Genomic DNA, 112216 nt, shown 5'->3' with positions numbered 1-112216 from the left:
AAGGAAGCGTTCGACTCTGTCGGCGAGATCCTGCTGAACCCGGCCAACGTCAACGCCGGCTTCGGTGACGTCCGCTCGATCAACTCCACGGCGTTCGGCGACGTGGCACCGAAGGTCGCCGACGGCTCGTGCGCACTCACGCACCAGGCATCGTTCCTCTCGGGCTTCTTCCCCGATGGCACGAACATCGCTGAGGACGGCGACGTCTGGGCCTTCATGCTTCCTGGTGAGAGCGCAGATGACAGCGCCGTCACCGGTGCTGGTGAGATCGTCGGCGCGTTCAGCGACTCCGAGGCAACGCAGAAGGTTCTCGCCTACCTGTCCAGCCCCGAGTGGGCCAACAGCCGCGTGAGCCTCGGCGGCGTCACCTCCGCCAACAACGGCCTCGACCCGGCCAACGCGCAGGACCCGATCCTTCAGGAGACCATCAAGATCCTGCAGGACCCGGAGACCACGTTCCGCTTCGACGCCAGTGACCTGATGCCGGGTGCTGTCGGTGCAGGCACGTTCTGGAAGGGCATGGTCGCCTGGGTCAACGGCACCTCCACCGACGAGGTGCTCCAGCAGATCGAAACGGGCTGGCCCGCAAGCTGACCCCTCTTCAGGTGGGCCGTCCGAGAGGGCGGCCCACCTGCTCCGGTGCGCGCGATGATGTGCGGACTGTCAAAGATCTTGCAAAGGGGACTCTGTGACCGCGACTGATTTCTTCCTATGGATCGGGACTCTGCCACCGGTGGTGCAAGCGGTGGCTGTCGTCATCGCCTTCGCCGCGGTGGTCGCTGCGATCCTTTTTCTCGTCGACATCGCCCCGCGCAGCGGCACCTGGTACACGGTCGCTCGCCTGGCGATGTGTCTGCTCATCCCGCTCGCGGTGATGTGGTTCTTCCGCTCCTACTACTGGGCGATCGGCGTCGCGGTCGTCGTGGGCGCGGTCTTCTTCCTGCTCGACTACCGCTCGCGTGCGGGCAAGGGATATCTCATCCAGCTGGTCGCGTTCCTCGCGCCGGCTTTCCTGCTTCTGCTCATCGGACTCATCCTGCCGTCGCTGCAGACGTTCGTCGCATCCTTCATGAACTCGTCCGGCAAGGACTTCGTCGGAATCGCGAACTACACGTGGATCTTCGGACAACCCGATGGTGTGCGCGTCGTGGTGAACACGATCGTCTGGGTGCTCATCGTGCCCACCGTCTCGACGATCGTCGGCCTCGCCTACGCCGTCTTCATCGACCGCACCAGGGGCGAGAAGATCTACAAGGTCCTCGTTTTCATGCCGATGGCGATCTCTTTCGTCGGCGCCGGAATCATCTGGCGCTTCATGTACGAGTACCGCGGACCCGAGTACCCGCAGATCGGCCTACTCAACCAGATCCTCGTCTGGTTCGGGGGTGAGCCGCAGCAGTTCCTGCTGAACCCGCCATGGAACACCCTCTTCCTCATCGTGGTGCTCATCTGGGTCCAGACCGGTTTCGCAATGGTGATCCTGTCCGCATCCATCAAGGGCGTGCCGATGGAGCTACTCGAGGCTGCGGAACTCGACGGCGCGAACGCGTGGCAACGGTTCACGTCCGTCACGATTCCCGCCATCAGGCCCGCCCTCATCGTGGTGCTCACGACGATCTCGATCGCCTCGCTGAAGGTCTTCGACATCGTCCGCACCATGACCGCAGGTAACTACGAGACCAGCGTGCTCGCCAACGAGATGTACACGCAGTTCTCCAAGTTCGAAGCCGGGCGCAGTGCTGCGCTCGCCGTCATCCTGTTCATCCTCGTGCTGCCGATCGTCATCTACAACGCACGCCAGATCCAGAAGCAGCGGGAGATCCGATGAGCGACACACTGAGCAGCCCCGACCTCGAGACCGTCGCCATCACCACCGGTGGCAAGCTGAACAGGTCGGCCGCGCGCACCCGCAAGAAGCTCTCGCGGCCGTGGGCATCCGCAGCATCCATCGTCATCGCGGTGCTCTGGACCGTCCCCACTCTCGGCCTGTTCATCTCGTCGTTCCGGCCTCGTGACCAGATCCTCACGAGCGGATGGTGGGAGTTCTTCCTGAACCCGCAGGTGACGGGGGAGAACTACGTCGACGTGCTGCAGTCCGGCACGACTCAGCTGACGATGATCGAGTCCTTCGTGAACTCCATCGCCATCACCATCCCCGCGACGGTCATCCCGCTGATGATCGCGTCGATGGCGGCGTACGCGTTCGCGTGGATCGACTTCAAGGGTCGCAACTTCCTGTTCATCTTCATCTTCGCGCTGCAGATCGTGCCGATCCAGATGGCCCTGGTGCCGCTGCTGAGCACGTTCTCGCGCGGGCTGAGCATCTTCGGGCTCCAGGTGACGCTGCCCCTCGGCGCATCCGGTGGCTACGCGCAGGTGTGGTTCGCGCACTCGATGTTCGCGTTGCCTCTGGCGATCTACCTGCTGCACAACTTCATGTCGGAGATCCCCGGCGAGATCATCGAGGCGGCACGCGTCGATGGCGCATCGCGCGGGCAGATCTTCTTCCGGATCGTGCTGCCGCTGACGATGCCGGCGATCGCCTCGGTGGCGATCTTCCAGTTCCTCTGGGTTTGGAACGATCTGCTTGTCGCGCTGGTGTTCGCCGATGGCGCTGCCGCTCCGATCACGAAGCTGCTGGCCGAGATCACGGGCACTCGAGGCAACGACTGGCACTTGCTCACCGCAGGCGCATTCGTGTCGATCATCGTGCCGCTCATCGTGTTCTTCGCGCTGCAGCGGTACTTCGTGCGGGGGCTCCTGGCCGGGTCCACAAAGGGATAACCGGTGTGACGGGTGCCGCCGTAATGCGGCATCCGTCACCCGTACCCTTGAGACATGGACTACGCCGAGCACATCGTCGACCTGGTGGGCAACACCCCTCTCGTCAAGCTGCAACACGTGACGGCAGGTGTGGAGTGCACGGTTCTCGTCAAGCTCGAGTACCTGAACCCCGGTGGCTCAGCGAAGGATCGCATTGCGCGGCGCATCATCGATGCGGCCGAGGCCGCGGGCGACCTGAAGCCCGGCGGCACGATCGTCGAGCCGACCAGCGGCAACACCGGGGTCGGTCTGGCGCTGGTCGCCCAGCAGCGCGGCTACAAGTGCGTGTTCGTGCTCCCCGACAAGGTCGGCGAAGACAAGATCGATGTACTGCGGGCGTACGGCGCGGAGATCGTGATGACGCCCACCTCGGTCGCCCCAGACAGCACTGAGTCGTACTACGCGGTCAGCGACCGCCTCGCCCGAGAGATCCCCGGCGCATTCAAGCCGAACCAGTACGAGAACCAGAACGGTCCCCGCAGCCACTACGAGACCACCGGTCCCGAGATCTGGCGCGACACAGATGGCCGGATCACGCATTTCGTTGCGGGCATCGGCACTGGCGGCACCATCAGCGGAACCGGACGCTACCTGCGCGAGGTCTCCGACGACCGGGTTCGCATCGTCGGGGTCGACCCCGAAGGCAGCGTCTATTCGGGAGGGACTGGGCGACCGTATCTCGTCGAGGGAGTCGGTGAGGACATCTGGCCTGGCGCCTATGACCAGTCCGTCCCGCATGAGATCGTCGCGGTCGATGACGCCCAATCCTTCGCGATCACGAGGCGCCTTGCTCGCGAAGAGGGAATCCTCGTGGGCGGCTCGAGCGGAATGGCCGTGGCCGGCGCGCTGCGCGTCGCGAAGAACCTGCCGGCGGATGCTGTGATGGTCGTGCTGCTCCCTGATGGCGGCCGCGGGTACCTGTCGAAGATCTTCAACGACTCGTGGATGCGCTCGTACGGGTTCAGCGATATCGAAGCGGGGGAGACCGTCGCCGATGTTCTCGCGGTTCGCGCCCGTGCGCACAGCACTTCGGCGCCGATTCCTGACCTCGTTCACGCGCACCCCGGCGACACCGTGCTCGATGCGATCGGCATGATGACCGAGTTCGCGGTCTCGCAGCTGGTCGTACTCACCGCGGAGCCGCCGGTCATGATGGGTGAAGTCCTGGGATCGGTCGACGAGAAGGGACTGCTCGATCGGCTCTTCCATGGCGAGGCGAAGCCCACTGACCCCGTCAGCGCGCACATCGACGGAATGCTGCCCCTCATCGGCATCCACGCCTCTGTCGACGACGCGCGAGCGGCGCTGGTAGCGGCCGACGCGCTGCTGGTCACCGAGGGCGGCAAGCCGCACGCTGTGCTCACTCGTCAGGACCTGCTCGCGTACCTCGCGCGCTGACCCGCGGCAGCTGACGCGGAGCGTCACACTGGACACCTGCTCGCCCACCGGACGTAGGCTGGATGACATGTCCGATCACGCCTTCGCCACTCGCGCCATCCATGCCGGCCAGGAGCCCGATCCACTCACCGGTGCGATCATCCCGCCGATCTATCAGGCCTCGACGCACGTGCAGGACGGCATCGGAGGCTTCCGTTCCGGTTACGAGTACAACCGAGCGGGAAACCCGACACGCAGCTCGCTCGAGACTCAGCTCGCAGCTCTCGAGGGCGGTGCCGGTGCTCTCTCGTTCGCCTCGGGTCTGGCGGCCGAAGATGGGCTGCTCCGCGGCATCCTGAAGCCCGGCGATCACGTGCTGCTCGGCAACGACGCCTATGGCGGCACGTACCGCCTGCTCACCCGAGTGCACGCGGCCTGGGGCATTGAGACGACCACTGTCGAGCTCGGCGATCCAGACGTGGTGCGTGCGGCGATCCGCCCCGAGACCAAGATCATCTGGCTCGAAACCCCCAGCAATCCGCTGCTGAAGATCGTCGACATCGCGAAGACCGTCGAGCTCGCACATGCGGCCGGCATCCTCGTCGTCGTCGACAACACCTTCGCCTCTCCTGCACTGCAGAACCCGATCGCGCTCGGCGCCGACTTCGTCGTGCACTCGACCACCAAGTACCTCGGCGGCCACTCCGACGTACTCGGGGGAGCGGTGATCTTCGCCGATGATCGGTACTTCGATCAGGTGAAGTTCCAGCAGTTCGCCGTCGGCGCGGTGTCGGCGCCGCTGGATGGTTGGCTGACCACCCGCGGCATCAAGACGCTCGCGGTGCGGATGCGTCAGCACGCCGCCAACGCGCAGGCGATCGCGGAGTGGGCTGCGACGCGGCCGGAGTTCGAGACCGTGTTCTACCCCGGCCTCGAATCGCACACCGGGCACGAGATCGCCGCACGTCAGATGAGTGGATTCGGTGGGATGCTGTCGCTTGCGCTCGCGGCAGGGCCGGATGCTGCGCGCGCCTTTGCGGAGTCGACGGAACTGTTCCAGCTGGCCGAGTCACTCGGTGGCGTGGAATCGCTGATCGGGTACCCGCCGGACATGACGCATGCGTCGGTTCGTGGCACGGAGCTTGCCGTCCCCGAGAACATCGTGCGGCTGTCGGTCGGAATCGAAGAGGCAGATGACCTGCTCGCCGACCTCGAGCAGGGGCTGGAGCGCATCGCTCGTTGAGTGATTCCTCGCGCAGTCTGCGTCCTTCGGACAGAATGGACGGATGACTCATCGCGTGCTGCTCTGGTGGGGCGTCGGCGCCATTCTCGCCGCAATGGCGATCGGCGTCCTCGTAACCGGAGACGGATCGGACGCCCCCGCAATCGACCTCGGGTGGAACGCCGTCATGGGCGATATCCGCAACCCATTCCTGATCGGGTTCGGCAGTGTCATGGATCGGGTCGGCGGCGGGTGGATCGCGACGCTACTGATTCCTCTCGCGATTCTGGCTGCGCTGCTACTGGCCCGGCGCTGGAAAGCGGCCGTGCTCGTGGCGGTCACGCTCCTTGCAAGTGTCGGGGCGGTGCAGCTGCTGAAGTCGCTGTTCGGCAGGACGCGGCCTCAGGACATGCTTGTCACTTCGGATTTCGGTTCATTCCCCAGCGGGCATACCGCGAACGCGGCGACCATCGCGGCCCTCGCCGTGCTGCTGTTTCCCCGATTGTGGGTGCTGATCGTCGCGGCCGCGTGGACGCTCGCGATGGCCTTCTCGCGCACCCTGGTGTCGGCGCACTGGCTGAGCGATACCGTCGGCGGAGTGCTGGTCGGTATCGGCGTCACGCTCGTGCTCGGTGGCTTCCTGCTCGAGTGGACTCGTCCGGGTCGCAAAGAAGGCCGCTTTGAGGCTGGCGAAGCGGCCGAAATCGCGACCTGAAGCACTGAAGGGCCCCGCATCGCGGAGCCCTTCAGCCTGTTGGCGGTGATGGCGGGATTCGAACCCGCGGTTGCTTGCACAACACACGCTTTCCAAGCGTGCTCCTTCGGCCGCTCGGACACATCACCAAGGAACAACCTGAACAGTCTATCCGATCGATCAGGCTCCCCGTGCCAGCTCGCCGAGCCCTACAGTGGAGGCATCCAGGTCGACTCATACAGGAGAGCGCGTGACTGAGCCATCGCACCGACGCAGATGGATGCTGCAGATGCAGCAACCTGTGCCACCGGCAACGGTCTTCGACCGGGTTGCGTTCCTGATCGGCGCGGCATCCGCGGTCTGGCTGGCCTCGATCATCGCGATCCAGGGGCTGCGCACACCCTGGGCTCTCATCTGGTTCATTCCGATCTGGGCGATCACGGCATATCTGGTGCTGCCTCGTCTGCACCGGCTGCTGTCGGATCTCTACGTTCCGGACTACTTCTTCGGCCGCACCCGCACCTCCGACGGACTCCTCGGCGACCCAGTCAATCTCGGCGTGGACGGCTCGGCCGAGCAGCTCGATGCGGTGATGGCGTCTGCCGGTTGGCATCATGCTGATCCCATCACCGCAGCATCCACGTGGCGCATCATCACGTCAACGCTCACGAAGCGCAGCTACCCGACAGCGCCGGTCTCGTCCCTCATGCTGTTCGGGCGACGCCACGATGTCGCCTTTCAGCAGGAGGTCGAGGGCAACCCGAAGCAGCGTCATCATGTGCGGTTCTGGCACTGCCCGCCGGGTTGGCTGCTGCCAGGAGGCGCGCGTGTGGATTGGCTCGGGGCGGCCACTTACGACACCGATGTCCGACTCTCGCTGTTCACGCTGCAAGTGACCCACCGGATCGACGAGAACACCGACATCGAACGCGACCATGTCGTCGAGACGGTCAGCGCGGGTGATCCTGCTGTCCAGGTGCGGATGCTGCGTGACTTCACCACGGGCTACCATGCGCGAAACGGCGGTGGAGACCGGTTCGTGACTGATGGCAACCTGCCGATTCTGGAGGTCACCGCGGTCCTGCCCCCCGCGCTCCCGCCCGAGGCGAGCACCGCAGAGCCTGCGACGCCACCCGCGATCCTGCGCGTGCCGCTCACGGTATCCGCCGCAGTCGCGCTCATCGCTCTGGTCGCGCTCCTGCAGCTGATCGATGTCTTCGCAGACAAGGAGTTCTGGTCGGTCCTCGTTGACGCTGATGACGCCGCGGTCACGGCTGTGCTGCTCATGGTGGTCGGCATATTCACGCTCTTCACGGTCGGGCAGCTGGTGATGAGCCTGTTCGTGCTCCGGCGCGGGAGGCGATCGCGCGCCGTGCTGATCGCGCTGATCACGTTGGAGATCGTCGTCATGGCGATCGACTATCTCAATGGCAGCACAGTGCTGGGGCTCGACTGGACGCTGCTGGCAGCATCCGTGCAGTGCATCAGTCTGTTGTGCCTTTCGAGCGAGTCGGCAGGAGCGTGGGTGCGTCGTCGCACACCGGAGAACCAGCCGCTCGCATCTAAAATCGCAGAGTGAGCACTCCCAAGATCGTTCTGTTCTACGCTTTCACCCCTCTCGCCGACCCCGAGGCGATCCGGGTGTGGCAGCGCGACCTCGGCGATGCGCTGGGGCTGCGCGGCCGAGTGATCATCTCGGAGCACGGCGTGAACGGCACTCTCGGCGGAGACTTACCGGCGCTGAAGAAGTGGGCGCGGTCTTTCCGGTCGTATGCCGCCTTCGCTGACACCGACATCAAGTGGAGCGAGGGCACCGGGCTGGATGCTGAGGGACTGAGCCTCGACTTTCCCCGACTGAGCGTGAAGGTGCGGGCGGAGATCGTGTCGTTCGGTGCACCTGGCGAGCTCGAAGTCGACGACAACGGAGTGGTCGGCGGCGGCATCCGTCTGGCTCCGGAAGACCTGCACGAGCTGGTCTCCTCCCGCGACGACGTCGTCTTCTTCGACGGCCGCAACGCGCTGGAGGCGGAGATCGGCCGGTTCAAGAACGCGATCGTTCCCGACACCGAGACGACCCGCGACTTCGTGGAGCTGCTCGACTCCGGAGTCTATGACGACCTCAAGGGCAAGCCGGTGGTCACCTATTGCACCGGAGGGATCCGCTGCGAGGTGCTCTCGAGCCTCATGGTCTCTCGCGGCTTCGGCGAGGTGTATCAACTCGAGGGCGGCATCGTCCGCTACGGCGAGAAGTACGGCGACGATGGACTGTGGGAGGGATCGCTCTATGTCTTCGACAAGCGTGAATCCATCGACTTCAGCGATCACGCCGCCATCATCGGCGAGTGCGTCGGATGCGGCGTCGCGACAGGACGCACAGCGAACTGCCCTGAGGCCTCCTGTCGCCGACAATTCGTCGTCTGCGAAGACTGCGACGCGGTGGAGTGCGAAGAGCATTCGGTCGCGTCTGCGGGCTGACCGCTCAACGGGACTTCTGCGGCGCCCGTGACTCGCGTGTGGTGAACAACGAGAGCGGCAGCACGACAGCGATGATTCGATCTCTCGCGTCGACACTGCGATGAAGCCCAGCGATCACTTCTCGCAGCGCCGGAGACAGGTCGGCTTCGGCGGTTGCGACCTGGGCGAAGCTTGCGCGCTCGATGGCCTGGACGAGGAGGCCAGCCGCATCCGGATCCACCCCCCGCTCGACGAGGTCTGCGCCGCGCATGCGAGGCGTCACGGCATCCGAAACCGGAAGACGCAGATCGAGGAGTACCGCGCGCACCTCTTGCCAGGCGGCGGCTGCGTCGCCGCGTCGCGCGCGTACGCCCCGCCAGGTTCGCACGCCGAATCGCACCAGGGCTGGCAGCATCAGCAGGACGAGGATGCCGCCGGTGATCAGTGCGACGGGGGCGGGATTCAGCCGCTGGAGCGTCTCTGACCCGTCCGATGATGATCCGCCCTGGTCTTCGTCGAGCTCGGGGCCTCTCGTCGGCGCGGCCGATGGCGCGGTGGATTCACCGGGGGTGATCTCGCCGGTCGACGAGCCGCCGCCGGCCTGGGTGGGTTGGAAGTTGGTCGGCGTTCCCAGCGAAGCAGTCGGTTCGAACGGAACCCAGCCGATGCCCTCGAAGTGCACTTCCGGCCAGGCATGCAGCTGGTCGCTGTCGACGGTGTAGATCGACTCGTCGCCGCGCTTCTCATCGGTGAGCGAACCGGGGAGATATCCGACGACGATCCGCACCTGCAGTTCGAGCGACTGTGCCATCAGCGCGAAGGCCCCCGAGAAATGGATGCAGTACCCAGAGCGCTCTCGAAGGAATTCGGAGACGGCATCCGCGCCGGTTCCGTCGAAATCGCCGTCGACTGGAGCATCGAGTGAATACGTGAACTGTGAGCGGAACCAGTTCTGCATGGCGATCAGGCGATCGTAGTCGCTGGCCGAACCCGCAGTGACATCCCGTGCGGTCTGCGCGACGAACTCCGGTACGTCCATACCAGGGGCCCTGGTCGCGCTCGCTGCTTGGATCTGCTCTCGCGTGGGTTGGGCGACGACGGAGGTCACGGTGTAGTCCTCCTCCGCCGCATCCCGGTTCTCGGAGGTGACGGTGCGGTTGAAGCGCATCGCCTGCCATCCGGATGAGGCGCCGACGATCTTCGTCGCAGCGTACGGCACGGGCAGCCACGAACCAGAGATTCCCGTGATCCGGATCGACGTGCGGCGCTCCGACGTCGCAATGTCATCGGACCAGTCGGGGGCGCCAAATCCCTCAGCTGCCGTCTGCAGATCTCCGCTGTCGGGTTCCCACGTCGAGCCATCGAACTCGGAGAGGCTCGCGATTCGCAGATAGGGGGCTGTCGGAGCGTTCGTCGCAATCGTCATGACGGTGAAGGGGGTGGGGCGGCGCAGATCATCGCCCAGGCTCAGCGAAGGGTCCAGATGCGCGCTGGTTCCCGCGCCCGCCCAAGTCGTCGACAGAGGGAGGACCGGGGTGATCACCAGGGTGGCGGCGATCGCTGCCGCGCCGGTACCGAGAACGAGCCCCGCCGATGTGCGGTTCGGGGAGGCGTCGCCGTGACGGGTGCCGTGTCGAAGCAGGAGCAGCGTCAGGATGGCGAACAGGACGAACCACGGCAGGTTCGCGCCGCCCATCGTAACGACCATCGGCAGAGCGCCGATGACCGCGATGATGATCACCACGGAGAGGGGAACGCGTGTGGCGATGACCTGATCGATCAGGATCGAGACGGCGGCGAACCCGATCACGAGCATCGCGGTGAGGGCAGGCGTGTCCTCCAGCGGTGCGACGCCGAACTGCACCTGCTCGACAGCCTGTGCGGCGAGCCTGCCGACGGTGGAGAAAGTGGTGCCGGTCGGGATGACCCCCAGCAGGGCGCCCTGCGGGAAGAGCATCAGGGTGAGCGTCAGGATCGAGACGACGATCTGCGCGAGTGCAGGAATGATCCTGCGTGCGAAGCGGCGGGTGTACAGCTGGCGAACGGCGAACCCGGTCAGCGCGATGAAGGCGACCACCGTCACGGAGATGATCGACCACGCGCCGGGCACAACGACCGAGGTGTACGGCCATAGCGCCACGATCGCGCTGCCGACGGTCAGAAGCGCTGCGGCGAATGTACCTTCGCGCTCGGCCAGGCGCAGGTCTCTCTCGGCAGCTCTCGCGGCCGGCGTGAGTGGTGGCCGCGATGCTGATCGCGGCTCAACGCGGAACATGTCCGCCTCCCGGCGCGACGTTCTCGGACAGCGCGTCTTCCCACGCCGCAGCGATGTCGTCGCTCAGCGGCCCGGCGGACCACCCGAGCGCACCCGCGGTCTCGATCGCGCCCAGCCCAGGCCCGGTCATCAGCAGCACGGGCGCCGAAGCGCCGCCGTGGCGCAGCGACGCGGCATCCTCTTCGTCGAGCTTTCCCGTGATCATCACCAGAGGACCAGGAGGTGCTCCGTCGAAAAGTGCGGTGAGCGCACCTCTCTCACCCTGCGGGCTGACCATCGCGAGCGCGACCAGAAGAGTGTCGCGCTCATCCTCCTGCCCGCGGAGGGCGCCCAGCACCGTCCCCGCAGAATCGCGCACATCCACGCTGTATCCCTCGTGTGCGAGGTGCAGCGCGATCGACGCGCACGCAGAGACAGCGTTCTCGAAATCCGCATCCGGGTGGGAGCTGCGCCGCTCCCAGCGGCGCGCCGTCCGGTCGAGGATCACCACGGCATCCGGGCTCGACTCTGCCTCCTCCTGCCGCACCATGAGGTCGCCGCGGTGCGCGGTCGCACGCCAATGGATGCGGCGCATCGAGTCGCCGGAGACGTACAGTCGCGGTGACAGGTTGTCGCTGCCCTGGCCGAGGCGCGATGACGCAGTGTGCGCTGTGCCGCCGGCGATTCCCGCGACACTCGTCATGGGAGCCAGAGTGGTGACCTCCGGCACGACGATCACAGTGCGGCTGTCGCCGAACTCCTGTACGCGCTGGGCCAGCCCGAAGGGATCGATCGTGCGAAGCGATAACGGCCCGACCGGCCACACTCCGCGCTGTGAACCCGTGATCGAGTACCGGATGTGCGTACCGTTGTCGGTGGGAAACTCCCCCGCAGCCTGTCCTGCCACCGCATCCGGCAGCAGATCCTCCCAGGTCCCGAACGGAACCCGCAGTGCGCGCAGGTCGAACCGCACGGCGACCTCTGACTGCTCGCCGACGGTGAGGAGATCGGTGGAGATGCGCCGGGTCACCGTCCCGCTTCGCCGTGGCGCGTGCACGATGATCACCGTGGTGATGACGAGAGCGAACAGCAGGACCGCAACGTAGAGCAGGATCGGTGCGGCGAGCAGATTCGCCGCGATCGCGCACCCGAGACCGGAGAGCAACGCGGCCAGGCCGCGGGACGTCAGGGGGCGACGGGAACGCATGGTCTCACGAACGGGCGGTGAGCGGAACCCGCACGCGCTCCATGATCTGCTCGAGTGCAGCCTCGACCGGCTGGGCGCCCGCGCGGTGCACACCCCGAGCCGGAAGCAGGCGATGCGCGAACACCGGAACCAGGAGAGCAGTCAGGTCGTCGGGGATGACGAAATCGCGTTCTTCCAAAGCCGCCCACACCTTCGCGGCGCGCACCAGCTGCAGGGTTGCACGCGGGCTGGCACCCAGGTGCAGGCTCGGATCGCTGCGGGTCGCGTGCGCGAGAGCGACCGCATACTCCTCCACGGCCGGTGAGACATGCACTGACCGTGCGAAAGCGATCATCTGCGAGATGTCGTTCGCGTCGGCGACCGGGGCGATCGAGGCGAGCGGATTCTTGACGTCTCGCTGACGGAGCATGAGCGCCTCGGCCGCGGCATCCGGATACCCCATCGAAATGCGCATCATGAATCGGTCGCGCTGCGCTTCGGGAAGCGCGTACGTGCCCTCCATCTCGAACGGGTTCTGGGTGGCGACCACGAGGAAAGGATCCGGCAGCGTGTGGGTGCGTCCGTCGACGGTGACCTGTCCCTCTTCCATGGCCTCGAGGAGCGCGGACTGCGTTTTAGGGGATGAGCGGTTGATCTCGTCGGCGAGGACGATCTGCGCGAACACCGCACCGGGCTTGAATTCGAACTCGCGATCGACCGGGTTGTAGACGCTCACACCGGTGACGTCGCCAGGCAGCAGGTCGGGGGTGAACTGAATGCGGCGGACCGTGGCGTCCACGCTCGCGGCCAGCGCGCGGGCCAGCATGGTCTTGCCGACGCCGGGGACGTCTTCGATGAGCAGGTGTCCCTGGGCCAGAAGGCACACCAACGCGCTGCGTACGGCATCTGCCTTGCCATCGATCACCTCGGTGATGGAAGACATGATCGCTGACGTCCGCGCCGCAAACTGCTCAGACGTATATCGGGTGTCGTCCATGCGCTCCCTCTCGCCCACCATCGGGTGTCTCTAGATCGTAGTCCCGCTGGCGACGCGGCGGGGGCTCGGAACGGCGTCCCGTTCTCGATCGCTCTCGCGGGCAGGTAGACTTGTCGACGGCTCTCCGCGTGACGGCATCCAGGCCAATTCCCCCAGGACGGAAACGTAGCAAGGGTAACCGGGCTCTGCTGGGTGCGCGGAGAGTCTTTTCTTTGCCCAGATGGCGGCGCCAGGAGGTCGGAAACCGGATGCCGCCCAGGTTCACCTGCGAAGATCGTGGAGTGACCAGCCCCGTCGCTTCCGAACGTCCCCGACAGCTCTCGCGCTTCGCATCTCCTGTTGCGCTCGTCGCGCTGATGTGGGCGATCCAGATCGTGGATGCGATCCTCCCCGGCTCATTCACCGGCTTCGGGCTTCGCTCGTGGGATCTCGGTAGTCTTCCGGCATTGATCGTCGGGCCGCTTCTGCATGCGAGCTGGTCGCACCTGATCGGCAACACGCTACCGCTGCTGGTGCTCGGGTGTCTGGTGGCGGTCGAGGGCGCCGGCCGGTTCTGGCTGGTCACCGTGGTCACTGCCGCCATCGGCGGCGCGGGGACCTGGCTCATCAATGCGCCGGGGACGCTCACCGTCGGCGCATCCGTTCTCGTTTTCGGATACTTCGCCTACGTGGTCGTCAGAATCTTCTCGCCGCGTCCGGTCGCGCACCGCATCGCCTATGCGTTGATCGCTCTGTTCGTCATCGTGCTCTACGGCGGGTCGATCCTCACCGGCATCATCGGGGCGGGCCCAGGGGTTTCCTGGCAGGCGCACCTGTTCGGCGCGGTCGGCGGTGTGGTCGCGGCGCTGCTGGGCACGCGGCGCCGCAAGGCGCTGGACGCGTGAGAGACCGCTCCCGCGGGCGTCGCCGGAAGAGCTGGCTCCCCGGCATCCTGATCGGCGGGCTCACGCTCGCCGCTCTCCTCGCCGTCCTCGTGCCGATTGCGGCATCCCGGATGCCCCTCGCCCTCTGTGTATCGGAACCCGCATCGTTCCCGGAATCGGGCGTCGCGGGATGGCAGGGCGAACAGCTGCGCAATGCCGCCGTGATCGTGAGCACGGCGACGGCGCAGGGGATCGGGCGCGACGGGCAGATCCTCGGAGTCATGACGGCGATGGGGGAGAGCAGCCTGCGCAACATCGACTACGGGGACTGGGAGACGTCGGGCGTCACGAACCCCGACGGTGAGCGCACCAGCAGCATCGGCCTTTTCCAGCAGCAGGACTGGTGGGGGAGCCCGCAGGAGCGGATGGATCCCGCGACAGCTGCCGGACTCTTCTACGCGCGGCTGGTCAGGGTGGACGGCTGGCAGGAAATGGAGCCGACGCAGGCCATCCACCGGGTGCAGATCAATTCGGACCCTGACCACTACTCGCGGTTCGAGACGGATGCTGCCGAGATCGTCGATGCACTCTCCGGCGTCTGCCCGCTCTGATTACTTCCGCTCTCCGAAGTGATGCATCATTGCGGCGCGCGTCTAAACTGACATCGTGGCACGGAGCATCTACATCACCTCGGCCGAAGGTCATTCCGGCAAGTCCACCATTGCGCTGGGTGTTCTCGACGCGCTGATGCGCGCGACACCGCGGGTGGGAGTCTTCCGCCCGGTTGCGCGATCCTCCGCGGAACGCGACTACGTGCTCGAGCTGCTCCTGGCTCACGACGGCGTGCACCTCGACTACGACGACTGCGTCGGCGTCACCTACGATGAGCTGCGCGATGACCCGGAGCGGGCCCTGGCGAAGATCGTCTCGCGCTTCAAAGCGGTCGAGACCCAGTGCGACTCCGTCGTGATCGTCGGCAGCGACTACACCGATGTCGCAAGCCCCGCCGAGCTCGGATTCAACGCGCGCATCGCCGCGAACCTGGGCGCACCCGTGCTGCTCGTGCTCGGCGGGCGAGACCAGCAGGCTCGCGCCGAGCAGCTGGGCACCTCCACCGCGCGCACTCCTGCGACGGTCGGTCAGATCGCAGCCCTTGCCCTGGCGGAACTGCAGACTGAGCGCGCCGAGCTGTTCGCCGTCATCGTCAACAGGGCGGATCCCGATGCGCTGCCGGCGACGATCGATGCGGTCCGCGCCGTCAAGGACAGTGTGAACCGCGAGCAGGCGAGGCCGGTGTGGGCGATTCCCGAAGACCGGATGCTCGTCGCACCGTCCATCCGCGGAGTCATCGCGGCGGTCGACGGCACGCTGATCAAGGGCGATCCCGATCTGCTCACGCGAGAAGTGCTGAGCGTGGTCGTGGCCGGAATGTCGATGGTCAACGTCCTTCCCCGGCTCACCGAAGACGCCGTGATCGTGGTGCCTGCCGACCGTACCGAGGTGCTGCTCGCGCTGCTTCTCGCCGATGCATCCGGAACTTTCCCGTCGATCGCCGGAATCATCCTCAATGGACCGTTCCCGCTCCCTGAGCCCATCGAGCGGCTGCTGGACGGACTCGCATCGCGAGTGCCGATCATCGCCACAGATCACGGCACGTACGACACCGCCGTGCGGGTGATGGGAGCACGAGGCCGCCTCGCGGCCGACTCCCGCAACCGCTACGAGCGCGCGCTCGGCCTGTTTCAGACCCACGTCGATCTCACTGAGCTGACCACGCAGGTGGGCCTCGCTGAGTCCACGGTGGTCACACCGCTGATGTTCGCGTACGGGCTGATCGAGCGCGCTCGCGCAGATCGCAAGCACATCGTTCTGCCCGAGGGAACGGATGACCGCATTCTGCGTGCCGCTGGCACGCTGATCGCGAGGGATGCCGCGGATCTCACGATCCTCGGAGACGAGGCCGAGATCCACGCCCGCGCGACGGAGCTCGGTGTCGATATCACTGCAGCGTGCATCATCAGCCCGACCGACCCCGAGTACGTGGAACGCTTCGCCGAAGAGTACGCGCGGCTTCGCGCACACAAGGGCGTCACCGTGCAGCAGGCGGCCGACACCGTCACCGACGTGTCGTACTTCGGCACGATGATGGTGCACCTCGGCCTCGCCGATGGCATGGTGTCCGGGGCGGCGCACACCACCGCACACACGATCCGGCCGTCCTTCGAGATCATCAAGACCAAGCCCGGTGTGGATGTCGTCTCCAGCGTGTTCCTGATGGCCCTCGCCGATCGGGTGCTCGTCTACGGCGACTGCGCAGTCGTGCCCGACCCCACGAGCGTCCAGCTCGCCGATATCGCGATCTCGTCCGCAGAGACAGCGCGACAGTTCGGAATCGATCCGCGAGTGGCCATGCTGTCGTATTCGACGGGGGAGTCCGGTTCCGGAGCTGACGTCGACAAGGTCCGCGAGGCGACGACTCTCGTGCGTGAGAGGGTGCCAGAGCTGCTCGTGGAAGGACCGATTCAGTACGATGCCGCAGCGGACGCTGCCGTTGCGGCGGCCAAGCTGCCGGACTCTGCAGTGGCAGGCCGCGCCACGGTGTTCATCTTCCCCGACCTCAATACGGGCAATAACACCTACAAGGCCGTGCAGCGCTCGGCGGGCGCCGTGGCGATCGGTCCCGTGCTGCAGGGCCTCAACAAGCCCATCAACGACCTCTCGCGCGGCGCGCTCGTCGATGACATCGTCAACACCGTCGTCATCACGGCGATCCAGGCCCAGGGAAGTGTCGCATGAGCGTTGTGCTCGTCATCAACAGCGGTTCATCGTCGCTGAAGTACAGCCTCATGGACATGGAGCGCGAGGTTCCCATCGGGGAAGGACTGATCGAGCGGATCGGTCAGGACACGAGTGCGATCTCGCACACCGTGCGCCGGGTGGCTGAGCCGGGGGAGCCGTCGCCGACAGTGCTCGACAGCACCTATCACCGTGAACAGCCGATCCCCGATCATGATGCGGCGATGGCCGTGATGCTCGAGCAGTTCGCCGAGCACGGCCCACAGCTTGCGGAGCATCCGCCGGTCGCTGTCGGTCACCGCGTCGTCCACGGCGGTGCGCGCTTCTTCGCCCCGACCCTGATCGACGACCTCATCGAGATCAACATCGAGGATCTCTCGGTCCTCGCACCGCTGCACAACCCCGGTGCGGTCGCGGGTATCCGCGCCGGACGACGCGCCTTCGCCGATGTGCCGCACGTGGCGATCTTCGACACCGCCTTCCATCAGACGCTCCCGCCCGCGGCCTACACGTACGCGATCGATCGCAAGATCGCCGAGCGGCACCGCATCCGCCGCTACGGCTTCCACGGCACGAGCCACAAGCACGTCTCAGAGCAGGCAGCGATCTTCCTCGATCGGCCCCTCGCCGCTCTCAAGCAGATCGTGTTCCACCTCGGCAACGGTGCATCGGTCACCGCCGTTGACGGCGGCCGCTCTGTGGAGACGTCGATGGGCTTGACCCCGCTGGAGGGGCTCGTGATGGGCACGCGCTCCGGCGACATCGACCCGGCCGTCGTCATGCACCTGAGCCGCGTCGCGCAGATGAGCACAGGCGAGATCGATGAGTTGCTGAACAAGAAGAGCGGACTCCTCGGAATGGCCGGACGCCTCGACATGCGCGACATCCTCGCCGGTGTCGATGCGGGCGAAAAGGCGGCGACGCTCGCGTTCGAGGTCTACATTCACCGACTGCGCGCGTACGCGGGCGCGTACATCGCTCAGCTCGGCGGCGTTGATGTCATCTCCTTCACCGCGGGAGTCGGCGAGAACGCCGCACGAGTGCGGGCGGAGGCCATGGCGACCCTCGGCTTCTTCGGGATCGAGATCGATCCGGCGCGCAATGAAGCCCGCGGCGGCGGCATCCGCCGGATCTCGACTGATGATTCCACCGTCGAGGTCCTCGTCGTCCCGACAGATGAAGAACTCGAGATCGCCAGGCAGGCGTACAGCCTCGCCTGAATCGGTGGGTGTCCGCGGCCAGATTCCGCGACTACGCTGGGAGACCGGCACGGAGAGATGCCGGACCGATTCTCCTTCTCGACCTCTGGAGTGCTGAGTGCCTGAGAGCTTGCCCGACCTGCGCCGCGCCGAAGGTGTGCTGTTCGATCTGGACGGTGTCCTGACCCCCACGGCCGAGGTACACATGCGTGCGTGGCAGGCGGTCTTCGATGCTGTGTTCGCACGGTGGGGCATCACCCCGCCGTATACCGACGACGACTACTACGCGTACGTCGACGGCAAGAAGCGATATGACGGCGTTGCCAGCCTCCTGCACAGTCGAAACGTCGAGATCCCGTGGGGAGAGATCAGCGATCCGCCCGAGGTCGAGACGATCTGCGGTATCGGCAACCGCAAGAACGCAGCGTTCGCAGCATCCCTGCAGGCAGAGGGCATCGCCCCTTACCCCGGGTCGCTCGCGCTGATTCAACAGCTGCAGGAGCACAGTATCCCGCAGGGGGTCGTCTCGAGCTCGAAGAACGCTGAGGAAGTTCTCGGGATCGCTCGCATCCGCGACTTCTTCACCGTCGTTGTCGATGGCCGCGTCGCTGAACGCGATGGCCTCGCATCGAAGCCTTCCGCCGACATGTTCCGTGCCGGGGCTCTCGCTCTCGGCGTGAACCCTGCCGAGAGTGTCGCGATCGAAGACGCGCTCGCCGGTGTCGCCTCTGCGGTCGCCGCAGGCTTCACCACCGTCGTGGGCGTCGATCGCGGGGTGGGGCCTGCAGCTCTCCGCGAGGCCGGCGCCACCGTTATCGTCGATGACCTCGCCCAGCTGCTGTTCGACTCGTCGCCCGACGACACTCTGGAGACCGCATGATCGATCGCGAACGCTTTCCCGTGGACCCCTGGCGCCTCACCGATACGCGCTACTCGCAAGATGGCGTCTCGGAGACGCTTTTCGCCGTCGGAAACGGCTACCTCGGTCTGCGTGGAAACCACATCGAGGGTCGCGGAGCGCACGAGCACGGCACGTTCATCAACGGGCTGCATGAGACCTGGCCGATCAGGCACGCCGAGCAGGCCTATGGCTTCGCCGAGGTGGGGCAGACGATTGTCAACGCTCCCGATGCCAAGATCATGCGCATTTACGTCGATGATGAGCCGATCTCGTTCGATGAGGCGGAGGTGCGTGATTACGAGCGCACGCTAGACATGCGCACCGGCGTCCTCACTCGCAGCTTCACCTGGGAGACGCCCTCGGGCAAGCGGATCCGCGTCTGCGATGAGCGCATGGTGAGCTTCGAAGAGCGTCACCTGGCCATCGTTCGGCTGGAGATCACGGTCGAGAACGCGGATGCTCCGGTCACGGTGAGCTGCCAGCTCCTGAACCGTCAGGACGGCGGAGATGTCTACGGCGGGGCGCCGACGGCGACGCAGAAGGCCGGCTTCGATCCGCGCAGGACCGAGAAGATCACCGAGCGCGTGCTGCTGCCCGCAGAATTCTGGCAGGACGGTCTGCGCTCGGCGCTCTCGTACCAGGTCGCCGATTCCGGGATGACGCTCGCGGTCGTCGCAGATCACATGATCACGACAGACAACGAGTTCAGCGCTCGTGCGCTCGTCGAATCGGACATCGCCAAGAACGTCTTCCGAGTGCAGGCGAAGGCCGGCATCCCGATCGCGATCACGAAGCTCGTCAGCTATCACACCTCACGCGGCGTTCCGGCACACGAGTTGGTCGATCGGTGCCGCCGGTCTCTTGACCGTGCCGCTGTCGAGGGCGTTCCCGCCCAGTTCGAGCGTCAGCGAGAGTGGCTTGACGCGTTCTGGGAGCGCTCTGACGTCGTGATCGGAGAGCGCGACGATCTGCAGCAGGCGATCCGCTGGTGTCTGTTCCAGCTCGCTCAGGCCGCGGCCCGCGCAGACGGCACAGGGGTGCCTGCCAAGGGCGTCACCGGCTCCGGGTACAGCGGGCACTATTTCTGGGACACCGAGATCTATGTGCTGCCGTTCCTGACGTACACGAGCCCGCAGTGGGCGCGAAACGCCCTGCGCGCCCGGGTGCTCATGCTTCCCGCTGCCCGGCGTCGTGCCGCCCAGCTCAACGAAGCCGGAGCGCTTTTCCCGTGGCGCACCATCAACGGCGAAGAGGCATCGGCCTATTACGCCGCAGGCACCGCGCAGTACCACATCAACGCCGACGTCAGCTTTGCGCTTGGCAAGTACGTGCGAGCGACCGGTGACGAGCACTTCATGCGCAGCGAGGGCGCCGACATCCTCGTGGAGACGGCTCGGCTCTGGGCGACGCTCGGCTTTTGGCGCGGGTCGAACGGGGATGCGAGCTTCCATATCCACGGCGTGACGGGGCCCGACGAGTACACCACGGTCGTCAATGACAACCTGTTCACCAACGTGATGGCCCGCTACAACCTGCGCTATGCATCGCGCGTCGTGCGCGAGATCCAGAAGGATGATCCGCAGGCGTACGACAGGATCGTCGAGCGCACAGGGCTGGATGCAGGAGAGCCGGATGCGTGGGACCGGGCGGCCGAGGCGATTCACATCCCGTTCAGCGAGAGCCTGGGCATCCACCCGCAGGATGCGATGTTCCTCGAGCGGGAGCTGTGGGATCTCGAGAACACCCCGGATGATCAGCGGCCGTTGCTGCTGCACTTCCACCCGCTGGTGATCTACCGGTTCCAGGTGCTCAAGCAAGCAGACGTGGTGCTGGCGCTCTTCCTGCAGGGAAACCATTTCACCGCGGCTGAGAAGAAGGCCGACTTCGACTATTACGACCCGCTGACGACGGGAGACTCCACGCTCTCCGCTGTTGTGCAGTCGATCCTGGCCGCAGAGGTCGGCTATCAGGACCTCGCCAGGGAGTACTTCGAGCAGTCGCTGTTCGTCGACCTCGGCGATCTGCACCACAACGCCGCCGACGGAGTGCACGTGGCTTCGGCAGGCGGGGTCTGGAGCGCGCTCGTGTCCGGATTCGGCGGCATGCGTGATCACGCAGGAGAACTCAGCTTCGACCCGCGTCTTCCGGTGAGCTGGCCATCGCTGTCGTTCCCCTTGCAGTGGCAGGGTTCTGCACTGCAGGTGACGATCACTCCGGGCGAGTTGCGGGTCCAGGTGCGCACGGGGGCGCCGGTGCCGTTCTCGGTGCGCGGCGTCGGATATGTGGCGACGAGGGATGCCGAGGTCACTGTGCCGCTGGCAGATCAGGGTCCCGTGGCTCCTGGACGCCCGACGCTGGGGCAGATCGAGGAGTCGCGGCGTGATGACGGAACCCGGATCTCGGCATCGCTTCCCGTGGTGACCACCACGATGCCGATCATCGGATTCGTCGAGGACTGATCCCCACGGCTGCTCTGCGTCCACAGCGACCTGCGCCGGGAAGGCCATTGTCGGCGGTACGCCGTAGGCTGTTCAGGTGACCACAGCCCTGTATCGCCGCTACCGCCCCGAAACCTTCGGAGAGATGATCGGGCAGTCGCAGGTGACCGAACCTCTGATGACTGCGCTGCGCGGTGACCGGGTCGGGCACGCGTACCTTTTCTCAGGCCCGCGTGGGTGTGGAAAGACCACGTCAGCTCGCATTCTCGCCCGCTGCCTGAACTGTGCAGAAGGCCCGACCGATACGCCGTGCGGCACCTGCCCGAGCTGCGTGGAGCTCTCGCGTTCTGGCGGAGGCTCCCTCGATGTCGTCGAGATCGACGCCGCCAGCCACAACGGCGTCGACGATGCCCGCGATCTTCGCGAGCGCGCGACCTTCGCCCCGAGCCGTGATCGCTTCAAGATCTTCATTCTCGACGAGGCGCACATGGTGACGCCACAGGGGTTCAACGCCCTGCTGAAGCTCGTCGAAGAACCTCCGGCGCACGTCAAGTTCATCTTCGCGACCACTGAACCCGACAAGGTTCTCGGCACGATCCGCTCGCGCACTCATCACTACCCGTTCCGGCTGGTTCCGCCGGCTGCGATGCTCGAATACGTCGAGAAACTCTGTGACGAAGAGGGCGTCAAAGTCGCCCAGGGCGTCCTGCCGCTGGTCGTTCGCGCAGGTGGGGGGTCACCGCGTGACACCCTGTCGCTGCTCGACCAGCTCATCGCAGGCTCTGATGGGGATCACGTCGCGTATGAGCGAGCAGTATCGCTGCTCGGCTACACGCACGGTGCGCTGCTCGACGAGATCGTCGACGCGCTCGCCGCAGGAGATGCCGCAGCCGCGTTCCCGGCGATCGACCGCGTCGTGCAGACCGGTCAAGACCCTCGTCGATTCGTCGACGACCTGCTCGAGCGTCTTCGCGACCTCATCGTCATCGCCGCGGTGGGCGATGGGGCTTCGGCCGTGCTGCGGGGTCTTGCCGAAGACGAACTCGCCCGCATGCGCGCTCAGGCAGTGGCGTTCGGCACCGCACGACTCTCCCGCACGGCTGATGTCGTCAGCGCCGCGCTGGATGACATGACCGGGGCCACGTCTCCGCGTCTGCACCTCGAACTCATGATCGCCCGCGTGCTGAGCGCCGCAGGGGAGGGCGCAGCCCCCGTGCACGCCGCGCCCGCATCCACGGCGGCATCCGCCCCGGCCCCGGCATCCGCCCCGGCCCCGGCTGCCGTCCAGGCCCCGGCTGCCGTCGCTGACACGGCACCGGTTGCAGAGCCAACACCCCCGACAGAGCCAGTTCCGGCTGCGGAATCAGCCCCGGTGCCAGAGCCTGCGGCAGTGGAGGTTCCCGCTCCGGCTCCTGTCGCCCAGACTCCGGCCTCCACCGGCCCCGTCGACATCGACCGCATCCGCGCGGCGTGGTCTGCCGTTCTCACCCACCTCGAGGGTGTCAGCCGCACATCGTGGCTGTTGGTGACGGCCGTACAGCCGCTCGACTTCGACGCGAGCACCGATGTGCTCACCGTCGGCTTCACCAGCGAGCAGGACCTCAAGAAGTTCAAGGGCGCCGTTCCAGGCAACGGCCCTTCTGATCACCTGCGGGCGGCCATCGAGCGCGAGCTCGGCGTGAAGGTCAAGTACCGGCCGGCGCAGCTGCCGCCGGCGGCCTTATCCGAGGCAGCGGCTCCCGCCCCGGTCCGCACGGCGCCCCCGCAGCCGCAGAAGACCGCGCAGTCTGCGCCGGCTGGCCCCGTCACAGACTGGGCGGTCGCGTCGATTCCGACCACGCCGGAGGCTGCCACTCCGGCCCCGCCGCAGCCGCAGTTCCCCGTCGATGAAGAGCCCGCAGAGGTCGAAGCATCCGCCCCTGTCGCTCCTCGGGATGGGCTCGTCGACACCGAGGATGCGCCGCTTCCCAGCGATGATGACGCACCGCCAGAGGATGAGCCTCCCTACCAGGCGCCGCCTTCCGCTGCTCCCGCCCCTTCCGCTGCTCCCGCAGCGCGACCCGCTGCGGCTCCGCAGGCATCTGCGCGGTCGTACTCGGCGCCTGCCGTGACAGGGCGCTCGCCCGGCGGTGTCCAGCGCTACGGAGAAGCTGTCGTCCGCCAGGTGCTCGGCGCGACATTCGTCCGTGAAGAGCCCTACGAGCCCCCGACGAGGTTCGCCTGATGTATGACGGCATCGTCCAAGAGCTCATCGACGAATTCGGGCGCCTGCCCGGCATCGGCCCGAAATCAGCGCAGCGAATCACGTTCCACATCCTGCAGACGCCGTCCTTCGACGTCGCACGCCTTGCGGAGCTGCTCACCGACGTCCGCGCACGGGTGCGGTTCTGTGAGATCTGCGGCAACGTCTCCGAGCAGGATCGCTGCGGCATCTGTCGCGACCCCCGTCGCAACCCTGCGCTGATCTGTGTCGTAGAAGACGCGAAAGACGTTTCGGCGATCGAGCGCACCAGGGAGTTCCGCGGCCTTTACCACGTGCTCGGCGGAGCGATCAGCCCGATCGCCGGTGTCGGCCCCGATGATCTGCGCATCGCGCAGCTGATGTCACGGCTCGCCGATGGCACAGTGCAAGAGGTCATCATCGCGACCAACCCCAACCTCGAGGGCGAAGCAACCGCAAGCTACCTCAGCCGACTGCTGCTCACGATGCAGATCACGGTGTCGCGCCTGGCATCAGGTCTTCCCGTCGGCGGCGACCTGGAGTACGCCGACGAAGTCACCCTCGGTCGCGCATTCGAGGGGCGGCGCACACTGTGACGTTCCCTCGTGTTCGTCGCAGTGTCGTGACGGTATGAGCGCCCAGGGAGGCTTCAGCAAGAAAGGCTGGATTCTCTTCGCCGTCATGGCGATCGTCTGGGGAATCACCTACCTGTTCATCAAAGAAGCCGTCCAATCGATCACACCGCCGGCTGTCGTTGCCGGCCGTACTCTGCTCGGCGCACTCGTGCTGCTGCCGTTCGCGATCCGCAGCGGCGCGCTGAAGGCCGCGTGGAAGCACTGGCCGTGGGTACTCACGTTCGGGCTGGTCGAGATGGCGGGACCCTTTCTGCTGCTCAGCCACGCCGAGACGCAGCTGCCCTCGGGCCTGACCGGACTCCTGGTGGCGACTGTGCCGCTGTTCGCCGTGATCATCGCCCTCACGCGCGGAGACCGCACGGCGCTCGCACCGGTGCGCCTCGGCGGGCTGCTACTCGGATTCGTGGGTGTCGCCATAGTCGTCGTGGGCCCAGGCCTCTTTCCCAGTGGGCCCGCCAGCGCCTTCGCGATCGGCGAGATCATGCTCACCGCGCTGCTCTACGCGATCGCGCCGTTCATCATCGCCCACAAACTCGCAGACGTTCCCTCGATCGGAACGATCACGCTGGCCCTGCTCGCGATCGGAATCGGCTACCTCCCCGCTGCGATGCTCACCCAGCATGAACTGCCCACGCTTCGCTCTGGTGTATCGCTTCTCCTGCTCGGCGTGATCTGCACGGCGGTCGCGTTCGTCGCCTTCTTCGCGCTGATCCGTGAAGTAGGTCCGGTGCGAGCGCCGCTGTTCACCTACGTGAATCCTGTGGTCGCGATCGTGCTCGGCACGATCTTCCTCTCCGAGCCGATCACGCCCGGATTGCTGATCGGCTTCCCCCTGATCATCCTCGGATGCTGGTTCGCCGCAACCGGCGGCCGGCTGCGCACGCGCAGAGAATCGATGCCTCCGGTTCAGACCCCCTGAGCCCGATCAGATGCCCTGAGCTCCGGTCAGCTGTCTTTGCGGATGCGGGAGGACAGCGCGAGCAGCAGCAGGACGAACCCTGCGTCGGCGCTGGTACGGCGAGTGAAGCGCGCAGGCTCGGCCTGCTCTGAGGAGCCGCGGCGGTCACATGCGGGCGCGGGCATGCGTGTCGAAAGTACAATGGCGCTTGGGCGGAAATGCCCGAAATCCCCGGGAGTGACTTTGGCCCTCATTGTGCAGAAATACGGCGGCTCATCCGTCGCCGACGCTGAGAGTATCAAACGCGTCGCCAAGCGCATTGTCGACACCAGACGTGCAGGGCACGACGTCGTCGTCGCAGTGAGCGCGATGGGGGATACGACCGACGAGCTGCTCGAGCTCGCGAACGAGGTCGCTCCCATCCCCGCTCCGCGTGAGATGGACATGCTGCTATCGAGCGGGGAGCGCATTTCGATGGCGCTGCTGGCCATGGCGATCCACTCGATGGGGTTCGATGCGCGTTCGTTCACCGGCAGCCAGGCCGGAATGATCACCGACGACCACCACGGGTCGGCACGGATCGTCGATGTCACGCCGGTCCGGCTGCGCGAAGCGCTCGACGAGGGCGCGATCGTCATCGTCGCCGGTTTCCAGGGCTTCAACCGCGACACCCGCGACATCACGACGCTCGGACGCGGCGGCTCCGACACGACGGCTGTCGCTCTCGCAGCGGCGCTGAACGCCGATGTCTGCGAGATCTACAGCGACGTCGACGGCATCTACACGGCCGACCCGCGCGTGATCCCGCGCGCGCAGAAGCTCGATCACGTCTCGAGTGAAGAGATGCTCGAGCTCGCGGCCAACGGTGCCAAGGTTCTGTACATCCGTGCTGTCGAGTTCGCACGCCGCCACGGCGTGCTCATCCACGCACGCTCGACGTTCTCGTCGAGTGAAGGCACCTACGTTCTGGGCGAGGGCATGAAGAACCCGCGCGAAGCTGAGGGAGAAATCATGGAAGAACCGATCGTCGCAGGAGTGGCCACCGACAAGGGCCAGGCCAAGATCACCGTTGTCGGCGTCCCCGATGTGCCGGGCAAGGCCGCCGAGATCTTCAAGATCGTGGCGAAGTCCGGTGCGAACGTCGACATGATCGTGCAGAATGTCTCGGCTGCAGCGACCGGCCGCGCCGACATCTCGTTCACGCTTCCCAAGGCGGATGCTTCCGCAGCGCTCAAGGCGCTCGCCGCGGAACAGGCCGAGGTGGGCTTCGGCAGCCTCATCCACGACGACCAGATCGGAAAGCTCTCGGTGGTCGGGGCGGGCATGCGCGTGCACTCCGGAGTCTCAGCGACGCTGTTCGAAGCGCTGTCGACCGCCGGCATCAACATCGAGATGATCTCGACGTCTGAGATCCGCATCTCGGTCGTGCTGCGCGACACCGACCTTGCCGACGCTGCGCGCATCGTGCACACCGCGTACGAACTGGACTCCGAGGACGAGGCCGTCGTCCACGCGGGCACCGGTCGCTGAGGTTTCGACCCTGGAGCACGGGTAGCGGTAGACTCGCCGGAACCCTGACATCGACGCCAGGCGCGGCATCCGCACCCCGACGTCGCGCCTTGTGTCTTGCTTGCATCACTGCACGACGCCAAGGACACTCTTATGACTCGCATCTCCGATAGCGGACACTCCGTCGCCATTGTCGGCGCCACCGGCCAGGTAGGCACCGTCATGCGCGAGATTCTTGTTGAGCGCTCGTTCCCGATCCGCGAGCTGCGGCTGTTCTCGTCGGCGCGCTCTGCGGGCACCTCGATCGATTTCGGCGGCACCTCGGTCATCGTCGAAGATGTCGAGACAGCTGACCCAGCGGGTATCGAGATCGCGCTGTTCTCGGCGGGTGCGACCGCGAGCCGCGCGTATGCAGACCGTTTCGCGGCGGCCGGAGCCGTCGTGATCGACAACTCCAGCGCATGGCGCGGCGACCCCGAGATTCCGCTCGTGGTCAGCGAGGTCAATCCACACGCGATCGATGAGCGCCCTCGCGGCATCATCGCGAACCCGAACTGCACCACCATGGCAATCATGCCGGTCCTCGGACCCCTCGCTGTCGCCGCGGGGCTTGAGCGACTCATCGTCTCGACCTACCAGGCGGTCTCAGGGTCCGGACTGGCAGGCGCCCAGGAACTTCTCGGTCAGGTCGAGGGAGTTCTCGCCCAGGGCGACACTCTGCGCCTGGTTCACGATGGCTCGTCGGTCGATTTCCCCGAGCCCGACAAGTACGTCGCCCCGATCGCCTTCGACGTCATCCCGTTGGCGGGAGCTGTCGTCGATGACGGTCTCAACGAGACCGACGAAGAGAAGAAGCTCCGAAACGAGAGCCGCAAGATCCTCGAGCTGCCCGACCTCCGTGTCGCAGGCACCTGCGTGCGCGTGCCGGTCTTCACCGGCCACTCGCTGTCGATCCACGCGGAGTTCCGCGACGACATCACACCCGAGAAGGCTCGTGAGATCCTGGCATCCGCGCCCGGCGTCGTCCTCGAAGAAGTGCCGACCCCGCTGTATGCGGCAGGCAAGGACCCGAGCTTCGTCGGCCGCATCCGCGCCGATCAGTCCGCGCCCGAGAACAAGGGCCTCGTGCTGTTCGTCAGCAACGACAACCTTCGCAAGGGTGCAGCGCTCAACGCTGTGCAGATCGCCGAGATCGTCGCAGAGCGCCTCGCACCCTGATACCTCGAAAACCGGCGCGGACGCGGCGTCCAGCGCCGGTTCGGGGGATCGCGATAGGCGAACTAGGATGGTCGGGTGACTGAATCCGTCGACGTCGTCCTCATCGGTGGTGGCATCATGAGTGCCACGCTCGGCACTCTGCTGCACGAATTGCAGCCGGATTGGAAGATCGTCGCCTTCGAGCGGCTTTCCGATGTCGGCCAGGAGAGCTCGAACCCGTGGAACAACGCGGGCACCGGTCATGCGGCGCTCTGCGAGCTGAACTACATGCCGAAGAACGAGAATGGGCCGCTCGACCCCGCCAAGGCGATCTCGATCAACGAGCAGTTCCAGCAGAGTCGTCAGTTCTGGACGTCCCTGGTCGAGAAGGGCGTGCTCGATGCGCCCTCCACGTTCATCAACGCCACCCCGCACATGACCTTCGTGCGCGGTGAGAAGGACGTCGCCTATCTCAAGGACCGTTACGAGGTTCTGAAGAAGGAACCTCTTTTCGAGGGCATCGAGTACAGCGACGATTCGCGTGTCATCAACCAGTGGGCGCCGCTGCTCATGCAGAAGCGACGCAAGGGCGAGCCCTTCGCCGCCACGCGGGTGCCCGCGGGCACCGATGTCGATTTCGGCGCGCTCACGCACCAGCTCTTCGATCATCTGTCGGATGCTGGGGTCGAGCTGCGCACCAACCACGAGGTCCGCTCGCTGAAGAAGCAGAAGGACGGCAGCTGGCAGATCAAGTATCGCAACAGCCTCGGACGCACTCCAGGCAGCATCAACGCGAAGTTCGTCTTCGTCGGTGCGGGCGGTTGGGCTCTGAAACTGCTGCAGAACTCTGGAATCCCCGAAATCGAGGGCTACGGCGTCTTCCCGATCGGCGGTCAGTTCCTGAAGACCTCGAACCCCGCCGTAGTTGCTCAGCACAAGGCGAAGGTCTACTCGCAGGCATCCGTCGGCGCCCCGCCGATGTCTGTGCCGCACCTCGATACCCGCGTCGTCGACGGTGAGTCCTCTCTGCTGTTCGGACCCTTCGCGACGTTCAGTCCGAAGTTCCTCAAGAACGGCTCGATGCTCGACATCGTCTCCCAGGTGCGCACGCACAACCTGTGGCCCATGCTGCGCGTCGCCTTTGCGAACCCCGACCTGATCACGTACCTCCTCGGCGAGCTGACGAAGACTCACCGCAAGAAGGTCGACAGCCTGCGCATCTTCATGCCGACGGCGAAGGACGAGGACTGGACGATCATCCAGGCAGGCCAGCGTGCACAGGTCATGAAGAAGGATGCCAAGAAGGGCGGCGTGCTGCAGTTCGGCACTGAAGTCGTCTCTGCTGCTGATGGCTCGATCGCAGGCCTCCTCGGCGCATCCCCCGGCGCATCGACGGCAGTGCCGATCATGCTCGGACTGCTCAAGAAGTGCTTCCCCGAGCAGTATTCGGGCTGGGAGCCCACGCTGCGCGACCTCATCCCCACGTACGGTCAGACGCTCAACGACAACCCAGCGGTGGCTGATGAGTCGATGTCGCAGACGGCTGCCGCCCTCGATATCTCGAGGTGATCGAGGGCAGTGGCGAAGCTCTACTTCCGCTACGGGGCGATGAACTCCGGCAAGTCCACAGCACTGCTGCAGGTCGCCTACAACTACGAGGAGCGGGGCCAGCGCGTTCTGCTCGCCAAGCCTGAGATCGACACCAAGGGTGCCTCGCAGATCGAGAGCCGCTTGGGCATGACCCGGGAAGTCGACTTTCTGATCCCCTCGGGCGGTGATGCCCGCGCGCTCTTCGATGGCGAACGACAGCGGGTGCAGCAGAGCGCTGCCGAAGACGCGAGCGCCGCGGACCCCGTCGATGTCGCGTGCCTGCTCATCGACGAAGCGCAGTTCCTCACTGCCGGTCAGGTCGATGATCTGTTCCGCATCGCGGTGGACGACGGTATCCCAGTGATAGCGTTCGGCATCCGCAATGATTTCCGCACCCACGCTTTTCCCGGCTCGGCGCGGCTCCTGGCGATCTCGCACTCGCTGGAAGAGATGAAGACCATCTGCCGCTGCGGACGCAAGGCGGTGTTCAACGGCCGTGTCGTCGACGGGCGCTTCGTCTTCGACGGCGACCAGGTCGCGATCGATGAGGCAGCGGCTGGGGGAGCCCCGGCCGACGTGGTCACCTACGAGTCTCTCTGCGGGCACTGCTACCTCGAGGAGTCCGGCGGCCGCCTGGGCTGAGCCAGCGCACCTTCAGGTCGCAATTTATGCCGGTATGGGCGTCCGTAAGCGGCGTCTTTCGCGACTCGAACGCCGAAGCGCACCCTTCTTGCGTGGTCAGACCACACGTTGTACGCTGTGGTCTGACCACAGGAGCATCGCATGTCCGCAAACGCAGAGCAACGAGCATGGCAGCTCGTTCTTGAGCACATCGAACAGTGCTTCCTCGACGCCAGGCTCGGGCCCGGCGACCGGCTCCCCTCAGAACGCGAGCTCGCGGCCCAGCTGGGGGTGGGGCGCTCGAGCGTCCGCGAGGCGTTCCGGGTTCTGGAGATCATCGGGCTGATTCGCACGTCGAGCGGCTCCGGGCCCTCATCTGGGGCGATCGTGATCGCTACGCCCTCAGACGGCCTCTCCGTGCTCATGCGACTGCAGGTGGCCGCACGGGCCTTCCCGCTGGCAGATGTCGTGCAGACACGTCTCGTGCTCGAGGATGCCGTTGCGGCGTCTCTCGCATCGAACGACATCAGGGACCTGTCTGAGCCGCGTCGCCTCCTCGACGCAATGGATGCCGATGACCTGAGCGCCGAGGACTTCCTTGCTCTTGACGCGCAGTTCCATCTGTCTCTCGCGGAGTCGAGCGGGAACGTCGTGATCACGGCGATGATGGCGGGGTTGCGTACGGCGATCGAGTCGTATGTGCTCGACGCCTCTACCCGGATCGATGGCTGGGATGCCATGACGGCGCGCCTGCGCGCCGAACATCGCGACATCGTCGCGGCTTTCGAGGCAGCAGATGCGGATGCTGCGCGCCGTCGCGTCCGCGACCACATCACGACTTACTACCGGGCGAGCGGTATGACCGCGAGCACGGGCAAGAACGACTGAAAGGCACTCATGGTCCAGCGACAGCTCCCGAATCCTGCAGAGCTCCTCGAACTGATGAAGTTCAAAAAGCCCGAGCTCAATGGGCGAAGACGACGCCTGCAGGGTGCGCTCACCATCAACGACCTGCGCACGATCGCCAAGCGCCGCACGCCGAAGGCAGCCTTCGACTACACCGACGGCTCTGCGGAGGGAGAGATCTCGCTCACTCGCGCTCGGCAGGCGTTCGAGGATGTGGAGTTTCACCCCGGTATCCTCAGGCCCGCACCCGACGTCGACACGAGCGTCGAGATCCTCGGCGGGCCCAGCGCGCTTCCCTTCGGCATCGCGCCCACCGGATTCACGCGACTGATGCAGACCGAGGGGGAGATCGCGGGTGCGGGAGCAGCAGCGGCCGCTGGCATCCCGTTCACCCTGTCGACGCTGGGCACCACCTCGATCGAAGGTGTGAAAGCGGCGACCCTTCGAGAGCCTCAGGGATCGGTTCCGCCGAGAAACTGGTTCCAGCTGTATGTCATGCGCGATCGCGAGATCTCCTACGAACTGACTCGCCGTGCAGCCGCCGCTGGGTTCGACACCCTGCACTTCACCGTCGACACCCCGGTCGCCGGCGCCCGGCTGCGCGACAAGCGCAACGGCTTCAGCATTCCGCCGCAGCTCACTCTCAACACGATCATCAATGCGATTCCGCGTCCGTGGTGGTGGTTCGACTTCCTCACAACGCCCACGCTTGAGTTCGCATCTCTCAGCACCACTGGCGGAACAGTCGGTGAGCTGCTCGATGCCGCAATGGACCCCACGATCAGTTACGAAGACCTCGCCATCATCCGGGATCTGTGGCCAGGGAAGATCGTCATCAAGGGCGTGCAGAACGTCGAGGATGCCGTGCGCCTGCGCGATGAGGGCGTCGACGGCATCGTCCTCTCGAACCACGGCGGCCGTCAACTCGACCGCGCCCCGATCCCGTTCCATCTTCTGCCATCGGTGCGGCGGGCAGTGGGCGACGAATTCACCGTGATGATCGACACCGGAATCATGAACGGCGCTGACATCGTCGCATCTGTCGCACTCGGCGCAGACTTCACTCTGATCGGCCGCGCATACCTGTACGGGCTGATGGCGGGCGGGCGAGAGGGTGTCGATCGCGCGATCGAGATCCTGCGCTCTGAGATCGAGAGGACCATGCGTCTGCTCGGCGTTGCCTCACTCGCCGAGCTCGAGCCCTCGCACGTCACCCAGCTGCAGCGGCTGACGCCGATCGCCAGGGTCGCCGCGGACGCCGCCTCTCGCTAGACGAGCTGCAGCGTCGGCAGCAGACCGTCGAGCTCTGAGGCCGTGTCTTCCCAGCCGGTGACGGCGATCGAGCGGACGCCGAGCGCGCGCACCGGGTAGTCGTTGCCGCCGACGTCGAGCCGGTCGCCGTAGAACAGCATGTCGGAGAGCGGGATACCGGTGTGCTCGGCGAGAGCCGTCATGCCGTAAGCCTTGTCGATGCCAGCGCGGGTGATGTCGATCGAGGTTGAGCCTCCTGCGCGCACCTCGAGAGCGGGGACGCGGGCGGCGACAGCATCGCGAAGGCGCAGGCGCTTCTCACCGGAGGGATCCCATGCGTGCTTCGCATCGCCAGGGGCCTGCTGGCCTAGCGCCGAGAAGGTGATCTGCGAGCCGCGGTCCTCGAGGATGTCGCCCCATGGGTTCGACTCCCACAGGCCGAGGCGCTCTGCCTCCTCGCGCAGTGCGCCGACGGCGGAGGACTTCTCCTCTTCGGAGAGATCGTGAGCGTAGATCGCGGTGAAGTCAGAGCCGTCGTGGCGCAGGTAGCGGGTTCCGCAGGTGGGCAGCAGGTGCAGACGTGCGAGTTCTGTCGGACTCGCGTCACCGAGCTGCGCGATCACCTGTGCGCGGAACTGCGTCTCGTTGCCTCCGGAGATGATCGCGACGTCGACGACACGCAGGAGTGCGCGCAGGTGGGCAGCGATGCGAGGAGAGATCGCACTCTTGGAGGGCGCGAGCGTATCGTCCAGGTCGAATGCGACAAGTCGGGGGATGCTCATGATTCCTCCAGGATATGGAAGAAGGCCGCCCCGGAGGGCGGCCTTCTTGCAACTGGTCGGGGTGACAGGATTTGAACCTGCGGCCTCTTCGTCCCGAACGAAGCGCGCTACCAAGCTGCGCCACACCCCGTTGCAACCGTTTGAGTCTACAGGGAAAAACTCGCTGCACCGAATCGAGGGGAGTGCTCAGATCAGGTGGGCGTGTCCCGTGCAGTCAGAGTCAGAAGAGTGGCCTCTGGGCGGCAGGCGAAACGGACGGGCGCGTAGATCGAGTGGCCGCAACCGGCGCTGACATTGAGCGGGATGCTGTGTCCGCTGTGACTCCACGTGCTCAGACCCTTGGCCTGCTTCAACGGAATATCGCAGTTCGCCACCAGTGCGCCGTAGAACGGCAGACAGACTTGCCCTCCGTGCGTGTGCCCGCCGAAGATCGCCTGTGCGCCGAGGTCGGTGAACCGGTTCAGCACGCGCTGGTACGGGGCATGGGTGACACCGAGCAGGGGAGTTGCGGCATCCCTGCTGCCGAGGGCCGCGATGGCGGTCGGGAGAACGTCCAGATCGTCCCAATCGCGATGGGCATCGTTGACGCCGAAGACGTCGACGTCGCGATCGCCGACACGCACCCGTGCGGCGGCATTGTTCAGATCTGCCCAGCCGAGCTCGTCGCGGAGGAATGCGTCGAGCGCATCGGTGTCGAGTCGTTCTGGTTCTGCATGTCGAGCAGAGGGCCCGGAGAAGTACCGAAACGGATTGCGCGGCGTGGGGCCGTGCACATCGTTGGATCCGTGGACGAACACGCCGGGAATGCCGGCGAAGGGCTCGAACGCCCGGCGGATGCCGTCAAGCCCGTCGCGATGGCCGAGATTGTCACCCGTGTTGACGATGAGATCCGGTTCGAGGGGGGCGAGCGATGCCAACCAGTCCTGCTTGCGACGCTGCCACGGGGCCATGTGCGCGTCTGAGAGGTGCAGAACGCGCAGCGGTGCAGAACCAGGCGGGAGCGCTGCAGCGGTGACCTCTCGGACCGTGAACAGGTAGCGTTCGATTCCGAATCCCCACACGGCGCACGCGGCCCCCACTGCCCCCACTGCGCCGAGCGCGATGAGGGCAGGGTGGGGTGTGCGGTTGGGCGTCACGTGCACGTGAGGGCCACGGTCGCCGTCTTGTTCACGGCGGTACCAGCGGCTGGCGACATCGAGACGATCTTCGCGTCGTCCGCATTGCAAGAAGGATGCTGGCTCACATTGTTGAATCCGGCCGCGTGGAGAGCATCCACGGCAGCTTTCGCCTTCTGGCCGACCACGTCGGGCAGCGCTGCGGCCTGACCGTTGCTCGGCGAGATCGTCACGCTCGTGCCCGCGCTGACCTGACCCGCACCTGGGTCCTGTGCAGCGACGATGCCAGGGGCGAGATCACTGTCGACAGGAGCGCCGACGTTCACCGAGAAACCTGCGCGCTCCAGCGTGCTGGTCGCGTCCTCCACTGGCAGTCCGACCACGCTAGGGAGATCCACGAGCACGCGGCGGATGAGGTTCTGGTCGGGGGCAGGGAATTCGTCTCCGCCGCCGAGCAGGGCATCAGCTGCGGCCTGCATATCGCGGGCTACGTCGTAACGGATGTTCTGCAGCTCGTTGCCGTTGAACCATTCGCCCCAGATGTTGGCGTCACCCTGCCAGCGGCCGACGAACACGGCGGTTGCGGCTTTGGTGCTGGACTCGATCATCATCGTCGAGTACTCATTGTGCGATCCGGTCTTGCCGAGCAGGGGAGTGCCGTCCCAAGGGTTGGCATCCGCACCCGTTCCGCCACGCTCCATCACGCCCTGGAGAGCGTAGGCGGCGGTGGCAGCGACCTCGGGAGAGATCACCTGCGAGCAGGACGTCGTCGGAACCGGGAGTTCCTCGCCCTTCTGGTTGAGCACGCGGTCGATCGCGACCGGGGAGCAGTAGACGCCCTTGTTCGCGACCGTGGCGTAGGCGCCGGCCATGTCGAGCGGCGAGATGTACTTCGAACCCAGCACGTCGAAGGGAACGTTCTGATCCGTCGTCTTGCCGCCGTTGCCGAGGGTGACTCCCATGCGGTCGGCGACCTTGTTGATGTCGCAGATGTCGAGCTTGGATGCCATCGCGAAGTATCCGGAGTTCAACGAGTCGCGGGTGAAGCGCATGGGGGTGCCGGTGTACCCGGAGACGCCGTTGAAGTTTCCGACCTCTTCAGTGTCGAAGTCCCACTTGGAGCCGGTGCAGGACGCTTTCATCTTCATCGTCTGGTTGCGGCCGTTGATCGACTCGTTGACGGAGTGGCCCGTCTCGAGCCAGTCAATCAGGGTGAAGATCTTGTAGGACGACCCGACCGGGAATCCAGCGGAACCGCCGTGCGCGGCGTCTGAGGCGAACACGAGGCTCGTGTAGGCCTGGTCGTCGGTCGCGGTCTCCTGGAAGATCGTGTTCTGCGTCATCGCGAGGATTCGGCCGGTGGCCGGCTCGATGGTGACGCCAGCCGCACCGAAGTACTGGTTGTCGTAGTTCGGCGGAACGCGGTCTCGCAGAGCGGCGACTGCCGGGTCCTGAACGCGAAGGTCGAGAGTGGTGTAGATCTGCAGGCCGTCGCGGTAGAGGGCCTTAGTGCGCTCCTGAGGGGTGTCGCCGAATGCCGGATCACTGAGCACGACCGTCTTGACGTACTGGCAGAAGTACGCGTTGTTGTTCGCTGCGGTACAGCCCTGCGACGGCGGCGTGATGGCGGGTGTGATCGGCGAAGCATCCGCTTCATCGAACTGCGCCTGGGTGATCTTTCCGTCGGTCAGCATGCGGCCGAGCACGTAGTCACGACGTTGAAGCGTGAGGCTGTAGCCGTCGTCAGCACCGTTGACGGCGGCCCCCTCGCTGTTGGTCAGCGTTCCGCCCGGTCGGTCGATGCGGTACGTGTTCGGGTTCTGCACGATGCCGGCGAGGGTCGCGGCCTGTGCGACCGTGAGGTTCGCAGCGGTGGTGCTGAAGTAGTAGTTCGCCGCGGCTTCGATGCCGTATACCGTTCCGCCGAAGCTGGCGATGTTTAGGTATCCGAGCAGGATCTCGTTCTTCGAGTAGTCCTTCTCGATCTGGATCGCGTAGCGCATCTCCTGCAGCTTGCGCTCGACGCCGTCGGCGCCGGTGGCATTGGTGGCGTCCAGCCAGCACTGCGCGATCTTGTCGGAGTAGTCCTCGGCTCCTGGAAGCACGCCCTGCTCGCACTGCTGCACGAGAACGTTCTTGACGTACTGCTGGCTGATCGTTGACGCACCACGCGTGGAGGTGCCGCGGACGTTGTCTACGAGGGCCTTGACAGTGGCGCCGAGGTTGATGCCGCCGTGCTCGTAGAAGCCCTTGTCCTCACTGGAGAGGATCGCGTCATAGACCACGGGATTGACCTGGTCGAAGGTGACCTGGGTGCGGTTCTGGTCGAAGAACGTCGCCTGTGGCACGGGGTTTCCGTCGCCGCCGATCGCGTAAATCGTGCTCGGCTCCATGGGGGCGTCGATCTCGAGGTACGACGGCAGCTTCTCGAACAGGTCGAGGGCTTGGGATCCTGCGGCACCTGCGACGGCCAGCGCGGGGGTCACCGTGGCAGTCACCAGGATGCCGGCGATGGCGCTGAGCCCGACGAGTCCGAGGAGACCGCCGAGCACACCTGTCGCCGTGCGATTCTTCTGAGGCATACGCTAGATCGTAGGGGAGTTCCCTGAATACCGCCTTTGACGTCGACGTTGTCAGCGTCTTCGGTATCCGTGACAAGACCGTCTGGAGAGCCATGACCACGTGGGAGTATCTGACCACCCCGTTGCTGATCCACAACACCGCTGCAATCCTCAATAACTGGGGAAAGCAGGGCTGGGAGCTCGTACAGGTGGTGCAGGGTCCCGAAGGTGGCCTTGTGGCCTACTTCAAGCGGCCCGCGTCGGGTGACGGATCGAACAGTGCAGGTCTCGCCGCTGCCGCCGAGGCTTCGCGTCAGTTCGAAGGAGGTGCCGCATGAGCATCGCCACGCGTTTGGAAGAGCTTGGAATCGAGCTCCCCGAGGTTGCAGCCCCCGTGGCCGCATACATCCCCGCCGCAGTGCACGGCGGACTCGTCTACACCTCTGGCCAGCTGCCCTTCGCGGCGGGCGCGCTGCCTGCGACCGGAAAAGTCGGTGCAGAGGTCAGCGCTGAAGACGCCAAGGGCTATGCGCGCACCTGCGCGTTGAATGCATTGGCCGCTGCTGCCGATGCCGCCGGCGGACTCGAGAAGATCGGCGGAGTGCTGCGGGTGGGCGGTTTCGTCGCATCCGACCCGTCGTTCACGGGACAGCCCGGCGTCATCAACGGTGCCAGCGAAGTGCTCGGCGAGATCTTCGCGGATGCTGGACGACACGCTCGTGCGGCTGTGGGTGTCGCAGTGCTGCCGCTGGACAGCCCCGTCGAGGTCGAAGTCACTTTCACGCTCGCCTGAGCGGCGGACCATGACCGCAGTTCGGCTGAGTATGGTGATCGGGAGAGCGGCGAAGGAGGAATCGTGACGGGCGGACTGCGCGAGCGCAAGCGACGCGCGGCGCGCCTCGCCATGGAGCGCGCCGCTGTCGATCTCGCCTATGAAGAAGGTGTGCAGGCCGTCACGGTGGAACGCGTGTGCGATGCCGCGATGGTGTCGCGCAGCACCTTCTTCAACTACTTCTCAAGTCTCGGACAGGCCATCTTCGGTGGAGCCCTCGAATACGACCCGGAGGCGACCGAACGGATCCTCGCGAAGCATTCGGAGGATCTCGTCGTGGCAGCATCCCTCATCGTGATGGAGTCCGTTCGCGGCCAGGCCGAAGACGACCTCACCCGGCGCAGGTTCGCGTTGTTCGCGCGTGAACCGGGAGTCACCAGTTCCGTGTCCTGGACGAGCGGCGTCAGCCGAGGTCGGCTGGTCGACGTGATCACCGCGTGGCTCGACGCGCACCCGTCCGACGCGCGGCTGACGGCCTCCGATCACATCGCTGAAGCGCGGCTGACGGTCGGGCTCGCGATCGCACTCGGTGATGAGGTGCAGCGACACGGGGGCGAGGAGTTCCCGATCGACCCGAAACTGTTCAAGAAGATCCGCATGCAGCTCGCCGAGGTCAGTCGCCTGGCAGAGTGACTCTCGCGCCTCCGCACGGGAGGCGCGAGAGCGGGCTCACTTCACCTGAGCTGAGATGATGCTCATCACCGCGGTGTCGGCCAGCGTCGTCGTGTCGCCGACCTCACGACCCTCTGCGACGTCGCGCAGCAGGCGGCGCATGATCTTGCCCGAGCGGGTCTTGGGCAGCTCGCCGACGATGTAGACATCCCGCGGGCGTGCGATCGCACCGATCTGCTCGCCGACCCAGCCGCGCAGCAGCGCGGCGAGGCCTGCGGCGTCGTGCGCGGCGAGGTAGCTCTCCTTGATGATCACGAAGGCGACGACGGCCTGGCCGGTGGTCTCATCGGATGCTCCGACCACAGCAGCCTCGGCGGTCGACTCGTGCGCCACGAGAGAGGATTCGATCTCGGCCGTCGACAGGCGGTGTCCGGAGACGTTCATCACGTCGTCGACACGTCCGAGCAGCCACAGGTCGCCGTCTGAGTCCAGGCGCGCGCCGTCGCCGGCGAAATAGTAGCCCTGGTCTTCGAACTTGTCCCAGTACGTCTCCTTGTAGCGCTCCGGGTCGCCCCAGATGCCACGCAGCATGGCGGGCCAGGGGTCCGTGATCACCAGCAGGCCGCCGTTGCCATTGCCGACTTCTTGACCGGACTCGTCGACGACGTCGAGCGAGATGCCGGGAACCGGAACCTGCGCGGATCCTGGCTTGGTGGCCGTCACCCCTGGAAGCGGGGAGACCATGATCGCGCCGGTCTCGGTCTGCCACCACGTGTCGACGATCGGAGCCTTGTTGTCACCGATCACTTCGCGGTACCACATCCACGCCTCGGGGTTGATGGGCTCTCCGACTGACCCGAGCAGGCGGATCGAGGAGAGATCGAACTTCTGCGGGATCGCCCGGCCCGACTTCATGAACGAGCGGATGGCGGTCGGTGCGGTGTAGAAGATCGAGACCTTGTACTTCTCGATGAGCTCCCACCAGCGACCGGGATGCGGGGCGTCCGGGGTTCCCTCGTACAGAACCTGGGTTGCACCGTTCGCAAGCGGGCCGTACGTGACGTAGCTGTGGCCGGTGACCCAGCCGATGTCAGCCGTGCACCAGAACACGTCGGTCTCGGGCTTCAGATCGAAGACGTTCTTGTGCGTGTACGCGACCTGTGTGAGGTAGCCGCCTGAGGTGTGCAGGATGCCCTTGGGCTTTCCGGTCGTGCCGGAGGTATAGAGGATGAACAGGGGGTTCTCGGAGGGGAACGCCTGCGCTTCATGGTCGGCGGATGCCGCGGGCACGACATCGTGCCACCAGAGGTCGCGGCCGGGCGTCCAGTCGACCTCGTTCTCGCCGCGCTTGACGACGAGAACATGCTCGACGGTCTGCTGTGCGCCGTCGCCGCGGTCGCTGAGCGCCTGGTCCACGGCCGGCTTGAGCGCGGAGACCCGGCCTTTGCGGTATCCGCCGTCGGCAGTGATGACGACCTTGGCTCCGGCATCGTCGATGCGGGAGCGCAGGCTGTCGGCGCTGAACCCGCCGAAGACGACGGAGTGGATCGCGCCGAGACGCGCCACCGCAAGCATCGAGACGACAGCCTCGGGAATCATGGGCAGGTAGATCGCCACGCGGTCGCCGGCACCGATGCCGAGGCCCTCGAGCACATTGGCTGTGCGCTTGACCTCATCGGTCAGCTCTGCGTATGTGACGCGGCGTGAGTCACCGGGTTCGCCCTCCCAGAGGAGAGCTGTGCGGTCGCCATTGCCTGCTTCGACATGGCGGTCGAGACAGTTGTAGGCGACGTTGAGTTCTCCATCGTCGAACCACTTGGCAAACGGCGGTGCCGACCAGTCCAGAACTTCGGTGAACGGCTTGTGCCAGTGCAGCAGATCGCGGGCCTGCTCGCCCCAGAACCCCTCACGGTCGGCCTTGGCGCGATCGTAGAGCTCGGCCTTCGCGACGGCGTGGGCGGCGAACTCTGCGGACGGCGCGAACTGCCGCGTCTCATCGAGGAGATGGTCGATCTGGCTGCTCATAGCGTGCGCTCCTTTGCGGCGGAATGGGTCATGCACACGGCACGACCCGGACAGAGTGAATCTAGCCTCCGCTCACTCTCGTCAATACTGCCGAAAGTAGGTAGTGCGGTGGGTTTTGTGAAGCGGGCGTCACCTCGTACACTCGACGACAGCCGAAAATCATTCCGGCCTGGGCGCACCCGATCATCTGACTGCGGTGCGTCATTGGGCGGCATCTCATTCCCCCCGTGAGGTGCCGCCCATTTCTGTGCCTGCGGGCAGTCGTCCTCCACCTTTCGGCGATCGTGTGAGTTGCTCACAGGACGTGCGTTTACACCCATCGGGCGGACGCCACGGCCAATAGCGTCGGGGGATGCCACAGCCGTTCATCATTCAGCCGCGTGCGGGCTCGCTCGCGTCGGACTCCCGCGAGGCTGGGCCCAGGGACGTGGACAGCGCGTTGGGACCCCTCGCCGAGTACTGCGTCGACCCGCAGGTGACAGACGTCTTCGTCAACGGTGCCGGTGGCCTCTTCATCGATAGAGGAGAAGGGGCGGAGCGCATCACGTCGTGGGCCGCCTCGCAGAAGGAAGTGCGCGACCTTGCCGTCGCGCTCATCGGTGCGGGAGGCCGTCACCTCGACGATCAGTCGCCGTGTGTGGACGTGCGCTTGGCATCCGGCATCCGCATTCATGCGGTACTCGCGCCGGTTTCCACGGGAGGGACGGCGCTGTCCATCCGCATTCCGCGGATACGTGCCATCGATCTGGAGGCCCTTGCAGTCTTCGGAGCGTTCGATGCTCCGCAACGCGCCTGGTTGGAGCGGTTGGTGGTCGAGCGCGCGAACATACTCATCACCGGCGGGACGGGCACGGGCAAGACGACCCTGCTGTCGGCGCTGCTGCATGCGGTGCCAGGGCGCGAACGGATCGTGACGATCGAAGATGTCGCAGAGCTTCGTCCGAGACATCCGCACCATGTCGCGCTGGAAACGCGCCAGTCGAATCTGGAGGGCGCTGGCTCCATCACTCTCGCGCGGCTCGTGCGGGAGTCCCTGCGGATGCGCCCTGACCGGTTGGTCGTCGGGGAGTGCCGCGGCGAAGAAGTGCGCGAGCTTCTGTCGGCGCTGAACACCGGGCATGACGGGGGTGCGGGAACACTGCACGCCAGCGGTCTTGCAGATGTCCCGGCCCGGCTCGAAGCGCTGGGTGCACTCGCCGGGATGGATGCCACCGCTCTCGCACGCCAAGCGGTGAGCGCGTTCACCGTGGTGCTGCATCTTGCCCGCGGCGCAGACGGAGTGCGTCGGCTCGCTCAGGCGGGATGCTTCCGACTGAACAACGATCGGCTCGATATCGAAGAGGTGCGGCCGTGGTGAGGCTCCGTAGGCGGTCGACGGGAGACGGCGGAGCAGAGGCCGCAGCCGTCTCGATCCGCACGCTGGCCGTGCTGCTGCAGGCAGGATCCGCGCCGCTGAACGCCTGGCGGCATCTGGCGGACTCCGGGGACGAGCACGCCCGAAGCGTTGTCGCCCGATGCGACGAGGGCGTGCCTCTGGTGATGGCGATCGAAGCAGAAGGCGCGGCGTGGTGCGATGTCGCCGCAGCATGGGAAGTCGCGTCGACGGTCGGCGCGCCCCTGGCCGAGGTTCTCAGGTCGCTCGCCGAAACCATGCGGGATACCGCCGCTGCAGCCGATGACGTTCAGATCGCACTCGCCGAACCCGCCGGGACGGCGCGTCTGCTGCTGTGGATGCCGTTCGCCGGTCTGCTGCTCGGGTTCGCGCTCGGGTTCGACACAGTGGGAGTGTTCGTCACCAACCCGATCGGGACGGGCTGCCTGGTGACAGGCCTGCTCCTCGTGCTCTGTGCGCGGCTGTGGACGTCTCGTCTGCTGCGCCGCGCGCGGCCTGCGTCAGGCAGTCCCGGAATGCACGCAGAGCTGGTGGCGGTCGCGCTCTCCGGCGGCACGTCCATCGATCGTTCTCTGCGTCTGGTCGACGACAGCCCGGCGCAGGGGCTGATCGGTCGCGCGCGCACGGGAGAGGTGCTGGAACTCTCTCGTGCGGCTGGTGTGCCTGCGGGCGAACTGCTGCGGGCCGCTGCGGCACAGGACCGCCATGATGCGCGGGTGCAAGGCCGAATGCGCGCGGCGAAGCTCTCTTCGAATCTGCTGATCCCGCTCGGCGTCTGCACGTTGCCCGCCTTTCTCCTGCTCGGCGTCGCGCCGCTCATCCTCGCGGTCCTCTCATCCACGCCGTTGCCGATCTGACGACGGTCTCCCGAAGAAGAAAACGACAAGAAAGAAGGAACACATGAACACTCTCCCCACCCTCACGACGCGGCGTGCCGCCTCGCTGTTCACCGACGAATCCGGTGCCGCGACGGCGGAATACGCTATTACGACGATGGCGGCGGTTGCCTTTGCCGGCCTGCTGGTCGTCATCATGCGATCCGACGAGGTCCGCGGTATTCTCACCGACCTCGTTCGCCGGGCGCTGACCGTTTCATGAGGACATGACCATGCCGAAAGCTGGCTTGCGAGGCGATGCCGAGCGCGGCTCGGTGGCCGCAGAACTCGCCCTCGCGCTTCCCGCGGTCATCCTCACTCTGCTGCTGGGTGCGGGCGCACTGGGCGCTGCGGCACAGCTCGTGTCGCTGCAGGACGGTGCCGCAGATGCTGCGCGCTTGCTCGGCCGCGGCGAGAGCGAAGGGGCAGCGCGTGCCGCCGTGGCGGCATCGGTGGGCGAGGCGATCGTGTCCAGCGAAGCGCGGGGCGAGTTCGTCTGCGTGCACGCGCAGATCGATGCGCAGATCGGCCGACTCATCAGCATCCCACTCGCGGCATCCAGCTGCGCGCTCGCCGGGGGACTCTGATGGCAGGGACCGCGCTGTCTGCCAGCCTCCTCGCCGTCGCCGCGACTCTCGCAGCGGGGCTCGCCACTGCGGGCGGCGCAGCCGTCACGGCGCAGCGGGCAGCCGGGGCGGCGGATGCTGCGGCGCTGGCCGCGGCAGATGCCGCCTCCGGTGCGATCATCACCGAAGAGGCACCCTGCGCGCTCGCCGCCAGAGCGGCCGCGGCATCCGGGACCGTGCTCGTGGAATGCGCAATCGATGGTTTTGTGGCGACTGTTCGGGTCGAGGCGGCGTACGCTGGACTTGCTGCCGTCTCCCGAGCCCGTGCCGGGCCACCCGAGGGATTCTGACGGCGACACCCCGAGGCTCCGCTCGCGGCAATGCTGTGAGCACACCACGACCGTGGTGTGTATGGTGTGCTTCGAAGAAAGGACGCACCCTTGGCTGAAGGCAAGAAGCTCGTCATCGTCGAGTCTCCGACGAAGATGCGGTCGATTCAGGGGTACCTCGGCGATGGCTACGAGGTACTCAGCTCTGTCGGCCATATTCGCGACCTCGCAGATAAGAAGGACATCCCGGCTGCGGACAAGCAGGCCTACGGGAAGTACTCGATCGACGTCGATAACGGCTTCGACCCCTACTACGTCGTCTCTGATCGCAAGACCAAGACCGTCGCCGAACTCAAGCGCGCGCTGAAGAGCGCTGACGAGCTCCTGCTCGCAACTGATGAGGACCGCGAGGGCGAGGCGATCGCCTGGCATCTGCTCGAGACCCTCAAGCCCAAGGTGCCCGTCAAGCGCATGGTGTTCCACGAGATCACCAAGGACGCCATTCAGGCCGCCGTCGGCAACACCCGCGAGCTTGATCTCGCACTCGTCGACGCGCAGGAGACAAGGCGCATCCTCGACCGGCTCTACGGCTGGGATGTCTCGCCTGTGCTCTGGTACAAGGTAAAGACCGGTCTGTCCGCAGGACGTGTGCAGTCCGCTGCCACCCGCATGATCGTCGAGCGGGAGCGCGAGCGCATGGCGTTCGTGAACGCCGAGTACTGGGATGTCGAAGCATCCGCTTCATCCGGGAGCGCCTTCCGCGTGCGCATGGTGCGCGTCGATGGCGGACAGCTCGCCCGCGGCACCGACTTCGACGACACCGGAAAGCTCAAGAAGGCCGTCGTCATCCTCTCCGAGAGGGACGCCACTGCCCTCGCCAACGCGGTCGATGCGGCAGGCGCCGGAACCGTCACCAAGGTCGAGGCAAAGCCTGGCACGCGCAGCCCCTATGCGCCGTTCACGACTTCGACGCTGCAGCAGGAGGCAGGTCGCAAGCTCTCGATGAGTGCGAAGCAGGCCATGAGCGTTGCTCAGCGCCTGTACGAAAAGGGTTTCATCACCTATATGCGAACCGACTCGGTCGCCCTGAGCACCCAGGCCGTGCAGGCGGCGCGCAGCCAGGCCGTTGCGCTCTACGGCGACAGTGCTGTGCCGCTGAAGCCCCGTGTCTACAAGTCCAAGAGCAAGAACGCGCAGGAGGCTCACGAGGCGATCCGCCCATCCGGTGACAACTTCCGCAAGCCCTCGTCGGTCTCGGGCGAGCTCGACCGCGAAGAGCTGCGGATGTACGACCTGATCTGGAAGCGCACCGTCGCCAGCCAGATGGCAGACGCGAAGTATGAGACGACCACCGTGACCATCGCGGTCCAGGCGGACAGCAAGAGCGTCGAATTCACGGCATCCGGAACGGTCTACACGTTCAAGGGCTTCCTCGACGCCTATGAAGAGGGCAAGGACGAGAAGCGCAGCGACGCCGACGCTGCCACCAATCAGTCCCTGCCCGCCGTCGCCGTCGGCGACGAGCTGGCGATGTCGGATGCTGAGGCCAAGGGCCACAAGACCACACCGAAGCCCCGCTACACCGAAGCATCGCTGGTCAAGGCTCTGGAAGAGCACGGCATCGGGCGTCCGTCGACGTTCGCCAGCATCATCGGCACCGTCATCGATCGCGGCTACGCCACCAAGCGCGGCCAGGCGCTCGTCCCGACCTGGATGGCGTTCAGCGTCGTGCGTCTGCTCGAAGAGCATTTCGCTGAGCTCATCGACTACGACTTCACCGCAGCGCTGGAAGATGACCTCGATGCCATCGCCCGCGGCGAGCAGAAGCGCGTGGAGTGGCTGAAGTCGTTCTACTACGGCTCTGACGCGCACGTGGGCCTGCGGCAGGTCGTCGACAACCTCGGCGAGATCGACGCCCGCGCGTTGAACTCGACGAAGATCACCGACACCGCGACCCTTCGCTTCGGCAAGTACGGTCCGTACCTCGAGGTCGTCGACCCGGCCAACCCTGAAGAGCGCGGACGCATCGTCAACGTTCCTGAGGACCTGGCGCCCGACGAGCTGACCGCACAGAAGGCTCAGGAGCTCATCGACGCTCCCGTCGCCGGAGACCGGGTGCTCGGTGAGAACCCCGAGAACGGCCGTGTCATCGTCGTCAAGGACGGTCGGTACGGCCCCTACGTGCAGGAGAACCTGCCGGAGGACGCTCCCGTCGTCGACGAGAAGACCGGTGAGGTCGTCGAGGCGCCGAAGAAGAAGAAGGCGGCCAAGAAGGACGCTCCCAAGCCCCGCACCGGCTCGCTGTTCCGCTCGATGTCGGTCGACACGATCGATCTCGACACGGCACTTCAACTGCTGAGCCTGCCGCGCGTGGTCGGCGCCGATCCGGAGTCCGGCGATGAGATCACCGCGCAGAACGGCCGATACGGTCCGTACCTGAAGAAGGGCACCGACTCTCGCTCGCTCGAAAGCGAGCAGCAGATCTTCGACGTCACGCTCGAGCAGGCACTCGCGATCTACGCTCAGCCCAAGTACGGCGCAGGCTCGCGTCGTGCGTCCAGCGCGCTCGCCGAGTTCGAGGCCGACCCGGTCAGCGGCAAGCCGATCCGGGTGCGTGACGGCAGGTTCGGCCCGTATGTCACCGACGGTGAGACGAACGTGACGATTCCGCGCGGGCAGAAGCCCGAGGACATCACCTTCGAGATCGCCGTGCAGATGCTCGCCGACAAGCGTGCGAAGGGCCCTGCCACCAAGCGCGGTGCGAAGAAGGCTCCAGCGAAGAAGGCCGCTACCAAAAAGGCTCCGGCCAAGAAGACTGCCGCGCCGAAGACGGATGCTGAGAAGGCTGCGGCCCGATCGGCTGCGGCGAAGAAGGCCGCGGCGACGCGCGCTGCGAACGCTGCGAAGAAGAAGGCGGACGCGTGAGCTCACGGCCCGGGCTGTGGATCACTCTCGAGGGAGGCGATGGCTCGGGCAAGACGACTCAGGCCGGGTTGCTCGAGTCCTGGCTCGCAGGCACCGGTCACACGGTGCTTCGCACCCGTGAACCCGGTGGGAGTGAGGTCGGCCAGCTGATCCGCGACATCGTCCTCCATCACAGAGGCGAAATCGCTCCTCGTGCCGAGGCGCTGCTCTACGCCGCTGATCGTGCGCATCATGTCGCGACTGTGGTGCAGCCTGCGCTGGATCGCGGCGAGATCGTGCTGCAGGACCGATACCTCGATTCTTCGGTCGCCTATCAGGGGGCAGGGCGCGTGCTCGACGGCTCTCAGGTGCGCGATCTCTCTCTCTGGGCGACCGAGGGCGCACTGCCCGACCTGACTCTGCTGCTCGATCTCGACCCTGCCGCGGCACGCGTGCGCCTCGACTCGGCCGACAAGCCCTTCGACCGGCTGGAAGCCGAGAAGCTCGACTTCCACACGCGCGTCCGCGAGGCATTCCGGACCCTCGCAAAGGCAGAGCCCGAACGTTTTCTCGTCTTGGATGCCTCGGCGTCTCCCGAGCGCATCGCCGAGCAGATCCGCGACCGTGTATCGATAATTCTCTGAGCGGCGGTGTCAGCGGTGGCAGCTAGGCTGAGTGCATGACCGCGACCCTCGCTCCGTTCCCCTGGACGGATGTCTGGGGGCAGGATGATGCAGTCACTGCCCTTCGGCAGGCAGCGTCCGATCCGGCGTCGCTCTCACATGCCTGGTTGATCACCGGTCCACCGGGTTCTGGTCGTTCCACGCTGGCCTATGCATTCGCGGCCGCGCTGATCGCCGATAGCCCCGACGATGAACAGACCATGCGCCAGGTGCTCGCCGGCACTCACCCCGACGTCACGGCGTTGCGCACAGACAAAGTCATCATCACGATCAAAGAGGCGCGCGCACTCGTCGAGCGCTCGTACTTCGCTCCCTCTGCAGGGCGCTATCGCGTCATCGTCGTCGAAGATGCCGACCGCATGGTCGAGCGCACCTCCAACGTGCTGCTGAAGGCACTCGAAGAGCCGCCGGAGAACACCGTCTGGGTGCTCTGTGCCCCGAGCGAAGCCGACTTGCTGCCGACCATTCGCTCGCGGGTCCGCCCGTTGCGACTGCGGGAACTCGACGTCGACGATGTGGCGCGACTGATCGTGGAGCGCACGGGTGTCGACCTCGCGATCGCTGAACAGGCGGCGCGGCTCTCGCAGCGGCACATCGGCATGGCGCAGCGCCTCGCGACCGATGACGCGGCCAGGCGCCGTCGTGACACGACGCTGCGGTCGGTGTTGTCTGTGCGCGGCGTGGGCAGTGCGGTCGAGGTCGCCGGTGGGATCATCCAGGCCGCGACAGACGATGCGAAGTCTCTCACCGCAGAGCGTGATGCCGCCGAACGGGCCTCACTGCTGCGCATTGTCGGCATCGCAGAGGGGCAGGCAGTGCCGCCGGCACTGCGCACGCAGATCTCAGCGCTCGAAGACGACCAGAAGAAGCGGGCCACCCGCAGTCTGCGCGATGGCATCGACCGTGTGCTCACCGACTTGCAGTCGATGTTCCGTGATGTCGTGATGCTGCAGTACGGACGAGGCGATGACCTCATCAACCGTGAACTCAGTGAAGATCTCACCGCGCTCGCGACCGTATGGCCTGTGCAACGTACTCTGGTCGTGCTCGACCATCTTGCCGAGACCCGTGAATCACTGGAGCGCAACGTTGCACCGACGCTTGCTCTGGAGAGTTTGCTCGTGACCGTCGCGAGCGGGAGGAAACCGTGAACACCAGACAGACTTCTCGCCTGCGACGGCTCGTGACGATCACTGCGGGTCTGGCTGCGGCATCCATGATGCTCAGCGGATGCTTGTACGCGATGATCCCCGAGGGTGCAGCGCCTCGCCCTTCTGCCACGAACGCCCCCGACAGCGATGGCGTATCGGCCGACCTTCTGCCGTTCTATGAGCAGACGCTCGACTGGGCAGCCTGCGATCGCGGTGGCGCGGCATTCGATTGCACGTATGTCACGGCCCCGTTGGATTGGGAGAACCCGAGCGAGGGCACGATCGAACTGTCCGTGGTGCGCCACCAGGCTGCTGGGCAGCCGATGGGATCGTTGTTGACGAACCCCGGTGGACCCGGCGCGAGCGGACGCGATTTCATCCTCGACAGCGTCGGCTATGCGGTCAGCGCAGACCTCGCCGAGAACTACGACGTCATCGGTTTCGATCCGCGGGGTGTCGGAGATTCGACCGCTGTCGCCTGCTTCGATGCCACGGCGATGGATGCGTACCTGTACGACATCCCGGCTTCTCCACGCGGTACTGACGAGTGGGAAGCAGAACTCACCGAACGCAACACCGCCTTCGCGGAAGCGTGCGAGGCGAACAGCGACGGCATCCTTCCCTACATCACGACGGTGAACTCCGCGCGCGACATGGACCTCATCCGTGCGGTGCTCGGCGACACGCAGCTGAACTACCTCGGCTATTCATACGGCACCTTCCTCGGCGCGACCTATGCCGAGCTGTATCCGCAGAAGACGGGGCGTCTGGTGCTCGACGGTGCGATCGACCCGGCAGTTTCCGGCATCGATGTCGGCACGACGCAGGCGCTCGGCTTCGAGTCGGCGCTGCGCGCCTACATGCAGAACTGTCTCGATTCCGGTTCGTGTCCGTTCAACGGCACAGTCGACGAAGCGATGGCAGACCTCAGCGCGCTGCTGGCCGCGGTCGACCGGACGCCGTTGAAGAACGATGACGGCAGGATGCTCGGTGCGGACTCGCTGATGACCGGCATCATCGCCGCCCTTTATTCGCAGGACAGCTGGGGCTACCTTACTCAGGCGCTCGACGGCGCGCTGCAAGGCGATCCGTACATCGCCTTCGTTCTGGCCGACTTCTACAACGCTCGCGAGGACGGCAGTTACCTGGACAACTCCAGCGAGGCGTTCCGCGCCTACAACTGTATGGACTACCCGGTAGAGGACGACCAGTCAGCGCAAGACGCGGCAGACGCGAAGGTGGCGGCGGGCGCCCCCACGATCGCGCCGTACTGGTCAGGTCCTGACTCCTGCGCAGTATGGCCGTACCCGCCCACCGGGACCCGGGGGGAGATCCATGCCGCGGGGGCCGGCCCCATCCTGGTCGTCGGCACGACCAACGACCCGGCAACGCCGTACGAGTGGTCGGTAGCCCTCGCCGAGCAGCTCGAAGAGGGTGTGCTGATCACCCGCGTGGGCGAGGGGCACACGGGGTACAACAAGGGCAACGTGTGCGTGGATAACGCCGTTGACGCCTACTTCCTCGACGATGAGGTTCCGGATGCTGATCTGAAGTGCGAGTGATTTCGCGGTGAGGGCACGGACAGGGTAATATCGATTCTCGTGCCTGACCCGTCAGGTCACGCCCCGATAGCTCAGTGGTAGAGCATCCCACTCGTAATGGGAAGGCCGTCAGTTCAATCCTGACTCGGGGCTCCAATTCTTCACGCGAGGTACTCTCGAAGCATGATGCGCAGTGTCCTGCTGTTGCGGGCTGTGAATGTTTCTGGCCACAACAGGGTTCCGATGGCTGACCTTCGCGAGGTGCTCGCCTCCGAGAGTGACCTGCAGAACGTCTCTACGTACATTGCGAGCGGGAACATCATCTGCGATGCGCCCGCCGATGCTGCATCCGCGCGTGCGCGCGTACGCGAGCTGATCCACACGGAGTTCGGCGTCGAGACGCCTGTCGTCTCGCGCACGCATGATGAGCTCGCCGCCGCGCTCAAGACGTGTCCGTTCGAGGGTGGGATCGAGAGGCTCGTGCATGCGATGTTCCTCGAGGGCGAGCCGAATGCGGGAGCTGTCGAGGCGCTCGAAACGCGACTCGTGCCGGGGGAGAAGCTCGCGCTGATCGGACGTGAACTGTGGATCACTTTCAGCGCCGACGGCGTGCACGCGTCCAAGCTGACCAAAGCCGTCTTCGACCGCGCGCTGGGGGTCTCCGGGACCGCACGAAACCTCCGCACCGTGCGCAAGCTCGTCGAGCTCACGGCATGACCGCGTATCCGGCCACGATTGCGCGAGCAGTGGACCATGAGCTGGTGATCAAGAAGTCGCGCTTCATCACGCATATCGCCCCGGTCGCCTCGCCCGAGGACGCAGATACGGTGAGCGCCGCAGTCAAGAAGCGCGCCTGGGATGCCAGACACAACTGCTCGGCTCAGGTGACGGGTGTGCGGGGGGAGCGGGCGCGCTCTTCGGATGATGGGGAACCGTCAGGCACGGCAGGGATTCCGATGCTCGAGGTGCTGCGGCGGCGCGAGCTCACTGACGTCGTCGCGGTCGTCACCCGGTACTTCGGTGGCATCAAGCTCGGCGCCGGTGGCCTGGTGCGCGCCTATTCGTCTGCCGTGTCCGAAGCATTGGATCTGGCGGAGCTCGTCGACAGACGGGTGCTCGCTGAAGTGACCATGGCGGTGGGCCATGCGGATGCTGGTCGCTTCGATAATCTCCTTCGCAATTGGGCGCCCGTACACGATGCGATTCTCGGCGAACCCACGTACGGAGCCCAGGCAACGTTCGTCCTGTGGACCCCGACGACTGCGGTGCCTTCTCTGAGCGCGGAGATCGCCGCCGCATCAGCCGGCGCGGTCACGGCGACCCCGACGGGCGTGGAGAAGATCGTCGACGTGCCGCGCAGCGCATCCTGAGCGAGCGCGCTGGGACGATGTCCGCCGCGCCTCTTCAGGGCGCAGGAGATCCATGGCACGAAAGTACCGTCGACGTCAGACAATGATTTGCGGTGGGCCCCATGGGGCTCGAACCCATGACCCGCGGATTAACATGCCACTTCGACTTTCGCCGCCGCCCAAAGGGCGTTCGTGGTCTGGACTGTCCCTTCACCTTGGCTTTCGCTGTAGGTGCCACCCGTCCAGTCTCTACACCTTCCGGACTTTCGACCGGCTTGGCTCGGGATTGCCATCTGGTTTCCCAGGAAGGGTTCCCCGACTTTGAGTGGTGTCATCCTCGGAGTTTCCCCCGAGGCGCTCCTATTTTTTGTTGAAGTCCGATGCTCTGCCAACTGAGCTAGAGGCCCGCGCATCAGAGTCTAGCCGCTTCCTGAACCAACTCCGACCCACCAGTACGTGTACGGCACACCCAGCGCGCGGGGCACATCGCTGAAGTCCTTGCTCGCGGTCTGCAGTTCCATCGGCAGCGCACCGGCGCCGAAATGCTCAGCGAATGCACGAGCGATGCGTGCCGTGGCATCCAGGTCGTTCTCCGTGGCTCCGTCGGCGCTCGAGAGCACGGGGCCAGGGCGCGTCAGCACCGTGCCGGATGGTCCGGGGAGGACATGCTGCGCGAGGGCGACGTCGGGCTTCGGGATGAGGTTGGCGAGTCCGTCCGCCAGCATCCCTCGTGCCCCATCTCCGGTCTCCTCTGCCGGTCCGTCGCCGCCTCGCAGGATGCCGGCGATGGTGCTCATTCGGATACCCGACCTCTCTTCGGCTGACCCTTGGCGTGCGGAATGCGCCAATGGAAGTGCAACGACAGCAGACGGAACACGAAGACGACGACTGCCGCAAGGAAGACCGTGATCACGTTCGGGATGACCGTGAACCACAGACCGGCGACGAGTGCGGCGCCCAGGAAGGCGGGGACCGCATACAGATCGGACGAGTTGAACAGCTGCGGGTCGCGATTTGCGACGACGTCGCGCAGCAGGCCGCCGCCGACGCCGGTGGTCACGCCCAGCAGCATCGCCGCCACCGGGTTCATTCCGGCCTCCAGTGCCTTCACCGTCCCGGTCGTGCAGAACAGCGCGAGACCGGCGGCGTCGAAGATCAGCAGCGGCCGGGAGTACCGTTCCAGACCGTGGGAGAGGAAGAACACGAGCACGGCCGCGGCGACGGGCGCTACGAGATGGACGGGTTCGGCGAATGCGGTGGGCGGCACTCCGATGATGAGATCTCGGATGACACCACCGCCGAGGCCGGTGAGGCTGCCCAGCAGGAGCGAACCGACGATGTCGTAGCCGCGCTGCGCGGCCAGCAGCGACCCGGAGATCGCGAAGAAGAACGTCCCGAACAGATCGAGTGTCAGCGCCCAGTTCATGAGCATCCGCCACATTCCGCCGAGAACTGCATGAGGCAAGGATATGCGGCGCGCCCCATCGTGTGAACGAGGGGCGCGCCGCATCAGCGGGTCACTGAGCCGGGGGCATCAGCACCGAATCGATCAGGTACACCGTGGCGTTTGCCGTCTGCACTCCGCCGCAGACGATGTTCGCGTCGTTGACCATCCACATGTCACCCTCGCCGGTGACCTCCAGGTCGGCACCCTGAACCGTGGTGTGCATTCCGGCGATGTCGGACGGCTCGATCTGGCCGGGGACCACGTGGTAAGTGAGGATCGACGACAGCGTTGCGGAGTCGGTCTTCAACGACTCGATCGTGGCAGCGTCGATCTTCGCGAAGGCGTCGTCCACCGGCGCGAACACGGTGAACTCGTCACTGTTGAGAGTGTCGACCAGATTCACATCGGGGTTGAGCTGACCGCTGACGGCTGCGACGAGTGTCGTGAGCATCGGGTTGTTGGATGCGGCGACCGCCACAGGGTCCTGCGACATGCCCTGAATGGAACCTGCTCCGTCCGGCACAGCCTCGGCGTACGCCTCGCAGCCGGGGCCGACGAGGTTCGCGGCCGGGTCCATGGTGTCGGGCGTCGCCTCCGAGGTCTCCGGCGCCGACGGCTCCATAGTGTCCTCTGCCGTGTCACTGCTGCCCATGGAGCACCCGGCCAGCACGAGCACGCTGGCGAATCCGAGCGACAGTGCTGCGGTCATCTTCTTCTTAGTGCTGAACATCTCTCTACCTCCGGGGTTCGGAGCCGCGATATCTCCGCGGCGTTGAATGCTGTTCGGAGCCCTTCCTGCATCGGATGGGAAGAACCTCAGAATTTTTCAGAACAATCCGAAACCACTCGCGTGCCGAAGAACTCGCAACAGAAGCGAGGACCTCATGGACCTGATACTCATCGGCCTGCTCGGAGGGCTCATCACCGGCATCTCGCCGTGCATCCTCCCCGTCCTGCCAGTCATCTTCCTGACGGGAGGCGTGCAGTCCGCGCGCTTCGAGGGCGGCGGGGATGTGATTCCCGCGCGCCGCGGCCGTCCGTATCTCGTGATCGCAGGCCTTGTGCTCAGCTTCACCCTGGTCACACTCGTCGGCTCGCTCATCCTCGGACTGCTCGGCCTCCCGCAGGATGTCCTTCGGTGGGCGGGAATCGTCGTGCTCATCGTCATCGGAGTGGGACTGCTCATCCCGCGCCTCGAGCGGCTTCTCGAGAAGCCGTTCCAGTGGCTGCCGCAGAACGAGGTCAAGAACCGGGGGAGCGGTTTCGGCGTCGGACTCGCACTCGGCGCGGTGTTCGTGCCGTGCGCAGGCCCGGTGCTCGCCGCGATCATCGTCGCAGGCTCCACTGGGCAGATCGGCCCGGGAACAGTGCTGCTGACGGTGTCGTTCTCCATCGGCGTCGCTATCCCACTGTTGGCGTTCGCCCTTGCGGGGCGCAGTGTGGTGAACCGGATCCGAGCGTTCCGCACTCGTGAGCGCGGTCTGCGCATTGCCGCAGGCATCGCGATGATCGCGCTCGCGGTCGGGCTGGTCTTCAATGTGCCCCAGGCACTGCAGCGGTTGCTGCCGGACTACACCGCGCCGCTGCAGCAGGAGCTCACCGAGAACGACGCGGCAGAAGAGGCCCTCGGTCTCGGCGGCCTCGTGACCGAGGAGAATCGCGAACTTGACAACTGCACCCACGGTGCGGAGGAGCTCGAATCGTGCGGCACAGCACCGTCGATCCGCGGGATCCAGCAGTGGCTGAACACACCCGACGGTCAGGCAGTCGACCTCGTAGACCTGCGAGGTCAGGTCGTGCTCATCGATTTCTGGGCATATTCGTGCATAAACTGCCAACGGTCGATTCCGCACGTAGTGGGCTGGGATGAGACCTATCGTGACGCCGGGCTGCAGGTCATCGGTATCCACTCGCCTGAGTATGCCTTTGAGAAGGATGCCGGAAACGTCGCCGCCGGCATCCGTGATTTCGGGATCGAGTACCCCGTCGCACTCGACAACAGCCTCTCCACCTGGACCAACTATCGCAATCGCTACTGGCCGGCGCACTACCTGATCGATGCCGAAGGCACAGTGCGGCACATCTCGTTCGGAGAGGGCAACTACGAGGCCACCGAGAAGCTGATCCGCGAGCTTCTCATCGACGCTGATCCCGATGTCGCGCTCCCCGTGGAGTCCGGTGTGGCGGATGAAACCCCTGAGCTCGGCTCGACAACACGCGAGACGTTCCTCGGATCATCCAAGGACGTCAACTACGGCGGAGATGGCGAATACAGCGCGGGAACCGCGGAGTTCGTGTTCCCCGAGGACCAGACCGACGACACCTTCGCCCTTGACGGAACCTGGGAGGTGGCCTCGCAATTCGCTGCACCTGTCGGCCCTGACGCCGCGGTGCGCTTGAGCTACCGGGCATCGGAGGTGCGGATGGTGCTCGCCGGAGAAGGCGACGTGACCGTCCGCACAGCGGATGGCACGAGTCGGAAGATCGCCGTCGAGGGCACTCCGCGCTCGTACCGGCTGCTCGATGGCGACGCCGGATCCGGCGTTCTGAGCGTGGAGGTCCCCGAGGGCATCCAGGCCTATTCCTTCACGTTCGGATGAGTTCTGAATACGGTGCGTTGTCAGAATGAGGGGAGCGGGTGCGGCATGCTTATGGAGATGGTCATCGACGGCGTGGAAGTGCCGGAGGACGGCTCGGCGGGAGACCTCGCCGCCGCCCTTCTGGTGCGCGTCGCGTCCGGTGACCAGCGCGCGTTCGCTGAGCTCTACGATCTGCTCTCCTCCCGAGTGTTCGGCCTCATCCTGCGGGTGGTCGTGAACCGCGCGCAGAGCGAAGAGGTGCTCCAGGAGGTCTTCCTGGAGATCTGGCAATCCTCTGCACGGTTCGCTCTGAACAAGGGGCAGGGACGCACCTGGATTCTCACGATGGCTCACCGCCGCGCAGTCGATCGTGTGAGGGCGTCGCAGTCCAGCTCGGATCGGGACATCCGTGCGGGCATCCGCGATATCGGCGTCGCCCACGACAGCGTCGCGGAACAGGTGGAACTGAGCATCGAAGGCGAACGAGTCGTCTCCGCGCTGGGCATGCTGCCGGAATCGCAGCGTGAGGCGATCGTCCTGTCCTACTACGGCGGTTACAGTCAGAGCGAGATCGCCGTTCTTCTGGGAACGCCGCTGGGAACGATCAAGACACGGATGAGAGACGGACTGTCACGTCTGAGGAATGAAATGGGGGTGAACGCATGAACGAGAAGGAATTCGCGGAGCTCGCGGCAGGGCACGCCCTGCACGCACTGTCGGATGCTGATGAGCGACGCTATGCGGACGCCCTCGTCGCGCATCCGGAGTGGGAGGCGTTCGCCGCGTACGACACCGAGACGGCCGCTCTTCTCGCCGACGGAGCGGTGCCGGCCTTGCCGTCACCTGGCGTTCGCGATGCGCTCCTCGCGCAGATCGCTGTCACGCCGCAGGCGGATGCTTCGTCTGAGGGTGATGTCGAGCCCACTGCCGCACCTGGGCCCACTGCCGCTCCTGTACCCGCCGCGTCGCAGCGTCGGTGGAGCCGTAGACTCTTCGCGCTCGCCGCATCCGTGGTGTTGATCGCGGGCCTCGGCATCGGGGCCGCCGTCCTGATCCCGCAGCTCACGCAGCCGGCATCCGTCGTCGCTCTCGAGAAGATCGAGGCGGCACCCGACGCCCAGCAGCAGACGATCGAACTGGATTCGGGAGCACAGGCGACGGCGCACTGGTCGGCATCTGTAGGCAGCGCGGTTCTCGTCACGGACGGACTGGATGCCCTAGGAGCAGACCAGACCTATCAGCTGTGGTTCGTTCGAGGAGAACTGCCCCTGCCCGCGGGAATCTTCGAGACGGACGCCGGAGCGGCTACGGCTCTGCTGGACGGCGACATGCATGAGGGCGATGTGATCGCGGTGACGGTCGAGCAGGCGGGTGGATCACCGACCGGACTTCCCACGACCGATCCGATCATTGCCATCCCCACGGCCTGACCGCGAGTACTCTGGACGAATGCCTGAGCAGTTCCACCGTCCCGTACGCAGGCCATCCTCAGCGTTCGACAATCTCGTCGGATCCGCCGATTCGGTCGAGGCGGCGCGGGTCGCGCACGCCACAGCATCCGCACTGCTGACTCGTGCGCGTGACGATTCCACCGGAGAGAGCGCGGAGCGACTCATCGCCTTCACCTCGGTGCACGGCATCGATGACATCGCTGAGCTGTGGGCGACCGCATCTGCGGTCTCGCTGCCAGGGGCGCTGTGGCGCCTGTACCTGCTGCAGCTCGCCATCCACAGCGACCCGCAGACATCTGCGCTGCTGTACGAGCGCGGGCGAGTCCAACTGGCCTCAGCGGATGCCGTCGTCGCCGGCGCTCCCGTACCCGCCAGCCCGGACGAGATCGTCGCGTTGATCGACACGATCCTGCGCGGTGTGTTCCGAGGCGACTTCGCGGTCGCATTGGACCGCGCTGCCGCCTTCTGCCGCGTGCAGGTGTCGGGTGCGACGTACCTCGCGGACGACTATGAGACGACAGAGCCCCGCAGAGCGACCGAGCTCACCACCCGCGCGCGGCGGCTGCACACGTACGCGAACGATCTGAGCGCCGCAGCGGGGCTGTGGCGGGTCGATGGCCTGAACTGACCCTCAGACAGAGAAAGACCGGGCCGCAAGAACGCCTCTCGGCGGAAGGCCGCTCGCAGCGGCAAAATTTGGAGCCCGGGGTTATGCGGCCCGGCCACTCAAGTGTAACGTCTCGATGCCCCGCGTATTCCTGTGCGGCACCGTAGAGTCGTCTCATGTCCCAGCGCTTCGCCCTGATCATCGACCCGGCCGGACTCGATGAGGAGAGCGACGACTTCTCCGGTACCTTCACGGTCGTGGACGCCGCAGCGCCCGCGCTGAGCGTCGGTGAACTGAGCACGCAGCGCGGGGACGGCGTCTTCGAATCGATCGGGGTGATCGACTCGCACGCGCAGGAGGTCATTGCGCATCTCGAGCGTCTGGCCAATTCGGCCCGGATCTGTGATCTTCCCGAGCCGAACCTCGAGCAGTGGCGGCAGGCCATCGTGGTGGCTGCCGCAGCGTGCCCGGCAGGCGAGTGGGTGATCAAGCTCATTCTCAGCAGGGGACTGGAGCACGGGCCCACCCCGACCGCGTGGGTGACAGCGGCGCCAGCATCCGACTTCTCGACCGTTCGCGCCAACGGCGTCAAGGTCATCACCCTCGATCGCGGCTATCCCCTCGATGTCGCCGAACGCGCGCCCTGGCTGTTGCTGGGAGCCAAGACACTGTCGTACGCAGTGAACATGGCATCGCTGCGCGAGGCCCATCGTCGCGGCGCGGATGACGCGATCTTCCTCTCCAGCGACGGGTACGTGCTCGAAGCGCCGACCGCATCCCTCATCCTCCGGTTCGACGATCGGTTCGTCACGCCAGCTCCGACCGGCGGCATCCTGCACGGAACGACGCAGTTGAGCGTGTACGAGTTCTTGGCGGCGCGCGGATTCGATACCGGATATGAGCAGATCCTGGCATCAGATCTACCCAGCGCGGACGGCGCATGGCTCGTCTCGAGCGTGCGGCTCGCGGTCGCGGTCACCGCCGTCGATGGGATGGCCCTGCACGTCGATCAGGGTCTCACCGCCGAGCTGAACGAATATCTCCTGTCGCCGCGCGACTGACAGATGCCGCCGATCGCGGCAAGATGGGAAGATGTCCGGTACCGCATACGAATCACGGCCATGGCTCACCTCGTACGCCGAAGGAGTTCCGCCCGAGATAGACGCGCCGACACAGACGCTGCCCGAGATGGTCGCTGCGAGCATCAAGAGCTTCGGGCGCCGTCCTGCACTCGAGTTCTTCGGCGCGATCACGTCCTATCGCCAGCTGGGCGAGCAGATCGAGCGCGCAGCAGAAGGGTTGCGGCGCCTCGGTGTGAAGAAGGGCGACCGCGTCGCCGTGGTGCTGCCCAACTGCCCCCAGCACGTGATCGCGTTCTATGCGGCGCTGCGCCTCGGCGCGATCGTCGTCGAGCACAACCCGCTCTACACGGCTCGCGAGCTGCGGCATCAGTTCGAAGATCACGGAGCTCGATTCGCCATCGTCTGGGACAAGAGCTTCGACACGGTCGCGGGCTTTCCCGCCGACCTTGAAATCGAGCACGTCATCAGCGTCGACATCACCGAGGCCCTGCCCTTCGCCAAACGCCTGGCGCTGCGTCTGCCCCTGAAGAAGGCGCGTGCATCGCGTGCGAAGCTCACGGCGGCGCCCAAGACGAAGAATCCGCTGACCTGGCGGAAGCTGATCGACCACCGTCGTCTCTCGCGCCGCGTCGCCGGCCCGGCGCTCGATGACACCGCGCTGCTGCAGTACACGAGTGGGACGACGGGCAGTCCGAAGGGCGCGATCCTCACCCATGCGAATCTGCGCGCGAACGCCATGCAGGGCCGTGCCTGGGTACCGGGCCTCGTCGACGGCAAAGAGACGTTCTACGCGGTGCTGCCGCTGTTCCATGCCTACGGCATGACGCTCTGCCTGACGTTCGCCATGAGCATCGGCGCGAAGCTCGTCCTGTTTCCTGCTTTCGATCTCGACCTGGTGCAGGATGCCGCTCGCACCAGCCCGCCCACGTTCCTGCCTGCAGTGCCTCCGATCTACGACCAGCTCGCACGCGCGGCATCGCGGGGGACGATCGATCTGTCGAGCATCCGGTTCGCGATCTCGGGGGCGATGAGCCTGCCCCTGGCGACGGTGCGGCGGTGGGAGGACGCGACGGGAGGCATCCTGGTCGAGGGATACGGGATGACGGAGACGTCGCCGGTGGCGCTGGGCAACCCGATGGGAAGGACCCGCCGACCAGGGACCGTCGGAATCCCATTCCCGAGCACGGAGATCCGCGTCGTGGATCCGACGGATCCTTCTGTCGATCTGCCGCTGGGGCAACGGGGTGAACTCCTCATTCGCGGACCGCAGGTCTTCCAGGGGTACTGGGGCCGTCCTGGTGAGACCGCGGCGTCGCTGCTCGAGGGTGGCTGGCTGCGGACTGGAGACATCGCTGAGGTCTCAGCCGATGGATTCGTGACGATCGTCGATCGACTGAAGGAGCTCATCATCACTGGCGGCTTCAACGTGTCGCCCAGCGAGGTCGAGGAGGCCCTCGAAGCCCACCCTGACATCACTGCGGCGGCGGTCGTCGGCTTGCCGCGTTCGAGCGGTGGTGAGGAAGTCGCGGCAGCTGTCGTGCTTCGCGAAGGCGCCGTGTTCGACGCGAGTGCGCTGCGGGACTTCTGTCGAACGCAGCTCACTGCCTACAAGGTGCCCAAGCGCATCACCGTCGTCGACGATCTGCCGCGGTCGCTGATCGGCAAGGTGATGCGACGCGATGTGCGCGAGGGGATGCTCTCGGCGTAGCCGAGTTCTTTCGGAGGGCGGATCTAGCCGAAGCGGCCGGAGACGTAGTCCTCGGTCGCCTGCACCGACGGGGTCGTGAAGATCGTGGCGGTGTCGTCGTACTCGATCAGCTTGCCGGGCTTGCCGGTGCCTGCGATGTTGAAGAATGCTGTGCGGTCCGAGACGCGCGAAGCCTGCTGCATGTTGTGCGTGACGATCACGACCGTGTACTGGGTCTTGATCTCGGCGATCAGCTCTTCGATCGCGAAGGTCGAGATCGGGTCAAGGGCCGAGCAGGGCTCATCCATGAGGATGACATCGGGGGAGACCGCGATGGCGCGAGCGATGCATAGGCGCTGCTGCTGTCCACCCGAGAGGCCGGAGCCCGGCTTGTCAAGGCGATCCTTGACCTCGTTCCAGAGGTTCGCGCCGCGCAGCGACTTCTCGACCAGTGCTTCCTGGTCGGACTTCGCCATGCGCGAGTTATTCAGCTTGACGCCGGCGAGCACGTTCTCCTTGATGGACATCGTGGGGAACGGGTTCGGCCGCTGGAACACCATGCCGACCTGGCGGCGCACGAGCACAGGGTCAACTCCGGGTGCGTACAGGTTCTGGCCGTCGATCAGTACTTCGCCTTCGACGCGCGCGCCGGGAATGACCTCGTGCATGCGGTTGAGCGTGCGCAGGAATGTCGACTTGCCGCAGCCCGACGGGCCGATGAATGCGGTGACCGTGTTCGGCTTGATGTCGATGCTGACGCCCTCGACGGCCAGGAAATCGCTGTAGTAGACGTTGAGGTCGTTGACTTCAATGCTCTTGGACACTGGAATCCTTCTTGTTCAATCGGGTGATGGGGCCGCTCAGCGGCCGGTCTTCGGCGCGAAAACCTTCGCGATGATTCGGGCGACGAGGTTGAGGACCATGACGATCAGGATGAGGGCCAGAGCTGACGCCCACGCACGATCGATGAATGCCTCCGCCGGGATGCCGGGATACTTTGCCTGCATGTAGGTGAACACCGGCAGAGTCGCCATCTGGCCGCTGAACATGTTGAGGTTCATGCTCTGCACCATTCCCACCGTGAGCAGCAGGGGGGCGGTCTCACCGATGACTCGGGCGATGGCGAGCATGATGCTGGTGGTGATTCCGGCGATCGCGGTGGGCATGACGACCTTGAGGATCGTCAACCACTTGGGAACGCCGAGTGCGTACGCCGCCTCGCGAAGCTCATTGGGGACGATGCGCAGCAGCTCCTCCGAGCCGCGCACGACGACCGGGATCATGAGCACGGCCAGCGACAGCGAGCCCATGATGCCCAGGCGCGTGCCCGGCCCCATGAGGAGCGCGAAGACGGAGTAGATGAACAGACCCGCGACGATCGAGGGGATGCCGGTCATGACGTCCACGAGGAACGTGATGCCCCGTGCGAGTTTCTTGCCTTGGCCGTACTCGACGAGGTAGATCGAGGTCATCAGTCCGATCGGGACGGAGATGATGGTGGCGCCGAGGGTGATGAGTAGCGTGCCCCAGAGCGCGTGCACCGCGCCGCCGCCTTCGCCGACGACATTGCGCATCGATGAGCCGAAGAACTCCGCGTCGAACCGGACGAGTCCGTTGATGACGACGGTGTACAGCAGCGAGATCAGGGGGAGCAGCGCAATCACGAATGCGGTCGAGACCAGCGCGGTCATCAGCCGATCTGTCGCATGACGGCGGCTCTCGGCCACTGTTGAGATCGTGAAGATGAGCACCATGTAGAGGAGCATGCCCACGACCACGGTGAGCGCGATGTTGAAATCGGCCGGGTCGCCACCGCTGTTTGCGACAGCGAAGATCGCGGCAGAGATGCAGAGTGACACGAGCAGCAGGATCCAGGCGGTGCCCTTGGGCAGGTGGCCCGTGGTGTTCGTCCGGGTGGTGGCGGGGGCGACGGCAGTAGCGGTCATGTCAGTTGGCTCCCGAGAACTCGGCACGGCGCGAGACGATCCAGCGAGCGATGAAGTTGACCGCAAAGGTCACGATGAACAGGATGAGACCCGCTGCGATCAGGGTGTTGACGCCCGAGTCGTGAGCTTCGGGGAACCGCAGCGCGATGATCGCGGGGATCGTCGTCGGGTTCTCCGGGTTGAGCAGGTTGAATGTGACGATGCCGAGAGGCGAGAGCACCAGCGTCACCGCCATCGTCTCGCCGAGTGCGCGGCCGAGACCGAGCATGGCGCCGGAGACGATGCCGCTGCGGGCGAACGGTAGAACAGCCATCCGAATCATCTCCCAGCGCGTTGCGCCGAGTGCAAGAGCTGCTTCTTCATGGAGCTTGGGTGTCTGCAGGAAGACCTCACGGCAGATGGCGGTCATGATCGGCAGAATCATCACGGCCAGAACGAGGGATGCCGTGAGGATCGTCTTACCGGTTCCAGAGGGCGTGCCGCCGAAGATGGGGATCCAGCCGAGGTTGGTGTTCAGCCACTTGTAGAACGGCACCAGCATGGGCGCGAAAGTCAGAGCGCCCCAGAGGCCGAAGACGACCGAGGGCACGGCGGCAAGCAGGTCGATGACGTAGCCGAGGAGTCCGGCGAGCTTGCGGGGTGCGTAGTGCGAGATGAACAGTGCGATGCCGATCGCAAGAGGTGCGGCGACGATCAGCGCGATGGCGCTGGCGTACAGCGTCCCGAACACGAACGGCCAGACCCAGGAGATGAACGACTGACCCTCGAGGATGTGATTGTCGCTGGTGTCCGGCGCGAAGGCCGGGATCGACTGGATGATCAGGAACACCGCGACAGCGGCGAGCGTCACGAGGATGATGATTCCGGCGCCGAGTGCGGTCCCGGAGAAGATGCGATCTCCGGGACGAAGCACCGCCTTGCGTGAGGCGGGCGAACGGGTATCGGGGCCCGTCGTGGTGGTGGTCATCTGAGCGGCTCCACGGGTGCTCTAGGGATGTTCGGGTTTCATGCGGGTGCCCCCGCGGTGCTGGTTCGATCTTCTCGGTCAGCACCACGGGGGCGATGTTTCATCCTCAGCCTGAGCTGAGGACCAGGTTAGTTCGTGACGATCGCGTCGATCGCTCCGGTGACCTTCTCGCGCAGCTCGTCCGAGATCGGGGCGCTGCCCGCAGCACTGGCTGCGACTTCCTGGCCCTCGGCCGAAGCGACGAACTCGAAGTACGCCTTGACGAGGGAAGCGGTCTCAGCGTCTTCGTACTCGACGCAGCCGATGAGGTACGAGACCAGAGCGATCGGGTAGGAACCGGCGGGTGCTGCTGCCGGGTCGACGGCGAACGCGAGGTCGTGAGCGGAGCGCCCGTCCTCGAGCGGCGAAGCGGCAACGAGAGCCGACGCAGCCTCTGCCGAGTACGGGACGTACTCGCCCTCGACCTCGATGGCGACCTGGCCGAGGCCGGATGCCTGCGAAGCGTCAGCGAAGCCGATGTAGCCCACGCCGTTGGTGATCGCGTTCACGACACCGGAGGTGCCGTCGGCAGCCTCACCGGTCGACAGCGGCCACTCGTCGCTGGCCTCGTTGGTCCAGACCTCGGGAGCCACGGCCTCGAGGTAGCTGGTGAAGGTCTCCTGCGTGCCGGATGCATCGGCGCGGTGAACCGGGACGATCGGCTGGTCGGGGAGCTCGACGCCGTCGTTCTGGTCGGCGATGGCCGGGTCGTTCCAGTTGGCGATGTCGCCGGCGAAGATGCCCGCGATGGTCGCGCCATCGAGGTTCAGCTCATCGACGCCGTCGAGGTTGAACGCAACGGCGACGGGGGAGATGTAGACGGGAACTTCGACGATCTCGTCGGACGCACAGGAGCCGAAGCCGCCAGCGGCGATCTCTTCGGCGTTGAAGGCGCGGTCCGAGCCGATGAAGTTCGAGGAGCCGGCGAGGAAGTTCTCGCGGCCGGTGCCGGAGCCCGTGGAGGTGTAGTTGACCGTGGCGTCGGGGTTGGCGGTCTGGAAAGCAGCGACCCATGCCTGCTGCGCGGCCTCCTGCGACGATGCGCCGGTCGCCTCGACCATTCCGGCGATGCCGCTGGCTTCGCCCGAGGTGTCTGTGGCGGTGCTTTCGTTCGCGGCACAGCCTGCGAGAGCGAGAGCGGCGACAGCGCCGATGGCGCTGATTCGTGCGATACGGGAGATCTTCACTGTGGGGATCCGTTCGATCGTGGATGGATGAGGCCCGGTGCAGGGCACACAGTGACGCTAAGTGCGGCGGTTAACGAGAATCTCCCGCCCGGGTAAACGGAAGGTGAACGGGAACCGTCCGCTTGGATCCGTCAGATCTTCGGAACGTGCGTCTCGATCGAGATGATTCCAGAGCCGGGATTGGTCGCCGAGAGGTGTGCGACGGAGAACGCGCCCACTTCGAGCGCGGATGCGCTGCCGAGATAGGAGCCGTGCATCGTGCCGGTGGCGAGTGCGAGTTCGGAGAGGATGCCGGGGAGCACGGGCCCATGGCTGCAGATGACCGCGGGCTTGCCCGCGCGCACGCGCTTGCCGACGACGGAGCGCACATCGGAGACCCCGTCTTCCCAGGCATCCTGGCTGATGAGTTCGGTCATCACCGGAGTGCGGTTGATCGCATTCGCCAGCGGGGTCACGGTCTGCACGCAGCGGACCGCGTCGCTGGTGACGATCCTGCGCACCCCGAACGCGCGAAGCGGTGCGACGATCGCCTCAGCCTGCCGATGTCCGCGTGCAGTCAGTGGGCGCGCGGCATCCGACCCGTCCCATTCCGATCGCGAGAGCGCCTTCGCGTGCCGGAGCACTACGACGGGATAAGTGTGCAGCACGCCGTCGTCGACGAGGCGCTCGAACTCGTCGAGGATCTCAAGGTCGACGGGATAGCTGAGCGTCTTCCGTGCCCGCTTCAGGCTCACCCATTCCAGAGCTGCGATCTCATGATTGGGGACGAACGCCGACTTCCGGATGGCCTCGTCGGTGGCCTCTGCAGCCCAGTAGTGGACGACCTTCTGACGCTTAGGTCGCATGAAATAGCGACTGACGCCGACGGGCACGCCCAGATGCACGCGGATGCCGGTCTCTTCGCGCACCTCGCGGACGGCTGTCTGAGCGAGCATCTCGCCGGGGTCGACTTTGCCCTTGGGGAGGGTCACATCGCGATACTTCGTGCGGTGGATCAGCAGGATGCGCAGCTTTCCCTCGGCTGTCAGCCGCCAGACGACTGCGCCAGCCGCGTAGACGGCCTTGTCATCACGCACGACCTCGACCACCGCTTGATCCAGTTTCGTGGTCATCGCACCGACCGTGACCTGCGTCGGCGATGGATCTGGCTCATGGTCTTATCCTGCAGATCGATCAGCGGGGTGCCGTTCTCGTCGACGGAGTGTCGCTCCCACACGCCGTCGGCCGCGAGATGCCAGGAGTTGGTGCGGTCGTCCATCGCGAGGTCGAAGAACGACAGCAATTCCTTGACGTGGTTCGGATCGCTCACACGCACGAGCGCCTCGACGCGGCGGTCGAGGTTGCGGTGCATCATGTCGGCGCTGCCGATGTAGACCTGGGGGTCGCCGTCGTTCTCGAACGCGAAGATCCTCGAGTGCTCGAGATAGCGGCCGAGGATGCTCCGCACGGTGATGTTGTCGCTTGTGCCGGGCAGGTCGACCTTGATGCTGCAGATGCCGCGCACCCAGATGTCCACCTTCACGCCCGCCTGGCTGGCGCGGTAGAGCGCATCGATGATCTCCTCATCGACCATGGAGTTCACCTTGATTCGGATGCGGGCGGGCTTTCCCGCTGCTGCGTTCTTGCGCTCGGTGTTGATCAGTCGGAGCAGTCCCTTGCGCAGATGCAGCGGAGCGACCAGAAGTCGCTTGAACTTCTTCTCGATGGCGTAGCCGGAGAGCTCGTTGAAGAGTCTGGTGAGGTCCTTGCCGACCTGGGCGTCGGCGGTGAACAGCCCGAAGTCCTCGTAGATGCGACTGGTCTTCGGGTTGTAGTTGCCGGTGCCGACGTGCGAGTAGTGACGCAGCTGGCCCTCTTCTTCGCGGATGACGAGGGCGAGCTTGCAGTGCGTCTTCAGCCCGACCAGGCCGTAGACGACGTGGACGCCTGCCTTTTCCAGCTTGCGCGCCCACACGATGTTGTTGGCCTCGTCGAATCGTGCTTTGACCTCGACCAGTGCGAGTACCTGTTTGCCCGCTTCCGCGGCATCGATCAGCGCCTGAACGACGGGGCTGTCTCCCGAGGTGCGGTAGAGAGTCTGCTTGATTGCGAGCACGTGCGGATCCCGTGCCGCCTGCTCGAGGAAGGACTGCACGCTCGTGTTGAACGATTCGTACGGGTGGTGCACGAGCACATCATTCTTGCGGATCGCTGCGAAGATGTCGGCACGGCTGCTCGATCCGGTCGGCTGGAACGCCACCGGAGTCGTCGGCACATGCGGCGGATAGCGCAGGTCGGGACGGTCCACTCGCGACAGCGAGAAGAGGCCGCGAAGATCGAGCGGGCTCGGAAGCCGGTAGACCTCCTGGTCGGTGATGTCGAGCTCCTTGAGCAGCAGATCGAGGGTCACATCATCCATGTCATCGGCGATCTCGAGTCTGATCGGCGGACCGAAACGTCGACGCAGCAGCTCGGCCTCGAGCGCCTGGATGAGGTTCTCGCTCTCGTCCTCCTCGATCTCCACGTCCTCATTGCGGGTGAGTCGGAATGCGTGATGGTCGAGCACCTCCATTCCCGGGAACAGGTCGCCGAGGTGGTTGGAGATGAGGTCTTCGAGTGGCAGGTAACGAGTGATCTCACCGCTGCGCGGCACCTCGACAAGCCGGGGGAGCATCGGGGGCACCTTGAGACGCGCGAAATCCTGCCGTCCGGTGCGGGCATTGCGGATGCGGATCGCCAAGTTCAGCGATAGGCCGGAGATATAGGGGAAGGGATGCGCCGGGTCTACTGCCAGAGGCATGAGAACGGGGAAGACGTGCACTTGGAAATACTCGGTGAGTGCCGCCTGCTCATCCTCGGTGAGCTGTGCCCACTCGGTGGTCTCGATTCCCGCATCGGCGAGGGCTGGACGCACCAGTTCAGTCCAGGCCTCGGCGTGACGCAGCTGCAGTGCGTGGGCCTCTCTGGAGATGTCGGCAAGTACATCGGACGGTGCTCGTCCGACATTCGTCGGCACCGCGAGGCCCGTGACGATGCGCCGCTTGAGGCCAGCGACGCGCACCATGAAGAACTCGTCGAGGTTGCTGGCGAAGATCGCGAGGAAGTTGGCCCGCTCGAGCTCGGGGAGCGAAGGGTCCTCTGCCAGTTCCAGCACTCGCTGGTTGAACGCGAGCCAGCTGATCTCACGGTCGTGGTACCGATGGTCGGGCAACTGCGAATCAGGAGTCTCGACGGCGTCGAAATCGTCGTCCTCTGCATCGCCGAGCCCGGCGTCGGTGATTGCGGCATCGATCATGGACTACATCTTCGCATCGCCGAGAGAAGAGTGCGTGAACGGTTTCCGTGCGGATCAGTGTTCAGCAGCGGCCAGCTGGTCATTGTCGTTGACGTTGAAGCGGTAACCGACGTTGCGAACGGTGCCGATGATCTGCTCCTGATCGCCGAGCTTCGCGCGAAGACGCCGGACATGAACGTCGACGGTGCGCGTACCCCCGAAGTAGTCGTATCCCCAGACTTCGCTGAGCAACTGCTCGCGGGTGAACACCCTGGCGGGATGGGTCGCGAGGAAGTGCAGCAGCTGGAACTCCTTGAAGGTGAGATCCAGGGGTCGGCCGTGCAGCTTGGCCGCGTACGACTGCTCGTCGATCGTCACACCGGATGCCTGCACTCTGGTCGGTTCAGCGGTGGCCTCGGCGCGGGCGAGAGCAAGACGGATGCGGGCATCCGTCTCTGCCGGTCCGGCGTCCGCGAGGAGAACATCGTCGATTCCCCAAGCGCCGGACACCGCTGTCATGCCGCCCTCGGTGACGACCAGGATCAGAGGGGATGTCTGACCGGTTGTGCGCAGGAGCCGGCATAGTGACTTCGCCCCGGCGAGATCTTTTCTGCCATCAACGATGACGATGTCGCTCTCCGGTGCGTTGACGAGCTGAGCGGGCTCAGCGGGGATCTGGCGCACCCGGTGGCTGAGCAGGTCCAGCGCGGCGAGGACCTGCTCCGAAGGAGTCGAAGTCAGGACCAGGATCGATGCCACGCGCAGTTCCTTTCGGGCGGCGGATTCAGCTCGCCCAGTGGCGATCTTTACGACGCCGTGGGGGTAATGATACCGATCTGGTCGTGCGCGTCGACGAGTTCGCACGAAGATATGACATCGCATGCGTAACAATGGAGTCATGTCCGAACCTGCCCTCGCGCCGAGAAACGCACTCGTAGGCGTCATGATCGTCTGGGGTGCCGCGCTCATCACGGCCATCCTGATCGGCATCTTCGTTCCGGAAGAATGGCGTGTGGCATGGCTGCTTCTGGCGTTCGGCGGTTCGGTGCTGCTGTCGTTCGCACTGCAGCTCTGGTACGGCCAGACCAAGGGGTTCATCTTCCGCATTGCGGCGAGCACGACCGGAGCGCTGCTGCTGCTCGGGGTGGTGTCGGCAGGTTTCGGCCTGGCAGCTCTCGTGCCCGCCTGATCACTGCCACCCCTCGGTCACCGGGCAGGGGTAGAGTGAGGCCATGGACCTCGTCGCACTCGAACTCTTCTTCATCGGACTGCTCGGCCTTGCGAGTCTCGCGATCGTCTTCGTCGCGGGTGTCGTGCTGCGCAACCTCTTCCGCGGCCAGCGCTGAGCTGAGCTGTCTTCACAGTCATGCTTGAGTTGCCTACCGACCTCCCTGCCGATCTCGCGCCGCTGAGCTGGCTCATCGGAGTCTGGGAGGGCACCGGTGTGATCGAGTACACCGCGCAGGACCATCGGTTCCAGGGCGAGTTCACCCACCGGGTGAGCTTCAGCCATGACGGCACCGGCCACCTGAATTACTCGGCGACCGCTTTTCTCGCGGCAGAAGAGGGCGAAGAATCCGTCCCTCTCGTCTCCGAGACCGGCTTCTGGCGTCTCTCCCGTACTGCGACGGCTGCGGATGCCGGACCGGCGCTGCTCCCGCCGACTGAACAGCGCGCCGTGCGCACTGTCGACGATGTCGAACAACTGCGCGCGCCATCCGGTGGTTTCCCGCTCGAGGTCTCGCTCGCGCACTCCGATGGCGCGCTTGAGCTCTACCTCGGCGAGATCAATGGACCTCGCATCGATATCGCGACAGATGCAGTCGTGCGCAGCGCTGGCGGCAAGACATATGGCGCGGCGACCCGCATGTACGGGCTCGTCGACGGACACCTGCTCTGGGCGTGGGATATCGCAGCGCTCGGCGCCGAAATGGCCTCGCATGCGTCTGCCCGTCTGGCGAAGGTGTGAGCATGTCTGCACTCTTCGAGGCCCTATCTGCGCACCAAGGGGCGGTCGTGGAAGGCGCCGCGGTCGTGCACTTCGGTGACCCGATGCGCGAGCAGCGGCATCTCGTCGCGGGGTCGGCGGTCACGCTCCTCAGCGATCGTCGGGTGATCGAGGTTGCTGGCGAAGACCGGCTCACCTGGCTGGACTCGATCACCTCGCAGGCGCTCACGCAGCTTCGCCCGGGAGAGAGCACTGAACTTCTGATCCTGGACCCGCAGGGGCGGGTCGAGCACGCCGCTGGCGTCCTGGAGGACGGCTCCTCGACGTGGCTGATCGCCGACGCTCCCGATGCCGAGGGGCTCGTGAGCTGGTTGCAGCGCATGGTCTTCCGTTCGCGAGCGACTGTCTCGATCCGTGAGGATCTCGACCTGCTCGGCTTCTTCAGCGGTGCAGCGGCAGAACCTGTCGTCACTTCGGCGGCTGCCGCGCCGAACGGTGTGCCGCTGGTGTGGGCTGACCCGTGGCCCGCAGTGCAGGCCGGTGGACATCAGTACTCGCAGGTATCGCCGCATCCCGCGGCTGAGTACCAGTGGCGCCTCGCGATCATCGAGGCGGATGCCGCGGCATCCGCTGTTTCCGATCTCGAGGTCGCTGGGCTCATCGCGGCAGACGCGCTGCGTGTGGCTGCATGGCGGCCACGCTGGACGAACGAGGTCGATGAGCGCTCGCTGCCGCATGAGTCGGACTGGATCCGCACGGCCGTGCATCTGAACAAGGGATGCTACCGAGGTCAGGAGACGGTCTCCAAGGTCCATAATCTGGGTCATCCGCCGCGTCGGCTGGCGGCCCTTCATCTCGATGGCAGTGACGATGTGCTGCCTGCCATCGGCTCAGCCGTGTTCGCTGGAGAGTCAGAAGTCGGCCACATCACCTCTGCTGCTCGTCACTTCGAGGACGGTCCGATCGCGCTGGCCATTCTGTCCCGTCGTGCGCCGATGGGTGACCTTGTGGTGCATGCCGACGGGGTCGAGATCGCGGCCGCGCAACAGGTGATCGTTCCTGCTGACGCTGGCGCGACGGCAGATGTTCCGCGACTCACGCGGCTCTCGCGTCGTGCAGAAGGACAGGATCCGCGCAAGGCCTGAAGGCTATCTCGGCGCAACCGAGTCCCAGGACACGGTGAGTTCACCGAGCCGCCATCTGCTGCGACCGCCGATCACGGGCCATCCCTGGCTCTTCAGAGCTGTGATGGTGGCAAGGAAGCGCTGCGTCGCCCCGAACGTCGACAGCGGTGCCGCGCGCTCCCATTCTCGATCGAGCGCAGTGAGCAGATCGTGGATGCGCTCACCGGGAACGTTCCGGTGGATCAGTGCTTTCGGCAGCCGCTCGGCGACGATCCCAGGGCGCTCGAGTTCTGCCAATCGCAACGAGAGTGTGAAGCGCTCAGGTCTGCCTGCGGAGGAGACATCCACCCAGGTGGCGATGCGTCCGATCTCGTCACAGGTTCCCTCGAACAGCATGCCGCCGGGAGAGAGGCGGGCAGCCATCGACGCCCAGGCGTCGGGCACGTCTGCCTCGTCATACTGGCGAAGCACGTTCATGGCGCGGATCGCTGCGGGGCGGCGTCCGGCGGGGAGTGGAACTTCGAATCCGCCGCGTGCGAACGAAACGTGAAGATCGGGGGAGAAGTTCGTGAGTCCCGCGCGAACGTCGTCGAGCTGGGTCTGCGCGGTCGCCACTCGTGCGGGATCGAGCTCGAAGCCGATCACCTCGGCGTCAGTGCGCACCTTCGTTAACCTTGTCGCGAGTTCGAAGGCGGTGACACCGCTCGCGCCGAAACCCAGATCTATGACGAGAGGATCGGCCGCGGCGCGAAAGGCTGCCGATGCTGCGATCCAGCGGTCATTCCGGCGGAGTCTGTTGGTGCCCGTCGTACCCCGAGTGGGGTGTCCGAGGGGAGATGACGCCATGGGTCCATCCTGCCATCGCCCTGGTGTGCTCTCGATAGACTGGGCCCATGACGCGCACTCTCATCCTGCTCCGCCACGGCCAGAGCGAGTGGAACGAACTGAACCTCTTCACCGGCTGGGTGGATGTCCGCCTCACAGAGAAGGGCAAGAACGAGGCCCGTCGCGGCGGCGAGCTGCTGGCAGAGGCCGGCATCCTGCCCGACGTTCTGCACACCTCGCTCCTCAGCCGTGCCATCCAGACCGCTGACATCGCGCTGGATTCCGCTGACCGCCTCTGGATCCCCGTCACGCGTTCCTGGCGCCTGAACGAGCGCCACTACGGTGCACTGCAGGGCAAGGACAAGGCACAGACTCTCGAAGAGTTCGGCCCTGAGCAGTTCCAGCTGTGGCGCCGCTCCTTCGACGTTCCGCCGCCCGTGCTCGACGACGACAGCGAGTTCAGCCAGGTGAACGACCCGCGCTACGCCGGCATCGACGGAGAAGTTCCCCGTACTGAGTCCCTGAAGCTCGTCATCGACCGGCTGCTGCCCTACTGGAACGACGCGATCGTTCCCGACCTCGAAGCAGGCAAGACCGTCCTCGTCACCGCGCACGGAAACTCGCTGCGCGGGCTGGTCAAGCACCTCGATGGCATCAGCGATGCAGACATCGCCGAGCTCAACATCCCTACGGGCATCCCGCTGGTGTATGAGCTGGACGACAACAACGTCCCCACCGGACCCGGACGCTACCTCGATCCTGCCGCTGCCGCTGCGGGTGCTGCAGCCGTTGCTTCGCAGGGCAAGAAGTAACCTCACGCTTCAACACCGAACCCCCGCCGTGCTGGTGAGACAGCGCGACGGGGGTTCAGCGGTAAGACGAGGGATCAGCCCTTACCAGCCGACTTCTCTTCCATGAGCGCGTGGGCTTCGGCAGCCAGCGGAATGTCGTGCTCTTCGACCGCCCAGTCGCCGGTGGCGAGGTAGACGACCTTCTTCGCGATCGCGACAGCGTGGTCTGCGAAACGCTCGTGGTAGCGGCTGGCGAGCGTCGCATCGACGGTCGCGGTCGCCTCGCCCTTCCAGTTGTCACTGAGTACCTTCTCGAACACGCGCGCGTGCAACTCATCCACGTCGTCATCGGCGTTGCGGATCTGGTCTGCCAGGCGCAGGTCCTGGCTGTGCAGCAATTCGGACAGTGTGCGCGCGATATCGACGTCGAGCTCGCCCATCTTCGAGAACGTGCCCTTGAGGCCCTTGGGAATCGCACGCTCGGGGAAGCGCAGCCGTGCGAGCTGAGCGATGTGCTCAGCCATGTCACCCATGCGCTCCAGCGATGCGCTCACGCGCAATGCGAAGACGACGATGCGCAGGTCGCGGGCCACCGGCTGCTGGCGAGCGAGAATCTCGATGGCCAGCTCGTCGAGCACGACTGCCAGCTCATCGATCTTCGCGTCATCGGCGATGACCTCCTCCGCCAGAGCGACATCGCTGTTGCGGAAGGCTCGAGTGGCCTTGTCGATCGCGACGGTGACGAGGTCGGCGATCTCGACGAGCCGAGACTGGATGTCCTCGAGGGACTGGTGGAAGACTTCGCGCATGAGCGGCGCAACCTTTCGTTCGGGGCTCGGCAGAATGCGACGGCCGTTGAGGGCACGACGGTGCTCGCGCGCTCTCTGCGATTGTGCTCGCTGAAGGTTAACGAATGGTGCCCAGTACGTGAATAGTAGTTCTCGATCCTGGGGCCCGATGTGAAAGCGCGCTGAAGCAGAGGTGAACGCGCTCTACGCTGAAGACATGACCCAGGGGACTATCGCGCTCATCGCCCTCGCTGTCGGTCTGGTGATCGGCGTCGTGCTCTGTGCGATCTTCGCGTGGGCGTATCGTGCAAAAGCGCGAACGGCGCATGCGACATCCTCCGACGTGCCGCAGGGAATCGCAGAGGTGCTCGCGAGCATGGACGACGCCGCGTGCGTCCTGGATGCTTCGGGGCTGGTGCTCGCGAACTCTCATTCCGCGACGCGGTTCGGGATCGATGTCGGTGCGACGCTGGATAACGCCGAGCTCCGTCAGCTTGTGCGAACGGTGCGATCGAGCGGAGTGTCCACGACAGAGGCCATCCGTCTCTCGCGTTCGCCGGGAGGCCTGGATCCGCGATTGGTCTCAGCGCGTGGGAGCGCGCTGGGTGCCCGGCTGATTCTGCTGATCATCAGAGATGTCACAGAACAGGAACGGCTTGATCAGGTGCGCCGTGACTTCGTCGCGAACACGAGCCATGAGCTGAAGACGCCGGTGGGGGCGGTCACTCTGCTCGCGGAGGCGATCGAGTCCGCGGCAGATGACCCACAGCAGGTGCGGGTCTTCGCGTCGCGGATCTCTGCGGAGGCGACCAGGCTCGGCCAGCTCACCGGGCGCATCATGAGTCTCTCGCGCCTGCAGGCCGCGGATGGCGTGACAGAGTTCGACCCTGTCTCGGTTGACGAGGTCATTGCCGCATCCATTGAGGCGCACGCGGTGCAGGCCGACTCCGCGAGCGTTGAACTCGTGCGGGGCGGTGATCGCGGTGCCTACATCCGCGGCGACGTGCAGATCCTCATCGAGGCGGTCGGCAACCTCATCGCCAACGCGATCGTCTACTCGCCGAAGTCATCGCGCGTGGGCGTCGGCGTGAAGGTCGACCTTGACACGGTTCAGATCGCCGTCTCCGACCAGGGCATCGGCATCAGTGAGACCGATCGCGAGCGCATCTTCGAACGCTTCTATCGCGCCGATGAAGCACGATCTCGCCGCACAGGCGGAACAGGGCTGGGGTTGTCGATCGTCAAGCACGCCACACACCGGCACGGAGGAGACGTGCGGGTGTGGTCGCGCCCAGGGCGCGGATCGACGTTCACCATGGTGCTGCCGCGCATCGATGCGCCGGTGCCAGAGGATACTGCCAAGAAGACCAAGCAGAAGCGCACTCGGACGAGTTCCAGAGGAGCATCGTCCGTGACCGCTCGAAAAGGAGAGCACGCATGACCCGCATCCTTATCGTCGAGGACGAGCCAGACCTCGCCGATCCCCTCGCGTACCTGCTTAGGCGTGAAGGATTCGAAGTGGAGATCGCCGAGGACGGCCCGGGGGCGCTGACGGCGTTCCGTGAGCGTGGAGCAGATGTCGTCCTGCTCGATCTCATGCTGCCGGGGATGCCGGGGACCGAGGTCTGCCGGCAGATCCGCACCAGCTCGAGCGTGCCGATCATCATGGTCACCGCAAAGGACTCCGAAGTGGACATCGTCGTAGGGCTCGAATTGGGCGCCGATGACTATGTCACCAAGCCGTATTCGTCGCGCGAGCTGCTCGCCCGGATGCGCGCGGTGCTACGGCGGGTGACTCAACCCGATGAAGAACTCGAAGAGCGCGTGCTCGAGGGAGGGCGCGTCTCTCTCGACATCGACCGGCACACTGTGGCCGTCGCCGGTGACGAGATCAACATGCCGCTCAAGGAGTTCGAGCTGCTGGAGGTGCTCATGCGAAATGCTGGGCGCGTGCTCACCCGCGGACAGCTCATTGATCGCGTGTGGGGGAGTGACTACTTCGGCGACACCAAGACCCTCGATGTGCACATCAAACGAATCCGGTCTCGGATCGAGGAGAACCCCAGTGAGCCCGTGATGCTGGTAACCGTGCGCGGACTCGGATACCGCTTCGCCGGTTGAGAACGCGAAAGAGGCCGGCCACCCGATGGGTGCCGGCCTCTTTCGCGTTCGTGCGGTCAGTCCGCTTCGGGCACCAGGTCCGCGTACTCCGGAAGAGTCCCGTCGAGAACGGGAACCTCAGTGACGCTGCCGGTGGCATCACCGGACTGGAAGTACATCGGGATCGTTGCGCCGGGCATCGTGTCGAGGTCATCGATGCGCAGCGGGTCAGTGGTCGCGCCGAGGCTGACAGTGTCGCCGGCGCCGACGCGGACGGTGAGGGGCTCGAGGCCCTCGATCTCGACCGTGAGAACCTCAGCCTTGTCGGTGGTGTTGACGATCGCGGCGATGAGGTTGCCGGTCGATCCGTCTTCTGTCGCGATGACCATCGCGTTTCGGATGTCGAGCGGACCCTCAGAATCGGGCACGTTCACGCCATCTGAGACGTTGTACGGATCGATCGAGGTCGCCTGCGGTGTGAGGAACGTGCACCCGGTCGTCCCGAGCAGGACGAGGGCGCTGAGGGCGGCAGACGCTACAAGGCGCGATTTCACGAGTCCTCCTGGAGCTATGGGATGTCGAGTCCATTCTATGGGTATGGTTCAGCTCCGCTGGAACATGCGGGAGCAAACCTTAGCGCATGTTGCCTGTGGTATTCTGGAGGTTGCCGAAAGGACACGATTTTATGCTTTTTGAGGTTGGCGAGACTGTCGTCTATCCGCACCATGGGGCCGCGACGATTATCGAGGTCAAGGATCGCGTCATCAAGGGCGAGACGAAGAAGTATCTGAAGCTCAATGTCACCCAGGGCGACCTGATCATCGAGGTGCCTGCAGAGAACGTCGACCTGGTCGGCGTCCGCGATGTCATCGGCCAGGAGGGCCTTGACAACGTGTTCGAGGTGCTGCGTGCGCCGTTCACGGAAGAGCCCACCAACTGGTCACGTCGTTACAAGGCAAACCTTGAGAAGCTCGCCTCTGGCGATGTGATCAAGGTCAGCGAGGTCGTTCGCGACCTGTGGCGTCGCGATCAGGATCGCGGGCTTTCAGCGGGTGAGAAGCGCATGCTCGCCAAGGCGCGTCAGATTCTTATCTCCGAACTCGCACTCGCAGAGAAGTGCGACGAGGACAAGGCTGGCGTTCTGCTCGATGAGGTCCTCGCCTCCTGAGGCGCGGACGTCTCTCGCTAAAGTGAGAGCGTGACTCTTATCCCTGTGCCGACGACGGCGATCATCGTCGTCGCGGCCGGTTCCGGCACGCGCCTCGGCGCTGCTGCGCCGAAGGCTTTCATCGGCATTGATGGGCGCTCCGTGCTTCGTCATGCGCTCGACGGCGTCTTCGCGGCGTCGCCAGCCCAAGTGATCATCGTCGCGCCCGCAGGGCACGAGGGCGATGCCGAGACTGAGATGCGAGCCGCCGCTGGCGACCGTGCGAACCTCGGGATAGTCGTCACCGGAGGCGAGACCCGGCAGCAGTCCGTGGCAGCGGGGCTCCACGCTCTCTGGGGCCACATCGCCACGGTGCTCGTGCACGACGCCGCGCGTGCGCTCACAACTCCTGCGCAGATCGACGCAGTCGCGGATGCTGTCACCGCCGAGTCGGGAGTCATTCCCGCGCTCCCTGTCGTCAACACGCTCAAGCGCGTTGCTGGCGTAGACATCATCGAGGCGGTGGATCGCTCCGCACTCGTCGCCGCGCAGACCCCGCAGGGATTCCCGCGATCGCTTCTCGAAGCGGCCTACGCTGCAGCGCGTGAATCCGGAGCCGAATACACCGATGACGCCGCGCTGTTCGCCGCAGCCGGTCACCCCGTTGCGCACATTCGGGGCTCCGAGCTCGCGTTCAAGATCACGACTCCCGCAGATCTCGATCGCGCGCGCCAGCTTCTGAAGCGCGGCCGCGCACCCGCACCGCTCCCGCGCGTCGGCGTCGGCACGGACGTGCACGCCTTCGGCGGCGACGGCGACCTGTGGCTCGCTGGCCTGCAGTGGCCGGGGGAGCCGGCACTGTCGGGACATTCCGACGGAGATGTCGTGGCGCACGCGATCGTCGATGCGCTGCTGGGGGCGGCCGGTCTCGGCGATATCGGTGAGCACTTCGGCACGTCGCATCCGGAATACGCCGGCGCGCACGGCGACGTCTTTCTCGCACGCACCCGGCAGATCCTCGCTGACGCAGGCTTCTCGATCGGCAACGTATCGGTGCAGCTGCAAGCCAACCGGCCCCGCTTCACTCGGCGCCGAGCCGAGGCAGAGACCGCGCTCTCAGCCGCTCTCGGGGGAGTGGCCGTTTCGATCTCAGCGACGACGACCGACGGCCTGGGCTTCACAGGGCGAGGCGAAGGCGTCGCAGTCACAGCTGTTGCGCTGGTCGTCCCCGGTACGCTAGAGCAGTGACACTCCGCTTCTACGACACCCGCGCGCATGAACTGCGCGATTTCGTGCCTCTCGACCCCGAGAACATCACGATGTACGTGTGCGGGCCGACTGTGCAGTCGGGACCCCATATCGGGCATGTCCGTGCTGCTCTGAGCTTTGACCTTCTGCGTCGCTGGCTCACGCGCCGCTACGGGCGGGTGACCTTCGTGCGCAATGTCACTGATATCGACGACAAGGTGCTTGCGAACGCGACGGCAACCGAACCATGGTGGGCACTGGCCTATCGCATGGAGCAGGAATTCACCGCTGCCTACGAAGGCATCGGCATTCTGCCGCCCACATACGAGCCACGGGCGACGGCATCCATCCCGCAGATGCAGGAACTCATCCAGACCCTGATCGAGCACGGGAATGCGTACCCGGCTCCCGATGGCTCGGGAGATGTCTATTTCGATGTGCGCTCCTGGCCCGAGTACGGTGTACTCACCCACCAGTCGCTCGATGCGATGGAGGCTGCACAGGATGCGGATCCTCGCAGCAAGCGCAATCCGCAGGACTTCGCCCTCTGGAAGGGTGTGAAACCGGGAGAGCCGGAAGATGCCGTGTGGGACTCGCCCTGGGGTGCTGGCCGTCCCGGTTGGCACATTGAGTGCTCGGCGATGTCGAAGCGCTACCTCGGCGCGGAGTTCGACATTCATGGCGGCGGGCTAGACCTGCGCTTCCCGCACCACGAGAACGAGCTCGCGCAATCGACAGCAGCGGGCGATGGGTTCGCGCGCTACTGGATGCACAACGGGCTGGTGACCGTCGGCGGCCAGAAGATGTCGAAGTCGCTCGGTAACTTCACCCTCGCAGCCGACGTGCTTGCTGAGCGCGATCCGCTGGTCGTTCGCTACGCTCTGGCAGCGGCGCACTACCGCTCGAGCCTCGATCTGACGGAGTCCTCGTGGGCAGAGGCAGAGGCAGCGGTCGACCGCATCCGCACGTTCCTCGAGCGAGCCGAGCGTGTTGCGCCGGCCTCGGGGGCGCCGCGCGAAGAAAGGGTGCCGACCGCATTCTTCGAAGCGATGGACGACGACCTCGCCGTCCCGCGCGCGATTGCGGTGATCCATGAGAGCGTTCGCTCCGGCAATGCGCATATGGATGCTGGACGCCTCGAAGAAGCGCGACTGGATGTCTCCGATGTGATCGATATGACGAACATGCTCGGCATCAACCCACTGTCTGTGCAGTGGAAGACGGCAGGAGGCGCCGAGGCATCCGCCCTCGATGCACTCGTGCAGACGATGATCACGCAGCGCACCGCAGCGCGCGCCGACAAGGACTGGGCGGCCGCAGATCGCATTCGCGATGCGATCGCTGCCGCAGGAATCACGCTGGAGGATACTCCGGCCGGAACTCATTGGAGTATTGATGGCTAAGCCACCGCGCCCCGGCGCAAGCAACGGCAAGAAGAAGGGCCCGCTCAAGGGCACCGGCGGACTCGGGCGCAAGTCGCTCGAAGGCCGTGGGCCCACCCCGAAGGCGGAGGACCGCGCCTGGCACCCGGCAGGCAAGCGCAAGGCTGCCGCCGAGAGGTATGCGGCATCAGGCGGCAAGGGGCGCGCGCCCGGTGCGGGCGGCCGCAGCGGAGGGGGCAACCCGAACCGCTCGCCCAAGGCGAAGGCCGGCGACGACACCGAGAACGTGACCGGTCGCAACTCGGTGCTCGAGGCCCTTCGCACGAAGATCCCCGCGACGGCGTTCTACATCGCGCAGCGTGTGGAGATGGACGACCGCGTCAAGGAGATGCTGTCGATCGCCACGCACCGCGGCATCCCGGTGCTCGAGGTCACTCGTCAGGAGCTTGACCGCATGGCCGGCTTCGACGGCGTCCACCAGGGCGTCGCGCTGAAGGTTCCGCCCTATGAGTACGCGCACCCCCAGGACCTGCTTGAGAAGGTGATCGATCGCGGTGAGGTTCCGCTGTTCGTCGCGCTCGATGGAATCACTGACCCGCGCAACCTCGGAGCGATCATCCGCTCGACGGCCGCTTTCGGCGGCCACGGCATCATCCTTCCGCAGCGCCGCTCGGCTGGAGTGAACTCGGCTGCGTGGAAGACCAGTGCCGGTGCTGCCGCACGTCTTCCCGTGGCGATGGCGACCAACCTCACCACCCAGCTCAAGGAATTCAAGAAGCAGGGTGTCTTCGTCATCGGACTCGACGGCGGGGGAGACGTATCGCTTCCGGACCTCGAACTCGCTGACCGGCCCGTCGTGGTCGTGGTGGGTTCCGAGGGCAAGGGGCTCTCGCGTCTGGTGACCGAGAACTGCGATCAGATCGTCTCGATCCCGATATCTGCAGCCACAGAGTCGCTGAACGCCGGTATCGCAGCGTCCGTCGCGCTGTATCAGATCGCCACGGTGAGGAATCAGGGATGACACGTATCGTCGTCATCGGAGGAACCGGTTACGCCGGATCGCACATCGTCGCCGAGGCCGTCTCGCGTGGTCACTCGGCGGTCTCGATCGCGCGGTCGCTTCCCGCTGAGCGTGTCGAGGGTGCCATCTATCTCGAAGGCAACATCCTCGATGTTCCCACGATCGTCAGTCAGATCGGTGAGGCGGATGTCGTCATTCAGGCGCTTTCGCCGCGTGGCGACATGGTCGGCAAGGTTCGTGCAGCGACGGCAGAGCTCGTCGCGGCCCTTCCCGAGAACGTGCGGGTCGGAGTCGTCGGCGGCGCAGGAGGAAGCCAGGTCGCACCGGGCGGTGCGCGACTGATCGACACGGACTTCCCCGACGAGATCAAGCCCGAGGCGTTCGAGGCGATCGGTGTCCTCGAGGATCTCCAGGCAGACACGACCGGACGCGACTGGTTCTTCGTCCACCCGGCCGGTGGGTTCGGTGCATGGAACCCCGGTGAGCGCACCGGCATCTATCGTGACGGCGGCCCGGTTCTGGTCACGGATGAGAAGGGTGACTCGTTCATCTCGGGTCCCGACTTCGGAGTCGCATTCGTCGACGAGATCGAGAACCCGAAGCACCAGCGCGAGAACTTCGCCGTGGGGTACTAGTCAGACCAGATCGCGCCAGTCGACCTCGTTCTCCTCGTCGGTCACCGGCATCGTGCCGGTGACCACGGGGAGTGACATCGTCTCGGTCGGCGGGCCCATGATCGTGGCCTCGTCGCGGCGGTGCCTCAGGACGTCGTTGATGTAAGACGTCAGCACCTCGGCGAGTGGTACCGAGCGGCCACTCGCCTGCGACAGGTACCACCGGTGTTCGAGCACCTGGTGGAAGACCTCGGCGGGCTCGAGCTTCGCTCGCAGGTCGTACGGAATCGCGCGAACCACGGGTTCGAACACGCGCGTGAGCCACTCGTGCGCGTACATTTCTTCATCGGCCCACTCCTTCTTGGAGCGAGCGCGGAACTCGTCGAGATCATTCAGCAGCCTGCGGGCCTGGTTCTCTTCGACATCGAGCCCGGTGAGTCGGATGAGCCGACGCTGGTGGTGTCCAGCATCCACGACCTTCGGCTGGATCTGCACGACGGTGCCATCGGCCGTGGTCGACATCGACATCTCGTCGATGTCGAAGCCGAGGGCATTGAGCTGTTCGACGCGCTCGGTGATCCGCCACGTCTCGTTCGCTGAGAACGACTCCTGAGCGGTGAGGGCTGCCCACAGCGAGTGATACGACGAGACGATGCCGTCGGCGATGGCGACGGCATCCACGCCGTGCTCGAGGCGCCCACCGGCGGCGAGGTCCATGATCTCGCCGGCGACATTGGTGCGGGCGAGATCCAGGTCATACAGACGCTGGCCCTCGGTCAGGCCCTCTTCGTGGAGCTCACCGGTCTCGGCATCCACCAGGTAAGCGGCGAATGCGCCGGCGTCGCGCCGGAACAGCGTGTTCGACAGCGATACGTCACCCCAGTAGAAGCCGACGTTGTGCAGACGCACCAGAAGCACTGCCAGCGCGTCGACCAGACGCGTTGCGGTGTCGGGGCGTAGTACGCGCGTGAACAGCGCGCGGTAAGGCATTGAGAAGCGCAGGTGCGCGGTCACAAGGGCTGCGGGAAGGGCTGTGCCGTCAGCATCCGTTCGCCCGGCGATCACCGCGACGCGATCGACGCAGGGCACGTCGAGTCGGCGGAGGTTGCCGAGCATCTCGTACTCGCGCTGCGCCATCTCTGCGGTGGTCTCTTTCACCGCGACGACGCGACCGGAGAGATCCGCGAAACGGACCAGATGGCGAGACAGGCCTTTGGGGAGGGAGACGATGCGCTCCGACGGCCACTTGGCGAGAGAGATCGACCACGGCAGCGCCAGCAGCTCGGGATTGACCTTGCTCGCGGTGATGCGAAGTGCGTCCTGCATTATTGCCCCTCTGAAACGACGTCCGTTGCGACGTCTCTCGGAAACGACGCGGCGCGGGCGACCAAGAGGTCAGCCCGCGCCGCATTCATGACGAGGTCAGGATGCGATGACCGGCTTGTCGTTCAGGCGGACGCCGGACTCGATGTCGAAGGCGTGCACGTGTCCAACGCTGGCGGCCAGCGTGACGGTCTCGCCCGCGTTCGGGTGGTTGCGGCCGTCGACGCGTGCGACGAGGTCCGTGCGCTTGCCGTTGATCTCGGTGTGACCGTACAGGTAGCCGTCCGCGCCGAGCTCCTCGACCAGGTCGACGGTGACCGAGAGGCCCTTGCCGTCAGCGGGTCCGACGACGATGTCCTCGGGGCGTACGCCGACCGTGACCTGGCTGCCGTTCGCACGGCCGACAGTGTCGCGGTCAAGACCGACGACCTCTGTGCCGAAGCGCACGCCGCCCTCGGCGAGGTCAGCCGAGAAGAGGTTCATGGCGGGGGAGCCGATGAACCCAGCGACGAAGACGTTCTCGGGCTTCTCGTACAGGTCACGAGGCGAGCCGACCTGCTGGAGCAGACCATCCTTGAGGACCGCGATGCGGTCACCCATGGTGAGGGCCTCAGTCTGGTCGTGCGTCACGTAAACCGTGGTGACGCCCAAGCGGCGCTGCAGGGATGCGATCTGCGTACGGGTCTGGACGCGGAGCTTGGCGTCAAGGTTCGACAGCGGCTCGTCCATGAGGAACACCTGCGGCTGACGGACGATAGCGCGGCCCATCGCGACACGCTGACGCTGACCGCCGGAGAGCGCCTTCGGCTTGCGGGTGAGGTACTCCTCGAGATCGAGGAGCTTGGCGGCCTCGAGCACGCGAGTGGCACGCTCTTCCTTGCCGATGCCGGCGATCTTCAGGGCGAAGCCCATGTTCTCGGCAACGGTCATGTGCGGGTACAGCGCGTAGTTCTGGAAGACCATTGCGATGTCGCGGTCCTTCGGCGGCACGTCGGTGACGTCGCGGTCACCGATCATGATGCGGCCTTCGTTGACCTCTTCGAGGCCGGCGAGCATGCGCAGCGAGGTGGACTTTCCACAGCCGGATGGACCGACCAGGACGAGGAATTCGCCATCAGCGACCTCGAGGTTCAGCTTGTCGACTGCCGGGCGGGTTCCGCCGGGGTAGAGCCGTGTGGCGTCATCGAACGTGACAGATGCCATTGTTTTCTCCTTCACCGGCAGGTACGTGCCGGACGATCCGTTGTGATGGATGCGGTGGGGTCTACCCGCCGTGGCCCGCCTTCGGGCCGTGATAAGTATGGCATGGATGCGCGCACCTGGGTATTTCCCAGCATGTCTGATTACCATCGAAACGTCCCTGCACATTCCGCAAGAGCGTGTTCTGCGGGCGAAGGGGAGCCCGTCCCCGACCACTGACTTTCAAGAGGAACGATGTCGAGCGAGGAAACGCCGAACGTCCCGGACTCTCGCGATTCCCGTGAGGCGGTTCGGGAGAAGGCCCAGCAGGTGCACGCCCAGCAGTCCAGGGCGCGCCTCATGCGAAGGATCATCATCGGCGCTGTCGCCATCGTCGCTGTGGGGGCGATCGGTGCCGCCGTGACGCTCGCTGTGACCTCGACGGTGTCCAAGCCCGTTCTGAATCCGCGCGGGATGGACGGCGACGGAATCGTGGTGAGCAGCATCACGAAGGCGGATGCTGAGACCGTCCCCTCTACGCCGGTTCCGACGGAGAGCGGTGCGGGCAGCGAGACCGCAACCCCCGACCCAGAGGCGACTGCTCCCGCTGTCGATGTCCACGTCTACGTGGACTACCTCTCGCCCGGTGCGGGCGAGTTCGAGCGAGCCAACACCCGTCAGCTCGCCGGATGGATCAACGAGGGCGCGGTTGAGGTCACGTACCACCCGGTCTCGATGCTCACGGCGAGCTCCAACGGCACCAAGTACTCGCTCCGAGCTGCTGCCGCGGCTGCATGCGTCGCCACGTACTCGCCGGAGCAGTTCTACGCCTATAACCACGAGCTCCTCGTCGACCAGCCGAAGGTCGACAGCAGCGGACGCACAGACGTTGAGCTCGCTGACCTCGCGGTGGCGGTCGGCGCGAACACTCCGAAGGCCGTCCGCGAGTGCATCGAAGAAGGCGACTTCATCACCTGGGCGAAGGAGGCGACTTCGCGCGCGCTCGAAGGTCCGCTTGAGGGGTCTGATGACCTCACTCTCACCAGCGCCCCGATGATCGTTGTCAACGGACAGCCGTATGTCGGTTCGCTGACTGACCCCGCTGAGTTCTCGCAGTTCGTGCTCACGGTCGCCAGCGATACGGACGCGACGCCCAGCCCCACACCGACGCCTGCCGCCACGGAGACTCCTGCGCAGTAGACACTGTCTCGGTTTCCGAACCGCTCCTACGGCTCGCTAAGCTGTAGGACGTTCGCCGACTTAGCTCAGCTGGTAGAGCACCTGTCTTGTAAACAGGATGTCACGGGTTCGAATCCCGTAGTCGGCTCCAAATTATGACCTGATCAGTCGCAGTTTTACGGTCGCCTCCAGCAGTCGTGGGGGAGTGGCTGCACCGTATTCTGCACCCTATGCGCGAAACGCTGCGCTCCCGCTGTGCTCACGATCATGAAGACGACCTCGCGATTCGTCGCCGCGTTCGCGCTTACCGGCACGCTCGTGCTCACCGGCTGTGCGGCGTCGCTCGATTCTGTCGCCGAGGAATGCGGTGGCAGCGCCGCGGGTGTGAACGCGGACGACTCAGGCATCATGATCGACGTCGGAGCGGGCGCAGACGGCCTACTGTGCGTCGTGCCGAAGGTCTTCTCGGACAAGTCCGATCAGTACGCCGTGGCACTGCTGCTTGACGACGGCCTCGGCCAGACGTCGGAGATCGATGGCCGCGAAGTGAAGACCGGTTCTCTCGGCGGATCACCGTTCGTGTTCATCGCGAACTAGTAGCGTCCCGTTCCGCCCAGCCATACGCTGTCGGGATGGAGGATCTCGACTTCGGTGCGCAGCCGCACTGCCCGGACGATGACGTCGTGATGCGCGACGTCCCAGGCGGGTGGGATATCGCAAAGGTGCCGCCAGTCCTGAACCGAGACGGTACGTTCACCGCGGATGCCATGATCGGCCGCCGTGACGATGTGCGGGAGATCGAAGCCGACGACATGGACACCCTGCAGAGCAAGGTGCCTGATGGGTGGCAGATGCTATCCGTCAGGAAGATCTGAGCGCGACTGGTCGGTATGGTGAAATCGTGCGCCGCATCACTCTCTTAGCGCCGGTCATCCCGGCTTCCGACACTATTGCGCAGCCGCTGAGCGCACCAACGCTCGAAGCGGCAGCTGACGAGATCGAAGGCTATCTCGAACCCCTCCGGGAGCTTGAGCCCCAAGGAAAAATGGTCGAACCCCATCGCCTCATTCTCGAAGGAATGGATGAGATGCTGATTGCCCTGCGCGCTGGTGACAGCGAGCGGCTTTCTGCCGCATCCAGCGAGCTCGCGAAAACCGGGGTCGATGTCGAGATCACTTGCCGATAGCGCCCATGCACGACGAGAGACCCCCGCACCCAGCCGAAGCCAGGTGCGGGGGTCTTGTCGTTGCTGAACTAAGTTTCCGGGAGTGTTGTACTCTCCTATGGGGCGCCTCCTGGCGTGCCCAGCATGATCAAAGGAGACCACACGCAATGGCCCCGAAAAGCCCATCAGGAGCTCGACGATACCTCGCGTTGACCGCAGTGGCTGCCCTCTCGATGGGAAGCCTATTTCTCACGCAGCCGGCATTCGCGGAGGAGTCAGCTGCTCTCGAGCACGCCACTACTGGCGCACCGCCCGCGGATGCTCTCGCTGCGTTTAAGCAGGCCGACAAGGGGGGCGCAGAGATTGTCGCCTTCGGCGTGAACGCCTCGGGCGATGACGTAGTCGTGGCGACCGAAGAAAGCGTCGCTACGCCGGAGGGCGAAGCGGCGGTTGAAAAGTTCGCCGCGGACGCAGGTATGCCGAGCGCCGAGATTGTCAAGGTCTCCGAGGCTCCGGTCGCGTTTGCGGCTAGCGATGTCGTGGGTGGCCAGGGCTACCTCGGCCGGGACCCAGCCGGAGACGGATTCTCCTGCTCGATCGGATTCGCAGCCTGGAGCCCCTCGGGCGACCCGGCTTTACTTAGCGCGGGCCACTGCGCGCCGATGACCGACCTGGTGCTGTCCACGCCGTCTGAGGACCCCGCAGCAGGCGGCCCAGGGGGCGAGGTCATCGAGGGTACCCCCAAGCTCGGTGACTTCGGCTTCTACCAGTACGGCGGCGCTGGCGGAACGCCAGGAACAGCTGGCGACCCGGAGGCCACCGACATCTCTGTGATCACGATCGATCCAGCATCTGGTTACGTGCCGCTTCCCGCGGTGACCGACTGGACGACCGCGGGCGACTCGAACGATTCACTCGCGGCCAGCACGATCAGCGTCAGCGCTTCAGGGGCTCCCGTCGTGGGCACGGTTTCGAAGAGTGGTCGCACGACCGGCTTCACCTCCGGCGAAGTCAAGGCATCTCACGTTGTCGATGGCTGGTCAATCATTGGTGGGAAGTGGGTTCGCGGCTTCCAGAGCAACGTGCTCGCCGCCGGGGGCGACTCTGGCGGCTCGGTAATACAGGGCAACACGGCAGTCGGCGTGATCAGCGGTGGTTCTCCGGCTGATCCCGACAGAGATATTGAACAGTTCACCTGGTCGACCTCGCTCGTGCACGCACTGCCGACGACCGGCGGCTACGAGGTCGCCCTCGACATTGCGGCTCCCATCGTCACCACCCCCGCTGCAGGCTCGAGCGTTGAAGCAGGTGCCGTCATTTCAGGCACGGCTGCAGGCGCCGAAAGCGTTGAGATCTCGGGTGTCGGCGCGACGTTCACCGTTCCCGTCACGAGCGGTGCATTCACCTTCACGGCTCCGGGAACTCCAGGCCCCTACACCCACACGCTGAAGGCAGTCAACGGCCTCAGCAAGTCGGCCCCCACGAGCTACGCGCTCACGGTCCTTGAGGCACCCCCCGTGGCGCCCGCAGTCACCTCGATCACGGGCGGCAGCGAATTTGCACACGATGCAGGCCCGACGGGCGCAGCAGGCACCGGCGTCAACGGTGCAACAATGGCAGTCGAGCTCACGGGCACCGTCACCGGTTCATACACTGCGACGGTCGTCGACGGCGCATGGACGGTCGACTTCGGCAAGCGACTCGCTCCCGGCTCCTACCAGCTCTCGGCAACGCAGACGCTGGACGGCCGCACCTCTGCGGCCACGGTCGTAGCATTCACCGTGGCGGCAGCTCCGGCGCCCGACCCGGGACCGGGCCCCACCCCCGGCGGCGGCACGACGCCGACCACCCCCGGGGTGACGCCCAGCGCGAACACCAAGGCCCTTCTGGCCAACACGGGCGCTGACGCGTTTGCTCCGGTGCTTGGGTCGATTGCAGCGCTCGCGCTGCTCACCGGTGGCGTCGCGCTGATCGCTGCCCGTCGCCGCGCTCGCAGCTAGCGACCGAAGGCAAAAGGCGTGCTCCCCGATGGGGAGCACGCCTTTTGCGCGTGCGGGGCTCCCCGATGGGGAGCACGCGATCCCACGCGCCATGCCCGCAGCGATAGCAATCCTCGGGGTCGGAGTCGCACTCTTAGTCGTTGGCATCATCGCTGATATCCCCCTCTACCGTTCCCGACGAGGACGTGCGCACGGAGACGCGCTGCGCTGGGATGGTGTGCAGGCTCATCGCTGGGCTATGTGAGGTGATTAGGGGCGTATCAGGTTGCGGATGCGCGCTCCCGATGCAGGTCTATTGCAACGAAGGCCACGCGGTCGCTGACCACAACCCGCTATAGCTACTCGCCGCCTTCCATGCCCATGATTGCGAGGAACCAGATTTGAGCGCCTCAATCCAGACCAGCATTGGTTGACCGACGAATTCAACGTCTCAGTCGACGCGATCTACGCATACGAGGAACACTGCCTCACACGACTCCGAGGCATCACATACAGCCGCGCACGCATGGGCATTGGCCAGTGGACGCACCGTGCGGCCGTAATCATCTGAAAGCAGGAGATCATGGGCAGAGCAGCGAAGGGCGACGGGTCGATATTCAAGACCGACACCGGATACCGCGGATACATCACCGTCAACGGGCGCCGGAAATACACCTCAGGGTCGAAGAAGACCGAAGTCGCGCAGAAGCTCCGCGAGATGAAGAATCAACGCGACACGGGCGTCCTCGCCGTTGGCCGCTCACCGCGCCTCGCCGACTGGATCGCGCACTGGTTGAAGGCCACACAGCCAGAGCACACGATCAAGACGCACGCCGGCTACCAGGAGGCCGTCGACAACTACCTGCCGACATGGCTCGGCGACGTCACGATCGCGAAGCTCACCGCCGAACACCTCGAGGACGCCTACGCGACCCTCGGGGAGAAGTACGCGGGGTCGACCGTCTACCAACTGCACACCGTCATCAGGGCATCCCTGACGCTCGCGGCGAAGCGCGGGAAGGTGCCGACGAACGTCGCGAAGCTCGTCGTGTCCTCGCCGAAGGCTGACCCGCAGCCTGTCCGCCTTTCTCCGACGCCGACCTGGAACGGATCTACACCGCTCTCGCCGGGACGGACATCGAGTCGCGTTGGATGCTGGCCCTGGAGCTCGGGCCGCGGCCGGGGGAGTCGATCGCGTTCGAATGGCCACACGTCGACTTCGACGAAGGATCCATCGCTGTCCGACAGCAGCTGCAGACGGTCGAGGGCAAGCTGCGCCTCGTGCCGTACACGAAGACCGATGCGGGCATGCGAAAACTCCCCATGCCAGGACACCTCGCCGACGCACTCAAGAAGCACCGGAAGGTGCAGCTCGAGCAGATGAGCAAGATTCCGACATGGGGAGGATGGCGTGATGAGGATGAGGGCGACGGGGTAGTGCATTCGTTCGTGTTCACATCGTCGCGGCGCCCTGGGTGGCCGATCACTCCGTCGGGCGACTCTCAGCAGTGGAAGCGGCTGCTGACCAGTGCGGGGCTCCCACATGCGAAGCGCTACACGGCGCGCCACACGGCGGCGTCGCGGATGATCGCCGCGGGCATCGATCTAACGGTCATTGCGGAGATCCTGGGACATGCGAACGTGAACGTTCTGATCCGTGTCTACGCGCACGCTTTGGAGGAGCGGAAGAAGGCGGCGGCCAGCCTGCTTGAGGCGGCTTGGTCGCGCGGCGCTGCACCTTATCCTGCACCTTATGAGGCGGATTCAATGCACGCCGGGAACATCAGAGCACATAGGTAGATGCCCGGAATTCTGCGGCTGGATCGGCCGGCGCTCATCCCCGCACAGTCGAGTGAGACTGTCTTGTAAACAGGATGTCACGGGTTCGAATCCCGTAGTCGGCTCCAATTCACCGCAGCGTTATTGTGCGCTCTTCGGCCTCCGCCCGCGCCTGGGCCGATCATGCCATGCGGCGATCGCATCCGGGGTCAGATCGTCGCGATCCCAGAGGTACCCCGAGACGTTGCCGATCGGATCGATGAAGGTGTCGCTGGCGCTGGAGGCTTCGCCGGCGTCTCGGCGTCGCATGGTCTGACGCAGCGAGACCGGAGTGACGCCGAGCAGCTCGGCAACCTCATCGATCGTCGCGTAGCGCGCAGCGAACCGCGACTCTTTTGTGGCGTCGCGCAGCGCTCGGGGGCGCGAGATCTCATCGTCGCTCGGCATGGGCCCTCCTGATCTGTGAGTGAGCCCCACGATAGTCGAGCACTAGCATGGCGCCATGGACGATGCCGTCACGCGTCTCGATGTACCAGGGACCTCCAACTTCCGGGCGGTCGCGCCCGGAACGGTGGCATCTGGGCGTCTGTATCGTTCTGACGCGCTGGACAGGCTCAACAGCGTTGGACGGCAGCGCATCGCCGAACTGGGCATCACCGCAGTGATCGATCTGCGCTCGCGCATTGACCGGCGCATCGGCGGCCGCGACCGCCTGCGCGGTACCGGCGCCGTGCGCATCAGTCTGCCCATCGACGGCGTACCGCGCCGCGTCGATCTGACGACGATCACCCTCCCCGAGGCGTACCGCGTCATCCTTTCTCGCCACCAGCAGCTTCTCGGCACCGTGATTCGAGCTATCGCAGCATCCGATGGGCCGGTTCTCGTGCACTGCACGGCGGGTAAAGACCGCACGGGGCTGGTCGTCGCGCTCACTCTTGCAGCCATCGGCGTCGATCGTGATGCGATCCTCGACGATTACGCGCTCACGGCAGCGAATCTTGCCGGCCCCTGGACCGAGCGCATGGTGCGCAAGGCTCGCCGATTCCGGATCCGTCTGACAGACGACCTGATCGCGATCTTGGCGTCGTCACCGCGTGAAGTTCTGAGCGAGACCCTCGATTGGGTAGACGCCGAGTTTGGCGGACTGACCGAGTACCTGGACGGGGCAGGCGTGGACGCTGACGTGCGTGCAGCACTTCACGCGAAGCTGCTGCCCTGATCAGGGCTGCAACGCGGACTCTCGACGTCGCAGCGCCAATGGTGCCGCGACGCCGTGCAGCACGATGCTTCCCACCACTGTGGCGACCATGACCGCCAGGACCAGCATTCCCTCATCTTCTGGCAGGGCGTTGTAGGCGAGCAGGCCGAACACGATCGTGGCGGTGCCGCGCGGTCCCAGCGCGCCGATGAAGACGCGGTCTGCGGGGACCACTTTGCTGCCCATCAGCGACAGGTAGACCGGCAGCATCCGGATCAGGGTGAGAGCGAGTACGGCGAGAACGACGAAGCGCCAGTCGAATCCCGAGGCGAAGACCACGACTGCGGCGCCCCCGAGCATGAACCAGACGAAGTTCGCGGCCAGGACACCCACCTCATCTACCAGGAGAAGCTCGCTGTGATCGATGCCGGACTCCTCGGTTGAACGCACCCGGGTGAGGCGGTAGCCGATGCCGGCGACGAAGGCAGCGACGAACCCGTTCGCGCTGAAGAGGGGCAGACTCGCCACGCCGTACACGATCAGCGGCAGCAGCACCATCACGTAGCGTGCGCCGACGTCACTGGCGATCTCTCGCTGTCGTGCGAACCGCACAGCAAAACCGACCGCGCATCCGAGAGCCATGCCGATCACGATCGCGAGGAGTGTCGAGGGCGCCGCATTGGCGAACGAGATCAGGAACTCCAGCACAGGCTTCTCGATCGCCTCGTCGGTGAGCTCGGACTCCGGAGTGCGCGAGATCGTCGTCCAGAGCACTGCGAGCGCGAGAGACATGCCGAAGAGGGGAGAGACGAGCCCGTCGTTGTAACCGCTCTCGACGTTCAGGATCTGCCGCGCGCGTTGCGGGACGCCCTTGCGGCGCAAGAGCTGGGCCGCGGGGGAGAAATCGGTGGGCATGATCACGCACGCGATGACCACCATCACCGGGATGCTGGCCTCTGGGAGGATCCACACGCCTGCGAGGAACGCCAGAACAAGAGACAGCGGAAGCGCGATGAGCACCAAGCGCGCGATCACGCGCCCCTCCTTGCCGAAGACGCCGCCCTTCACCTCTGTCGCATCGACGAACAGCAAGATCGCGAGGATGACTTCGACCGACTTCTCGGCAATGTGCGAATCGAGCACATTGCTGAACGCGGGTACGTCCCATGCGACGGTGGCAGCACCCAGCAGGAGAAGGCCGGCTGGTCCAGCGACTCCCCAACGCTCGAAACGGTGCGAGATCAGTGACCACAGCAGGATCGCAGCAAGACTGATCAGCAGGAGGGGAGACATGAGAGAAGACTACGGCCGCGACAACGCCGGTTTGACAGCTATCCGCTCGGACATCTCGGCCGACTCGGCGAGGGCGTGATCGATGAGGCCACGATCGGGAGCCCCTGTCAGCCACTCGTCGCTCATTCGTGCGGGGATCAGCACAGGCATCCGGTCGTGGACGTCTGCGAGGTGGGGAGGGGCGGGGGCCATCACGATCGAGTAGCAGGTCACCCATTCCCCGTCTGGTGTGCGGCCGCGCTGCGTCACCGCAGCCATGCCGAACAGCGCGCCGTCTTCGAGCGCGAACTCATGCCACACGCGCTCGGGTTTGCGCATCTCGAACCAGCCGGTCGCGGGGACGATCGCGCGCGTCCGAAGTGCACCTGCGTGATCCTGCAAGCGCTCTGAGCGCGTGTTGATGGAGGGGAACTTCGCCGGCTGGCCATCAACCAGATACCCCCACCACGCGCGCTCCAGGACAGCTCGTTCTTCTCCGGGAGTGATAAGCGGGTTGAGGTTGCGCAGATTCTTGCCGGTGGGACGCAGCGTCTCGCCGTCGTTCTGCGCAGCCCATGCGCGCAGCCCTTCGAGGATGTCGGCATCTGCCTCGGCCAGCAGGTCAGCATCGGTGAAACGAGGATCGAGTCCGTAGCTCGCGCACATGTCGAAAGACTAGCGCTGAGCACGGACAGTCGCCTCGGGTAGGGTGCTCGAGTGACTCCGACCCGCCACCTGCCTGCCCCCGTGGCGTTGGGCGGCGCCGTGTCGATCGGTGCGATGACGGCGATTCAAGCGCGCATCAACGGGGTGCTCGGTATGCGCATCGATGATGGCATCGTTGCGGGGCTCATCTCGTTCACCGTCGGACTCGTCTTCCTGCTGGTGGTGACCGTTGCGCTGCCACAGACCCGCGCGGGAGCGGCGCGGCTCGTGCACGGCGTGCGCACGCGTCGGATCCCGATCTGGATGCTGCTGGGCGGCGCCTGCGGAGCGCTCACCGTCTCGACGCAGGGCGTGACTGCGGGACTCCTCGGCGTCTCACTGTTCACTGTCGGCGTAGTGGCGGGACAGACCGTGCATGGCCTCCTGCTCGATCGGATCGGCATCGGCCCGGCGGGAGTCGTCGCCGTCACGCCCGGCCGGGTGCTCGGCGGAGCTTTCGCGCTCGCCGCGGTGGCGATCTCGCTGAGCGGTGATGTGCTGGCGACGGCACCGCTCATTCTTCTCGTACTGCCGTTTCTCGCTGGCCTCGGCATCGCATGGCAGTCCGCGGCGAATGGCCGGCTCGCTCAGCGCGTGCAATCACCGATGACGGCGACGCTGATGAGCTTCATCGCGGGCACGCTGGTACTGCTCGTGGCGGCAGGGATCAGCATTGCTGTCGCGGGGATGCCGCGAGCGCTGCCGACCGAACCCTGGCTGTACTTGGGCGGCCTGCTCGGCTTCGTCTACATCCTGCTCGGTGCGACGATCGTCGCCCATACCGGTGTGCTGCTGCTCGGTCTCGGATCCGTGCTCGGTCAGCTCGTGACTTCGGTCGTGATCGACCTGCTGTGGCCTGCGGCATCCGGCCCCGCATTCTGGCAGCTGATCGCGATGGTCGCGGTGGCGGCCGCATCCGTCGCCGTGGCGGTGCCATGGCGGCGCCGGCGCCGGTGAGCCGTCACTCTGCGGTCTGGGGCAAGCGGCTCAAGAGTGCGTTCGCGTCGACGAGCTCACGCCGGCCGGGCTTCTTGCTCTCGGGCTTGCCGCCGACGTAGAGCCACCCCAGCAGCTCCTCGTTCTTCTGCAATCCGTGCGCGCGGGCGACGGATTCGGACCGGGTGTAGCCGCCCGTGCGCCAGATCACGCCCCAGCCCGCTTCGTCGAGCAACAGGCTCAGAGTGTGAGCGACGCCGGATGCCACGGCCTCCTGCTCCCAGCGCGGCACTTTGTCGCTCTTGCGAAAACTCGCGACCACGGCGATCAGCAGAGGCGCCCGCAGCGGCTTGGATGACGGACGCGTGTCACCCTGTGCCGCCGCGATCGCTTCACCGAGTCGGGCGCGGTCATCGCCGCGCAGCTCGATCAGTCGCCAGGGGCGCAGCGAGGAGTGGTCGGCGACGCGCCCTGCCGCCGCGATCAACGGCAGCAGCTCTTCGCGGGTCGGCGCAACCTCGGTGACTTTCGACCACGACTGTCGCGCGAGCGCGGCATCGAGTGCGCTCACGCCTCGGGAGCCTCGGGGGAGAAGTTCAGCGCCAGTGAGTTCATGCAGTAGCGGTCGCCTGTGGGCGTGCCGAAGCCATCAGGGAACACGTGCCCCAGGTGCGAGCCGCAGTTCGCGCAGCGGACCTCGGTGCGCTGCATGCCGAGCGTATTGTCCTCGATCAGCTGCACCGCGTCAGGGCGGATCGACTCGTAGAAGCTCGGCCATCCGCATCCGGAGTCGAACTTCGTGCCGCTCTTGAACAGTTCGGTGCCGCACGCGCCACAGGTGTAAAGACCTGACCGCTTCTCATCGAGGAGCTCACCGGTCCACGCGCGTTCGGTCGCGGCGGTCCGAAGCACTGCGAACTGTTCTTCGCCGAGTTCAGCGCGCCACTGGTCGTCGGTCTTCTTGACGTTGTAGTCCATCGGGTCTCCCGGGTTCGTGGGCGAGTTCACTCCCCATTGTCCACCCGTACCCGGCACGCGAGGGCCGTGATGACGGTGTGAGTCAGAGCGGCATGGCGAGAATAGAGGCATGACAGACGCCGTGCGCGAGCGCTATGCCCGTTTCGCCTCACACGAGGCGCCAGGACGCTCCGCACTCTACGAGCAATGGGCACACGGGGTGGGCTCAGACGCGCGTGTCCAAGAGGTGCTTGCTCGCATCCCCGAAACGCATCGACAGCCCCCACTCGTCTTCGCTGTCACCCGGATGCTGGGCGCGCCGCTGGCGGGCTTCGCGACGTGGCGGGAGTTCGTCCTCACGCACGCGGACGAAGTCGTCATCGAGTGCACTGCGCGCTCCATCCAGACCAACGAGCCGCTCCGGCTCGCGCCGCTCCTGCCGGTGCTCTCTGAGATCGATGGCCCCATCGCGCTGCTGGAGATCGGAGCCTCGGGAGGCCTGTGCCTCTACCCGGATCGCTACTCCTACCGTTTCGTGGACGCAAAAGGGATGCTCCAGACCTCGCTGGATCCCGCAGGCGGGGTCTCGACGGTCGTTCTCACCAGCGAAGTGCGCGGCCCGATGCCGCAGGTGCGGATGCCGGAGATCGTGTGGCGAGCCGGGATCGATCTGGCACCGCTCGACGCACGCGATCCACGAGACCGCGCCTGGCTGCGCGGGCTGGTGTGGCCAGGGGAGACCGGACGCGAGGAGCGCATCGCCGCAGCCCTCGACCTCGTCGCGGCAGACCCGCCCCTGATGGTGCGCGGAGACGCTCTCGATCAGGTCGCAGAGGTCGCGGCATCCGCACCACGCGACGCGACGCTCGTCATCACGACGCCAGGCGTGCTTGCGCACGTCCCTCGGATCGCGCGCAATGCGCTCATCGCGCGCGTGCGCGAGCTTCCCGCGAGGTGGATCACCATCGACGCGCCGGAACTGCACGATGCCTGGGTAGCGCCCGTGGATGCCGCGACGTGGCAGCAAGGTGACAAGAACTGTTTCGTCGTGGCGCTCGACGGAGAAGTTCGCGCTGCCGCCGACGCATTGGGGCGTTGGTGGGAGTGGCGTGAGGGCACTCGCGCTGTTGGCCAATAGCCTGGTGCCATGCTCGGAGACCTCACCGATCGCGACCGCGCGATCCTCGCCCTGGAAGCGGCCTGGCCGCGTCACGGCGGCGCGAAGGAAGAGGCCATCCGCAGAAATCTCGGGATGAGCCCGGCCCGTTACTACCAGCTGCTCGAGCGGCTCATCGATACAGAGCAGGCTCTCGACCACGATCCGATGCTCATCCGCCGGCTCAGGCGCCTGCGTGAGCGTCGCGTCGACCAGCGCGTTGCGCGGATACGCGGGTTCGCCGGGTAGCATCGACGAGTGCCCCATCCCGTCAAAGACCGTTTTGATGAAGTCCCGCGCGCCACTGGGCGAGTGGGTGCCCACCGTGCTGAAGCACCAGGGATGAACGGATGGCTCGTTCTGCTGTGGTCGTTCGTCTCAGCGCTCGTGCTCATCGTCATCGGCATCTTCGTCGCACTTCTCATGATGGGGCGCATCACGCTGTTCCCCGCTCCGGAAGAGGCCATCGCACCGACACCTGAAGCGACAGGCGTCGTCGATATGACATATTCCGTGCTGATCCTCAACGCGACGCCTGAAGAAGGCCTCGATGCCCAGATGCGCGAGACCCTCATCAACGCGCAGTGGCCGGACAACCTCATCAGCTACGTTCCCGCCGGTCAGCAGGATTTCGCGGAGACAACCGTCTACTACAACGCCGCTGATGCCGAGCTCGCCGCAATCGGGCTCGCCGATCTCATCGGCGGAGCGCATGTCGAGCAGAGCGACGTCTATGCGGATCCGAGCGACCCGGAGCAGAAGCAGCTCGTCATCGTGATCGGTCTGGACCGCTCGAGCATTCAGCCCGAGCCCGCAGAGACGCCTGCTGAATAGACGCCGCACCGCGGCTTGCACTCGGAGGGGTCGAGTGCCAGAATGGGCGTTAGCACTCTCGTACCGTGAGTGCTAACCAGAACGTCTACGTCCAGGAGGGACGACAAAACTCATGGCAAAGATCATCGCTTTCGATGAGGAGGCCCGTCGCGGTCTCGAGCGCGGCCTGAACATCCTCGCCGACGCTGTCAAGGTGACCCTCGGCCCGCGCGGTCGCAACGTCGTGCTCGAGAAGAAGTGGGGCGCTCCCACGATCACGAACGACGGTGTGTCGATCGCCAAGGAGATCGAGCTGGACGACCCGTACGAGAAGATCGGCGCGGAGCTCGTCAAGGAGGTCGCCAAGAAGACCGACGACGTCGCAGGTGACGGAACCACCACCGCGACCGTCCTCGCTCAGGCACTCGTCCGCGAAGGCCTGCGCAACGTCGCAGCCGGCGCAGACCCGATCTCGCTCAAGCGCGGCATCGAGAAGGCTGTCGCGGCGATCACCGCGGAGCTGCTCGCCAGCGCGAAGGAGATCGACTCCAAGGAGCAGATCGCCGCCACGGCATCCATTTCCGCCGCCGACACCGAGATCGGCGAGCTCATCGCCGAGGCGATCGACAAGGTCGGCAAGGAAGGCGTCGTCACCGTCGAGGAGTCACAGACCTTCGGCACCGAGCTCGAGCTCACCGAAGGCATGCGCTTCGACAAGGGCTACCTGAACCCGTACTTCGTGACGGATGCAGACCGCCAGGAGGCCGTGTTCGAGGAGCCCTACATCCTCATCGCGAACTCGAAGATCTCGAACATCAAGGATCTTCTTCCTGTCGTCGACAAGGTCATCCAGGATGGCAAGGAACTCGTCATCATTGCCGAGGACGTCGAGGGCGAAGCCCTTGCAACCCTCGTGCTGAACAAGATCCGCGGCATCTTCAAGTCGGCTGCCGTCAAGGCTCCGGGCTTCGGCGACCGTCGCAAGGCGCAGCTGCAGGACATCGCGATCCTCACCGGTGGTCAGGTCATCACCGAAGAGGTCGGTCTCAAGCTCGAGAACACCACGCTCGACCTGCTGGGCCGTGCTCGCAAGGTCATCATCACCAAGGACGAGACGACCATCGTCGAAGGTGCTGGCGAGACCGAGCAGATCGAGGGTCGCGTGACCCAGATCCGCCGCGAGATCGAGAACACCGACAGCGACTACGACCGTGAGAAGCTCCAGGAGCGTCTCGCCAAGCTCGCCGGTGGCGTCGCGGTCATCAAGGCCGGAGCTGCAACCGAGGTCGAGCTCAAGGAACGCAAGCACCGCATCGAGGACGCCGTTCGCAACGCGAAGGCAGCCGTCGAAGAGGGCATCGTCCCCGGCGGTGGCGTCGCGCTCATCCAGGCAGGCACGAAGGCGCTCGACACTCTCGAGCTCACTGGTGACGAGGCAACGGGCGCGAACATCGTGCGCGTGGCCATCTCGGCTCCGCTCAAGCAGATCGCGCTGAACGCCGGTCTCGAGCCCGGCGTCGTCGCGCACAAGGTCTCCGAGCTGCCCGGCGGTCACGGCCTCAACGCCGCTACCGGTGAGTACGTGGAGATGTTCTCCGCAGGCATCATCGACCCCGCCAAGGTCACGCGCTCGGCGCTGCAGAACGCAGCCTCGATCGCCGGCCTCTTCCTCACCACCGAGGTCGTCGTCGCCGACAAGCCTGAGAAGGCTGGCGCTCCCGCTGGTGACCCCACGGGTGGCATGGACTTCTGAGTCTCAGGCACTGACAGAAACGCCCCGGCATCTTGCCGGGGCGTTTCTGCGTGCTGTCGCTCCCTGAGCCTGTCGCGCTCCCTGAGCCTGTCGAAGGGTCAGCGGAACAGATTCGCGGAGTACTGGTCGGCATCGGAATACTGCGTAGCTGCAGCTCCCAGCGCGGTGCCGATCGAATCGAGTACCTGCTCGACGTGCAGCTGAGCCGCGGCCCACTGGTCGCTGCAGCCCTGGAACGCAGCGGATGCGGCGCCAGTCCAGGACGACTGCAGCTGGGTCAGCTGCGCCTTCAGCGCCTGCGATTCACCGCGCAACCGCTCCATCGTTGCCCTCGTGGCTCCATTGGCCGCGAAGACCGCTTCGGTATCGACTGTGTAGACGGACATACATGAACTCCTCTCGTCGGAGCTCATACGCTATGCGGGCCGTCACCTCATCGAACGGGCGAAACCCGCGATCGGTGGATACGTGATCGTGAGGCTGCGCTGTGCAGTGCGAGTCAGAGCTTGTCGAGGTCCAAAGGGGAGATCGGCTGAGTGTCTTCCAGTAGGTGCTCCGGCGTCGCCTGTGCTGGCGCGAGCGGCAGAGTGACGGTGAAAGTGGCACCGCCTCCGGGTGTCTCATCCACGTGCACCCTGCCGCCCAGCGCAGACACGATCGAGGCCACGATGGCCAGGCCCAGTCCTGAGCCGCCGGTCTCGCGGGCGCGGGACGTGTCTGCGCGCCAGAAGCGCTCGAAGATCTGCTCGCGGATCTGCGGAGGGATACCTTCGCCGTGATCGACGATGGAGATGCTGCCGGTTCCCGCTGCTCGATCTGAGTCGACGACGAGCTCGATAGGTGTGTCTTCCGAGGAGAACCGGCGTGCGTTGCCGAGCAGGTTCGCAATCACCTGGCGCACCTTGTTCTCTTCTCCGAGCACGATCGGAGGCGTCCGCACAGGCGTGTCCTCAGCTTCGGAGAAGTCGATCTGCGGCATCATCTCATCGGCCGTTCGGGGGCGTCTGCGCAGGCGGGAGAGCGCTCCGCCGCGCGGCTTGGTCGGTGCGCTCCTGGTCGGGGGCAGCGAGGGCAGCGTCGTCACAGGCGCAGTCGGGGCGGCATCCGCTGTTCTGTCTATGACCGAGATCATGCGACCTGGGGCTGCCGCACGGACATCGAGCGCGGCGTCCCGCGCGAGCGGGCGCAGATCGAGTGCTTGGATCTGGAGCTCTGGCTCTTCGTCGAGTCGTGCGAGAGCGAGCAGATCCTCGACAAGGACACCCATCCGGATCGCTTCCTTCTCGATGCGCTCCATCGCGCGCGCGGTGTCTTCCTCGCCACGGATCGCGCCCATCCGGTACAGCTCCGCATATCCGCGAACGCTCACCAGGGGAGTGCGCAGTTCGTGACTTGCATCGCCGATGAAGCGGCGCATGTGCTGCACGGTGCGATCGCGCTGGGCGATGGACTGGTCGATGCGCTCGATCATGGTGTTGATCGCGAAGTTCAGGCGCCCGACTTCAGTGCTGGGTTCGAGATCGGTGAGGCGTTGGCTGAAGTCACCGGAGGCGATGAGCATCGCCGTGGATTCCACCTGGGTGAGGCGGCGGAAGGTGAGCGTCACGAGGCCGCGGATCAGCAGAGCCGCGAGGAGGATCGTGACGAGCGAGACCGTCGTGTACACGCCGAAGAACTGGGCGATGATGCTGTCGACTTCCTCCAGTGGGAGAACAACGTACTGCACGTACAGCATGCCGTCGTCGCCTGGCACCACAGCGACAGCGCCGCGGAACTCGTGGCCGTCGGGGCTCTGCAGATCTGCGATGGCGCCTTCGCGGGCGTGGGCCTCCTCGAGCGCGACAGATTCGGGGAAGATCGGAGCCGCATCGTCGGATGTGCCACCCGCGCTCGCGAGGAAGAGCCCATCAGCGGCGTATACGGCGAACACGTAATCGGTCGAGCGAGGTGTGTTCTCCACGGGCTTGAGCACGGGAACGCCACCAGCATCCTCGGTATCGAACCAGCGGCTGACCAGGTCGCTTGCGGCAAGTGAGGGGAGTTGCGCGTCGATGTTCCCGATCAACGAGCTGCGCAGCAGCGGCACCGTGCCGATACCGGCCACGACAAGGCCGAGCGCGAGGACCGCGACGGTGACGCCGGTGACTTTGGCGCGCAGGCTGATGCGCCGCCACCATCGGGTGACCGCGTCAGGCTTGTGCGCCATGCGCGCCCCTTTCGCGGACTACTTGCCCACCTTGAGCATGTACCCGAATCCGCGCTTGGTCTGGATGATGGATTCTTCGGTGTGCGGATCGATCTTGCGTCGCAGGTACGAGATGTAGCTCTCCACGATTCCGGCATCGCCGTTGAAGTCGTATTCCCACACGTGGTCGAGGATCTGCGCCTTCGACAGCACCCGGTTCGGGTTCAGCATGAGGTAGCGCAGCAGCTTGAACTCGGTGGGGCTGAGCTCGATCGGCTCTTTGCCGACGAACACGTCATGGGTGTCCTGATCCATCGACAGCTCGCCGGCGCGGATGATCGACTCTTCGTCGGCCTGCATCGTGCGACGCAGCACCGCCTGCACGCGGGCGACGACCTCGTCCAGCGCGAACGGCTTGGTGACGTAGTCGTCGCCGCCGGCATTGAGGCCCTCGATCTTGTCCTGAGTGTCGTCCTTTGCGGTGAGGAACAGGATGGGCGCGGTGAATCCCGCGCCGCGAAGCCGCTTGGTGACGCTGAACCCGTTCATGTCGGGGAGCATCACATCGAGAATGATGAGGTCCGGCTCCTCTTCGAGGACGGCGGAGATGGTCGCGGCACCGTTGGCCACGGTCTTGACCTGATATCCGGCGAAGCTCAGGCCGGTGGACAGCAGGTCACGGATGTTCGGTTCGTCATCGACGACCAGGATGCGCGCATCAGTCATGACCCCATTATGGTGACTTCCCCCTTGCTGCGGCTGATGATCTTCCGGAGCGCCCGAATTGTCGGCGTAACCTGAGCGCATGAGCGAGGAGGAAGAAAGCGGCGACAGCGCCTGCTGGCTGTCGTTGGTGTGCCCGGAGTGCGGCGCGATGCTGGACGATCGCGCAGGCCCCTGCTGGCGGTGCGGCACAGCTCCAGGCGGTGAGGAGTAGGGCGCTGTTACGCCGTTGCCAGTGCGTCGGCGTCCAAGATCGTGTAGCTGTACCCCTGCTCGGCGAGGAAGCGCTGGCGGTTCTGCGCATAATCCTGGTCGACCGTATCGCGGGCGATGAGCGTGTAGAAGCTCGCCGTGTGACCGGACTCCTTCGGGCGAAGCAGCCGGCCGAGGCGCTGTGCCTCTTCCTGACGCGAGCCGAACGAGCCGGAGACCTGGATCGCGACCGATGCCTCGGGCAGATCGATCGAGAAGTTCGCGACCTTCGAGACGACCAGCAGCTCGATCTCGCCCTCACGGAACTGGCGGTAGAGCTCCTCGCGCTCGTCGATCGGCGTCGCGCCGGTGATCTGCGGGGCATTCAACGCTACGGACAGCGTCTCGAGCTGGTCGAGGTACTGGCCGATCACGAGCACGCGCTCGCCGGGGTGCTTGGCGATGAGCTCACGCACGGCATCGATCTTCGCCGGCGCGGATGCTGCGAGTCGATAGCGGTCATCGTCAGTGGCAGCGGCGTACTCGAGCCGGTCATCCGGAGGCAGATCCACGCGCACTTCGTAGCAGGCGGCGGGGGAGATGAACCCCTGCGCCTCGATCTGCTTCCACGGTGCATCGAAGCGCTTAGGTCCGATGAGGCTGAACACATCGCCCTCACGGCCGTCCTCGCGCACGAGAGTCGCAGTCAGTCCGATACGGCGGCGGGCCTGCAGGTCGGCGGTGAGTTTGAACACGGGAGCTGGCAGCAGATGCACCTCGTCGTAAACGATGAGACCCCAGTCGAGAGCATCCAGCAGCGCGAGGTGGGCGTACTCGCCTTTCCGCTTCGCTGTGAGGATCTGGTACGTCGCGATCGTGACGGGTTTGACCTCTTTCACCTGGCCCGAGTACTCACCGATCTCTTCTGGAGTGAGGCTGGTGCGCTTGAGCAGCTCGTCTCGCCACTGGCGGGCCGAAACGGTGTTCGTCACGAGAATGAGGGTGGTCGTCTTCGTCGCGGCCATCGCGGCGGCGCCGACGATCGTCTTTCCCGCCCCACAGGGGAGCACCACCACACCCGAGCCGTCCTTCGAGAAGGCATCGACGGCATCCTGCTGGTAGGGCCGGATGTGCCAGCCGTCTTCTGCGAGTTCGATCTCGTGCGGGGTGCCAGGGGTGTAGCCGGCGAGATCCTCTGCCGGCCATCCGATCTTCAGCAGCTCCTGCTTCATCTGACCGCGCGCCCACGCATCGATCACGTACGTGTGGGGGCTCGGATGTCCGATCAGGAGTGGCTGGATGCGCTTGTTGCCCGCAACCTGTGTGAGAACAGCCGGATCCGTCGAACGCAGGATCAGCAGACCCTCATCGTCGCGCTCGATGACCAGTCGGCCGTATCGGTTCACCGTCTCGCTCAGGTCGACAGAGACCGATGGCGGCACGGGGAAGCGCGACCATCTGTCGAGCACCTCGAGCATGTCCTCAGCCGTGTGGCCGGCGGCCCGGGCGTTCCACAGGCCGAGCCGCGTGATCCGGTAGGTGTGGATGTGCTCCGGTGCACGTTCGAGTTCGGCGAAGATCGCCAACTCGTGGCGAGCGGTTTCGGCGTCGGCGTGTGCGACTTCGAGGAGCACCGTGCGGTCGCTCTGGACGATCAGTGGGCCATCAGACATAGCGATCCAGTCTATCGTCGCTACGTTGCGGACGGGTCGATGACGCGGGCAGAGCGGATGCTTTTCACAGGAAGGGTCCGCTCGACGTCGGCTGCGCGATCGCGGCCGCGGAGTCTGCCGCCGCCGAGGCCGCTGGCTTCGAGCTGCAGTTCGCGGACCGTGCCGTCCGGCATGCTGATCTCTACGAGCAGCACGGATTTCGCGCGCACGGCTGCGTCGAGCTCGCGATCGAGCCAGGCCGCATCGTCATCCGGGCCCTGACGGTCTCGGAGTCGCTGGATGAGCAGTGTGTAGTCGGCGGGCCGCGGTGCCTGAGCCGGCGGGACGGGGTGGCGATCGATGACCTGCGGTTCGCCTTCCGGGCCCACGATCATCGCCGGATAGCGCGCGTCCGTAAGCGTCCAGTACACGCTGTCGCGTCCGACGCGCGAGCTCAGCCCGTCGGCGTCTCTGGACAGTGCGAGGGGGCGGAGCGACTGGTCGACGGCCATCGCGTCCAACAGCGTGGCATCCGCGCTGGTGACCTTCGTCCGTCCTGTGCCGGGGTCCGCGAACACTCTGACCAGCCCATGACGCTGTGCGGACTGCATGACGAGGTACTCGAGCGGCTGGGGGATGCCGGTCAGCGATATCTCACCGAGGAAATCGAGGATGGACTGCGCGGTCTCACCGCCTGTGAGAGCGTGCGCGACTGATTCGGCGCTGAAGCGGTAAGAGGATGCCTGGGCTGCGGATTCGCGGACGGCGATGCCGCGCAAGCGCACATCGAGCGGGGGCTGGAGCGGACCAGGGGCGATGGCTGAGAGATCGTTCTGCAGGAAGATCCGGTCGACCTCGGTGGGCAACATCCGTGCCACGCCGCTGGCATCTGCCGGATGTCCGCTTCGCAGCGGCACTGCCCACTCCGGTTCGGCACCGTCGTCGGTGATCAGGCCGAGAAGTCGCGCTCGCGTGCGTATTGCCGTGCAGCGGTCGTTCCAGGAGTTGTCCCATGGATATTGCGGTTCCCAGTGCGGAACTGGCAGCCAGCCGCCGGCCGGTGTGCGCAGCCCAGCGGGAAGAACGTCGCGAAAGGATTCGGTGAGCGCGGTCCACCGGTCGGATGCTGATCGTCGCAGCCATGCGTCACCTGCCGGCGTCATCCGCAACCGGCGGTCGTCCACTGTTGCGAGGCCAGCGTCGACGGCGATCGTGACGAGATCATCGAGATGCTCCGCGGGCATCCCCATCTCGGCGATGCGGCGCTTCTCCCCGGCGTTGAGGCGTCCGTCCGTGAGAAGGGCGAGGGGAGTCTCTGCGGTGAGCAGCAGCAGATCCGCGATCGCGGCAACGCTCGTGAAGGCTCGCTCGGCAGCGCGGGCTGCGGAGCTTTCTGTGGCAGGCTCGGCGTCGGCGGGCTCGGTGCAGACGGGGGCTTCTCGGGCGGCGACCGCGTCGGCGACGGTCGGTGCGGGGGTGCCATCTGGCCGCAGGATCGCCAGCGCGACCAGCGCGCCGGTCTGCTCTCCCGCATCTTCACCCAGTGCCGAGCGATGCAGCGCGATGGCCTGCGCCAGGGGCAGGCGCGGCAGCATCCGGTCGATGGACGCGGACTCGAGCAGCGCTTCGGCTGCATCGAAGAAGTCCGACCAGGAGACGTCTTCGCGCACCCCGCGCGCTTCGAAGAGCGCCGCCAGCTGCGCATCTGTGGCAGTGGCCAGCCACACGGCGAGCGGGCGGGCGTGCGTGCTCATGTCATGAGCGCTTGGCGGCGCGGCCCTTTCGCACGAAGCTCATGATCAGCAGCGCGAGAATCATGACGAACGCGAGCGGCAGTCCGTACGGAGGGATGGCCACGACGACCGGCCAAAGGCCTTCGGTGAAGGACTCCTGCGACATGCCTGTTGCGCTTCCGATGATGATCGCGAAGAAGCAGATGACAGAGAGTGCTGCCAGCGTCAGCGCGGTGAACGCGAGGATGCGATCCAACCGGCGGACGGGAACCTCTGGTTCAGGATTCTGCTTGCTCATCCGTCTCAGCCTAGACCCTGGAACACCGGTAGGCTGAGGGAGGCCGCAGATACGCGCGCCGTTATCCAGGCAACATCACTCAGCGAGGTTCTCCGATGCCCACCGGCAAGGTCAGGTTCTACGACGACGAGAAGGGGTTCGGCTTCATCGCCAGCGATGATGGCCAGGACGTCTTCCTGCACGCCTCTGCCCTCCCTGCGGGCGCTTCGGTCAAGTCCGGGGCGCGAGTCGAATTCGGCGTCGCCGATGGCAAGCGCGGGCTGCAGGCCCTTTCAGTGCGTGTTCTGGATGCTCCGGTGAGCCTCGCCAAGGCGAAGCGCAAGCCGGCCGATGACATGGCGATCATCATCGAAGATCTCGTGAAGCTCCTCGATGATGTCGGCGGCGATCTGCGTCGCGGTCGCTACCCGTCCGGCAGCTACGGCCACAAGGTCGCTGCGGTACTTCGCAAGGTCGCTGATGACCTCGACGCCTGAGCCTGATGATCGCCTGATCGGCGCGCACGACCTCGCGGTCGCCGCGCTGAAGGAGATCACTCCCGCCTCGACGATCGGCCCTGCTGCCGGTTACCTCGTCGAGGACGACGGCTCGGTATCGCTGCGGTTCGAGAACCGACTTCCCGGGTACCCCGGTTGGTACTGGACGGTTACGCTGGCGCGCATCGAGGATGCTGAGCCGACGGTTCTCGAGGTGGAACTGCTGCCGAACGAGGGCGCACTGCTGGCTCCGGAGTGGGTGCCGTGGGCTGAGCGTCTCGCGGAGTACCGCGCTCACCAGGCAGAACTGGCCGAGCAGGCCGTTGCTGCCGCCGCTGAGGCAGGCGAAGCGGACTCGGCTGAGGACGACGAATCCGATGAGGAGGACGTCGACTCCGATGAGGATGATGACGACCTCGACGACGATGACCTCTCCGAGTCGCGGGTGCTGCACGCCGGCGACCTGGACGGCGTCGACATCGATGAACTCGACGACTCCGTGGACACCGACGACGACTCGGACGACGACGAAGAGTAGCCGGCCCCGCCGGGCTCAGGAGCTGGTGTTCTCCAGCACGTAGTCGATAGAGCGGATGAGCTGGCGCACGTCGTCGGGCTCGATCGAGACGAACGTCGCGATGCGCAACTGGTTGCGACCGAGCTTGCGGTAGGGCTCGGTGTCGACGATGCCGTTGGCGCGCAGTGTCTTCGCGATCGCTGCGGCATCGATGCTCTCATCGAAGTCGATGGTGGCGACGACAGGGGAGCGGTGCGCAGGATTGGTGACGAACGGTGTCGCGACAGCGGATGCCTCGGCCCAGTCGTACAGCGCCTTCGAGGACTCCGCGGTGCGTGCGCCAGCCCAGGCGAGTCCGCCGTTGTCGGCTATCCACGTCAGCTGGCTGTCCAGCAGGTGAAGGGTTGCAAGCGCCGGCGTGTTGAGCGTCTGGTTCAGGCGTGAGTTGTCGAGTGCGTTTTTCAGGCTGAGGAACTCGGGGATGTAGCGGCCCGATGCTGCGATCCGCTCGATCCGCTCGATCGCGGCGGGCGATACGGCGGCGAACCACAGTCCGCCATCGGAGCCGAGGTTCTTCTGCGGGGCGAAATAGTAGACATCCGCCTGTGTGACGTCGAAGTCGATGCCGCCAGCGGCGCTGGTGGCATCGATCACGGTGAGTGCTCCGTCTGCGGCGACGCGCGTGACGGGGGCGGCGACACCGGTCGAGGTCTCGTTGTGCGGCCACGCGTACACGTCGACACCGTCAACGAACTCTGCAGAGGCGAGCGAGCCCGGCTCTGCCTTGCGCACATCGGGGGCCTCTAGCCACGGTGCGCCAGCGGCCTTGGCGAACTTGCCGCCGAACTCGCCGAACGTGAGGTTCTGGCTGCGTCGCTCGATCAGACCGAATGCTGCGGCATCCCAGAAGGCGGTCGACCCGCCGTTGCCGACGAGGATCTCGTACCCCTCGGGAAGACGGAACAGGCTCGAGAGCTGCTCACGAACACTGCCGACGAGGTTCTTCACCGGTGCCTGCCGGTGCGAAGTGCCGAGGATGCTCGCCCCCGCGGTGACGAGTGCCTCCAGCTGTGCGGGACGCACCTTTGAAGGGCCACAGCCGAAACGGCCGTCGACGGGCAGCAGGTCACGCGGAATCTCGATCGACATGGCTCGATTCTAGGGGCGCGCAGCGCGAGCGAGTTCCACCGTGACCACGACCGGCCTCGCCGCGGGAATGTAGGCTTGCCTAAGAAGACCCGGAGGACAAAGATGGCGGACCTGATCGACACCACGGAGATGTATCTCCGCACCATCCTCGAGCTCGAAGAGGAGAACATCGTTCCGCTGCGCGCGCGCATCTCCGAACGACTCGGCCACTCGGGGCCGACCGTTTCGCAGACCGTTGGGCGCATGGAGCGCGACGGTCTCGTCGTCGTCTCCGAAGATCGAACGCTCCAGCTGACGGATGCCGGCCGACGCAAGGCCGTCGACGTCATGCGCAAGCACCGCCTGGCAGAACGTCTGCTCTCGGACGTCATCGGTCTGGACTGGGCGTACGTGCACGAAGAGGCATGTCGCTGGGAGCACGTGATGAGCGAGCAGGTCGAGCGTCGTCTTGTCGAGCTCCTGGGGCAGCCGACGGAGTCGCCGTACGGCAATCCGATTCCTGGACTGGACCAGCTCGGCGGCCTGATGCCCGCCCGTACTTTCGATGAAGGCGTCATCGGTCTCGTGCAGAAGCTCAATGATGCCGGCGGGCCTGTCGAGGGAACCGTGCGCCGACTCGCTGAGCCGGCGCAGGTCGATCCCGAGTTGCTGGTGCAGCTGCGTGACGCGGGAGTCATGCCGGGAGCTCGCGGAAGCTATCGCTACAACGAGGGATACGTGCTGATCGAGATGGACGGAATCGACGAGGGGCTTGAGCTGCCCGTCGAGCTCGCTTCGCACATCTTCCTCGTCGGCGACGCGTCCTGAGACGCAGGTTCCGATGCCGCGGCACCCGCTCCCGGGGGATTGCCAGCGTCCCAGGGTGACAAGATCGTTATCTTCGGGTAGCCTCGGACGGGTCGCCGGAGAACTAGACCGCTGGTGACAACCCCGCGAAGACTGCCTCATCGGCTCGTCGTCTCTGCGGATACATCGCACGAAGTACCCCGAGCTTGTGCCACGAGAAGCAGAGTGCAGACGAGCCAGCGCACCCGAGCGCCGAGGCACAGGAGGATTACCTTTTGGCCGCAGACATCGAACCGACCACGACATCTGAGAAGACCCTGAAAACCGAGCGGCCCGCGGCGACGCGCAGTGCCGCCCGTAGAGTCGTGAAGCCCATGCGGTCCATCGCCATCTTCGGCGCTGTCGGCGCATTGGTCGCGGCAGTCGCTCTTCCCGCTTACGCGGCATCGTCGACGCCGGTAGACGCGACAGCCACACTCCAGCAGGTCGCACAGGACGATGCGCAGTCGCTCGTCGTCGCTTCCGAAGCCACCGCAGCTCCGCTTCAGCGTTCAACGTACTCGGCGACCACGCCGGCAGAGATCGATCAGAAGAAGGCTGAAGAAGCCGCTGCTGCTGCCGCTGCCGCAGCCATTGCTGCACGGGCCGCCTCTACCTCGTCCTCCTCCGGCGGAGGCATCGACATCGGCAACTATGCGCTGGTCTCGCCCGGTTCTGGCGAGGTCCGATACCCGCTTCCCCGCGGCTCGTACCGCGAGGGACGCACGACAGTCGGCGCCGACAGTGGTGGCCACGACGGTGCAGACATGCTGGCGCCGGCAGGCACCCCGATCTACTCGGCTGCGGCAGGTGTCGTCCGGGTCTCCTCTGAGAGCTATTACGGCTACGGCGTCGCTGTAGTGATCGACCATGTCATCGGAGGCCAGAGCGTCTCGACGACCTATGCCCACATGACCTACGGAACCCGTCAGGTGCAGGCAGGGCAGACTGTGCAGGCCGGTCAGCTGATCGGTGCAGTCGGCAGCACGGGAAGCTCGACGGCGAATCACCTCCACTTCGAGGTGCACGTGAACGGCTCCATCCTCGAGCCGTACGCATGGCTCGCCGCGAACGCCGGCTGATCCTCACACTCATTTCCGGAGGCGACACGCGTCCGCGCGTTCAGCTGCTGTTTCGTCATACGTCGGTTCCATGAGCTACCCTGAACCCGTCGTCGCACGAACGGGAGAAGCTGATGGAACAGATACCGGGCATCCGCACCATGGATGCACTCGGTCGCTACGTCCTTCGGCATCGCCCGCAGGGACGCACGGAACTTATCGTGCGCAGTAGGCGTCGCCCATAGGGCGGCGCCTTTCTACGTCTCTGCACCTGAACTGCCGTTCGCGTGGCGTCATGTGAGTCGAGAGAGCCGGGAAGCCGTCCCGGCGTATCGAGAGGACGATGATGCGCACACTTGTTCTGAATGCCGGGTACGAGCCACTCGCCGTGGTCTCGTTCAGACGAGCCCTGGTGCTCGTGATGAATCACAAGGCGACCGTGATCGAGCGGGTAGATGATGATCCCGTCTGGTCTGCCGCCGGTGCCTTCGATCGTCCGGCCGTCATCATCCTGTCGAGATACGTTCGCCTGCCGATGAGCAAGCGGGTGCCGGTCACCCGGCGGGGTGTGCTGCGCCGCGACGACCACCGATGCGGGTACTGCGGTAAGACCGCATCCACGATCGATCACGTCCTGCCACGCTCGCGCGGAGGAGCGGACTCGTGGGAGAACCTTGTTGCCTGTTGTCTTCGCTGCAACAACGTCAAGAGCGACCGCACACCGCAGGAGATGCGCTGGGAGCTGCGCTTCATTCCGCGTCCGCCGCGCGGCGGACGCTGGTCCGTGCGGGGCACCGAACGCAGCGATCCCGCATGGGAGCCGTATCTCGCGCTCGCGGCATGACGCGGTCGGTGCGGTGCGTGCGACTGGATAGACTTGTCGAGCCAGCCTCTGTAGCTCAATGGAAGAGCAGTTGCGTCCTAAGCAAACGGTTGGGGGTTCGAGTCCCTCCAGGGGCACCACTGAGCGCGTGAGCGCTTACGAGGCGTCGTCGGCAGCTTCCTCGGCATCCTCGACCACTTCCGGCTCGACCTGCGGCCGACCGATGATGCCGATGCCCACGGCTTCGTGACTGGGCTCGGGTTCTTCCCTCGGCGGGGCCTTGGGCTCTTCGGCCGGCTCTTTCTCGGTGCTCGGCTCCTGCATGTCTTCAGTGTCGGGCGTCTCATCGGCCGGCGGGGGCTCGTTCGATTCTGGACTCGTGGGCTGATCTGATCCGCTCATGATCGGTTCCTCTCGTCGGTTGTCCGGTCATGCTACCTCTACGATGAACGAGTGACACCGATCGACGTCTTCGCCATCGTCGGCGAGGTGCTGTCCTGGATAGGGCTCGGGGTCGGGATTCCGTTCTTGATCATCGCGGGGATGGTCGCCCTCGTGGAGGGGCGCTGGGAGCGTGTCGACATGGTGGTGATCGAGCACGATGGCGCAACCGTCGTGCGCTGGTTCGCTGGCGGAGACTTCCATGAGCGCGCCCTCACCTCACGTGAGCGGGCGAGCGACGAATGGCACCAGGGATATGTGCGCGTGTGGGACCCCCAGCACGTGCGCCTTCACCCGCCGATGCTTCGTCGCCTGTTCCTGACCATCGGTGCGATCTTCGCTGGGGCCGGCGTAGTCGGGTTCATCGTCTCGATGATTCCCGCGTTCATCTGACCCCAGCGAAGGCTGCTCGTCAGCGCTTGCCGCGCCCCAGCTTCGATGGCCACCAGATCGTGCGACCGATGTCATAGGACAGGGCCGGGACGAGCAGCGAGCGTACCACGAAGGTGTCCAGAAGCACACCGAAGGCGACGATGAACGCCAATTGTGCGAGGAACAGGATCGGAATCACCGAGAGCGCGGCGAACGTCGCCGCCAGCACGAGTCCGGCCGAGGTGATGACGCCACCGGTGACCGACAGACCCCGGAGCACGCCCTCTTGCGTACCGTGCTTGAGTGATTCCTCGCGGACTCGTGTCATCAGGAAGATGTTGTAGTCGATGCCCAGGGCGACGAGGAACACGAAGCCGTACAGCGGCACGGCAGGGTCGGCACCAGGGAAATCGAAGATCCCGTTGAACACCAGTGCCGAGACTCCCATTGCCGTTCCGAAGGACAGCACAGTGGTGAGAACCAGCAGCACGGGCGCGAGGATCGAGCGCAGCAGCAGCATCAAGATCAGCAGGATCACCACGAGGACGATCGGGATGATCAGGTTACGGTCGTGCACGGACGCATCGTTCGTGTCCACCGCGGTGGCGGTGACTCCGCCGACACGTGCATCGAGGTCGGTGAGCTCGGCGCGTAGGTCGCGGACCGTGGACGCGGCGGCATCGGAGTCCGCGGCATCCGTGAGCGTTCCCTGCAGCAGGACTTCCCCCTCCACGACCGTCGGGTCGGGCGCCGGCGTTCCCGGAGGGCCGAAGGCGCCGATCCCGTCTTCGGTGACACCCGCCGTGCCACTGGGCGAGTCCGCCGCGGTGACGGCCACCGAGTCGATGCCGTCGTTGGCGAGCAGCACGTCCGCCGCATCCTGCAACGAGCCTTCGTCCACGACGACGTACACCGGGCTCCCCGAGCCACCGGGGAAGTGCTCGCCGAGCGCGACCTGACCGTCACGGGCCTCCGACGCGCCGAGCACGAGGTCCGACTGCGGGACGCCGTTGGCGTTGAGCTGGGTGACGCCTGCAGCGCCGAGAACGAGAACGAGGGTGGTGGCGATCCAGACGACGCGAGGGCGCCGCTTGACCAGTCGGGCCACCTTCGCCCAGATGCCGGTGGTTGCCATGCCGTCCTCGGCGCTGACCACCTCGGGCTCGAACTTGGGGCGACGGGGCCAGAACGCCGCGCGGCCGAAGGCGAACAGCAGTGCAGGCAGCAGAGTGAGCGCCGAGAGCATCGCGAAGACGATGCCGATTGATGCCACGGGGCCGAGCGTGCTGTTGGACTTCAGATCACTCAGCAGCAGACACATCAGGCCGGCGATGACCGTGCCACCTGAGGCGAGGATCGGCTCGACCGAGCCCTTCCACGCTGCGAGGACAGCAGCACCCTTGTCCTTCGTGCTCCGCAGCTCCTCACGGAAGCGCGCGACGTAGAGGAGGGAGTAGTCGGTAGCGGCACCGATGACGAGGATGAAGAGGATGCCTTGGGTCTGACCGCTCAGCAGCAGAATCTCCCACTTGGCCAGCCACCAGACCACCAGAAGCGCGACGCACAGGGCGAACAGGCTCGTGGAGAGCACGACAATCGGCAGGAGCAGCGAGCGGTAGACGAGGATGAGGATGATGAGCACGGCCAGCAGCGCGACACCCAGCAGGAGCCCGTCGATGCCCGCGAATCCGGCGACGAGGTCGGCCGAGAAACCGGCGGGACCTGTGACGTACACGGTCACTCCGTCTGGTGCGGCGGCGCGCAGCTCGTCTTCGAGCGCTGACACCGCGTCGCCGAGTTCGGCGTCACTGGAGATCGGGATGAAAGCCTGGACGGCGAGACCGTCCTCCGAGGGGATCGCCGGTGAGACTTCGTCAGCGACACCTTCCACCTCGGTTGCGCCACTGACCGCGTCATCGATGGCCGAGAGCTGGGATTCGGTGAGGTCCTCGTCGCCGACGAACACGACGATCGCCGGGATCGCCTCCGAGTCGTTGAACTCTCCGAGTAACTGCTGAACCTCGGTGGCGTCGGCGGACGACGGGAGGTAGCTGGTCTGATCGTTCGATGACACCTCGCTGACCTTGCCGAACAGAGGGCCGCCCAAACCAGCGCCCGCGACCCATACGAGGACCAGCAGTGCGGGTATGAGCACACGGATCCAGGACCGACGGCGCTTCCGCACGCGCGGGGCGGTCTCAGTGCTCTCGGGCATGTCATCCTCATTTCGCTAGCTTGGCTAGATGAAAACCTAGCATGAAATATTCATGGGACTAGCATGAGCTTCATGCCCGACGTCCCCCGCGGTGATCTTCAGCCGCAACCGTTCGCTCCCGGATCTGCGATCTATGAGTTGGACATCAACGACCCAACGGGCGAACTGGTCGATCGT

The 112216-nt window shown here is 65.5% G+C and carries 110 protein-coding genes, 5 tRNA genes and 1 other RNA gene (2 of these 116 running past the window's edge); 77 read left to right on the top strand and 39 right to left on the bottom strand.

What is annotated here, in order from left to right:
* The 6 genes from ACTU6V_RS14255 to ACTU6V_RS14230 all read left to right on the top strand — a co-directional run.
* Window positions 1–594: the 3' end of an ABC transporter substrate-binding protein gene (locus ACTU6V_RS14255; RefSeq protein WP_443475893.1), read on the top strand. The gene continues 726 nt to the left of window position 1, outside the view; only the last 594 of its 1320 coding nucleotides appear in the window; its start codon lies beyond the left edge, outside the window; the stop codon is at window positions 592–594.
* Window positions 595–688: 94 nt separating this feature from the next.
* Entirely contained in the window at window positions 689–1828 is a 1140-nt protein-coding gene (locus ACTU6V_RS14250; RefSeq protein ID WP_443469221.1) for a carbohydrate ABC transporter permease, read from the top strand.
* A complete protein-coding gene (locus ACTU6V_RS14245) occupies window positions 1825–2784 on the top strand; it encodes a carbohydrate ABC transporter permease (protein WP_443469220.1) in 960 nt (319 codons plus the stop codon). Before ACTU6V_RS14250 ends, ACTU6V_RS14245 begins: the two co-directional genes overlap by 4 nt.
* A 54-nt stretch (window positions 2785–2838) precedes the next feature.
* A complete protein-coding gene (locus ACTU6V_RS14240) occupies window positions 2839–4221 on the top strand; it encodes a cystathionine beta-synthase (protein WP_443475892.1) in 1383 nt (460 codons plus the stop codon).
* A 67-nt stretch (window positions 4222–4288) separates the two neighbouring features.
* Entirely contained in the window at window positions 4289–5443 is a 1155-nt protein-coding gene (locus tag ACTU6V_RS14235) for a cystathionine gamma-synthase (RefSeq protein WP_443475891.1), read from the top strand.
* 43 nt (window positions 5444–5486) lie between these two features.
* Window positions 5487–6137, top strand: a complete 651-nt coding sequence (locus ACTU6V_RS14230; RefSeq protein WP_443469217.1) for a phosphatase PAP2 family protein — start codon at window positions 5487–5489, stop codon at window positions 6135–6137.
* A gap of 40 nt (window positions 6138–6177) precedes the next feature.
* On the opposite strand, the gene ACTU6V_RS14225 is transcribed toward ACTU6V_RS14230, so the two are convergent.
* Window positions 6178–6265 (bottom strand) — tRNA-Ser (locus ACTU6V_RS14225).
* A gap of 101 nt (window positions 6266–6366) precedes the next feature.
* Between ACTU6V_RS14225 and ACTU6V_RS14220 the strand changes: the two genes are divergently transcribed.
* On the top strand, window positions 6367–7695 hold the full coding sequence (locus ACTU6V_RS14220) for an LssY C-terminal domain-containing protein (RefSeq protein ID WP_443469216.1): 1329 nt from the start codon (window positions 6367–6369) through the stop codon (window positions 7693–7695).
* Window positions 7692–8591: an oxygen-dependent tRNA uridine(34) hydroxylase TrhO gene (gene trhO / locus ACTU6V_RS14215; protein ID WP_443469215.1), complete on the top strand. Its 900-nt coding sequence runs from the start codon at window positions 7692–7694 to the stop codon at window positions 8589–8591. The genes ACTU6V_RS14220 and trhO overlap by 4 nt, the downstream gene beginning before the upstream one ends.
* A gap of 4 nt (window positions 8592–8595) precedes the next feature.
* Here trhO and ACTU6V_RS14210 read toward each other — a convergent pair whose 3' ends face one another.
* From ACTU6V_RS14210 to ACTU6V_RS14200, 3 genes are read right to left on the bottom strand one after another with little or no spacing between them, the layout of a single operon-like run.
* Window positions 8596–10845, bottom strand: a complete 2250-nt coding sequence (locus ACTU6V_RS14210; RefSeq protein ID WP_443475890.1) for a transglutaminase TgpA family protein — start codon at window positions 10843–10845, stop codon at window positions 8596–8598.
* Complete coding sequence (locus tag ACTU6V_RS14205) at window positions 10832–12031, bottom strand: DUF58 domain-containing protein (RefSeq protein ID WP_443469213.1); 1200 nt, start codon at window positions 12029–12031, stop codon at window positions 10832–10834. The genes ACTU6V_RS14210 and ACTU6V_RS14205 overlap by 14 nt, the downstream gene beginning before the upstream one ends.
* Window positions 12032–12035: 4 nt before the next feature.
* Complete coding sequence (locus ACTU6V_RS14200; RefSeq protein WP_443475889.1) at window positions 12036–13007, bottom strand: AAA family ATPase; 972 nt, start codon at window positions 13005–13007, stop codon at window positions 12036–12038.
* Window positions 13008–13122: 115 nt separating this feature from the next.
* On the opposite strand from ACTU6V_RS14200, the gene ffs reads away from it, so the two are divergent.
* The 10 genes from ffs to ACTU6V_RS14150 all read left to right on the top strand — a co-directional run bounded on the left by ffs (window position 13123) and on the right by ACTU6V_RS14150 (window position 24979).
* Window positions 13123–13219: signal recognition particle sRNA small type (gene ffs, locus ACTU6V_RS14195), an RNA gene on the top strand.
* 69 nt (window positions 13220–13288) lie between these two features.
* A complete protein-coding gene (locus ACTU6V_RS14190; RefSeq protein ID WP_443475888.1) occupies window positions 13289–13891 on the top strand; it encodes a rhomboid family intramembrane serine protease in 603 nt (200 codons plus the stop codon).
* Window positions 13888–14481 (top strand): hypothetical protein, encoded by a 594-nt coding sequence (locus tag ACTU6V_RS14185; protein ID WP_443469210.1) that lies wholly within the window; start codon window positions 13888–13890, stop codon window positions 14479–14481. The genes ACTU6V_RS14190 and ACTU6V_RS14185 overlap by 4 nt, the downstream gene beginning before the upstream one ends.
* 55 nt (window positions 14482–14536) lie before the next feature.
* Window positions 14537–16666, top strand: coding sequence for a phosphate acetyltransferase (gene pta / locus ACTU6V_RS14180; RefSeq protein WP_443469209.1), 2130 nt, complete (start codon window positions 14537–14539; stop codon window positions 16664–16666).
* Window positions 16663–17886: an acetate/propionate family kinase gene (locus ACTU6V_RS14175; protein ID WP_443469208.1), complete on the top strand. Its 1224-nt coding sequence runs from the start codon at window positions 16663–16665 to the stop codon at window positions 17884–17886. The genes pta and ACTU6V_RS14175 overlap by 4 nt, the downstream gene beginning before the upstream one ends.
* Window positions 17887–17983: 97 nt before the next feature.
* A complete protein-coding gene (locus tag ACTU6V_RS14170; protein WP_443469207.1) occupies window positions 17984–18745 on the top strand; it encodes an HAD family hydrolase in 762 nt (253 codons plus the stop codon).
* Entirely contained in the window at window positions 18742–21225 is a 2484-nt protein-coding gene (locus ACTU6V_RS14165) for a glycoside hydrolase family 65 protein (protein WP_443469206.1), read from the top strand. The genes ACTU6V_RS14170 and ACTU6V_RS14165 overlap by 4 nt, the downstream gene beginning before the upstream one ends.
* Window positions 21226–21301: 76 nt before the next feature.
* Complete coding sequence (locus ACTU6V_RS14160) at window positions 21302–23428, top strand: DNA polymerase III subunit gamma and tau (RefSeq protein WP_443475887.1); 2127 nt, start codon at window positions 21302–21304, stop codon at window positions 23426–23428.
* Window positions 23428–24021, top strand: coding sequence for a recombination mediator RecR (recR, locus tag ACTU6V_RS14155; RefSeq protein ID WP_443475886.1), 594 nt, complete (start codon window positions 23428–23430; stop codon window positions 24019–24021). Before ACTU6V_RS14160 ends, recR begins: the two co-directional genes overlap by 1 nt.
* A gap of 34 nt (window positions 24022–24055) precedes the next feature.
* Window positions 24056–24979 carry a DMT family transporter gene (locus ACTU6V_RS14150; protein WP_443469203.1) on the top strand — a complete coding sequence of 308 codons (924 nt, stop codon included), beginning with the start codon at window positions 24056–24058 and terminating at the stop codon, window positions 24977–24979.
* A 26-nt stretch (window positions 24980–25005) separates the two neighbouring features.
* Here the strand turns inward: ACTU6V_RS14150 and ACTU6V_RS14145 are convergent, their stop codons facing one another.
* Window positions 25006–25143 (bottom strand): hypothetical protein, encoded by a 138-nt coding sequence (locus ACTU6V_RS14145; RefSeq protein ID WP_443469202.1) that lies wholly within the window; start codon window positions 25141–25143, stop codon window positions 25006–25008.
* A 58-nt stretch (window positions 25144–25201) separates the two neighbouring features.
* Between ACTU6V_RS14145 and ACTU6V_RS14140 the strand changes: the two genes are divergently transcribed.
* The 6 genes from ACTU6V_RS14140 (at window position 25202) to ACTU6V_RS14115 (ending at window position 32053) form a co-directional block, all read left to right on the top strand.
* Complete coding sequence (locus tag ACTU6V_RS14140) at window positions 25202–26488, top strand: aspartate kinase (protein WP_443469201.1); 1287 nt, start codon at window positions 25202–25204, stop codon at window positions 26486–26488.
* Window positions 26489–26620: 132 nt separating this feature from the next.
* A complete protein-coding gene (locus tag ACTU6V_RS14135; RefSeq protein WP_443475885.1) occupies window positions 26621–27685 on the top strand; it encodes an aspartate-semialdehyde dehydrogenase in 1065 nt (354 codons plus the stop codon).
* Between the two features lie 117 nt (window positions 27686–27802).
* Window positions 27803–29233, top strand: a complete 1431-nt coding sequence (gene mqo / locus ACTU6V_RS14130; protein WP_443475901.1) for a malate dehydrogenase (quinone) — start codon at window positions 27803–27805, stop codon at window positions 29231–29233.
* A 9-nt stretch (window positions 29234–29242) separates the two neighbouring features.
* On the top strand, window positions 29243–29896 hold the full coding sequence (locus tag ACTU6V_RS14125) for a thymidine kinase (protein WP_443475884.1): 654 nt from the start codon (window positions 29243–29245) through the stop codon (window positions 29894–29896).
* 141 nt (window positions 29897–30037) lie between these two features.
* Window positions 30038–30763: a FadR/GntR family transcriptional regulator gene (locus ACTU6V_RS14120; protein ID WP_443469198.1), complete on the top strand. Its 726-nt coding sequence runs from the start codon at window positions 30038–30040 to the stop codon at window positions 30761–30763.
* Window positions 30764–30772: 9 nt separating this feature from the next.
* Window positions 30773–32053 (top strand): alpha-hydroxy acid oxidase, encoded by a 1281-nt coding sequence (locus ACTU6V_RS14115; RefSeq protein WP_443475883.1) that lies wholly within the window; start codon window positions 30773–30775, stop codon window positions 32051–32053.
* Here the strand turns inward: ACTU6V_RS14115 and ACTU6V_RS14110 are convergent.
* The 4 genes from ACTU6V_RS14110 to ACTU6V_RS14095 all read right to left on the bottom strand — a co-directional run bounded on the left by ACTU6V_RS14110 (window position 32050) and on the right by ACTU6V_RS14095 (window position 36511).
* Window positions 32050–32814, bottom strand: coding sequence for an HAD-IIB family hydrolase (locus ACTU6V_RS14110; protein WP_443475882.1), 765 nt, complete (start codon window positions 32812–32814; stop codon window positions 32050–32052). The genes ACTU6V_RS14115 and ACTU6V_RS14110 overlap by 4 nt on opposite strands.
* Window positions 32815–32867: 53 nt before the next feature.
* A tRNA-Pro gene (locus ACTU6V_RS14105) sits at window positions 32868–32944 on the bottom strand.
* A gap of 61 nt (window positions 32945–33005) precedes the next feature.
* A complete protein-coding gene (locus ACTU6V_RS14100) occupies window positions 33006–33950 on the bottom strand; it encodes a metallophosphoesterase (RefSeq protein ID WP_443469241.1) in 945 nt (314 codons plus the stop codon).
* The gene (locus tag ACTU6V_RS14095) at window positions 33947–36511 is read right to left on the bottom strand and encodes a transglycosylase domain-containing protein (RefSeq protein WP_443469195.1); all 2565 of its coding nucleotides are present in this window, start codon (window positions 36509–36511) and stop codon (window positions 33947–33949) included. The genes ACTU6V_RS14100 and ACTU6V_RS14095 overlap by 4 nt, the downstream gene beginning before the upstream one ends.
* Window positions 36512–36603: 92 nt before the next feature.
* Here ACTU6V_RS14095 and sp36 point away from each other — a divergent pair, with 92 nt between their 5' ends.
* The 3 genes from sp36 (at window position 36604) to ACTU6V_RS14080 (ending at window position 37955) form a co-directional block, all read left to right on the top strand.
* The gene (gene sp36, locus ACTU6V_RS14090) at window positions 36604–36828 is read left to right on the top strand and encodes a Sp36 family protein (protein WP_443469194.1); all 225 of its coding nucleotides are present in this window, start codon (window positions 36604–36606) and stop codon (window positions 36826–36828) included.
* The gene (locus ACTU6V_RS14085) at window positions 36825–37283 is read left to right on the top strand and encodes a RidA family protein (RefSeq protein ID WP_443469193.1); all 459 of its coding nucleotides are present in this window, start codon (window positions 36825–36827) and stop codon (window positions 37281–37283) included. Before sp36 ends, ACTU6V_RS14085 begins: the two co-directional genes overlap by 4 nt.
* A gap of 63 nt (window positions 37284–37346) precedes the next feature.
* On the top strand, window positions 37347–37955 hold the full coding sequence (locus ACTU6V_RS14080; protein ID WP_443469192.1) for a TetR/AcrR family transcriptional regulator: 609 nt from the start codon (window positions 37347–37349) through the stop codon (window positions 37953–37955).
* A 36-nt stretch (window positions 37956–37991) separates the two neighbouring features.
* Here ACTU6V_RS14080 and acs read toward each other — a convergent pair whose 3' ends face one another.
* Window positions 37992–39959, bottom strand: a complete 1968-nt coding sequence (gene acs, locus ACTU6V_RS14075; protein ID WP_443469191.1) for an acetate--CoA ligase — start codon at window positions 39957–39959, stop codon at window positions 37992–37994.
* 352 nt (window positions 39960–40311) lie between these two features.
* Between acs and ACTU6V_RS14070 the strand changes: the two genes are divergently transcribed.
* The 12 genes from ACTU6V_RS14070 (at window position 40312) to ACTU6V_RS14015 (ending at window position 50771) form a co-directional block, all read left to right on the top strand.
* Complete coding sequence (locus ACTU6V_RS14070) at window positions 40312–41316, top strand: TadA family conjugal transfer-associated ATPase (RefSeq protein WP_443469190.1); 1005 nt, start codon at window positions 40312–40314, stop codon at window positions 41314–41316.
* Entirely contained in the window at window positions 41310–42209 is a 900-nt protein-coding gene (locus tag ACTU6V_RS14065) for a type II secretion system F family protein (protein ID WP_443469189.1), read from the top strand. Before ACTU6V_RS14070 ends, ACTU6V_RS14065 begins: the two co-directional genes overlap by 7 nt.
* 43 nt (window positions 42210–42252) lie before the next feature.
* Window positions 42253–42450 (top strand): DUF4244 domain-containing protein, encoded by a 198-nt coding sequence (locus tag ACTU6V_RS14060; protein WP_443475881.1) that lies wholly within the window; start codon window positions 42253–42255, stop codon window positions 42448–42450.
* Between the two features lie 10 nt (window positions 42451–42460).
* Window positions 42461–42814, top strand: a complete 354-nt coding sequence (locus ACTU6V_RS14055; protein WP_443469172.1) for a TadE family type IV pilus minor pilin — start codon at window positions 42461–42463, stop codon at window positions 42812–42814.
* On the top strand, window positions 42814–43143 hold the full coding sequence (locus ACTU6V_RS14050) for a helicase (protein WP_443469171.1): 330 nt from the start codon (window positions 42814–42816) through the stop codon (window positions 43141–43143). The genes ACTU6V_RS14055 and ACTU6V_RS14050 overlap by 1 nt, the downstream gene beginning before the upstream one ends.
* 90 nt (window positions 43144–43233) lie before the next feature.
* Complete coding sequence (gene topA, locus ACTU6V_RS14045; protein WP_443469170.1) at window positions 43234–46047, top strand: type I DNA topoisomerase; 2814 nt, start codon at window positions 43234–43236, stop codon at window positions 46045–46047.
* Window positions 46044–46670: a dTMP kinase gene (tmk, locus tag ACTU6V_RS14040; protein ID WP_443469169.1), complete on the top strand. Its 627-nt coding sequence runs from the start codon at window positions 46044–46046 to the stop codon at window positions 46668–46670. The genes topA and tmk overlap by 4 nt, the downstream gene beginning before the upstream one ends.
* Before the next feature lie 35 nt (window positions 46671–46705).
* Window positions 46706–47860 carry a DNA polymerase III subunit delta' gene (locus tag ACTU6V_RS14035; RefSeq protein WP_443469168.1) on the top strand — a complete coding sequence of 385 codons (1155 nt, stop codon included), beginning with the start codon at window positions 46706–46708 and terminating at the stop codon, window positions 47858–47860.
* On the top strand, window positions 47857–49422 hold the full coding sequence (locus ACTU6V_RS14030) for an alpha/beta hydrolase (protein WP_443469167.1): 1566 nt from the start codon (window positions 47857–47859) through the stop codon (window positions 49420–49422). The genes ACTU6V_RS14035 and ACTU6V_RS14030 overlap by 4 nt, the downstream gene beginning before the upstream one ends.
* 60 nt (window positions 49423–49482) lie before the next feature.
* A tRNA-Thr gene (locus ACTU6V_RS14025) sits at window positions 49483–49557 on the top strand.
* Window positions 49558–49584: 27 nt separating this feature from the next.
* Entirely contained in the window at window positions 49585–50118 is a 534-nt protein-coding gene (locus tag ACTU6V_RS14020; protein ID WP_443469166.1) for a DUF1697 domain-containing protein, read from the top strand.
* A complete protein-coding gene (locus ACTU6V_RS14015) occupies window positions 50115–50771 on the top strand; it encodes an IMPACT family protein (RefSeq protein WP_443469165.1) in 657 nt (218 codons plus the stop codon). The genes ACTU6V_RS14020 and ACTU6V_RS14015 overlap by 4 nt, the downstream gene beginning before the upstream one ends.
* A gap of 398 nt (window positions 50772–51169) precedes the next feature.
* Here ACTU6V_RS14015 and ACTU6V_RS14010 read toward each other — a convergent pair whose 3' ends face one another.
* The 3 genes from ACTU6V_RS14010 to ACTU6V_RS14000 all read right to left on the bottom strand — a co-directional run bounded on the left by ACTU6V_RS14010 (window position 51170) and on the right by ACTU6V_RS14000 (window position 52927).
* Window positions 51170–51547, bottom strand: a complete 378-nt coding sequence (locus ACTU6V_RS14010; RefSeq protein ID WP_443469164.1) for a zinc-binding metallopeptidase family protein — start codon at window positions 51545–51547, stop codon at window positions 51170–51172.
* Window positions 51544–52176 (bottom strand): trimeric intracellular cation channel family protein, encoded by a 633-nt coding sequence (locus ACTU6V_RS14005; RefSeq protein ID WP_443469240.1) that lies wholly within the window; start codon window positions 52174–52176, stop codon window positions 51544–51546. Before ACTU6V_RS14005 ends, ACTU6V_RS14010 begins: the two co-directional genes overlap by 4 nt.
* A 91-nt stretch (window positions 52177–52267) precedes the next feature.
* A complete protein-coding gene (locus tag ACTU6V_RS14000) occupies window positions 52268–52927 on the bottom strand; it encodes a fasciclin domain-containing protein (protein WP_443469163.1) in 660 nt (219 codons plus the stop codon).
* Between the two features lie 154 nt (window positions 52928–53081).
* On the opposite strand from ACTU6V_RS14000, the gene ACTU6V_RS13995 reads away from it, so the two are divergent.
* The 6 genes from ACTU6V_RS13995 (at window position 53082) to ACTU6V_RS13970 (ending at window position 59624) form a co-directional block, all read left to right on the top strand.
* Window positions 53082–54797, top strand: coding sequence for a cytochrome c biogenesis protein DipZ (locus tag ACTU6V_RS13995; RefSeq protein WP_443475880.1), 1716 nt, complete (start codon window positions 53082–53084; stop codon window positions 54795–54797).
* A gap of 57 nt (window positions 54798–54854) precedes the next feature.
* Complete coding sequence (gene sigK / locus ACTU6V_RS13990) at window positions 54855–55442, top strand: ECF RNA polymerase sigma factor SigK (RefSeq protein WP_443475879.1); 588 nt, start codon at window positions 54855–54857, stop codon at window positions 55440–55442.
* Complete coding sequence (locus ACTU6V_RS13985) at window positions 55439–56206, top strand: anti-sigma factor (protein WP_443469160.1); 768 nt, start codon at window positions 55439–55441, stop codon at window positions 56204–56206. Before sigK ends, ACTU6V_RS13985 begins: the two co-directional genes overlap by 4 nt.
* A gap of 19 nt (window positions 56207–56225) precedes the next feature.
* Window positions 56226–56855: a DNA-directed RNA polymerase subunit beta gene (locus tag ACTU6V_RS13980; protein WP_443469159.1), complete on the top strand. Its 630-nt coding sequence runs from the start codon at window positions 56226–56228 to the stop codon at window positions 56853–56855.
* Between the two features lie 155 nt (window positions 56856–57010).
* Window positions 57011–57895 carry an aminodeoxychorismate lyase gene (locus tag ACTU6V_RS13975; RefSeq protein WP_443469158.1) on the top strand — a complete coding sequence of 295 codons (885 nt, stop codon included), beginning with the start codon at window positions 57011–57013 and terminating at the stop codon, window positions 57893–57895.
* A 31-nt stretch (window positions 57896–57926) separates the two neighbouring features.
* Complete coding sequence (locus ACTU6V_RS13970; RefSeq protein ID WP_443475878.1) at window positions 57927–59624, top strand: long-chain-fatty-acid--CoA ligase; 1698 nt, start codon at window positions 57927–57929, stop codon at window positions 59622–59624.
* Between the two features lie 23 nt (window positions 59625–59647).
* Here ACTU6V_RS13970 and pstB read toward each other — a convergent pair whose 3' ends face one another.
* The 7 genes from pstB to ACTU6V_RS13935 form a co-directional block, all read right to left on the bottom strand.
* Window positions 59648–60427, bottom strand: a complete 780-nt coding sequence (pstB, locus tag ACTU6V_RS13965; RefSeq protein WP_443469156.1) for a phosphate ABC transporter ATP-binding protein PstB — start codon at window positions 60425–60427, stop codon at window positions 59648–59650.
* A gap of 36 nt (window positions 60428–60463) precedes the next feature.
* Entirely contained in the window at window positions 60464–61549 is a 1086-nt protein-coding gene (pstA, locus tag ACTU6V_RS13960; protein WP_443469155.1) for a phosphate ABC transporter permease PstA, read from the bottom strand.
* Between the two features lies 1 nt (window position 61550).
* The gene (pstC, locus tag ACTU6V_RS13955) at window positions 61551–62516 is read right to left on the bottom strand and encodes a phosphate ABC transporter permease subunit PstC (protein WP_417511001.1); all 966 of its coding nucleotides are present in this window, start codon (window positions 62514–62516) and stop codon (window positions 61551–61553) included.
* A gap of 128 nt (window positions 62517–62644) precedes the next feature.
* Window positions 62645–63742 carry a phosphate ABC transporter substrate-binding protein PstS gene (locus tag ACTU6V_RS13950; RefSeq protein ID WP_443469154.1) on the bottom strand — a complete coding sequence of 366 codons (1098 nt, stop codon included), beginning with the start codon at window positions 63740–63742 and terminating at the stop codon, window positions 62645–62647.
* A 131-nt stretch (window positions 63743–63873) separates the two neighbouring features.
* Complete coding sequence (locus tag ACTU6V_RS13945; protein WP_443469153.1) at window positions 63874–64854, bottom strand: NUDIX hydrolase; 981 nt, start codon at window positions 64852–64854, stop codon at window positions 63874–63876.
* Complete coding sequence (locus ACTU6V_RS13940) at window positions 64851–67016, bottom strand: RNA degradosome polyphosphate kinase (RefSeq protein ID WP_443469152.1); 2166 nt, start codon at window positions 67014–67016, stop codon at window positions 64851–64853. The genes ACTU6V_RS13945 and ACTU6V_RS13940 overlap by 4 nt, the downstream gene beginning before the upstream one ends.
* Before the next feature lie 54 nt (window positions 67017–67070).
* Window positions 67071–67754, bottom strand: a complete 684-nt coding sequence (locus ACTU6V_RS13935) for a response regulator transcription factor (RefSeq protein ID WP_443469151.1) — start codon at window positions 67752–67754, stop codon at window positions 67071–67073.
* A 139-nt stretch (window positions 67755–67893) separates the two neighbouring features.
* On the opposite strand from ACTU6V_RS13935, the gene ACTU6V_RS13930 reads away from it, so the two are divergent.
* The 3 genes from ACTU6V_RS13930 (at window position 67894) to ygfZ (ending at window position 70088) form a co-directional block, all read left to right on the top strand.
* Window positions 67894–68184, top strand: a complete 291-nt coding sequence (locus ACTU6V_RS13930) for a hypothetical protein (protein ID WP_443469150.1) — start codon at window positions 67894–67896, stop codon at window positions 68182–68184.
* 177 nt (window positions 68185–68361) lie between these two features.
* The gene (locus ACTU6V_RS13925; RefSeq protein WP_443469149.1) at window positions 68362–68964 is read left to right on the top strand and encodes a heme-binding beta-barrel domain-containing protein; all 603 of its coding nucleotides are present in this window, start codon (window positions 68362–68364) and stop codon (window positions 68962–68964) included.
* A 2-nt stretch (window positions 68965–68966) separates the two neighbouring features.
* Window positions 68967–70088: a CAF17-like 4Fe-4S cluster assembly/insertion protein YgfZ gene (ygfZ, locus tag ACTU6V_RS13920; protein WP_443469148.1), complete on the top strand. Its 1122-nt coding sequence runs from the start codon at window positions 68967–68969 to the stop codon at window positions 70086–70088.
* Between the two features lie 3 nt (window positions 70089–70091).
* On the opposite strand, the gene ACTU6V_RS13915 is transcribed toward ygfZ, so the two are convergent.
* Window positions 70092–70913, bottom strand: a complete 822-nt coding sequence (locus ACTU6V_RS13915) for a class I SAM-dependent methyltransferase (RefSeq protein ID WP_443475877.1) — start codon at window positions 70911–70913, stop codon at window positions 70092–70094.
* 47 nt (window positions 70914–70960) lie between these two features.
* Between ACTU6V_RS13915 and ACTU6V_RS13910 the strand changes: the two genes are divergently transcribed.
* Window positions 70961–71704 (top strand): phosphoglyceromutase, encoded by a 744-nt coding sequence (locus tag ACTU6V_RS13910; RefSeq protein ID WP_443469146.1) that lies wholly within the window; start codon window positions 70961–70963, stop codon window positions 71702–71704.
* 74 nt (window positions 71705–71778) lie between these two features.
* On the opposite strand, the gene phoU is transcribed toward ACTU6V_RS13910, so the two are convergent.
* Complete coding sequence (gene phoU, locus ACTU6V_RS13905; RefSeq protein ID WP_443469145.1) at window positions 71779–72492, bottom strand: phosphate signaling complex protein PhoU; 714 nt, start codon at window positions 72490–72492, stop codon at window positions 71779–71781.
* Between the two features lie 196 nt (window positions 72493–72688).
* Here phoU and ACTU6V_RS13900 point away from each other — a divergent pair, with 196 nt between their 5' ends.
* Together ACTU6V_RS13900 and ACTU6V_RS13895 are read left to right on the top strand one after the other, a co-directional pair.
* Window positions 72689–73912, top strand: coding sequence for a sensor histidine kinase (locus tag ACTU6V_RS13900; RefSeq protein WP_443475876.1), 1224 nt, complete (start codon window positions 72689–72691; stop codon window positions 73910–73912).
* A complete protein-coding gene (locus ACTU6V_RS13895) occupies window positions 73909–74592 on the top strand; it encodes a response regulator (RefSeq protein WP_443469143.1) in 684 nt (227 codons plus the stop codon). The genes ACTU6V_RS13900 and ACTU6V_RS13895 overlap by 4 nt, the downstream gene beginning before the upstream one ends.
* Window positions 74593–74648: 56 nt before the next feature.
* Here ACTU6V_RS13895 and ACTU6V_RS13890 read toward each other — a convergent pair whose 3' ends face one another.
* Window positions 74649–75125, bottom strand: a complete 477-nt coding sequence (locus ACTU6V_RS13890; protein WP_443469142.1) for a DNA modification methylase — start codon at window positions 75123–75125, stop codon at window positions 74649–74651.
* A 131-nt stretch (window positions 75126–75256) separates the two neighbouring features.
* Between ACTU6V_RS13890 and ACTU6V_RS13885 the strand changes: the two genes are divergently transcribed.
* From ACTU6V_RS13885 to ACTU6V_RS13865, 5 genes are read left to right on the top strand one after another with little or no spacing between them, the layout of a single operon-like run.
* A complete protein-coding gene (locus tag ACTU6V_RS13885; RefSeq protein WP_417510974.1) occupies window positions 75257–75739 on the top strand; it encodes a CarD family transcriptional regulator in 483 nt (160 codons plus the stop codon).
* A gap of 30 nt (window positions 75740–75769) precedes the next feature.
* Window positions 75770–76966, top strand: coding sequence for a 2-C-methyl-D-erythritol 4-phosphate cytidylyltransferase (gene ispD, locus ACTU6V_RS13880; RefSeq protein WP_443469141.1), 1197 nt, complete (start codon window positions 75770–75772; stop codon window positions 76964–76966).
* Window positions 76963–78369 carry a cysteine--tRNA ligase gene (gene cysS / locus ACTU6V_RS13875; RefSeq protein WP_443475875.1) on the top strand — a complete coding sequence of 469 codons (1407 nt, stop codon included), beginning with the start codon at window positions 76963–76965 and terminating at the stop codon, window positions 78367–78369. Before ispD ends, cysS begins: the two co-directional genes overlap by 4 nt.
* Window positions 78362–79369, top strand: coding sequence for a 23S rRNA (guanosine(2251)-2'-O)-methyltransferase RlmB (gene rlmB / locus ACTU6V_RS13870; protein ID WP_443469139.1), 1008 nt, complete (start codon window positions 78362–78364; stop codon window positions 79367–79369). Before cysS ends, rlmB begins: the two co-directional genes overlap by 8 nt.
* Complete coding sequence (locus ACTU6V_RS13865) at window positions 79366–80004, top strand: NAD(P)-dependent oxidoreductase (RefSeq protein ID WP_443469138.1); 639 nt, start codon at window positions 79366–79368, stop codon at window positions 80002–80004. Before rlmB ends, ACTU6V_RS13865 begins: the two co-directional genes overlap by 4 nt.
* Here ACTU6V_RS13865 and ACTU6V_RS13860 read toward each other — a convergent pair whose 3' ends face one another.
* Window positions 80005–81309 (bottom strand): DUF4032 domain-containing protein, encoded by a 1305-nt coding sequence (locus ACTU6V_RS13860; protein ID WP_443469137.1) that lies wholly within the window; start codon window positions 81307–81309, stop codon window positions 80005–80007. It lies immediately after the preceding gene.
* 96 nt (window positions 81310–81405) lie between these two features.
* The gene (locus tag ACTU6V_RS13855) at window positions 81406–82509 is read right to left on the bottom strand and encodes an ABC transporter ATP-binding protein (protein WP_443469136.1); all 1104 of its coding nucleotides are present in this window, start codon (window positions 82507–82509) and stop codon (window positions 81406–81408) included.
* Window positions 82510–82740: 231 nt separating this feature from the next.
* Here ACTU6V_RS13855 and ACTU6V_RS13850 point away from each other — a divergent pair, with 231 nt between their 5' ends.
* The 7 genes from ACTU6V_RS13850 to ACTU6V_RS13820 all read left to right on the top strand — a co-directional run bounded on the left by ACTU6V_RS13850 (window position 82741) and on the right by ACTU6V_RS13820 (window position 88608).
* Window positions 82741–83685 (top strand): DsbA family protein, encoded by a 945-nt coding sequence (locus tag ACTU6V_RS13850; protein ID WP_443475874.1) that lies wholly within the window; start codon window positions 82741–82743, stop codon window positions 83683–83685.
* Between the two features lie 54 nt (window positions 83686–83739).
* A tRNA-Thr gene (locus ACTU6V_RS13845) sits at window positions 83740–83815 on the top strand.
* A gap of 116 nt (window positions 83816–83931) precedes the next feature.
* Window positions 83932–84261: a hypothetical protein gene (locus ACTU6V_RS13840; protein ID WP_443469134.1), complete on the top strand. Its 330-nt coding sequence runs from the start codon at window positions 83932–83934 to the stop codon at window positions 84259–84261.
* Window positions 84262–84296: 35 nt separating this feature from the next.
* Entirely contained in the window at window positions 84297–84539 is a 243-nt protein-coding gene (locus ACTU6V_RS13835; protein ID WP_443475873.1) for a hypothetical protein, read from the top strand.
* The gene (locus ACTU6V_RS13830; RefSeq protein ID WP_443475872.1) at window positions 84509–84850 is read left to right on the top strand and encodes a hypothetical protein; all 342 of its coding nucleotides are present in this window, start codon (window positions 84509–84511) and stop codon (window positions 84848–84850) included. Before ACTU6V_RS13835 ends, ACTU6V_RS13830 begins: the two co-directional genes overlap by 31 nt.
* Window positions 84851–84996: 146 nt before the next feature.
* The gene (locus tag ACTU6V_RS13825; protein ID WP_443475871.1) at window positions 84997–86829 is read left to right on the top strand and encodes a S1 family peptidase; all 1833 of its coding nucleotides are present in this window, start codon (window positions 84997–84999) and stop codon (window positions 86827–86829) included.
* 1080 nt (window positions 86830–87909) lie between these two features.
* Entirely contained in the window at window positions 87910–88608 is a 699-nt protein-coding gene (locus ACTU6V_RS13820; RefSeq protein ID WP_443475900.1) for a site-specific integrase, read from the top strand.
* Between the two features lie 120 nt (window positions 88609–88728).
* On the opposite strand, the gene ACTU6V_RS13815 is transcribed toward ACTU6V_RS13820, so the two are convergent.
* Window positions 88729–89034: a hypothetical protein gene (locus tag ACTU6V_RS13815; protein WP_443475870.1), complete on the bottom strand. Its 306-nt coding sequence runs from the start codon at window positions 89032–89034 to the stop codon at window positions 88729–88731.
* Window positions 89035–89089: 55 nt separating this feature from the next.
* Between ACTU6V_RS13815 and ACTU6V_RS13810 the strand changes: the two genes are divergently transcribed.
* Window positions 89090–89806 carry a tyrosine-protein phosphatase gene (locus ACTU6V_RS13810; RefSeq protein ID WP_443469127.1) on the top strand — a complete coding sequence of 239 codons (717 nt, stop codon included), beginning with the start codon at window positions 89090–89092 and terminating at the stop codon, window positions 89804–89806.
* Here ACTU6V_RS13810 and ACTU6V_RS13805 read toward each other — a convergent pair whose 3' ends face one another.
* On the bottom strand, window positions 89807–91078 hold the full coding sequence (locus ACTU6V_RS13805) for a cation:proton antiporter (protein ID WP_443469126.1): 1272 nt from the start codon (window positions 91076–91078) through the stop codon (window positions 89807–89809). It abuts the gene before it with no gap.
* Window positions 91079–91087: 9 nt separating this feature from the next.
* Window positions 91088–91723, bottom strand: a complete 636-nt coding sequence (locus ACTU6V_RS13800; RefSeq protein ID WP_443469125.1) for an SOS response-associated peptidase family protein — start codon at window positions 91721–91723, stop codon at window positions 91088–91090.
* 81 nt (window positions 91724–91804) lie between these two features.
* On the opposite strand from ACTU6V_RS13800, the gene ACTU6V_RS13795 reads away from it, so the two are divergent.
* Complete coding sequence (locus ACTU6V_RS13795) at window positions 91805–92719, top strand: DMT family transporter (protein ID WP_443469239.1); 915 nt, start codon at window positions 91805–91807, stop codon at window positions 92717–92719.
* 4 nt (window positions 92720–92723) lie between these two features.
* Here ACTU6V_RS13795 and ACTU6V_RS13790 read toward each other — a convergent pair whose 3' ends face one another.
* Window positions 92724–93269 carry a nitroreductase family protein gene (locus ACTU6V_RS13790; protein WP_443469124.1) on the bottom strand — a complete coding sequence of 182 codons (546 nt, stop codon included), beginning with the start codon at window positions 93267–93269 and terminating at the stop codon, window positions 92724–92726.
* A complete protein-coding gene (gene msrB, locus ACTU6V_RS13785) occupies window positions 93266–93676 on the bottom strand; it encodes a peptide-methionine (R)-S-oxide reductase MsrB (RefSeq protein ID WP_443469238.1) in 411 nt (136 codons plus the stop codon). The genes ACTU6V_RS13790 and msrB overlap by 4 nt, the downstream gene beginning before the upstream one ends.
* A gap of 109 nt (window positions 93677–93785) precedes the next feature.
* Between msrB and ACTU6V_RS13780 the strand changes: the two genes are divergently transcribed.
* The 4 genes from ACTU6V_RS13780 (at window position 93786) to groL (ending at window position 97377) form a co-directional block, all read left to right on the top strand.
* Complete coding sequence (locus ACTU6V_RS13780; protein ID WP_443469123.1) at window positions 93786–94793, top strand: DUF2332 family protein; 1008 nt, start codon at window positions 93786–93788, stop codon at window positions 94791–94793.
* Window positions 94794–94802: 9 nt separating this feature from the next.
* The gene (locus ACTU6V_RS13775; RefSeq protein WP_417510949.1) at window positions 94803–95060 is read left to right on the top strand and encodes a DUF3263 domain-containing protein; all 258 of its coding nucleotides are present in this window, start codon (window positions 94803–94805) and stop codon (window positions 95058–95060) included.
* Window positions 95061–95069: 9 nt separating this feature from the next.
* Window positions 95070–95645, top strand: coding sequence for a LytR C-terminal domain-containing protein (locus tag ACTU6V_RS13770; RefSeq protein WP_443475869.1), 576 nt, complete (start codon window positions 95070–95072; stop codon window positions 95643–95645).
* A gap of 112 nt (window positions 95646–95757) precedes the next feature.
* Window positions 95758–97377 carry a chaperonin GroEL gene (gene groL / locus ACTU6V_RS13765; RefSeq protein ID WP_443469121.1) on the top strand — a complete coding sequence of 540 codons (1620 nt, stop codon included), beginning with the start codon at window positions 95758–95760 and terminating at the stop codon, window positions 97375–97377.
* A gap of 98 nt (window positions 97378–97475) precedes the next feature.
* Here groL and ACTU6V_RS13760 read toward each other — a convergent pair whose 3' ends face one another.
* The 6 genes from ACTU6V_RS13760 to ACTU6V_RS13735 all read right to left on the bottom strand — a co-directional run bounded on the left by ACTU6V_RS13760 (window position 97476) and on the right by ACTU6V_RS13735 (window position 104160).
* Window positions 97476–97763, bottom strand: a complete 288-nt coding sequence (locus tag ACTU6V_RS13760; RefSeq protein WP_417510943.1) for a WXG100 family type VII secretion target — start codon at window positions 97761–97763, stop codon at window positions 97476–97478.
* Window positions 97764–97876: 113 nt separating this feature from the next.
* Window positions 97877–99583 carry a sensor histidine kinase gene (locus tag ACTU6V_RS13755; RefSeq protein WP_443469120.1) on the bottom strand — a complete coding sequence of 569 codons (1707 nt, stop codon included), beginning with the start codon at window positions 99581–99583 and terminating at the stop codon, window positions 97877–97879.
* Between the two features lie 18 nt (window positions 99584–99601).
* A complete protein-coding gene (locus tag ACTU6V_RS13750) occupies window positions 99602–100288 on the bottom strand; it encodes a response regulator transcription factor (protein WP_417510939.1) in 687 nt (228 codons plus the stop codon).
* A gap of 218 nt (window positions 100289–100506) precedes the next feature.
* Window positions 100507–102150: a DNA repair helicase XPB gene (locus ACTU6V_RS13745; RefSeq protein ID WP_443469118.1), complete on the bottom strand. Its 1644-nt coding sequence runs from the start codon at window positions 102148–102150 to the stop codon at window positions 100507–100509.
* Between the two features lie 20 nt (window positions 102151–102170).
* Window positions 102171–103883 carry a helicase-associated domain-containing protein gene (locus tag ACTU6V_RS13740; protein ID WP_443475868.1) on the bottom strand — a complete coding sequence of 571 codons (1713 nt, stop codon included), beginning with the start codon at window positions 103881–103883 and terminating at the stop codon, window positions 102171–102173.
* 1 nt (window position 103884) lies between these two features.
* Window positions 103885–104160, bottom strand: coding sequence for a multidrug ABC transporter ATPase (locus ACTU6V_RS13735; protein ID WP_443469116.1), 276 nt, complete (start codon window positions 104158–104160; stop codon window positions 103885–103887).
* 95 nt (window positions 104161–104255) lie between these two features.
* Here ACTU6V_RS13735 and ACTU6V_RS13730 point away from each other — a divergent pair, with 95 nt between their 5' ends.
* Both ACTU6V_RS13730 and ACTU6V_RS13725 read left to right on the top strand, forming a co-directional pair.
* Complete coding sequence (locus tag ACTU6V_RS13730) at window positions 104256–104636, top strand: cold-shock protein (protein ID WP_443469115.1); 381 nt, start codon at window positions 104256–104258, stop codon at window positions 104634–104636.
* Window positions 104620–105174 carry a DUF3027 domain-containing protein gene (locus tag ACTU6V_RS13725; RefSeq protein ID WP_443475867.1) on the top strand — a complete coding sequence of 185 codons (555 nt, stop codon included), beginning with the start codon at window positions 104620–104622 and terminating at the stop codon, window positions 105172–105174. Before ACTU6V_RS13730 ends, ACTU6V_RS13725 begins: the two co-directional genes overlap by 17 nt.
* Before the next feature lie 15 nt (window positions 105175–105189).
* Here the strand turns inward: ACTU6V_RS13725 and serC are convergent, their stop codons facing one another.
* Window positions 105190–106302, bottom strand: a complete 1113-nt coding sequence (gene serC, locus ACTU6V_RS13720) for a phosphoserine transaminase (RefSeq protein WP_443475866.1) — start codon at window positions 106300–106302, stop codon at window positions 105190–105192.
* A gap of 102 nt (window positions 106303–106404) precedes the next feature.
* On the opposite strand from serC, the gene ACTU6V_RS13715 reads away from it, so the two are divergent.
* The 4 genes from ACTU6V_RS13715 (at window position 106405) to ACTU6V_RS13700 (ending at window position 109151) form a co-directional block, all read left to right on the top strand.
* Window positions 106405–107109, top strand: coding sequence for an iron-dependent transcriptional repressor DtxR (locus tag ACTU6V_RS13715; protein ID WP_443475865.1), 705 nt, complete (start codon window positions 106405–106407; stop codon window positions 107107–107109).
* A 353-nt stretch (window positions 107110–107462) separates the two neighbouring features.
* The gene (locus tag ACTU6V_RS13710) at window positions 107463–108209 is read left to right on the top strand and encodes a M23 family metallopeptidase (protein WP_443469111.1); all 747 of its coding nucleotides are present in this window, start codon (window positions 107463–107465) and stop codon (window positions 108207–108209) included.
* A gap of 325 nt (window positions 108210–108534) precedes the next feature.
* The gene (locus ACTU6V_RS13705) at window positions 108535–109032 is read left to right on the top strand and encodes an HNH endonuclease (RefSeq protein WP_443469237.1); all 498 of its coding nucleotides are present in this window, start codon (window positions 108535–108537) and stop codon (window positions 109030–109032) included.
* Between the two features lie 44 nt (window positions 109033–109076).
* A tRNA-Arg gene (locus tag ACTU6V_RS13700) sits at window positions 109077–109151 on the top strand.
* A gap of 16 nt (window positions 109152–109167) precedes the next feature.
* Here ACTU6V_RS13700 and ACTU6V_RS13695 read toward each other — a convergent pair.
* On the bottom strand, window positions 109168–109413 hold the full coding sequence (locus ACTU6V_RS13695; protein ID WP_443469087.1) for a hypothetical protein: 246 nt from the start codon (window positions 109411–109413) through the stop codon (window positions 109168–109170).
* A gap of 51 nt (window positions 109414–109464) precedes the next feature.
* Between ACTU6V_RS13695 and ACTU6V_RS13690 the strand changes: the two genes are divergently transcribed.
* Window positions 109465–109845, top strand: coding sequence for a hypothetical protein (locus ACTU6V_RS13690; protein ID WP_443469086.1), 381 nt, complete (start codon window positions 109465–109467; stop codon window positions 109843–109845).
* A gap of 19 nt (window positions 109846–109864) precedes the next feature.
* Here ACTU6V_RS13690 and ACTU6V_RS13685 read toward each other — a convergent pair whose 3' ends face one another.
* Window positions 109865–112039 carry an MMPL family transporter gene (locus ACTU6V_RS13685; protein ID WP_443475864.1) on the bottom strand — a complete coding sequence of 725 codons (2175 nt, stop codon included), beginning with the start codon at window positions 112037–112039 and terminating at the stop codon, window positions 109865–109867.
* 72 nt (window positions 112040–112111) lie between these two features.
* Between ACTU6V_RS13685 and ACTU6V_RS13680 the strand changes: the two genes are divergently transcribed.
* On the top strand, window positions 112112–112216 hold the start of the coding sequence (locus tag ACTU6V_RS13680; protein WP_443469084.1) for a MarR family winged helix-turn-helix transcriptional regulator. Its footprint extends 489 nt past the window's final position; 105 of the gene's 594 nt are visible here — the first part of the coding sequence; its start codon is at window positions 112112–112114; its stop codon lies beyond the right edge, outside the window.

Source organism: Microbacterium zouquanmingi (assembly GCF_052266675.1).
GTDB lineage: Bacteria > Actinomycetota > Actinomycetes > Actinomycetales > Microbacteriaceae > Microbacterium.
The sequence above is the reverse complement of the archived record's forward strand: the minus strand, read 5'-3'. Positions and strand labels throughout refer to the sequence as shown.

Bases quoted from the DNA above. Each gene is read 5' to 3' on its own strand.
- ACTU6V_RS14245 (WP_443469220.1), top strand. From the start codon at position 1,825: ATGAGCGACACACTGAGCAGCCCCGACCTCGAGACCGTCGCCATCACC.
- ACTU6V_RS14240 (WP_443475892.1), top strand. From the start codon at position 2,839: ATGGACTACGCCGAGCACATCGTCGACCTGGTGGGCAACACCCCTCTC.
- ACTU6V_RS14235 (WP_443475891.1), top strand. From the start codon at position 4,289: ATGTCCGATCACGCCTTCGCCACTCGCGCCATCCATGCCGGCCAGGAG.
- ACTU6V_RS14230 (WP_443469217.1), top strand. From the start codon at position 5,487: ATGACTCATCGCGTGCTGCTCTGGTGGGGCGTCGGCGCCATTCTCGCC.
- ACTU6V_RS14210 (WP_443475890.1), bottom strand. From the start codon at position 10,845: ATGTTCCGCGTTGAGCCGCGATCAGCATCGCGGCCACCACTCACGCCG.
- ACTU6V_RS14205 (WP_443469213.1), bottom strand. From the start codon at position 12,031: ATGCGTTCCCGTCGCCCCCTGACGTCCCGCGGCCTGGCCGCGTTGCTC.
- ACTU6V_RS14200 (WP_443475889.1), bottom strand. From the start codon at position 13,007: ATGGACGACACCCGATATACGTCTGAGCAGTTTGCGGCGCGGACGTCA.
- ACTU6V_RS14175 (WP_443469208.1), top strand. From the start codon at position 16,663: ATGAGCGTTGTGCTCGTCATCAACAGCGGTTCATCGTCGCTGAAGTAC.
- ACTU6V_RS14165 (WP_443469206.1), top strand. From the start codon at position 18,742: ATGATCGATCGCGAACGCTTTCCCGTGGACCCCTGGCGCCTCACCGAT.
- recR (WP_443475886.1), top strand. From the start codon at position 23,428: ATGTATGACGGCATCGTCCAAGAGCTCATCGACGAATTCGGGCGCCTG.
- ACTU6V_RS14150 (WP_443469203.1), top strand. From the start codon at position 24,056: ATGAGCGCCCAGGGAGGCTTCAGCAAGAAAGGCTGGATTCTCTTCGCC.
- ACTU6V_RS14145 (WP_443469202.1), bottom strand. From the start codon at position 25,143: ATGCCCGCGCCCGCATGTGACCGCCGCGGCTCCTCAGAGCAGGCCGAG.
- ACTU6V_RS14135 (WP_443475885.1), top strand. From the start codon at position 26,621: ATGACTCGCATCTCCGATAGCGGACACTCCGTCGCCATTGTCGGCGCC.
- mqo (WP_443475901.1), top strand. From the start codon at position 27,803: ATGAGTGCCACGCTCGGCACTCTGCTGCACGAATTGCAGCCGGATTGG.
- ACTU6V_RS14120 (WP_443469198.1), top strand. From the start codon at position 30,038: ATGTCCGCAAACGCAGAGCAACGAGCATGGCAGCTCGTTCTTGAGCAC.
- ACTU6V_RS14115 (WP_443475883.1), top strand. From the start codon at position 30,773: ATGGTCCAGCGACAGCTCCCGAATCCTGCAGAGCTCCTCGAACTGATG.
- ACTU6V_RS14110 (WP_443475882.1), bottom strand. From the start codon at position 32,814: ATGAGCATCCCCCGACTTGTCGCATTCGACCTGGACGATACGCTCGCG.
- ACTU6V_RS14095 (WP_443469195.1), bottom strand. From the start codon at position 36,511: ATGCCTCAGAAGAATCGCACGGCGACAGGTGTGCTCGGCGGTCTCCTC.
- sp36 (WP_443469194.1), top strand. From the start codon at position 36,604: ATGACCACGTGGGAGTATCTGACCACCCCGTTGCTGATCCACAACACC.
- ACTU6V_RS14085 (WP_443469193.1), top strand. From the start codon at position 36,825: ATGAGCATCGCCACGCGTTTGGAAGAGCTTGGAATCGAGCTCCCCGAG.
- acs (WP_443469191.1), bottom strand. From the start codon at position 39,959: ATGAGCAGCCAGATCGACCATCTCCTCGATGAGACGCGGCAGTTCGCG.
- ACTU6V_RS14070 (WP_443469190.1), top strand. From the start codon at position 40,312: ATGCCACAGCCGTTCATCATTCAGCCGCGTGCGGGCTCGCTCGCGTCG.
- ACTU6V_RS14060 (WP_443475881.1), top strand. From the start codon at position 42,253: ATGAACACTCTCCCCACCCTCACGACGCGGCGTGCCGCCTCGCTGTTC.
- ACTU6V_RS14055 (WP_443469172.1), top strand. From the start codon at position 42,461: ATGCCGAAAGCTGGCTTGCGAGGCGATGCCGAGCGCGGCTCGGTGGCC.
- ACTU6V_RS14050 (WP_443469171.1), top strand. From the start codon at position 42,814: ATGGCAGGGACCGCGCTGTCTGCCAGCCTCCTCGCCGTCGCCGCGACT.
- ACTU6V_RS14035 (WP_443469168.1), top strand. From the start codon at position 46,706: ATGACCGCGACCCTCGCTCCGTTCCCCTGGACGGATGTCTGGGGGCAG.
- ACTU6V_RS14020 (WP_443469166.1), top strand. From the start codon at position 49,585: ATGATGCGCAGTGTCCTGCTGTTGCGGGCTGTGAATGTTTCTGGCCAC.
- ACTU6V_RS14015 (WP_443469165.1), top strand. From the start codon at position 50,115: ATGACCGCGTATCCGGCCACGATTGCGCGAGCAGTGGACCATGAGCTG.
- ACTU6V_RS14010 (WP_443469164.1), bottom strand. From the start codon at position 51,547: ATGAGCACCATCGCCGGCATCCTGCGAGGCGGCGACGGACCGGCAGAG.
- ACTU6V_RS14005 (WP_443469240.1), bottom strand. From the start codon at position 52,176: ATGAACTGGGCGCTGACACTCGATCTGTTCGGGACGTTCTTCTTCGCG.
- ACTU6V_RS14000 (WP_443469163.1), bottom strand. From the start codon at position 52,927: ATGTTCAGCACTAAGAAGAAGATGACCGCAGCACTGTCGCTCGGATTC.
- ACTU6V_RS13995 (WP_443475880.1), top strand. From the start codon at position 53,082: ATGGACCTGATACTCATCGGCCTGCTCGGAGGGCTCATCACCGGCATC.
- sigK (WP_443475879.1), top strand. From the start codon at position 54,855: ATGGTCATCGACGGCGTGGAAGTGCCGGAGGACGGCTCGGCGGGAGAC.
- ACTU6V_RS13985 (WP_443469160.1), top strand. From the start codon at position 55,439: ATGAACGAGAAGGAATTCGCGGAGCTCGCGGCAGGGCACGCCCTGCAC.
- ACTU6V_RS13980 (WP_443469159.1), top strand. From the start codon at position 56,226: ATGCCTGAGCAGTTCCACCGTCCCGTACGCAGGCCATCCTCAGCGTTC.
- ACTU6V_RS13975 (WP_443469158.1), top strand. From the start codon at position 57,011: ATGTCCCAGCGCTTCGCCCTGATCATCGACCCGGCCGGACTCGATGAG.
- ACTU6V_RS13970 (WP_443475878.1), top strand. From the start codon at position 57,927: ATGTCCGGTACCGCATACGAATCACGGCCATGGCTCACCTCGTACGCC.
- pstA (WP_443469155.1), bottom strand. From the start codon at position 61,549: ATGACCGCTACTGCCGTCGCCCCCGCCACCACCCGGACGAACACCACG.
- pstC (WP_417511001.1), bottom strand. From the start codon at position 62,516: ATGACCACCACCACGACGGGCCCCGATACCCGTTCGCCCGCCTCACGC.
- ACTU6V_RS13945 (WP_443469153.1), bottom strand. From the start codon at position 64,854: ATGACCACGAAACTGGATCAAGCGGTGGTCGAGGTCGTGCGTGATGAC.
- ACTU6V_RS13940 (WP_443469152.1), bottom strand. From the start codon at position 67,016: ATGATCGATGCCGCAATCACCGACGCCGGGCTCGGCGATGCAGAGGAC.
- ACTU6V_RS13930 (WP_443469150.1), top strand. From the start codon at position 67,894: ATGTCCGAACCTGCCCTCGCGCCGAGAAACGCACTCGTAGGCGTCATG.
- ACTU6V_RS13925 (WP_443469149.1), top strand. From the start codon at position 68,362: ATGCTTGAGTTGCCTACCGACCTCCCTGCCGATCTCGCGCCGCTGAGC.
- ygfZ (WP_443469148.1), top strand. From the start codon at position 68,967: ATGTCTGCACTCTTCGAGGCCCTATCTGCGCACCAAGGGGCGGTCGTG.
- ACTU6V_RS13915 (WP_443475877.1), bottom strand. From the start codon at position 70,913: ATGGCGTCATCTCCCCTCGGACACCCCACTCGGGGTACGACGGGCACC.
- ACTU6V_RS13910 (WP_443469146.1), top strand. From the start codon at position 70,961: ATGACGCGCACTCTCATCCTGCTCCGCCACGGCCAGAGCGAGTGGAAC.
- phoU (WP_443469145.1), bottom strand. From the start codon at position 72,492: ATGCGCGAAGTCTTCCACCAGTCCCTCGAGGACATCCAGTCTCGGCTC.
- ACTU6V_RS13900 (WP_443475876.1), top strand. From the start codon at position 72,689: ATGACCCAGGGGACTATCGCGCTCATCGCCCTCGCTGTCGGTCTGGTG.
- ACTU6V_RS13895 (WP_443469143.1), top strand. From the start codon at position 73,909: ATGACCCGCATCCTTATCGTCGAGGACGAGCCAGACCTCGCCGATCCC.
- ACTU6V_RS13885 (WP_417510974.1), top strand. From the start codon at position 75,257: ATGCTTTTTGAGGTTGGCGAGACTGTCGTCTATCCGCACCATGGGGCC.
- rlmB (WP_443469139.1), top strand. From the start codon at position 78,362: ATGGCTAAGCCACCGCGCCCCGGCGCAAGCAACGGCAAGAAGAAGGGC.
- ACTU6V_RS13865 (WP_443469138.1), top strand. From the start codon at position 79,366: ATGACACGTATCGTCGTCATCGGAGGAACCGGTTACGCCGGATCGCAC.
- ACTU6V_RS13860 (WP_443469137.1), bottom strand. From the start codon at position 81,309: ATGCAGGACGCACTTCGCATCACCGCGAGCAAGGTCAATCCCGAGCTG.
- ACTU6V_RS13855 (WP_443469136.1), bottom strand. From the start codon at position 82,509: ATGGCATCTGTCACGTTCGATGACGCCACACGGCTCTACCCCGGCGGA.
- ACTU6V_RS13850 (WP_443475874.1), top strand. From the start codon at position 82,741: ATGTCGAGCGAGGAAACGCCGAACGTCCCGGACTCTCGCGATTCCCGT.
- ACTU6V_RS13840 (WP_443469134.1), top strand. From the start codon at position 83,932: ATGAAGACGACCTCGCGATTCGTCGCCGCGTTCGCGCTTACCGGCACG.
- ACTU6V_RS13835 (WP_443475873.1), top strand. From the start codon at position 84,297: ATGGAGGATCTCGACTTCGGTGCGCAGCCGCACTGCCCGGACGATGAC.
- ACTU6V_RS13825 (WP_443475871.1), top strand. From the start codon at position 84,997: ATGGCCCCGAAAAGCCCATCAGGAGCTCGACGATACCTCGCGTTGACC.
- ACTU6V_RS13815 (WP_443475870.1), bottom strand. From the start codon at position 89,034: ATGCCGAGCGACGATGAGATCTCGCGCCCCCGAGCGCTGCGCGACGCC.
- ACTU6V_RS13810 (WP_443469127.1), top strand. From the start codon at position 89,090: ATGGACGATGCCGTCACGCGTCTCGATGTACCAGGGACCTCCAACTTC.
- ACTU6V_RS13805 (WP_443469126.1), bottom strand. From the start codon at position 91,078: ATGTCTCCCCTCCTGCTGATCAGTCTTGCTGCGATCCTGCTGTGGTCA.
- ACTU6V_RS13800 (WP_443469125.1), bottom strand. From the start codon at position 91,723: ATGTGCGCGAGCTACGGACTCGATCCTCGTTTCACCGATGCTGACCTG.
- msrB (WP_443469238.1), bottom strand. From the start codon at position 93,676: ATGGACTACAACGTCAAGAAGACCGACGACCAGTGGCGCGCTGAACTC.
- ACTU6V_RS13780 (WP_443469123.1), top strand. From the start codon at position 93,786: ATGACAGACGCCGTGCGCGAGCGCTATGCCCGTTTCGCCTCACACGAG.
- ACTU6V_RS13775 (WP_417510949.1), top strand. From the start codon at position 94,803: ATGCTCGGAGACCTCACCGATCGCGACCGCGCGATCCTCGCCCTGGAA.
- groL (WP_443469121.1), top strand. From the start codon at position 95,758: ATGGCAAAGATCATCGCTTTCGATGAGGAGGCCCGTCGCGGTCTCGAG.
- ACTU6V_RS13760 (WP_417510943.1), bottom strand. From the start codon at position 97,763: ATGTCCGTCTACACAGTCGATACCGAAGCGGTCTTCGCGGCCAATGGA.
- ACTU6V_RS13755 (WP_443469120.1), bottom strand. From the start codon at position 99,583: ATGGCGCACAAGCCTGACGCGGTCACCCGATGGTGGCGGCGCATCAGC.
- ACTU6V_RS13750 (WP_417510939.1), bottom strand. From the start codon at position 100,288: ATGACTGATGCGCGCATCCTGGTCGTCGATGACGAACCGAACATCCGT.
- ACTU6V_RS13745 (WP_443469118.1), bottom strand. From the start codon at position 102,150: ATGTCTGATGGCCCACTGATCGTCCAGAGCGACCGCACGGTGCTCCTC.
- ACTU6V_RS13740 (WP_443475868.1), bottom strand. From the start codon at position 103,883: ATGAGCACGCACGCCCGCCCGCTCGCCGTGTGGCTGGCCACTGCCACA.
- ACTU6V_RS13735 (WP_443469116.1), bottom strand. From the start codon at position 104,160: ATGAGCAAGCAGAATCCTGAACCAGAGGTTCCCGTCCGCCGGTTGGAT.
- ACTU6V_RS13730 (WP_443469115.1), top strand. From the start codon at position 104,256: ATGCCCACCGGCAAGGTCAGGTTCTACGACGACGAGAAGGGGTTCGGC.
- ACTU6V_RS13725 (WP_443475867.1), top strand. From the start codon at position 104,620: ATGACCTCGACGCCTGAGCCTGATGATCGCCTGATCGGCGCGCACGAC.
- serC (WP_443475866.1), bottom strand. From the start codon at position 106,302: ATGTCGATCGAGATTCCGCGTGACCTGCTGCCCGTCGACGGCCGTTTC.
- ACTU6V_RS13715 (WP_443475865.1), top strand. From the start codon at position 106,405: ATGGCGGACCTGATCGACACCACGGAGATGTATCTCCGCACCATCCTC.
- ACTU6V_RS13710 (WP_443469111.1), top strand. From the start codon at position 107,463: ATGCGGTCCATCGCCATCTTCGGCGCTGTCGGCGCATTGGTCGCGGCA.
- ACTU6V_RS13705 (WP_443469237.1), top strand. From the start codon at position 108,535: ATGCGCACACTTGTTCTGAATGCCGGGTACGAGCCACTCGCCGTGGTC.
- ACTU6V_RS13695 (WP_443469087.1), bottom strand. From the start codon at position 109,413: ATGAGCGGATCAGATCAGCCCACGAGTCCAGAATCGAACGAGCCCCCG.
- ACTU6V_RS13685 (WP_443475864.1), bottom strand. From the start codon at position 112,039: ATGCCCGAGAGCACTGAGACCGCCCCGCGCGTGCGGAAGCGCCGTCGG.